Below are 115,343 nucleotides of genomic sequence, written 5' to 3'. Positions count from 1 at the left end.
GCCCCGCCGTCCGGTCAGCCACGCCTGGCCCGCGAGCACCGCGCAGGCCAGGACGACCAGCGCGGCCGACGGCAGCAGCAGCGAGAGCGGGTCCGTGCGCAGCACCGTCCCGGAGACACCGCTGACCGGCTTGGCGGCGGAGAAGGCCAGGGCGGTCAGATCCACCCCCTGCCGCAGCAGCGGGACCGTGGCCAGGCTGACCAGGATGCCGCCGAGGGCGCCGAGCAGGACCTGCGGCAGCGTCTCCAGGACGGCCAGCCACTGCCGCTGACCGCTCGTCATGCCCATCGTCCGCAGCCGGGCGAGCAGCGCCTTGCGCTGCGGGGTGTGCACCATCAGGGACAGCAGCAGGGCCAGCGCGCTGTAACCGGCGCCCGCGGCCACGGCGGCCAGATAGACGCGCCGGGCGCCGCTCTGGAGCGCGGAGGAGGTGAACGAGGCGCGCTCCTCGGAACGCAGGACCGCCGTCAGGTCCGTCGCGGCGGTGCGTGCGACGGCCTCCAGCGCCCGGCCGTCCACCCGCGGGCCGGTGACGTAGAGCGCGGTGGGGGCCTGGACGGGGGAGTGGGCGGTCTCGGGGTGCGTACGGGCCACTCCGGCGGCGGAGACGATCACGAAGTCGCCCCCGAGGACGGCGGGTGTCACGTCGCGCACGGCGACCGTGCGTACCGGCGTCGCCCCGGCGGAGGCCTGCACGGTCGCGGTCGTCGTGCCGAACTCCCCCGCGAGGCCCGGGGAGACGATCGCGGGGAGCGGGCCCCTGCCGTCGCCCTCCAGGCGTGCGGCGGCGAAGGGAGCGCCGATCCCCGTGGCCGACACCAGCGCGGCGTAACGCGCCGGATCCACGATCACCAGGTCGTACGGGGTCCCGGCGGGCGTAGTCGACAGTCCCGTCTCGATCCGCACGGGCGAGGTGCCGAGCACGCCCGGCACCCGCCCGACCCGTGCGTCGAGCCCGTCCGGGAGGGTGGTGAGGGATTCGAGCCGCGCGTCGCCGCCGACCGCGCGCGTGGCGGCGCGGTCGCGGCCGCTCTCGACGCCGGTGAGGACCGAGCCGCCGAACGACGTCACGGCCAGCGCCACCAGCACCGCCACCAGGGGCAGCGCCGTGGCGGAGGGCGTACGGCCGGCCCGGGCCAGACCCAGGTACAGCACTGTGCCCCGCAGCCGGGCCGCGGGGCGCGACAGCAGCCGCAGCGGCAGCGGGTAGAGCCGCAGCAGGACGAGCGCCCCGACGACCGCGACCAGCACCGGTGCGGCGGCCGTCAGGAGGTCGGCGCCGCCGTCGGCCGTGCCCCGGCGCCGCAGCGCCACGACCGCGCCGATCACCACGACCGCCACCGTCAGCTCCGCCACCGTACGGCGTCGCGAGGGCCGGACCCGCACGAGGTCGTCGCGCCGTTCCGGGCCCAGCCGGCGGACGAGCGCCACCGCCCGCAGCGGCAGCGCCGGCACCGTGACGGCCACGACCAGCGCCCCCGCGAGCACGGAGGCCGCCGGGCGTCCGGCCGGCACCAGCAGCAGCGCGAGCAGCACCCCGGCCGCCGAGCACGGGACCGCCACGACCGCGCTCTCGGCCAGCAGCCGTGCGCACAGGCCCGTCAGGCTGCTGCCGCGGGCCCGCAGCAGCCGCAGTTCGGTACGGCGACGGGTCGCCGACAGCCCGCCCGCCATCAGCAGCACGATGCCCGCCACCGCGCCCACGCCCACCGCCGCGATCAGCACCAGGGGCCTGGCCGCCGTCCGCTGCCGCTCGAACGGGCCCAGCAGTTCGGCGAGTCCCTCCTCGTCCACGGTGATGGAGCGACTGCCCGTCAGCAGGCGCAGCCGGGTGGAGTCGGGCCCTCCCGACAACGACGCCAGCCGGTCGCGCAGCGCGGGCACGTCGCGGGCGGAGAGGGCGCCGACGTCGGCGGGGTGGTGCCAGTACAGCCGGGCGCCCTCGGGCAGGTCGAGGACCACGCCGGCCGCGTCCTGGCCGATCAGCGCGGTGAAGTGCCAGTAGTGCTCGGGGTCCTCGCCGGGCGGCCCGGGAACGCTCACCAGGGTCGGGGAGAGCAGGTCGGGCTCGGCGTTCCAGAAGGCCTCGCCGGGGGAGCGGGGTTCGACGATCCCGGTGATCCGCACGGTCAGCCCGGCCCCGGTCGTGTCCAGCAGGTGCACGGCGGAACCCGCGCGCAACCCCATCACCTTCGCGGTCCGGGCCGTGAGCACCGCCTCGACCTCGCGCTCACCGGAGCCGGCCGCGGGCATGCGGCCCGCGACGAGCCGGGAGCGGGCGGCGAGACCCGGCTGCGAGACGAGCGTCGCCCGCGGATCGCGGTTCCCGGTCGGACGCGGCAGGCCGGGGTCGGTCGCGGCCGCCGCCACCGCGTTGCGCACCCCGTACACGGTCTGCTCGGTGTCCAGCACCAGCGGCGGCCGCACCACGGTACGGAAGGTGTCCTCCGTCCTGGCGAGCGCGCTCGCCTGGAACGGCGAGCCGTTCCCGACGCGTTCGCCGGAGAACGACACGTCCAAGGTGGCGGTGACGCTGCGGTCGCTCAGGGAGGCCCGCCGCAGCGTGTCCCGGAGCGCGGCGTCCTCGTACGCCTCGACGGTACGCGGCAGCGCCGCCGCGAGGAACGCGGTCACCAGCACCAGGGCGGCCAGTGCCAGCGCGCCACCGGGCGCGGCGCGCAGGCGGGCACCGGTCCACGAGCCCGGCCGGGCCGAGGGCACCTCGGACATCTCACTCCCCTCCCTGCCGGCGCAGCGCGCGGACCGGATCGGCCGTGCGCAACGCCGCCACCGCCACCGCCAGCAGCGGCAGCACCGCCACCGCCGCCAGCAGTTCCAGCAGCGGCACGGCCGGCAACTCCACCCGCACCGCGGGCACGGGGCTGTCCGCACGCGCCGTCAGCACGATCAACGGCACGATCGAGCGGGTCAGCACCCCGCCGAGCAACGCCCCCACCGCCACCGCCGTGAGCACCAGCAGCCCCTGCTCCGCGGCGATGACCCGGGCCAGCGACCTCCGCGGCGCCCCCAGCGCCCGCAGCACCGCGAACTCCTCCGAGCGTTCCCGTACGGCGCCCGCGGCGGCCACCGCGAACCCCACCGCGGCCAGCACCGCGGCCGCCACCACCGCCGCCGGCAGGGCCGACAGCGGGCCCGCGCCCAGCGGGTCGCGCCGCAGCTCCGCCCGCGCCTCGTCACGGACCACGATCGTGGCGGCGTCCCCCCGGGCCCGCAGCGCCGAGGCGACCCGGGGCGCGCCGCCGGGGCCCGCGGCGAGCCACCACTCGGTGGGCTCCAGCGCCCGCTGCTCCTGGAAGACGAGCGCGCGGTCGAGGCTCGCCAGGTCCAGCAACACGGCGCCGCCGCCGGTGCCCGCGGAGCCGTCCCGTCCCGTGGTGGGCAGCGCGTGGACCGACGCCGTGATGCGCAGGGACAGGCGTGTGCCGCCCAGTTCGACCGGGACGGTGCTGCCGGGCTTCGCGTCGACCGCGGTCAGGAAGGCGTCGGTGACGACGGCGGGCAGCACCGCGGGCGGCCGGGGTCCGGCGCGCAGGGTGAGGGAGGCCGTGTCGGCGCCGCCCGGGGTGTCCTTCTGGAAGGGCTCCTCGCCGGTGTCGTAACGGACGGTCAGCGGGCTGCCGGCGGCGGAGCGCGGGGTGCCGGCGTCCGCGGGGCGGTAGCCGAGGCCGGGGCCCTCGGGGAAGTCCGGGTTGTCGATCCGGGTACGGGCCGACCAAGCCGTGGCGGTGGGGGAGGGCACCTCGTGCACGCCGCCGGCGGTCACCGCGCCTACGCCGGTGACGGTCAGGACGTGCCGCTCGTTCCGCCGCGGCACCAGGTACTCGGCGCCGAGGCCCGTCACGCGCAGTGGCCCGGCCGGTCCCGCGCCGCGTACCCGGCCCGTCGCGGACGCGAAGTCGGCCTCCAGCGCGTGCTCCCGGCCGTCGGCCGCGACCTCGCCCAGGGGGAGGGTGTAGGGGACGCCGTAGCGGTCGGTCAGTGTCACGGACAGCCGGTCGGTCACGGTGCCGGCCAGGGGGCGGTCCCCGGTCCCCACGGCACGCAGACGGACCGTCAGGCGGAGCCGGTCCGTGCCGTCGGGCAGGACGAACCCGGCGCCGCGGGCGGCGGGGCCGCCGTCCGCGCGCAGGGGCCGCATGAGGTCGGCCACCGGCTCGGCGGACAGGTCGTCGCGCAGGCGCAGGACCCGGGCGGCGGCAGTGGTGTCGACCGCCACGACGGTCGCGTCGCGGTCGCGGGGGAGGGACACGGTGTCGCGGACGGCCGGGGTGACGGCCGCGACGCCGGGTACGCCGTCGTAGCCGCCGCCCTGCCCGAACGCGGGCGTCGCGGAACCGGACACGCGCAGGTCGGCGCCGACGGCGAAGTCCGCCTGGTCGGCCTGCGACCGGGTCCAGGTGCTGTTCTCCCCGATCGCGAACATGCTGATCGACACGGCGAAGACCAGCAGCAGGGCGGGGCCCGCCCCGCGTCCCGGACGGCGCGAGAGCTGCCAGCCCACCAGGGACGCCGGCAGCCCGCGGGCCCTCGCCGCGCGGCGCTCGCCGAGCCGCGCCGCCAGCGGCAGCAACCGCAGCGCCAGCACCGCGCCCGCCAGCAGGCACAGCGCGGGCGCCCCCACGAGGACCGGGTCCAGCCCGAGCCGTCCCGAGGTGTCCGTGCTCAAGGCCCCGCTGCCCGCCTCGCGACGGGACAACTGCCAGAAGGCAAGGCCTGCCACCAGCACCAGACCCGCGTCCGCCCCGGCCTGCGCGGCGGCGGGCAGCGCCCGCCGGCGGCGCCGCTCCGAGTGCTCCTGCGCGTACGTCCCCGCGTGCCGCAGTACGGGGCCGACGACGGCGAGGGCGCAGGCGAGCGAGGTGAGCGCCGCCACCCACCAGGCCGTCGCCGCGGAGGGGTCCAGCCGGACCCCCGCCCGGGCGAGCGCCCCGTGACCGGCGAGCAGCCGGACCAGCCGGCCGGACAGCAGCGGGGCCAGCACCGCGGCCGGTACGGTCAGCAGCACGGCCTCCGCCGCGGCGAGCCCCGTCATCTGGGCGCGCGAACCGCCGCGGGCCCGCAACTGCGCGGTCTCGCCGGAACGTTCCTCCGCGAGCAGCCCGGCAACCAGCAGCAGCGACAGCGCGGCCAGCAGCATCAGCTGCAGCACACTGATCAGCAGGGTCGACCGGCTCACCAGCAGGGTGCCCCGCAACTCCACCAGCAGTTCGGGGAGTTCGCTCTTGGCCACCAGGGAGTTCGCGGCCTCCAGGGCGTCCAGCCGCTGCACCGTCCGCTGGACGCTCGCGCTGACGTCGTCGGCGCGGGCCGTGGTCATCGCACCGAAGTCCCCGTGCGTCTGCCACGCCATCTCGACCGCCGGGACACCGCCGGCGCCGAAGGCCGCGGGGTCGGTGAGCAGGGGCCCGTAGGTGGTGAACGAGAGCGTGCGCACGCCGCGGCCGTCCAGCGGGTCGAGCCGCCAGTACAGGGCATACCGGTCGACCGGCCGGTATGTCCCGGTCACGCGGACCCGCAGCGTTCCGCGGTGCAGCCGGTCGGCCAGGGTGACCACCTGCCCGGTGCGCACCTTCAGCACCGCGGCGGCCGCCTCGGGCAGCGCGACCGGGACCGGGCCGCCGTCCGCCGGCGGACCGGGGAACGCGCCCTCGGTCATGGTCACCCGGGCCCGGTCCAGGGTCGACAGCACCGCCAGGTCCGGGTCGACGGTGCGCGGGGCACCGGTGGGCCGCAGCGCCGTCGGCAGCCCGTACGGGCCGGAGCGGGTGACCCCGGTGACGGAGACCGGCAGGCCGTCGTAGGCGCCGTTGACGGTCGCGCGCACGGCCTCGTCCGCCGCGCCCGGGTCCTTGCCGTCGACGTCGGCCGTGATCTCGACCAGCGTCCGCGCGGCCGACTGCTCCTGCAGCGCGCGGCGCAGACCCGCGTCCCCCACGGCCGAGCTGAAGGCGGCGAGCGCCGCGACCGCGCACGTGGTGAGCAGTACCGAGAGCACGGCGGCGCCCAGCAGCAGACGGTGCGCGCGCAGACGCAGCAACACGAACCCCGGCACCACGCCCCCCGTTCTCGATGGCCCGTGCAATGAGATGGCACAGACTAACGCCCTCCCGGCCCCGGGGAGAGGCCCCGGCCGGCACCGGTTCCGGCGGCAACGACGCCGGTTCCGGGCGCCGTTGGACGAAGGGCGCGAACGGCACCTCCCGGCCGTGGGCCGGGAGGTGCCGGGGCTGTGCCGGGCGGGTCCGTGCCGCGCGGTCAGCGCAACGCGCGCCGGGCCCGCTCGTAGAGCGGCTTGGTGACGGCGGAGGTGAACTGCGGACCGACGAGGTGGCGGGTGCAGCCCGGGGCCGGGTCCCAGGGGTCGCAGGCGTTGCCCCCGGCGTCGAGCCTGCTGCCCTCGGAGTTGTCGCCGACGACGGTGCCCACGCCCGACTCCGGGTCGAGGCCCGCTATCCGCGGGCCTCCGCTGGAGCCGCCGCCCATGACGCACTCGGTGCCCCACAGCCCCTCGGCCGCGGGGAACTCGGGCGTGCCGACGACCTGTTCGGGCCGCCCGGTGCAGTAGGCGAGCCGCTCGCCGGTGTACTCGGGCAGGCCCTCGCGATCCGGGTCCGAGGCCGAGCGGGGGTAGCCGAACTGGTGGGCCGTACGGTCGCCCGGCCGGTCGAAGCCGATCCGCTGCGCCGCGCCGGCCGCCTCCTGCACGGTCCGGCCCCGCGCGTCCGTGTTGAGGACCACGAACGCCTGGTCGTAGGCGCCGTACACCTCACCGTGCTGCTGGTCGTTGGCCAGCCAGGTCGGGGCGACGACCCCCAGCCGGCCGGTGAACTTCCCGTAGGGCGCCCGCCCGTCGCGGTAGCCCGGCACGAAGAGCACGTTCCGCGTCCACTGGTTGTCCTCACCGATGAGGTCGGTGTTGTTCACGCAGTGCCCCGCGGTGACCAGGGTGCTGCCGTTGGGGCTGTCGACGACGGTCGCGGTGCAACTGGCGTCCTCGCCGTGGTCGGTGAAGAACAGCCGGCCCACCGTGCGGGCGAGCGCGTTCCGCCCTGTCCACGGGGCGCCGTCGGGGCCCGCCTTGGGCGGGTTGCCGGACGACGGCTGGGTCAGCGCCGCGATCCGCTCCGGCGTCCAGTGGTCGAGGACCGCCTTCTGCTCGGCCCCGGTGACCGCCTGGTCGTGGGCGGCCACGGCGGACGTGGCCGGCGGGAGGGACGGGACGGCCGGGACGGGCCCGGCGGCCGACGCCTCCGGCGCCGTGACGAGCACGGCCGCGGCGACGAGGGCGGCCGCCAGGAGCGGCCGGTGGAGACGGGCGGAACGGGGTACGTGATGCGACGGCATGCCTGCTGCTCCTCGGGACGTCGATCGCACGCCCGGAGGCCGCGTGCCGGCGGCACGGGTCCTCCGGGCATGGGGACGTGCGATACAGACGTCCGGGAGGGGCGGTCGGTTGGGACGGATCGCCGCCGCCCCGCGCGCCCGCGGCGGGTCAGGCCTTCGGCTGGGTGAAGCGGATGCTGTTGCCGAAGGGGTCGCGCAGGCCGCAGTCGATGCCGTACGGGCGCTCGGTCGGCTCCTCGGTGAACTCCACGCCGAGGTCCCGGAGCGTCTCGTACGTCTTGCGGCAGTCGTCGGTGGTGAAGATCAGGTGGCCGCCCGTGGCGCCCTTGGTGAGCAGCTCGCGGACCTGCTGGGCGGTCTCCTCGGACAGCGCCGGCGGGCCCGGCTTCTCCAGCAGGATCTGGCGCTCGGGGTGACCGGGGACGTTCACCGTGAGCCAGCGCATGAAGCCCAGGTCGACGTCCGCGTTCACCTCCAGGCCGAGCTTGCCGACGTAGAAGTCGAGGGCCTCGTCCTGGTCGAGGACGTAGATCTGCGAGTGCGTGATGGCGTTGAACATGTGCATCACGCTAGTCGCCGGGCGGCCGGGAAACTTATCCAAAACTGCTCAGTCGCCCCGGCGTGCCCGGCCGACCCGGCCGCCGGTCAGGCACGCGGCCGCAGCCACGCCTTCGCGAAGCACGTCGGCACGTCCACCGCCGTCGCCTGCTTGCGGTACGCCCGCGGTGACGTGCCCACGATGTCGCGGAAGGTACGGCTGAACGTCCCCGGGCTGCCGAAGCCGACCTCGAAGCAGATGTCCGTCACGCTGCGGTCGCTCTCCCGCAGCAGGAACATCGCCCGCTCCACGCGGCGGCGCTGCAGGTAGCGGTGCGGGGTCTCTCCGAAGGTGGCCCGGAAGGTGCGCGTGAAGTGCGCCGCCGACACATGCGCGATCCGCGCCAGCGCCGGCACGTCCAGCGGCTGCGCGTAGGAGCGGTCCATCGCGTCCCGTGCCCGGAGCATCCGGCGGTTGGTCTCTTCGGCGGCGCTGCTCACACCGCCCATGAGACCACAGGCCGCCGGAGCCCCGGCACGGGGGACGGCGGGCGGTGAGCGGGGACGGCCGCCCTCAGCCGGGATTCACCGGTCCCGGCACTCGTCCCGCGAGTCGACCGGCTGGTCGATCACCGCGGTCGAGGTGCGGGGCGGGCAGTTCTGCGAGCCCGGCTGGTGGGCGTGGTCGTCCCGGCACGGGTCGGTCCCCCAGGGGCAGTACGGGGTCCCGGTCACGGTGACCGTCCCCTCGTCGTTGGAGGCGTGGCAGTTGGCGTTCCCGTTGTACGCGGCGGTGACCGTGTGGACGCCGGCGGTCTTGAACCTGGCCGTGTACGTGGCCGGCCCGTTGGCCGCCACCGCCCCGGCGCCTCAGTGCGCGGACGCCGGCGGGCCGCCCATCATGCGGAGCATGCGGCGACCGCCCGTGGTGAGGAAGCGGAGCAGCAGGACGGCGGCGAGCGCGAGGAAGACGAGGTTCAGCCACGTCGTGTGGTCCCAGTGCACGCCGCCGCTCGGGACGCGGGCGTCCGACCGGTCGGGAACCAGGCCGAGCGCGCCGAAGATGACCTCGACGACGTAGCCGGCGACGGCCATGGCGACGTAGAAGGTGCCGAGGAGCAGCAGGGCCGTGCGGCGGCCGTAGTACTTCCGGTAGATGTTCAGGATCGGCAGGATCAGCAGGTCGGCGAAGACGAACGACACCACTCCGCCGAAGCTGATGCCCCCGGTCCACAGCACCACCGCGAGGGGCACGTTGCCGACCGAGCAGACGAACGAGGCGATGGCGACGAGCGGCCCGACCAGCGGGCCCCACAGCTTCGCCGCGAGGGGATGCCCCTCGAAGAAGAACGCCTGCCAGAAGGAGTCCGGCACCCAGGCGGCGACGGCGCCGGCGACGAACAGGCCGATCACGAGGTCGCGCAGGATCGCCGCCCACTCCATCACGAAGACGTGCGACGTGGCCGTGAAGCCCTCGGGCGACACCAGGCGCCGCAGGAACGGGCCCTCGCGGCGCACGGACATGTCCATCGCGGCGTGCCCCTCCATCGACCCGGCGAGCCCGCGGTCGGCCTGGGCGCGGGCCTCGCGCAGCAGGTCGGGCCGGAGCAGCCGCCGGAAGAGCAGCGCCAGCACGACGATCATCACCGGTCCGCCGACGAACTCCGCCACCGTGAACTGCCAGCCCATGAGCAGGGCCAGCAGGACGCCGAGTTCGACGACGAGGTTGGTGGAGGCGATCTCGAACGCCATCGCCGCCGTGAAGCTCGCCCCCTTGCGGAAGAGCGAGCGGGCGAGGGCGACGGCGGCGTACGAGCAGGACGAGGATGCCGCGCCCAGGCCCGCCGCGATCACCAGGGTCCGCGGCCGGTCGTCGCCGAGCAGGCCGGCGACGCCCTGCGTGCGGGCCACGGCCTGGACGACCGCGGACAGCGCGAAGCCCAGGATCAGTGCCCAGGTGATGTCCCAGGTCATGGCGCCCGTGACGGACAGGGCGTGCAGCAGGGCGTCCACCGGGGTCAGACCGCGACCGGGTCCGCCGCGCACGCCTCCATCAGGTGGGCGGCGGTGTCCGGGGCGAGGAGCGCGGCCGCGGCCGGGGAGAGGACGCGGTGCGGGCGCCGCGGCCGGGTGAGGCCGTCCAGGGCGTCGATCAGCGTCCACGGGTCGGGCGCGAAGCGGGTCAGCCCCAGCGCGGCCATCCGGTGCGCCCCGGCCTTGCCGTGCCCGGGGATGGGACGGTAGCCGACGACGGGCAGTCCCATGGCCAGCGCTTCCAGCGCGGTCTGCCCGGCGGCGTTGTCCACCAGCGCGTCCGCCGCGCTCATCAGCCCGGGCATGTCCCGTTCCCAGCCCAGCGCGAGCGTCCCCGGGACACGGGAGAGCCGGGCCCGCAGCCGCCGGTTCTCGCCGCACAGCGCCACCGGCAGGAAACCGGCCCGGGCCAGCAGGGCCGCGGTGTCCGTCAGGTGCGTGCCGGCCCCCCAGGCACCCGCGGAGAGCAGGACGGCCGGCCGGTCCGGCGCGTGGGAACGGAACACCCGCTGCCAGGGCCCGGCGTCCGGGGCGGGCGCCAGGAAGCGGGAGGCGACCAGGGGGCCGGTCGCCGCGGCCGGGCGGCCGGTCGCCTCGCGCACCCGGCGGGCGGCGCTCTCCGTGAGGCAGCAGTACAGGTCGTTGCCCGGGTGCAGCCACTGGCTGTGGACGTCGAAGTCCGTGACCACCACCGCGCTCGGCACCGGCAGCGACCCGCGGGCCCGCATCCCGCCGGTGAGCTGCGCCGCCAGGTGGAACACCGGGACGACCAGCCCCGGCCGTTCGCGGCGGACGAGTTCGGCCAGCCCGCGCTCGGCGAGCCCCGCGAGCCCGCCGGGGCCGGGGGTGCGGCGCGACCCGCCCGGGCGCAGGAACGCCGCGTAGATCCCCGCGTAGAGCAGCGGGAGGTGCAGCACGGTGGTGCGGTAGAAGCCGCGCAACGCCGCGCCCGCGTGCGCGGGGAGGAGGTCGAGGACGTCGGCCCGGCGGGCCTGCCCGCCGCGTGCGGTGAGCCGTGCGACGAGCTCGTCGGCGACCGCGTCGTGACCTGCGCCCATGGAGGCGCTGAGCACGAGGAACCGCCGGGGCGCACGACCCGCCCGCCCGGTGTGCGTCACCGCGGCACCACGTCCCGCCGCGCGCGAACGGGCAGGGCTGCTGCGAGCACATCCGGCACGTGATCACCTCGTACACCAGTTGCGGACTACTCGGGTCTAACCGATTTGCCCCGTCTTGAAACGAACCGCCCCCACCCGCCCGCCGGGCCCCCGCGGTGCGCGGACCCGGCCCCGGCTGACCGGCGCCGGACGCGTTGGTTCGGGGGAACGCTGTCGGCCCCGGCGTGTCGTGCGGGGTCTTCGGCGACGCCGAGGTGCGGCTTCCGCGACGGCCCCGGCGTGGTTCGCGTCGCCCGTGGCGGGTGCTGATCAAGGCGGGTCGTGGTGCGGCCTCGTGTTGGGGGCCGGGGCTTCCGCGGCGTGCCTCAGGGGGCGCGTCCGGGCGCTCGTCCGGCCGCGTGTCGTCACGGGGGCTCGCCGCGTGTGCTCCGGGGCTTCGGTGACCGCCGCGCCGTACGTGGGCCCGGGGCCTGCGGCACTGGTCGCGGACCGTCCCGCGGCTCTCGGGCGGGTCGCCCACTGAGCCGGTCCGGCGATCGGGCGGTTTACTGAGACCGGAGGGGGACGTGCCCCGGGGGAGCCGTACCGGCCATTCCGGGCGGCAGCTGCAGCGGCAGGGACAGAAAGCGATGCCATGACCTCTCACCCTCCCCAAGCGGTCTCCGGCGGCAAGGCGGTCCACGGCGAGCCCGTGCGCGGCCCGGCGGACCCGGCCGGCGGCCCGGCCCCGGTCGCGCTGGTCACCGGCGCGTCCTCGGGCATCGGCGCGGCGATCGCCGACCGCCTCGCCGCCGAGGGGTGGCGGTTGCTGCTCAGCGGCCGCGACCACGAGCGCCTGCGGGCGGTCGCGGAGCGTACCTCCGGGACCGCGCTGCCGGCGGACCTCGAGCACCCCCAGGGCACCGGCCGGCTGGTGCGCGACGCCGCGCTCGTGACGGGCGGCCGGGTCGACCTGCTGGTGGCCGGGGCGGGCATCGGCTGGGCGGGCCCCTTCGCCTCGATGCCGCAGGGCCTCATCGAACGGATCTTCATGGTGGACGTCGTCTCAGCGATGGAGCTGGTCCGTCGGGTGCTGCCCGGCATGCTGGCCCGGCGCAGCGGCCACGTCGTGCTGATCGGCTCCTTCGCGGGCAGCGTCGGCGTCCGTGAGGAGGCCGTCTACTCCGCGGCCAAGGCGGCGCTGGGCGCCTTCGCCGACTCGCTCCGCTACGAACTGGCCGGCAGCGGGGTGCGGATCACCCACGTCGTCCCGGGCGTCGTGGACACCCCGTTCTTCGCGACGCGGGGCGTGGCGTACACCCGGTCCCGGCCCCGCCCGATGCCCGTCGAGCGGGTCGCCAGGGTGGTGACCGACGCGATCCACCGCGGACGGGACGAGGTGTTCGTCCCCCGGTGGCTGCGCATCCCCGTCGCGGTGCGCGGTGTCATGCCGTGGGTCTACCGGCGCCTCGCGGGCAAGTACGGATGACGCGGTGCCCGTCCTGACCGTCGTGCTGGCGCTGCTGGCGGCCCTCGCCAACGGCGCCGCCTCCGCGCTGCAGCGGCGCGCCGCCCTGCAGCAGCAGGAGGAGGAAGGCGCGGGGCACGGCGTACGCGGGCGGCTGCGGCACCTGCTGGAACTCGTGCGGCGCCCGTTCTGGGTGGCCGGGATGGCGGCCCTCGGGGTTTCCGGGGCCCTGCAGGCCAGTGCCCTGGCGGTGGGACAGCTGTCGGTCGTGCAGCCGCTGATGGCGACCGAGCTGCTGTTCACCCTGATGGCGGGAAGCCTCGCGTTCTCCCGGCGGCCCGACGCCGGGACCTGGTTGTGGTTCCTGGCGCTGGCCGGGGGACTGGCCCTGTTCCTCGGCGCCGCGAGGCCGTCCGGCGGCGAGGCGCAGGCCCTGCCCGGCACCTGGCCCCGCGCCGGTGTGCCGCTGGCGCTGCTGGTGCTCGTCCTGTGGCTCGTCGGGCGGGCGCTGAAGGGCGGCGCCCGGGCCTGCGTCCTGGGGTGCGCCACCGCCGCCTGCTTCGCCTGCACGGCGGCGCTGATCAAGGACATCACGGGACGCGTCCCGGAAGGCCTGCCCCGGGTGTTCACCTCCTGGCAGCTGTACGCGACGGGCGCGGTCGGGCTGCTCAGCCTGCTGCTGCTCCAGGTCACCCTGCGGGCCGGCAGCCTCGCCGCGTCCCAGCCGGCGCTGACCATCGGGGACGCGGTGGTGAGCGTGGCCCTGGGCTGGGTGCTCTTCGAGGAACGGATCGCGCTCGGGGCGCACGTCGTGCCCGAGGCGGCCGGCGTCGCCCTGATGGCCGCCGGAGCCGTCGGGCTGTCGCGCTCGCCCGCGGTGGCCGGCGGCTGGGACGCCCCCGGCGGGGAGCCTCCGGGCGCGGCGGAGGACCGGCACCGCACCGCCCACGGCGGGCCGCGATGAGGCGCGGCGGCGACGTGCGGCGGGCCGTGCTCGCGGGCGGCGTCCTGGCCGCCGGGCACATCGTGCCGGCCGCCACCTGGCTCCCCGGGCTGCGCCGCCGGGCCTTCCCCGCCCTGGCCGGCCTCGGACGCCCCGACCACGTGGCCCTCACCTTCGACGACGGGCCCGACCCGGTCTCCACCCCGCGCTTCCTGGACGCCCTCGACGAACTCTCGGTCCGGGCCACGTTCTTCGTCCTGGGCGCGCGGGTGGACGGACACCCCCGGATCGCGCGCGAGGCCGTCCGGCGCGGCCACGAGGTGGCCGTCCACGGCTGGACCCACGACCGCCCCTGGCTGCCGGACCCGGCGGGCGAACGGGCCGGGCTGGCCCGTGCCGTCCGGGCGGTCCGCGAGACCTGCGGCACCGTACCGCTGTGGTACCGCCCCCCGTACGGGATCCTCACCGGCGGCCGCTGGGCGGCGGCCGCGCACGCGGGCCTGACCCCCGTCCTGTGGAGCGCCTGGGGCCGGGACTGGACGCCCGGCGCCACCGCAGGGTCCGTGCTGGCGACCCTCCGCCCCGATCTGCGCGCGGGCGCCACCGTGCTCCTGCACGACAGCGACCACGCCTCCGCCCCCGGGTCCTGGCGGGCGGCCCTCGCGGCGCTCCCGGCCCTGGTCACGGCCTGCCGGGACGCCGGTCTGACGGTCGGTCCCCTCGCGGAGCACGCGGTCGGCGCGGGCGTTTGACGACCGACCGGAGGCGACGGAGACTCGATTGATAGATGCCCGATACATTTCACCGGGAGTGACAACCGCGCCGCGGAGCCGGCAGGGCCGACCCGATCCGTGACGCAGCGGACGACGGTCGGGCACAGCTAGAGCCCGGAGGCATACGCATGTGCGGAATCGCCGGATGGATCTCGTTCCGCAGGGACCTGCGCGACGAGCAGGAAACGGTCGACGCGATGACCGAGACGATGGCCTGCCGCGGGCCTGACGACCGCGGCACCTGGGTGGACGGGCCCGCCGCGCTCGGACACCGCAGGCTCGCGATCATCGACCTGCCGGGTGGCCGGCAGCCGATGAGCGCCGAGGCACCCGAGGGCGGCGCGGTGGCGATGGTGTACTCGGGTGAGGCCTACAACTTCACCGAACTGCGCGAGGAACTCGCCGCGCGCGGCCACCGCTTCACCACCACCTCCGACACCGAAGTGGTGCTGCGCGGCTACCTGGAGTGGGGCGAGGCCGTCGCCGAACGGCTCAACGGCATGTACGCCTTCGCCATCTGGGACAGCCGCGAACAGAAGCTCGTGATGATCCGCGACCGGATGGGGATCAAGCCGTTCTACTACTACCCGACCGACGACGGCGTGCTGTTCGGTTCGGAGCCCAAGGCGATCCTCGCCAACCCGCTCGTCCCCCGCCGCGTCACCCTCGACGGGCTGCGGGAGCTCTTCGCCTTCGTCAAGACGCCCGGTCACGCGATCTGGGACGGCATGCGCGAGGTCGAGCCCGGCACCGTCGTCACCGTCGGACGCGGCGGCATCCGCACCCACGTCTACTGGTCGCTGCGGACCGAGCCGCACACCGACGACAAGGAGGCCTCGATCGCCCGCGTGCGCGAGCTTCTCGAGGACATCGTGCGCCGCCAGCTCGTCTCCGACGTGCCGCGCTGCACCCTGCTCTCCGGCGGACTGGACTCCTCGGCGATGACGGCGCTCGCGGCGCGGCAACTCGCCGAGCAGGGCGAGAAGGTGCGCAGCTTCGCGGTCGACTTCGTCGGCCAGACCGAGCACTTCGTCCCCGACAGCCTGCGGGGGACGCCCGACACCCCGTTCGTCCACGACGTCGCCGCCCTCTGCGGGACGGAGCACCAGGACATCGTCCTCGACTCCGACCAGCTCGCCGACCCCGAGGTGCGGGCCAGGGTGATCCGCGCGCGTGACATCCCGGCCGGGCTCGGCGACATGGACTCCTCGCTCTACCTGCTGTTCAAGGCCATCAGGCAGCACTCGACCGTCGCCCTGTCGGGCGAGTCCGCCGACGAGGTCTTCGGCGGCTACCGCCAGTTCTTCGACGAGGAGGCCCGCCGGGCCGACACCTTCCCGTGGCTGGTGCGGTTCACGACCGAGTTCGGCGACGACGGCAACATCCTCACCGACCAGGTGGCCAAGGCCCTGGACCTGGAGGGCTACGTCCACGACGGCTACCGCCGCGCGGTCGCCGGCGTCGACCGCCTCGACGGCGAGAGCGACTTCGAGTACCGGATGCGCGTCATCAGCTACCTCCACCTCACCCGCTTCGTGCGCATCCTCCTCGACCGCAAGGACCGGGCCAGCATGGCCAACGGGCTGGAGGTCCGGGTGCCGTTCTGCGACCACCGTCTGGTCCAGTACGTCTACAACGCGCCCTGGTCCCTGAAGTCCTTCGACGGCAGGGAGAAGAGCCTGCTGCGCGAGGCCACCGCGGACCTGCTGCCGCGTTCGGTCTACGACCGGGTCAAGAGCCCCTACCCCTCCACCCAGGACCCGAAGTACTTCGTGGCCCTCCAGGAGAACGGCAAGGACCTGCTGGCGAAGTCCACGCACCCGGTGTTCGACCTGGTCAGCCGGACCTGGCTGGAGGACGCGGTCAGGACCGACACGCCGGTCAGCACCCACGCCGCCCGGCACGGCCTGGAACGTGCCCTGGACCTGGCGCTGTGGATGGACCTGTACTCGCCGACGATCGGGATTCCCTGACCCGACGCGGACGGAACGAGGGGGCGGACGATGGCGGTGGTCAGCGAGGACGACGCGCTGGACTTCGTGGTGTCCCTGCACCGCCTGGTGCGGCTGCTGCGCCGGGCCCGCCCCGAGCCGAGGGTGCAGCCGACGCCGCTCATCGTCCTCGCCCTGCTGAACCAGTACGGGCCCTCGCGCGTCGGCGTCCTCGCCGAGCGGGCCGCCTGCACCCAGCCCACGGTCACCGCCGCCGTGGGGCAGCTGGAGGCGGCCGGTCTGGTCCGCCGCGAACCCGACCCGGTCGACGGCCGTGCCACCCGGGTGGTCATGACCGCGCCGGGCCGGCGGGAACTCGTCCGGATGGCGCGCGGGGAGGCCGAGGCCCTCGCCGTGCGCCTCGCCGCCCTGCCCCCGGAGGACGTGCGCAAGGTCCTCGATGCCGGGCAGGTGCTCCGCCGCCTCACGGACTGCGACGGACGCCGGGACGACCCGGTCCGTACCACCGGCCCGGCCGATCACCGAAGGTGACGGGCCGTCGACCTGGAGTACGCTCCCCCGGGGAGGGCCCCCGCGGCGGAGCGGGCTCCGCCGCACCCGACGACGCGAAGCGGAGGCCCCGTGACGGCAACGGACGCCCGCCGGCGCGCCGACGCGATCCGGAACCGGGACCACATCCTGCGGGTGGCCCACGACGCCTTCGCCGAGTCGGCGACCACCTCGCTCAACACCATCGCCAAGCGGGCCGGCGTGGGTGCGGGCACCCTGTACCGGCACTTCCCGACCCGCGAGGACCTCGTCCTGGCCGTGTACCGGCACGACGTCCGGCGCCTGGCCGACTCCGTCGACGACGTCCTCGCCGCCCACACCCCGCTGGAGGCGTTCCGCACCTGGTTCGGCGACCTCGCCGACTGCGTCCGCGTCCGGCACGGGCTCGGCGAGGCCCTGCACGGGGCGGCGGCCCGGGAGGCGGCCGTCCACGAGACCTGCGCCCGCGTCGTCGGTGCCGTCGGCAGGCTGCTGCGCGCCTGCGAGGCGGACGGCAGCGTGCGCCCCGGCCTCGCCCCGCAGGACGTGCTGCTGCTGATGGGCTTCCTCTGGCGCGTCGGCGGGGACACCCTCGGCCGGGACCGGGGCCACCGGGTCACCGACCTCGTGGTCGACGGCCTGCGCCCGCCGGGCTGACGCCGGGGCGGACCGCCGCGGGCCCGTCGGCGATCGGGGCGAGGCCACATCCTGATCGACCGGGGCTAGTCTGTGCGCGTCCGACGTCAGGGGCGGGGAGCTGGATGTGGTGGAGATGACGGACCGTCGCCGGCGGGCGGCGGCAGTGGTGCTCACGGCGGTCGCCGGGGTGCTCACCCTCGGCGCGTGGGCCGGACGGCGGGAGGGGAACCGCTCGGGCGGGCTGCTGCTCGTGGCCCGGCTCCTGGACCACCCCCTGGTCTTCGCCATCGGCGTCGGTGCCGCCCTGACCGCGGCGTTGGTCCTCGCGGTGCGCGCAGCCGTGCTGCGCTCCCTGATCCTGGTGGCCGGTGTCCTCGGCACCCTGGCGGTCACGTCCGCGCTCGCCCTCTTCGGGCCGGTCGACGGTGAGGAGACGATGAGCAAGGCGGCGCCCGGCCGTCCCGACCGGCGCCTGGTGGTCGAGGAGGGGGACGCGATCCTCGACCCCCTGTGGCTGGTCTACGTCGACGAGGGCTCGGGCCTGACGACGCGCCGCTGGCGCGTCGGCCACGTCAGCGGTGACCATTACTCCCTGGTCGGGGCGGACTGGGACGGCTCGCAGCGCATTCGGCTGACCCTGGACGAGGGCGAGCGCGACGTCGTCCGGGTGGTCGAGCTCGCCCCGTCCGACGGCAGGCCGCTGCGCACGGTGGAGGGGGGCTGAGCCCGACAGTCCTCAGCGCTGCCGGCGGGTCGTCGTCCCCTCGGGCGGCAGCGCTGTGCGCAACTGCCGCCGCCCGGAGACGCCGAGCTTGGTGAAGACGTTGCCGAGGTGCCACTCCACCGTGCGCGGGCTGATGAACAGCTGGGCGGCGATCTCGTAGTTGGTGTGCCCCTGACCGGCCAGCGCCGCGATCTGCGCCTCCTGACCGGTGAGCCGCTCCGCGGTGCCGACCGTCCGCTTGCGCACGGTCTCACCGGTCGCGAGCAGCTCGCGGTGGGCGCGCTCGGCGAAGCCGTCCGCCTTGAGCCTGCTGAACACCTCGTGGGCGCTGCGCAGTTGGGTGCGCGCCTCCTGGCGGCGGTTGCGGCGGCGCAGCCACTCGCCGTACAGCAGGCGGGCCCGGGCCAGGTGGACGGCGATGCGGCAGCGGCCGAGGCGTTCGACCGCCTCCCGGTAGAGCGCGTCGGCGGTGGGCTCGTCCTCGCTCAGCAGCGCGCGTGCGCAGGCCTCCACGCCCAGCGCCCACTCGGTGCCGCTGGCGCGGGTGCGTTCGGTGAGCCGTTCCAGCGCGGTGGCGGCCGCCTCCGGCCGGCCGCTGCGGGCGGCCGCCTCGATCAGCTCGAACAGCGTCCACCCGAGGAAGCCCAGGTCCTCGTACCGGCAGGCGCGCGTCGCCGCCTCCAACGCGGTGTCGTAACGGCCGAGTCCGTTGTAGAGCACGGCGGTCGCGTACTCCGCGAGGCTGAGGGCGCGGCCCTCGCCGCGGTCGCCGACCTCCCGGATGTGGTGCTCGATCAGCTCCAGCGCCCGGGACTCCTGCGCCCGCCAGGCGGCCAGCAGCAGCGAGGTGTACATCATCGGCACGCTGCCCGTCGCCTCCGAGATCGCGTCCGCCTCGTCGATCAGGGCCTCGGCGGTGTCGAACTCGCCGGCGTGCACGTGGAAGCACGCCTGGTAGCTGAGCGCCATCGGGAGTACGGCGAGCGCCCCTCCCGCGCGGGCGACGCACACCGCGCCGGACGCCAGTTCGCACCAGGCGTCGTCGTCCCACAGCTCCAGAGCGAGGGGTTCGGGCGTGACCGGGCAGGCCAGCCAGAGCCACCGCCGGTCGCCGTCCATGCGGGCGGCGCCGGAGCGCAGCTCCTGCCGGACGCGGCCCAGCGCGTCCCTGAGGGCGCCCACGCTCGCCGTGAAGCCGTCGAGGACCAGGGCCGCCACGCTGTCCAGGAGCACGTCGAGCGTCCGCGGCACCGGGGGCGGCGGCGCCGCGCGGGCCTCCGCCGCCACCTCCCGCAGTCCCGGCCCCTCGCTGAGGCCGCCGGCGAAGATCGCCGCGCCGACCGCCTCGAGCAAGGTGTCACGGGCCAGGGCGGCGTCCAGCGGCGCCAGGCGGTGTGCCGCGTCGAGCAGCAGCCGGGGCGCGACGCTCCCGCGCACCTGGGAGAACTCCAGCCGGGCCCGCAGCCGTTCGAGCCGGGCGCGCTGCAGGTCGTCGAGCGGGCCGTCCTCGGCCGTCGCCAGCAGGGTGCGGGCCCGGTCCACGCCTCCGGCGTCGATGGCGGCCTGGGCGGCGGCCAGCGCACGGCCGGCGCGGCGGGCGGGATCCGGGGTGAGCTCCGCCGACTGGCGCAGGAACGCGGCGGCGGCGGCCGCTCCTCCGCGGCCCTGTGCCCGGCACGCCGAACGCTCCAGGTCGAAGGCGACGCTCTCGTCGGGCCGTGCGGCGGCGTGGGCGCGGTGCCACGCCCGGCGGTCGGGGTCCCGGTCGGGATCGGTGGCCCCGGCCAGCGCATCGTGCGCCGCGCGGCGCTCCGGTGCCGGCGTCCGCTGGTAGACGGCCGAGCGTGCCAGGGGGTGGGGGAAGCGCACCGTGGCGCCGAACTCGACCAGCTCCGAGGCCTCGGCCGCCGCCGCGGCGTCCGCCGGGATCCCCTGCGCGGCGGCCGCACGCCACAGCAGCTCCACGTCCCCGGTCGGCTCGGCCGCGGCGGTCAGCAGCAGCCTGCGGCTGTCCCGCGGCAGGGACAGGTACCGCTGGTGGAACGCGGACTCCACGTGGCCCGCCGCCGGGCGCCTGCCGGGGAGCCAGAAGCCGCCCGCCAGCTCGGACGGGGTGAGGGTGCTCGGCAGGTGCAGCAGGACCATCGGGTTGCCGTGGGCCTCGGCGACGATCCGGTCCCGCACCAGTGGGTCGAGCGGGACGCGGACGGCCGAGGCGAGCAGGGCGCGCGCGTCGGGTTCGCCGAGGCCGGTCACGGCCAGCTCGGGGAGCCCGGCCAGCCCCCGGTCGTCGTCGGGCTCCCGTACGGCCAGGACCAGGGCCACGGACTCGGCCACCAGCCGCCTGGCGACGAAGGCCAGCACCTGACGGGACCCGTCGTCCAGCCACTGCGCGTCGTCGACGAAGCACGCCAGCGGCCGTTCCCCGGCTGCGCCCGCCAGCAGGCTCAGCGTGGCCAGGCCCACCAGGAAACGGTTGGGGGCCGTGCCTTCCCGAAGTCCGAACGCCACGGACAGGGCGTCCCGCTGCGGTGCGGGCAGTCCGTCCAGCCGGTCCAGCAGGGGAGCGCACAGCTGGTGCAGGCTGGCGAACGGCAGCTCCATCTCCGCCTCGACTCCCGCGATGGCGGCGGTGCAGAAGCCGGTGGCCCGGGCCGCCGCGTGGCCGAGGAGCGCGGTCTTGCCGATCCCCGGCTCGCCGCGGACGACGAGTACCGCGCTGCCGCCCGCCCGGGCCGTGGCCAGCACGCCTTCCAGCGCGGCCAGCTCCCGGTCCCGGCCCCGCAGTCCGAGCTGTGCGTCGATGGCGGGCACGCCCATGGACGGATCTTCCTGATCTCCCTGCGTGACGTGCTCATTTTAGTGCATTCGAGGTATAGCGGGTGGTTTGTCCGTAGCGCTCTCCCCGGGGTCGGCCGCACCACCCGGGGGTCCCGGCCCCGGGGCGATCCCCGGGGTTTTCCCTGGGGCGACGCCCGCCCCTTTCGGGTCACTTTGGGTGAGCGGCGACGCAGGGTCGCCGTACACGACGAGGAGACCCATATGTCCTTCACTCCGCAGACCCCGGAGATCCGTCCGTTCACGTTCGAGTTCTCCGATGCGGACCTCGCGGACCTGCGTGCGCGCATCGAGGCGACGCGCTTCCCCGAGAAGGAGACCGTCGGCGACCAGTCCCAGGGCACCCAGCTCGCCACGGTCAAGGAGCTGGCGCGGTACTGGGCGACGGAGTACGACTGGCGCAAGGTCGAGGCGAAGCTGAAGGCGCTGCCGCACTTCATCACCGAGATCGACGGGCTGGACATCCACTTCATCCACGTGCGCTCCAAGCACGCGGACGCCCTGCCGGTGATCGTGACGCACGGCTGGCCGGGCTCGGTCGTCGAGCAGCTGAAGATCGTCGAGCCGCTCACCGACCCGACGGCCCACGGCGGCGACGCCTCCGACGCCTTCCACGTGGTGATCCCCTCGATGCCGGGCTACGGCTTCTCCGGCAAGCCCACCGCGAAGGGCTGGGGCCCGGAGCGCATAGCCGCCGCCTGGGGCGAGCTGATGAAGCGCCTGGGCTACACCAAGTACGTCGCGCAGGGCGGCGACTGGGGCGCCGTCGTCACGGACCTCATGGGCGTGCAGGAGCCCGAGGGCCTGGTCGGCATCCACACCAACATGCCGAAGGTCATCCCGCCCGCCATCGAGGAGGCGATCGTGGCGGGCAACCCGCTGCCCGCCGACGTCGTCCTCGCCGACGACGAGCAGAAGGCCGCGGTCGAGCAGCTCGACTTCGTGTACCGGCACGTCTACTACGCCTACATCATGGGCTCGCGCCCGCAGTCGCTGACGGCCCTGGCGGACTCCCCGGTGGGTCTGGCCGCCTTCATGCTCGACCACGACAAGGCCAGCCTGGAGCTGATCACCAGGGCTTTCAACGGCGTGAGCGAGGGCCTGTCCCGCGACGACGTGCTGGACAACATCACCCTGTTCTGGCTGACCAACACCGCCGTCTCCGCGGCACGCCTGTACGGGGAGAACACGAGTCCGTTCTTCGGCGCGAAGGGCGTCAAGCTGCCCGTGGCCGTCAGCGTCTTCCCCGACGAGCTCTACCAGGCCCCCAGGAGCTGGGCCGAGCAGGCGTACCCGAACCTCGTCCACTACAACCGGCTCCCCAAGGGCGGGCACTTCGCCGCCTGGGAGCAGCCCGAGCTGTTCGTCGACGAGGTCCGCACCGGCTTCCGCCCGATGCGCTAGGCGCGAGCTGGTCCGCGTTCCGGGTTGCGGAGTCCCACCGTCCTCGCGGACGGTGGGACTCCGGGCCCCTGCGACAGAGCGAGGAGGAGGTTCCCCATGGACGTCCCGACCCTGGCCGGGCTCCTGCACGAGACCGAGGAGCGCCACGGCGCCTACGAGGCGAGCGCGCCCGAACACCACTGGTGGGACTGGTACGCCGCCTACCTGTACGCCCGTGAGCAGGGCCGTACGCCGGACGAGGCCGCCCGCGACGCCGCGGGCCACGTGGAGGCGCTGGCGGAGTAGGGCGCCCGGGCGGACGCGAGGCGCTCGCGTCCGCCCCGGCGGGGCTCAGGAGGTGAGCCTCGCGGCCCAGTCCCGGAACCACTCCCGGGGCCGCAGTCCGGCGATCCCGCGGCGGCCGGAGACCCAGGTGGGCGTGGCATGGACGCCGTACCGCGCGGCGAGCGACCTGGCCGCGGCCAGCGCCGCAGCCGGTGCCGGGGTGTCCCAGGCCGCACGCAGCCCCGCCGCGTCGCCGCCCGCCTCCGCCGCGAGGGAGAGCAGAAGCTCCCGGGACTCGATGTCGAGGCCGTCGGCGAAGTTCGCCGAGAACACCGCGGCTTCGAAGCGGTCGGCGGCCTCGGGGGAGGTCGCGGCGAGCCACTCGTGGGCCGCGAGGGCCGGGCGGGAGTCCGCGATGCGGTCCGTCCAGCGCAGCGGCAGGCCCGCCGCCTCGGCCTCCCGGGCGAGGAACGCGTACCCGGGGCCGGTGCGCGGGCCGGCCGGTATGCCGCCCGGACCGATCTCGGGATGGATCGGCAGCGCGTGCCCGACCACGTGGATCCCGTGCTCCCGCAGGATCCGGGAGCGGTCCTGGGCGACGTAGCAGTAGGGGCAGATGAAGTCGAACCAGCGCTCGGCCGTCGCGAGGGGCGCCGGCGAGCCGGTCCCGGGCGCGGGGGTGGGGGCGGGGGACATGGACATCCGGTCCTCCTCGCGGGAGCCATTACATTACATACGTTCATTGTAACGAAAACACCCGGCGTTTCTTCCCGGCCACCCCCGCGGCCGCGCGGGCTCAGGAGGCGACGAGTGCGCGCAGCGCCGAGGCCACGAGTTCCGGGTCCTCCTCCGCCATGAAGTGGCCGCAGCCGACCGTGGTGTGGGTCAGGCCGGGCGCCCAGGCCTCCCAGAGGGCGCGGGCGTCGTAACCGAGGGCGGCACCCCAGTCCTGCTGGAGGACCGCGACCGGCATCCCGAGCCGCCGGCCCGCGGCCCGGTCGGCCCGGTCGTGGTCGAGGTCGACGGTCGCCGAGGCGCGGTAGTCGGCCACGATCGACGGCACGGCCGCACGGGACGCGTCGAGGTACGCGGCGCGCACCGCGGGCGGCACGGCCTCCGGGGACCGGTTCCACGCGTCGAGGAAGTGGCCGAAGAAGGCGTCCGGGGCGGCGGCGATCATCTCCTCGGGCAGGCCCGGGGGCTGGGCCATCAGGTACAGGTGGAAGGCGACGGCCGCGTCCGCGCCGCTGAGGACGTCCCACATGTCCAGGGTCGGCAGCACGTCGAGGCAGGCCAGCCGGCTGACCGCGTCGGGATGGTCGAGCCCGGCACGGAAGGCGACCAGGGCGCCGCGGTCGTGGCCGGCGAGCGCGAAGCGCTCGTGCCCGAGCGCGCGGGCCAGCGCGACGACGTCCGCCGCCATGGTGCGCTTGGCGTACGTGTGAGGGTCCATGGGCGCCGGCTTGTCACTGGCGCCGTAGCCACGCAGGTCGGGGCAGATGACGGTGTGGTCGGCGGCCAGGTCGGCGGCGACGTGCCGCCACATGAGGTGGGTCTGCGGGAACCCGTGCAGCAGTACGACGGGGCTGCCCGAGCCGCCGACGGCGACGTTGAGGGCGACGCCGTCGGCGACGGGGACGCGGCGCCGGGCGAAGCCGGGGATGACGGGCGGTGTCATGGTGTGCGGTCTCGTTCCGTGGTCGGGGGAGGGGAGTGCCCGCCGGTGGCGGACGTCCCGAGCCTTCCGCCCGCGAATCAGCAACCGGTCAGCGCGTACCGTGGCACCGGGGAGGACGGCCGGAGAGGTGGGCAGGGTGCGGGTCGTGTTCGGAGTGCTCGGGCCGGTCGCCGCCTGGGACGGCGACGGTCGTGCGCTCGCGCTCAAGGGCCCGCGGCACCGGGAGGTGCTGGCCCGGCTGCTGGTGGCGCGGCGCCGCGTCGTCCCGGTGTCCCGCCTGGTGGCGGACCTGTGGGACGAGCCGCCCGCCGGTGCCGTCGGGGCCGTGCAGACCTTCGTCGGGGCGCTGCGCCGCGAGTTGGAGCCGGAGCGGCGGCCCCGGTCCCCCGCCCGGCTGCTGGTCACCGCGGGCACGGGCTACGCGCTGCGGGCGGACCCGGACAGCGTGGACGCCTGGCGGTTCGAGGCCGCCGTGGACGCCGCCGCGGCACTGCCGCCCGCGCGGGCGCTGGCCCGCCTCGACGAGGCCCTGGACCTGTGGCGCGGCCCCTCGTACGGCGAGTACGCCCACCGCGAGTGGGCCCGCGGCGAGCGTTCCCGCCTCGCGGAACTGCGGCTGCGCACGGTCGAACGGCGCGCCGTGGCCCGGCTGGAACTCGGCCTGGCGGCCGAGGCGGTGCCCGACCTGGACGCGCACCTGGCCGAGCACCCGTGGCGGGAGGACGCCTGGGGGCTGCTGGCGCTCGCTCTGTACCGCTCCGGCCGCCAGGGGGACGCGCTGGCCGTGCTGCGCCGGGCCCGGGCGATGCTCGCCCAGGGCCTGGGCCTCGACCCGGGACCTGCGCTGCGCCGCCTCGAGGCGGACGTCCTCGCCCAGGACCCGCGCCTGGACCCGCAGGCGCCGCCGCCGGCCGACCCGGCCGACGCGGCCGCCCGGGTGTGGACGCGGGCGGCCGAGGCGTACGACCGCACGGTCGCCGCCGGGGCCCGCGCTCGTCTGGAGTCGACGGTGGGCCTGCTCCGCAATCTCGCGCTGACCGGGGGCGGGGGCCTGGAGGCCGCCCGGGAGCACCGCCTGGCCGCCGTCGAGGCGGCGGAGGAGACCGGCGACCCGGAGCTGACCGCGCGGGTGATCGGCGCGTACGACGTGCCCGCGATCTGGACCCGCGGCGACGACCCGGAACAGGCCCGGCGCATCGTCGCCGCCGCCGAGCGCACCCTGGCCGCCCTGCCCGCCGGGGCCGCCCACGAGGCGGCCCGCTGCCGGCTGCTGGCCACCGTCGCGGTGGAGTCGCGCGGCATCCGCTCCCCGCGCGGCCCGCAGGCGGCGCGGCAGGCCGAGGAGACGGCCCGCCGGCTCGACGACCCGGCGCTGCTCGCGTTCGCCCTCAACGGCGTGTTCATGCAGAAGTGCACCCGCGCGGGCCTCGCGCCGCTGCGGGACGCGGTCGGCGCGGAGTTGGTGGTGCTGGCCCGGCGGCACGGCCTGACGACGTACGAGGTGCTCGGGCACCTGATCCGCCTCCAGGCCCGCAGCGCGCTCGCCGACTTCGCCGGGGCCGATGTGCACGCCGCCGAGGTCGACGTCCTCGCCACGCACCACGAACTGCCCCTCGCGGGCGTGTTCACCCAGTGGTACCGCGCGCTGCGCACGGCCGCCTGCGGCGGCGGACCGCGGGCCGAGGCCGCCTACCGGGCCGCCGCGGCACGGCTGGAGGGCGCGGGGATGCCGGGTGTCGAACGGGGCCTGCTCCCGCTCGCGCTGCTCTGCCTCGACGTGGCCGACGGCACCCTCCCGGTGGCGCGGATCGCCGAACGCGCCGACCCGGCCGCCGACTGGGGTCCCTACCGGCCGTGGGCCGCCCCGTTCCTCCTGCTCCGCGCCGACCGCCGCGCCGAGGCCCTGACGGCCCTCCGGGCCCTGCCCGAGCCGCCTCCCGACCTGCTGTACGAGGCCCTGAGCTGCCTGCAGTCCGTGGTCGCCGTCGAACTCGGCGACCGCGACACCCTGGAGGCAGTGCACGCCCGGCTGCTCCCCGCCGCCGGTCAACTCGCGGGCGCCGGCAGCGGCCTGCTCACCGCGGGCCCGGTGGACCGCCGCCTCGCCGCGATCACCGCGGCCCTCGCCGCGTAGGCCCCTGGGGGCCGGTTCCCCGGCCGGTCGCCGCGCCCGCCCGGCCGCGTCGCCGATCCGTTCCGGGATCCGGGCTTCGATCGCGGGTGCGCCTGGACGGCGTGTCGTTCAGCAGTGCCCTCGGCCTTGCCGCTCCCGCCCGGCCGCTCCCCACCGCCGGCCTGCTCCGCCCGGCTGCGTCGCCGATGCGAGCCGGGATCCGGGCTTCGATCGCGGGTGCGCCTGGACGGCGGGGCTCCGCGGTGGGGTGTCGTTCAGCAGCGCCCTCGGCGCGTTGCCGCGCATGTCCGCCGTGCGGTCAACGCGTGGGCGCCGACAGCGGCCTGCTCACCGTGGGTCCGGTGGACCGCCACCTCGCCGTGATCACCGCGGCCCTCGCCGGATGGGCCCCGCCAGGCCGGTTCCCCGGCGCGTTGCCGCGCCCGCCCGGCTGCTTCCCGCCGCCGGTCAACTCGCGGGCGCCGGCAGCGGTCTGCTCACCGTGGGCCGGGTGGCCCGCCACGTTGCGGCGATCACCGTGCCCCTGCAGGCCGGTTCCCCCGCGCGTTGCCGGGCACGTTCGCCGCGCGGCCGATGCCGGAGCTCCGGCGGCCGGGCGTTGCGAAAAGAGAAGAGCGGGCGGAATCGGGGGCGCCGGCGGCGGTCAGCTCGCCGCGGGCCCGTGGACCGCCATCGGGCCGCGTCGCCGACCCGCTCCGGGAAGCGGGCCTCGGTCCCGGGGCGCCTGGGCGGCGGTGGGCAGGCCGCCGTGCCGCGGCCCCGGTGGCCCGAACGCGAAGGGGCCGGCACCTCGTGAGGTGCCGGCCCCTTGCTTTCCCGAGGGGTCAGATCGGGAGGATGTTCTCGGCCTGCGGGCCCTTCTGGCCCTGCGTGACGTCGAAGCTGACCTTCTGGCCCTCCTGGAGCTCACGGAAGCCCTGGGTGGCGATGTTGGAGTAGTGGGCGAAGACGTCGGCGCCGCCGCCGTCCTGCTCGATGAAGCCGAAGCCCTTTTCCGAGTTGAACCACTTCACGGTACCGGTCGCCATGGGGATCTCCTTAGGGAGCAGTAAACGAAGGCCGCACTTTGCGGACTTCCGTCGCCGCAATGACCCCTCCGGAAGGACCGGAAAAACAAAAAATGCACCTGCGGTCGCATCCCGGCAGGTGCACAAGAAGTTCATGGGTACCAAAACTGCAACGCGATCAACCTAACACACCTGCTGCGGGACGACCGGGAGGCCGGGTCCGGCACGCGTCGGGCGTGGCGGACCCGGCCCCGTGGGCCGTCGGTCAGTAGGTGAGGCGCTGGAGCCCGTTGGCCCAGGGGTTCACCAGGAAGACCGTGCGGGTGGCGGGGTCGAGGAACAGGCCGCGCCGGCTGGTGAAGTCGAAGTTGCTGGTGCTGAGGGTGGAGTTGACGAGGTTGGCGACGGGGTGCCGGGAGAGCACCTTGCCGGTGTCGGGGTCGAGGACGGTGATCTCGCTGAGGGCGTTGTTGTCGCCGGTCGTGGCCTCCTCGTAGAGGTGGGCGACGACGGCGACGTGGTGCCGGGTGTCGAGCGCCGGCCACATGACGCCCCGGGTGCCCAGGTCGGCCGGGGCACCGGTGGCCAGGCTCTTCTGGTCGGCCGCGCGCCAGGTGGCGGTGGGGAACTCGCCGGTGGTGTAGCTGGGGGTGGCGGGCCCCGCGGCGACGTAGACCCGGTCGCCCTTGCCGTCGGGCAGCAGCCCGGCGGTGCAGGCCGGCATGGTGGTCAGCGGCGACACCTCGCGGGTGCCGGCGTCGACCGAGACGGCCCAGTAGGGGACGCGCCCGGACAGGCAGGGCCCCATGGTGCCGGTGGTGGCCACGAAGAAGGTGCCGGTCGACGCGTCGACGGAGACGTTGCCGAAGGCGCGCCCCGGGTTGTCCGCGTTGAGCGCGATCGGCGCGGAGACCTTGCCGGTGGTCATGTCGACGGTCCACAGCGAGGCGACCCCGGTGACCCCGTCGAAGGTCGTCACGGCCGCCCGGTGACGGGCCGGGTCGACGACCCCGCCCTGGTAGTACACCGACGTCGAACCGGTGCCCGGGTCGAGGGTGCTGAGCCTCACGCGCCCACCCGTCGCGGTGTCGCGCAGGTCGACCTCGGGGAGGACGCCGCCGTCGAACGGCCGGTGGCCGATGAGGGTGTGTCCCGTGCGGGGGTCGGCCCCCAGCACCTCCTGCATCATCGAGGTGCCGGTCTCGCGGGACACCGTGGTGCCGAGGGTGCCGTCCTTGAGCGAGTACGCGGTGGTGGCCGAGGCCGCCAGGTGGATCCAGCCGTCCTCGCCCTCGGTGAACTCGTCGGTGGCGAGCAGCGCCTTGCCGCCGCTGACCTCGATGTTCTCCAGGGTGCCGGAGACCGTGTCGCCGTCGAGGTACTGCAGGAACGACGTAGGCGACGCCTGCCCCACCGGCTTGCCGTTCCGGGTGGGCAGGATCCGGACCGGGTACTGCAGTCCGGTCGGCAGACCGAGCGCCTTCAGGTCCAGCACCGTCCGGCCCTTCACCGACGGCAGGGGCCGCAGCAGGGTGGAGGCGTGGTCGACGCCGTTGTCGTCGCGGCCGCTGCCGTTCTGGTTGGTGGCGGTGTTGAGCGCCCCGTACAGCGTGGGCGCCGGGGTGAGGAACTCGATGGCGGCGCCGTCGGCGTGCCGTACCGAGGAGGCGTCCCAGGCGACCGTGAGCTTCGGTGCCGGCCGGCTCAGTTCCACGGCGTGCGCCGTGGCGGACGTGCCCTGCCCCAGCAGCGGCGCCTGCGGCCGCTGGTCGGCGCCGGGTCCGACGCGCAGGGCACGGAAGTCCCCGAAGACCTGGCCGTCGTAGAGCGTGACGCCGATGCCGTAGAGCCCGGCGCCACCCGGTTCGAAGGCCGAGGCGGGGATGGTCACCGTGCCCTTGGTGCCGGTGAGCGGGGTGCGCCACTGGGCACGCCACTTGTCGCTGGTGGTGAAGGGCGTCCAGTGACCGACCGAGGAGAGCACCAGCTCGGGCGCGGTGGTGTCGCGCAGGCCGGTGAGGTCGTAGTGCACGGTGACGGGCTTGCCCAGCGGGGAGGAGCCGGGCGCGGTCGGGGCCTTGGGCTGCACATAGGTGCCGTCGGCGGCGCCGAAGGTGAGCCGCCTGCCGGTCGAGGCGACGACCTTGTTCCCGGAGAGCGCCTCGAACGTCGCCTGCACCGAGCGCGGTTCGCCGGAGGCCAGGGGCAGGCCGGCGGCGCCCAGCAGCTCACGCGGCAGGACACGCAGGCTGGGGCCCGCGGACGGGATCGTGCCGTGGTCGCCGACGCGCAGACGGTACGTCAACTTCCGGTGGGCGCCGGTGAGGTCGAGGCCGAAGGTGAGGGGCGAGACGGCGTTCTGCCCGGACGGGTTGCCCCAGGCGTCGGCGGGGCCCGCCAGGTCGATGGCGGAGGGGTCGGTGGCCTCGACGAAGGAGGTCGTCGGGCTCACCGACAGCAACTGGCGCTCGGCGACGGAGAGCCGTACCGCGGCGGGGGTGAGGTCGTGGCGCTCGGCGAGCACCTTCTCGACCGCCGCCGTGACGTCCAGCTGCGGGCCCATTCGCAGTTCCCGGTCGGCCTGCGGGGGCTGGGCGATCGGGCGGCCGGTGTCGACCAGCAGCTTCCTGACCTCGCGGGGGCTGAGCTCCTGCCCGGTCGCCTCGGCGGCCGCCAGGACGTTGGCCGCCGCGGCGGCGATCATCGGGGCGGAGGCGGAGGTGCCGCCGTTGAGCACCACGCCCGGTCCCTCCGGGGTGTGGATCAGCGAGGGCAGGTTGTCGCCGGGCGCCGCCAGGTCGATCCGCGTGCCGAACCCCGAGGAGTAGCCGGCCGATCCGTTGTAGCGGGTCGTCGGGTAGACCGCGGTGCGCACGTCGTCCGAGCTCAGGGTGTCGTCGACGGTCGTGCCGCCGGCGGCGATCACCCCGGTGTCACGGACCAGGGTGGGGGTGGTGGTGGGCGCGACGTCGTCGATGGACGTCTGCGCGCGACTGCTCGACGTCAGGTCGGTGGGGGTGCTGCCGCCGTCGGGGCCGACGGACACCGGCAGGCCCAGGCGGGTGCCGTCGTTGGACGACACGACCACCACGATCCCCGAGTCCACGATGGAGCGCAGGGTGTCCCTGATCTCGGGGTCGTCCTCCAGCCACCGGGAGGGGAAGCCGATCGAGCCGTCCGTGCCGAAGCCGAGGCTCGCGGTGATGACGTCCGGCCGGGGCTTCTGGGCGGCCGCGGCCCGCAGGGCCGCCGCGATGCCCACCGCGGAGGGCTCCTCGGGGATCACCAGCCGGTACTGCGCGCCGGGCGCGATGCCCAGCAGGTCGGTGGCGCCGCTGCCGGTGGCCTCGGGGCGCTGCCGGTCGTGCGGCAGCGGGGCCATCATCGAGAAGTCGAGCAGCACTTCGGCGAGGTTGGGGTCCTGGCCCTCGATGCTGCCGGCGGGGTCGAGACGGCCCTTGTTGTCGCTGGTGAAGGTCGGTATCAGCGGCAGGGAGGGGAAGTCCAGGTAGCGCTTGCCGTCACGGAGCACCGTGGTGGGGCCGTTGAGGCGCACGTACTCGTCGCCCGCGTCGGCCATGCCCTGGTCGGTGAGGTCGCCCAGCGACACGTTGGTGACGATCTGGCCCTCGCCGGGCAGCGCGCGCAGGTAGGTCGCGGTGTCCTGGAAGGCACCGACCGCGTTGACACCGCCCGCGTTGAGGTACGACTGGAAGGACGTCGTCAGGCCCTCGTTGGCGGGCAGGTCCTTGGCGGCGGTCGAGGGGGCGGTGGTACGGGCCGCGCTCCGGTCGCCCATGCCCCCGACGGCCGCGAGGACCTCCTTCGGGAGCCGCACGGCGCCGGAGTTCATCGTGCGGGGGCGGACCGCGGAGCGGGCGCCCGTGGACGCGCCCACGCTGTACGGGGTCAGCGCGGCGGCGTCGGCCCTGGCCTGGAGTATCCCGGGCGAGGGGGTCAGCGGGTCGCCGAACGCGGTGCGGCCCTGGGGGGCCACCACGGGGAAGGCCCGGGTGGTGCCGTCCTTGCGGGTCAGGGTGCCCGACCCGTCGTCGGACCAGCGCAGCACCGAGCCGTCGGAGAGGGTGAGGGAGTGCGCCGCGGGAGCCGCCCGGGCCGCGGACCGGGACGCCGGGGCGTCCGGATCCGCGGCGTGGGCGACGGAAGGTGCGGCGGCGATCGTGGACAACAGGGCGGCGAGCGCCGTCAAGCGTGCTCGTCTGAAGCGGTGGGACATGCAACGCCCTTCGATGATCGGGTGAGGAACGTGCAGAGGGCCGGCGGGACTTCGGGACGCGGGACGGAGCTCACCTTGACGGTGTCACGTCACACCGGACAAGCTCCGGGAGCTGCGGGTTTGTGCAGTTGCCCACATGCGCGGGGCGCGGCACGCCGCCGCCGGGCGGTCACTGCTCGTCCCGCTCCGCGACGCGGACCAGGTGGACCGCCGTGCTGGCCCAGTCCCCGGGCGGCAGGTCCGGCGTGAACCCGTACCCGCCGAGCACGGCCGCGTGGTGGACGGTCCCGGTGCGCGCGTCGCGGTAGCGGGCGCCGGGCGTGAGGCCGCCCAGCCGCACCGGACCCTGCGGACCGCCGTGCCGCCGGACGCTCTGCCAGACCAGCACCAGGGCCTCGCTCCCGTCGTGGGCGGCGTACTCCACCACCGTGGGACCCTCGTCGCCGCCCTCGCGCAGCCGGTGCAGCGCGCCGTGCTGGACGAGGTGCCGGACCTGCTTGTACTCGGCCACCAGCTCGGCGCCGGCCGCCAGTTCCTCCTCGGACCAGCGGCCGAGGTCGCCGCCGATGCCCAGCAGGCCGGCCATGGCGACGTGGAAGCGGAAGCGCAGCGGCACCGTGCGGTGGGTCAGCTGGTTCGGCACGTCGGTCACCCAGGCGGCCATGGTGCGCGCCGGGTAGACCTGGCCGTAACCGTGCTGGATGGCCACGCGGTCGGCGGCGTCGGTGTTGTCCGAGGGCCACGCCTGGTCGGTGCGGGAGAGGATGCCGAGGTCCACCCGGCCGCCGCCGCCGCTGCAGGACTCGATCCGCAGCCGCGGGTGGTCGGCGCGGAGCCGGTCGATCACCCCGTAGAGGTTGTGCACGTACCCCGTCCACAGCCGGTCCGCGCCGTCCTCGCGGCCGGGCCAGCCGGCCTCGCTGAACGCGCGGTTCATGTCCCACTTGAGGAAGTCGACGCCGTTCCCGGCGACGAGCCGGGTGAGCCAGCCGTACGCCCAGTCCGCGACGTCCCGCCGCGCGAAGTTGAGGACCAGTTGGTTGCGCAGCTCGGTCCTGGTCCGGCCGGGGACGTGCAGCACCCAGTCCGGGTGCGTGCGGTACAGGTCGCTGTCGGGGTTGACCATCTCCGGCTCCACCCACAGCCCGAAGCGCATCCCGAGCCGGTGCACCTCGTCGGCGAGGGGGGCGAGCCCGTGCGGGAACCGGTCGGCGGCCGGGGTCCAGTCGCCGAGGCCCGCGCGGTCGTCGCGCCGGGCACCGAACCATCCGTCGTCGACGACGTACAACTCCACGCCCAGCGCGGCGGCCCGCGCGGCGAGCGCCGCCTGGCCGGCCTCGTCGACGTCGAAACCGGTGGCCTCCCAGGAGTTGTAGAGCACCGGCGCGATCTCCCGCGGGTGCGGCAGGACATGGGCCAGGGTGTGGGCGTGCCAGGCGCGGCTGGCGGCGCCGAAGCCGCCCTCGGTGAACACGGCGGCGAAGACCGGCGTGCTGAACTCCTCGCCGGGGGCGAGCGGCAGGCCCGTCCCGTCGTGCCCGGCGCCCCCGGTGAAGCCGGCCCGGCCGTCGTGCGTGCGCTGCGCGGTGATCCGCCAACTGCCGCTCCAGGCCAGCGCGGCGCTCCACACCCGGCCGTGGGTCTCGGTGGCGTCGCCCGCGTCGAGCATCACCCAGGGGTTGGCGTGGTGGCTGGTGATGCCGCGGCGGCTGGTCAGCACGGTCTCGCCGTACGGCAGCAGGTCCCGGCGCAGCCGGCTCTCGGCGGACCACTGGCCGGTGACGTGGCTGAGCCGGTAGCCGGGCAGGGGCGGCAGGCTCCAGGCGGCGGAGTCGGCCCGGAGCAGGGTGAGTTCGCGGTCGCCCGCGTTGCGCAGGACGGTGCTGCGTTCGATGACGTCGCTGTCGTCGTGCACGCGGTACCGCAGGGTGACCTCCAGCGGGTGGACGCGGTCGCGGAACCGCAGCGACAACTCCGCCGTGCCGGGCGCCGGTTCCCGTACCTCGTGTCCCACCGGGAGCCACTCGAAGGCCCGGTTCCCGTCGGCGAAGCGGACCTGGAGCGAGGGCGGCCCGAACCGGGCCCCGCCGTCGACGGGGAGCTCCTCGCCCACCGGGGGCCGGCCCTCGAAGCTGCTCGCGTCCGGCCCCGGGGGGACGGCGAGTTCCGCGGCCTCGTCGAGGGTCAGCCGCGGGCCCCAGGCGACATGGCAGGGGGCACCGGTGGCGTCGACGCGCAGCGCGTACGACGTGCGCGGGGTGCTCAGCAGCCAGATCCCGGTGTCCGGGGCATGGGAGATCACGGGCATGGGTCCTCACGTTCGGGTGGTGCCGGGGAACAGTCGGCAGCCAATCCTTACCTTGGATCAGATGTCAACACCCACCCTGATCCGGCCTTTTCAAGCTGAGGGCACCTCACGGAGGCAACTTCCGAGGAACCTTGATTCTTTTATTGACAGCAGAAAAGAACCCACCTAGGTTCCCGGCCATGCGCTCGATCCTGCAGGGGGAGGCGTTCCCGGCCCACACGCCGGCCGCCGCCCAGATCTTCACCACCGTCCTGTGCCACGGTCCGCTCACCCGCACCGAGGTCGCCAGGCGTGCCGGGCTGTCCGCGGCCGCGGTCACCAAGGCGGTCCGGCCGCTGATCGAGGCCGGCTACCTCGTCGAGGACGTGGACGAGGAGGCCCGCCCCTCCCTGGGACGGCCGGCCAACCCCGTACGGGTGGACGGCGGCCGGGCGCTGTTCATCGGCCTCAAGATCACCGGGGACGAGATCATCGGCGTGCTCACCGACCTGTGCTGCCGGATCCGCACCTCCCGCCACGTGCCGCTGCCCGCCCCCGGCCCCAGGGCCGTCCTGGAGTCGGCGGCCGCGCTGGTGCACGAACTGCTGGCGGAGGCCGACGGCTTCGGCGTCGCCGTCAGCGGCCTGGGCATCGCGGTCTCCGGCGACGTGGACCGGGCCGGCGGCGTGGTGCGCTACTCCCCGTTCCTCGACTGGCGCGACGTCCCGCTGGCCGAACTGGCGGGGATGACCACGGGCCTGCCGGTCACCGTCGACAACGACGTCAGGGCGCTCACCGTCGCCGAGCAGTGGTTCGGCGCCGGCGTGGGCCTGTCCGACTTCGCCGTGGTGACGGTCGGCGCCGGCATCGGCTGCGGCCTGGTCGTGCACGGGCGCGTCGTCTCGGGCGCGTACGGGGTGGCCGGTGAGATCGGCCACCTGTCCATCGACCCGGCGGGACCCCTGTGCCACTGCGGCAACCGCGGGTGCGTGGAGGCGATCGCGGCGGACCCCGCCATCGTCCGCGCCGTCCGCGAGGCGACGGGCACCCCCGTGGCCGACGCCGCCGAGGCGCTGCGACTGGCCCACGGGGGAGACCCGGGGGCCAGGGAGGTGTACGCGCGGGCCGGCGAGGCGATCGGCCGGGCCATCGGCTCGGTGGCCAACCTCTTCGGCCCGGAACGCGTGATCATCTCGGGCGAGGGCCTGGTGGCCCACGACCTGTTCGCCGACCAGATCCTCGAGGCGTTCGCCGCCTCCGCCTTCGGCACCGCGGGGCAGTGCGACCTGCGGACGCGGCCGCTGCCCTTCGAGGAGTGGGCGCGCGGGGCCGCGGCCACCGCGATCCAGTCCTTCATCAGATCAGACACGTACTAGGAGTAGCGATGACGCTGCAGAGCCGCACCGTCCCGACCGCGCTTCAGCCCAGCCGCCGCACCGTGGTCGGCGGGCTGTTCGGGCTCGGGGCCGCGACGCTCGCCGCCCCCCTCCTCACCGCCTGCGGCGGCGGGGCGGCGGCCGGCCCCAAGACGGTGACCTTCGGGTCCAACGGGGCCGACGCCACGCCCAAGTCCGCCTACGCCGCGGTCACCAAGGCCTTCGCCAAGGAGAGCGGCCTGACGGTCAAGACCAACACCGTCGACCACGACAGCTTCCAGAAGAGCATCTCCAGCTACCTGCAGGGCACTCCGGACGACGTCTTCACCTGGTTCGCCGGATACCGCATGCAGTACTTCGCCAAGAAGGGCCTGGCCACCCCGCTCGACGACGTGTGGGAGAAGATAGGCGGCGGCTTCGGCGAGGCCACCAAGCAGCTCTCCCGCGGCGAGGACGGCAAGTTCTACTTCGTCCCGCTGTACAACTACCCCTGGGGCGTCTTCTACCGGAAGAGCCTGTTCGAGGAGCGCGGTTACACCGTGCCCCGCACCTGGTCCGAGTTCACCGCGCTCGCCAAGCGGATGAAGAAGGACGGCCTCTCCCCGATCGCCTCCGGCTACGGCGGCGGCGACGCCTGGAGCATCCTCGGCGCCTTCGACTACCTCAACCTGCGGGCCAACGGCTACGAGTTCCACATGTCCCTGATGCGGGGCGAGGTCTCCTGGACCGACAAGCGCGCCGCCACCACCCTCGACCTGTGGCGCGAGATCAGCCCCTACTACCAGCAGGGCGCCGGCGGACGCTCCTGGCAGGACGCGGCCCAGTCACTGCTGGACAAGAAGTCCGGCATGGCGGTCATCGGCCTCTTCCTCGGCCAGCAGGTCTCCGACGAGGCGCTCCGCGCCGACATCGACTTCTTCCCCTTCCCCGAGATCGACCCGGCCAACGGCCAGGACGCCGTCGAGGCGCCCACGGACGGCTTCATGCTCAGCCGCCGTCCCAAGAACGAGAAGGGCGCCAAGAAGCTCCTGGAGTTCCTCGGCGGCCCCAAGGCCGAGGGCCTCTACATGGGCGTCGACCCCAGCAACGTGGCCGTCCACGCGCAGGCCGACACGGGTTCCTACAACCCGCTGCAGAAGAAGTCCGCCGAACTCATCGCCTCCGCCAAGCACATCACCCAGTTCGCCGACCGCGACAGCGACCCCGGGTTCATCTCCACGGTCGTCCTGCCCGGACTCACCCAGTGGCTCGGCCACCCGGACGACGGCGCCGCCCTGCTCAAGCGCATCGAGTCGCAGCGCTCGCGCTTCTTCACCTCCTGACCGGATCGGGATCACCGTGCCCTCCGCGTCCCCCACCGCACCCCCCGTCCCCGGGCCGCAGGCCCCCGCCACCGCGGCGCCCAGGCGCCGCCCCCGCCGGCTCGGCCCCGGTGACCGGCTGTTCCTGACGGTCGTCGTCGGCGTGCCGCTGCTCGCCCTCCTGGTCTTCGTCTGGCTGCCGGCCCTGGCCTCCATGGGCCTGTCCTTCACCAGCTGGGACGGCATCTACCTGTCCGACATCCACTGGGTCGGGCTCGACAACTACCACCAGATCCTCACCAACTACCCGCCGTTCTGGCCGGCGGTGCGGCACAACGTCATCTGGCTGCTCTTCACCGCGCTGCTGCCCACCCCGTTCGGGATCTTCCTCGCCTACCAGCTCGACCGGAAGCTCCGCTTCACCCGGGTCTACCAGACGGCGATCTTCCTGCCGATGGTGCTCTCGCTGGCCGTCGTCGGCCTCATCTGGGAGATCATCTACAACCCCGACACCGGCCTGCTGGACGGCGTTCTCGGCGCGGTGGCCCCCGGCCACCACGTCGACTGGCTGGGCGACCCCGACCTCAACCTGTGGGCCGTCCTGGTCGCCTCGGCCTGGCGGCATACCGGCTACATCATGATCCTCTACCTGGCCGGGCTGAAGGGCTTCGACCCGGCCCTGAAGGAGGCCGCCGCCCTCGACGGCGCCAACGGCCGGCAGACCTTCCTGAAGGTGGTCTTCCCCGCCCTCAAGCCGGTCAACGTCATCATCCTCGTCGTCACCGTCATGGAGTCCCTGCGGGCCTTCGACGTCGTCTACGTGCTCGGCGGCGGCGTCGGCAGCAAGCCCGGCATGGAACTGCTGTCGCTGCTCATCACCGACAACATCATCGGCGAGTCCAGTCACATCGGTTACGGCTCCGCCCTCGCGGTCGTCCTGCTCCTGGTCTCCCTCGCCGCCATCGGGACCTTCCTCGTCCAGACCTTCCGCAAGGAGGACCGGTGACCACGACCGCCGCCCCGCCCGTCACCCCGGCCCGCCCCCGCGACGAACCGCCGCACGGCGGCGGCGCCTCGAAGCCCCCGCGGCAGACCGGCCGCCACCTGATGCTCGCCACCATCGCGCTGCTGTGGCTGCTGCCGCTGCTGTGGGCCGTGTACACCTCGCTGCGCCCCTACGCGGACACCAGCAAGCACGGCTACCTGTCCTGGCCGCGCGGGATCAGCCTGCAGAACTACACCGACGCCTGGAACCAGTCCGGCATGCCGCACTTCTTCTGGAACTCGGTCCTCATCACCGTCCCGTCCGTGCTGGGCACCCTGCTGTTCTCCGCCGCGGTCGCCTTCTTCGTCTCCCGTTTCGACTTCCGGTGGAACATCGCGCTGCTGATGCTCTTCACCGCGGGCAACCTGCTGCCCGCGCAGGTGCTGATCACCCCGCTCTACCGGCTCTACCTGCTGGTGCCGCTGCCGGCGTGGATGAGCGACTCGCTGCTGCTGTACAACTCGACGTGGGGCATCATCGCCATCCACATCGCCTACCAGTGCGGCTTCTGCACCTTCGTGCTGAGCAACTACATGAAGACGATCCCGGGCGAGATCTCCGAGGCCGCCCTCGTCGACGGCGCCCCGGTGTGGCGGCAGTTCTTCCAGATCATCCTCCCGCTGTGCCGGCCGGCCTTCGCCGCGCTGGCCACGCTGGAGTCGATCTGGATCTACAACGACTTCTTCTGGCCGCTCGCCCTCATCGAGACGGGTGACAAGCGGCCCATCACCTCGGCCCTGGCCAACCTTCAGGGCCAGTACTTCACCAACCCCAACCTCATCGCCGCCGGCGCCCTGATGACGGCGATCCCCACCCTGCTGGTGTACTTCGCGCTCCAGCGGCAGTTCATCAGCGGCCTGACCATCGGCTCCGGCAAGGGCTGACCGCCGCGGGCCCCCGCACCCCACCCGCCGTACCCCCCACCCGCCGTACCCCCCACCCCCAGGAGGCCCGACCCATGCGGTCACCCTCGCGCTCCCCCCTGTCCTCGACCGCCACCAGGACGCTGCTCGTCCTGGCCCTCACCGCCGGAGTGTCGGCGGCCGTCCCCGCGGCCGGAGCGGTCGGCCCGGACGCCGCGCCCGCCGCGACGACCGCCACCGCGCACCAGGTCGCCGCCAAGCCCTACATGGGCTGGTCCAGTTGGAGCATGCAGTCCTCGAAGTACCCCGGTCTCAACCCCACCGGCGACTACAGCTACCTGACCGAGGCGAACGTCCTCAAGCAGACCGACGCCCTCGCCGCCAAGCTGAAGAAGTACGGCTACAGCTACGTCAACCTCGACGCCGGCTGGTGGCGCGACCAGAGCTGGAAGCCCGAGTTCGACGCGTACGGCCGGCAGACCCCCGACCCGGAGCGCTTCCCGCGCGGCATGAAGGCGGTCGCCGACCACATCCACGGCAAGGGGCTCAAGGCCGGCATCTACCTGCCCGTCGGCCTGGAGAAGGAGGGGTACGGCGACGGCAAGCTGCCGATCTGGAACACCACCGACTGCACCACCGCCGACATCGTCTACGACGACCTGCGCACCACCAACGGCTGGGACAGCTCCTACAAGATCGACTTCTCGAACCCCTGCGCGCAGAAGTACGTCGACTCCCAGGCGCGGATGATCGCCGACTGGGGCTACGACTTCCTGAAGATCGACGGCGTCGGCCCCGGCTCCTTCAAGAGCGGTGACAACTACGACAACCGCGCCGACATCGCCGCCTGGCAGAAGGCCATCGCCGCCACCGGCCGCACCATCCACCTCGAACTGTCCTGGTCGCTGGACATCGGCCACGTCGCCGACTGGAAGAAGCTCTCCAACGGCTGGCGCATCGACACCGACGTCGAGTGCTACTGCGACACCCTCGTCAGCTGGGAGAACTCGGTCGACGACCGCTTCGACGACGCGGCGGCGTGGAGCCGGCACGGCGGTCCCGGCGGCTGGAACGACCTGGACTCCCTCGATGTCGGCCACGGGAGGATGGACGGCCTCACCAAGGCCGAGCGGCAGACCTACATGACGCTGTGGGCCATCGCCAAGTCCCCGCTGTACACCGGTGACGACCTCACCCGCCTCGACGACTACGGGCTGTCCCTGCTGACCAACCGCGAGGTCATCGCCCTCAACCAGTCCGGCACCCGCCCGGCCCGCCCGGTCACCCCCGCCGGCGACCGGCAGGTCTGGGCCGCGAGGAACGCCGACGGCAGCTACACCGTCGCCCTGTTCAACCTCGGTGACGCCCCCGCCGCCGTGACCGCCGACTGGACCTCGCTCGGCTTCTCCGGCCGCGCCCTCGTCCGCGACCTGTGGAACCACGAGAACCTCGGCGCCGTCAAGGACAAGGTCACCGCGTCCCTCCCCGCGCACGGCTCGCGCCTGTTCACCGTCACCCCGCACGGCCCCGCCGTGCGCACGACCGGCTACGAGGCGGAGGCCCCGGGCAACACCCTGGCCGGCAACGCCTCCCTCGCCGACTGCTCCGCCTGCTCCGGCGGCCGCAAGGCCGGCAACCTCTACCTCGGGGGCTCGCTCACCTTCGGCGACGTCGTGGTGAAGAGGGCCGGCACCTACCTGGTCGACGTCGCCTACGTGAGCGGTGACGCCCGCACCGTCCAGGTCTCCGCCAACGGCGGCGCCGCCACCGCCCACAGGTTCGCCTCCACGGGCGACTGGGGCACCGTCGAGACGGTCAGCGTCCCCGTCACGCTCAAGGCGGGCGCCAACACCGTCACCTTCGACAGCGGCACCGGGTACGCCCCGGACATCGACCGCATCGACGTCCCCGAGCTGTCCTGACGTTCCTCGGGGCCCGGCACCCGCCGGGCCCCCCAAGACAGGGCGGGCCGGCAGACACGGACGGGGGAGCGCGTATCTGCCGACCCACGATCACCATAGGGCCCCGAGGGGGGACGCCGCCCGCACATCGCGGATGTCCGCCGGTTCCGGCCACGAACCTGGCGCGGAGCGTTCACCGCCGTCCACCGGGCCCCGCGGGCCTCACACGCGTGCGGCGGAGCGCAGGTCGTGGTCGAAGGCGCGGATGTCCTCCGTCGTGAGCGTGGTGCGGGTGCGGGCGACGGCCTGCAGGTAGTCCTCGGTGCGGTGCGTCAGATCCGCCGTGGTGCGCGGATCCGTCGCCAGGTGCCGTTCGAAGGCGGTCTGCGCGGCGGCCTGGGCCGCGTACTCGATGTCCGCCGGCGTGAAGCGGTCGCTGGCCTCGACCAGCGCGTCCAGGTCGATGTCCGTGACACGGTCCGGTCCGATGTAGCGGACCCAGATGGCCCGGCGGGCCGCGGGGTCCGGCGGGCCGACCGGGATCAGGAAGTCGAAGCGGCCGGGGCGCAGGAAGGCCGGGTCCAGCGAGCGCACCGCGTTGGTCGCGCAGATCAGCAGCCGGCGCTCGCCGCGCCGGAACTGCGGGATGAGCTTCAGGAGCTCGTTGGTCACCCGGTGGGCCAGGGTGGACGGGTCCTGCCGCTCCGAGGCGATCTCCTCCGCCTCGTCGAAGAAGAGCACCACCTGCTCCAGGTGCTCGACGCGGGCGAACAACCGCCGCAGCCCGTCCGCCACCCCGTGCGCGTCCTCCGCCAGCCGGTACGGGAGCACCTCGATGAACGGCCATGCCAGCCGGGACGCCACCGCCTTCGCGAAGGTCGTCTTGCCCGTGCCCGGCGGACCGAACAGGACCACGGCACGCGGCGGGACGAGGCGGTAGCGCTCCGCGACCCCCGGGTTCTCCAGCGGCAGCACCAGCCGCCGCTCGATGAGCGTCTTCTCCGCGGCCATGCCCGCGATGCGGTCCCACAGCCCCTCCTCCGGGACCGCGCCACCGAGCTGGTCCAGCAGCATGGCCTCCGCGGAGTCGGCCGACACCAGCTTCTCGAAGTAGCCCAGCCCGGGGCGGAAGGAGTAGCCCGAGTTCCGGAACGCCTGCTCGCCGACCTCGCCCGCCGGCAACAGCGCCCCGATCCGGCGCACCCCCGTCTGGCCGAGGCTCTCCTCCAGGGCGGCCAGCAGCGCCGAGCCCATCCCGTGGTGCCGCCACTGCCGGGCGATGGCCAGCCGCAGCACCCAGGCGCGCTCCTGGGCCGTCGACGACACGGCGGCCCCCACGACCCGGTCACCGACCACCGCCACCACCGCGGGCGCCCCCACGCGTAGCGCCCCGACCACCTCCGCCAGGGTCACCGCGGGATCCTCGGCCGTGTCGCGCGACTCCTCCCAGATCCGCACGACCTGGTCCAGGTCGCCTTCCTCCAGATCACGAACCCGCCAAGGCGTCATGGCGCTCACCTCCCGACCATTCTGGCCCAGCAGGCGCCGGAACGCTCAGCCGGCGGGGTGGCTGACCTGCTCCTCCGCGCGTGCGGCCGGGGCGTCGGCCTGGCGGAGTTCGGCGAGCAGCTCCGTCTGGCCGGCGAGCAGTTCGGTGAGGATGCGGCGGGCCGCGCGCAGGAGTTCGGCGACGTCCCCGCCGGCGAGGGCATAGCTCACGGTGGAGCCCTCGCGTATCGACACCACGATGCCGGACCGGCGCAGCACCGCGAGTTGCTGCGACAGGTTCGACGGCTCGATCTCGATCTCGTTCAGCAGGTCCCGCACCGGCACCGGGCCGTTCTGGAGCAGCTCCAGGACCCTGATCCGCACGGGGTGCCCGAGCATGCGGAAGAACTCCGCCTTGGCCTGGTACAGGGGTACCTGCATCGTCTGATCGCTCCTGCCCGGATTCCGACGGCCCTTCCCGCACCCGCCGGCGGCGGCTCCCCGCTCCCACCGGCGCGATGCTGCGTCCAATCCTTCCCCCTCGGGGGCCCGTGCACCGCCGTGCTTGTGCGGATCAGGATGTGCCGAATTGAAGGATTCTTCAATTCCCGGGCACACGGGACCCCGAGGAAGGACCGGCGGCTACAGCTCGAGATCGGCCTCGATGCGCCGCAGGCGGTGCCGGGCCATCGCCAGGTTGGCGTTGCGCCGGTCGAGCACCAGGTAGAGGAACAGGCCGTTGCCGTCACGGCTCTTGAGCAGCCGGATGAGGTGGTACTGCGTGTCCATGGTGATCAGGACGTCCTCGATCTCCTCCTTGAGGCCCAGTTCCTTCATCGTCCGTGACTTGGCGCGGACCACGTCGGTGTTGCCGGCGGCCGCGACGGTGAGGTCGAGGTCCTTGCCGCCACCGATCGTGCCCAGCGCCATCCCGCTGGTGTAGTCGACGAGGGCAGCACCCACGCTGCCCTCGATCGACGTCATCGTCTCCTTGAGGGAGGTCTCCACATTCGCCATCGGCGTCCGCTCCTTGCCGTCGCTCTCCAGGCGTCCGCGCGTCCGCGCGCCGCCACCCCGGTTCGTGACGGAGAAGCTACTGAACGTGACGCCTCCCGTGGGGGAATCACCGATGCGGGCGAGTGGCCCCACGGCCCCGGGTAGGATGCGCCGCCCGCACGGTTCAGCGTTCCCCGGCGGCGAGGAGTTCGCCGAGGACGTGCCGGGCGATGGACGCCATCCGCTCGTGGGTGTCCCGGTAGTGCCGCAGTTCCATCAGCGCGATCGACAGCGCCCAGCCGCGACCGCGCGCCCAGGTCGCCTCGTCGGTGCCCAGTGCCGTACGGAACGCGGCGCGCCCCCCGGCGGGCAGCACGTACCAGGCGGCGATGGTGTCGACAGCGGGGTCGCCGAGACCCGCGCAGCCGAAGTCGATGACGGCGCGGAGTCCGCCGTCCGCCACGAGGAGGTTGCCCGGCTGCAGATCCGCGTGCACCCACACCGGCGGCCCCTGCCGTTCCGGAGCCGCCAGCGCGGCCTCCCACACCGCGCGGGCCGCCGCGGGGTCGACCTCCGGGCGCAGCGCGTCGATGGCGGAACGCGTCTCGCCGTCGCGCGCGGAAAGGGGCCCGGTGCGGTACGCGGGCGGCGCGCCGCCCGGGCCGACGCGCTGCAGGGCGGCGACGAAGGCCGCCAAATCCTCCGCGAGCGAGCCGGGTTCGGCGACATGGCCCACGGAGGGGTGCTCGCCCTCCAGCCACCCGTACACCGACCACGGCCAGGGGTAGCCGTCGGCGGGCGCGCCCTTGCCGAGGGGCGCGGGAACGGCCGTGGGGAGCGCCGGCGCGAGCCGCGGCAGCCACTGGTGCTCCTTCTCCACGTCGTCCGCGGCGCCCGCGGTCCTGGGCAGCCGCACCACCATGTCCGTGCCCAGGCGGTACATGACGTTGGAGGTGCCGGCCGACTCCGTGGCGGTGAGGGGGAGGTCCGCCCAATGGGGGAACTGCGCGCGCAGCAACCGGCGTACCAGGGCCGTGCCGGTCCCGGACCGGTCGCCGCTCGGGGTGTGTGGGTGCATGTCCGCCTTCCGGAGTGGTCGCGCCGACCATGATGGGCCGACGGGGGGCGGGCGCGGCAACGGATTTCCGCGCGCCCCGGCCCCCGGGTGCGCGGCCGGCGGGGCCATGGGCTTGGATGTGCGCGTGACCGTCCACGATGTTGCCCCGCTCCTGCCCTCCATCGCCGAACTGCGCGACCACTGCCGCGCCCTGGCGATGCTCGAGGCGATCCTCAGCCCCGAGTGGGAGAGGCGCTACCACTCCTTCGACGCCGTGTGGGACGCGGACGAGGAGATGGCCTCCCTGCGCAACGGGTCGGGCGACGAGTACGCCATCGTGTTCTCCGCCGCCGGGGCCTTCATCCGCGGCTTCGACCACGAGTCGCCCGTCAGCCCCTACGGTTCGGAGGACCACGAGCCCTGGCCGGGCGTCGTCGACGAGGTGCCCGAGGCCTTCCGCGCGTACGTGGAGGAGCCGGCGTTCTGCGACGAGGAGGGGGTGCCGGTCGCGACCGTCTGCCTGTGGCGCGGAGCCGGGGACGACGCGTGGCGGCACGGCTCCGTCGACCTGCCGGCCGACCGCGAGGACGCGGACGGCGCCTCGTACCTGTTCGAGCTGCTGACCGACCGTTCCCCCGAGGCATTCCGCGCCTTCGCCGAGGGCTACTACGAGGTGCCGGTCGACCTCGACGCGGTACGTCACGTCAAGGCCCTGCGTCCGCTCACCGCGGAGGTCGTCGCGACGCTGAACGCGGAGGTCACGCTCGCGCAGCTGGCCGAGGACATCGAGGGCATCGGCTACCCACGAGAGCGTATGTGACGGTCTGTCAGGGGCGGGCGGGGTCCGCCGCGGCCGGGCCTCGTGCGACCTCCCGCAGCGCGTCGAGCAGCCCCCGCAGCGCCGGTTGCAGCAGCGAGGTCTCGCGCACCGCGGCGTGGACCGCGCGGACGGGTTCCGGGCCGCGCACCCTCCGTACGACGACCCCGGGGTGGTGGTGCGCCAGGGCGGCCAGCGGCAGCAGGCTCACCCCGAGACCGGCGGCCACGAACCCCTGGGCGGTGGCGTAGTCCTCGCTCTGCACGACGACGTCGGGGCTGAAGCCGGCGGCGGCGCACGCCTGGAGGATCAGCTCCAGGCACGAGCCGTCCGGGGACTCGCTGCCCACCCACGGCTCACCCGCGAGGTCGGTGAGGTCCAGCACCCGCTTCGCGGCGAGGCGGTGGCCCTTGGGGAGGACCGCCCGGTACGGGTCGTCCCGCAGGTGCACCAGGCGCAGCCCCTCCCGGCCCTGCCCACGCGGCCGCACCACGATCGCCAGGTCCGCGCGGCCCTTCTCCACCTCCGGCAGCGGATCGCCGGGGTCGACCAGGCCGAGGTCGATCCGCACCCCCGGATGCTCACGGCGCAGCCGCGCGACCGCCGGGGCGACCAAGTCGGCTCCCGCCGTGGGGAAGTAGCGCACCGTCAGCCGGCCGCTGCGGCCCGCGCGCAGGTCGGCGAGCGCCGTCTCGGCCTCGGCCACCTCCCTGCCGATGCGGGCGGCGTACTCGGTGAGCAGGGGCCCGGCGGGCGTGGGCTGGACGCCGCGTCCGACGCGTTCGAGCAGCGGGATCCCGGCCTGCCGCTCCAGGACGGCGATCTGCTGGCTGACCGCCGAGGGCGTGTAACCGAGGTGGGTGGCGGCCGCGGTGACCGAGCCGCTGGTCACCACCGCCCGGAGGACCTGCATGCGGCGCACGTCGAGCATGTAGCCCAGCTTAACGGTAGGGCCGTGAACTTTCGCTTGTCGTACCAGAACACGGTGGGGGAACGTCGGGGGACGGTGACGTTGCGACGAGCGGAGGCGGGGATGTCCGGGGAGTCCGGAAGCGGTGGCGGTGGCGGCGCGCCGGCGCTGTTGCGACTAGGAGTGCTGGCCCTCCTGTGGGGGTCGACCTTCCTCTGGATCAAGATCGCACTGGAGGGGCTGCCGCCCGCCTGGGTCACCTTCCTGCGCTGCGCCTCCGGCGCGGCTCTGCTGCTCCTGCTCTGCCGCCGTGCGGGTCTGCGTCTGCCGCGCGGACGGGTGCTGTGGGGCCGGATCACGCTGGCCGCGCTGCTCTGCAACGCGCTGCCCTTCCTCCTGTTCGGCGTCGGCGAGCAGAGTGTCGACTCCGGCGTCGCGGGCGTGCTCAACGCCACGACGCCGCTGTGGTCGCTGCTCATCGGCCTCGCCCTCGGCACGGAACGCGGCATCCGCGGACCCCGCCTCTGCGGGCTGCTCGCCGGCTTCGCGGGCGTCCTGCTGATCTTCGCCCCCTGGCACCGTTCGGGTCTGCCGGGCTGGGGCGCCCTGGCCCTGCTGGGCGCGGCGGCGAGTTACGCACTCGCCTTCACCTACATGGGGCGCAGGCTGGTCGGCACGGGTACGGGCACGCTCCCGCTCGCCGCCGCGCAGTTGAGCGCCGCGACCGTGCTCAGCGTCCCGGCCCTCCTCGCGACCGGCACCGGCGGGACAGCGCTGACGGTGCGTCCGGTCGTCGCGGTGTTCGTCCTCGGCGTCCTGTGCACCGGAGTCACCTTCCACCTGACGGTCCGCGTCATCGCCGACGAGGGCGCGACCGACGCGGCCACCGTCGGCTACCTGCTCCCGGTCGTGTCGGTGGGGCTCGGCGCCCTCGTGCTCGGCGAGCCGGTGGGGGGAAGGGTGGTGGCGGGCATGCTGGTCGTCCTCGCCGGGGTCGGGCTCACGCGGTCGCGGGCACCACGGCTACGACGGTGGCGGCGTGCCGACGGCGCGGGCGAGCGCGGCGACGACCGCGGGGGCGTGCCCGGGCAGACGCGACGCGGCCCAGCCGGCGCAGGCACGGAGGAACGCCGCCAGGTCCCGCTCGGCGCCGGCGATCCCCTGGCGCAGGACGTCGGCGGCCACCTCGAACGCCGGACCGTCGCCCTGCTCCGCGTCGACGGTCAGACGGACGACGTCGCCGCGCCGTTCGGCGAGCGGCCAGGGGTTGTGGCCGAGCCACGTGTCACCGGTGCCGTCGAGGATGCCGAGCCAGGTCTCCCGCCAGTCCTCCAGGCCGCAGCAGCAGCCGGGAAGCAGCACGCCCCCGCCCGCGGGGGCGGTGATCCGCAAGCCGCCGGAGGACTGGAGGTCCTCCTCGGACAGCAGCCCCAGGAGGAAGGCCTCCACCGGATCCCCTGACCGGCCGGGGAGGTCCGCATCGTCCGCCTCCATGCCGTTGTACGCCGCGACGGTCATCACGGCCGTGCCCAACTCGGCCGCCGACAGCCCGCCGTGCAGCGGCATGAAGGTGAACGGCTCCCACTCGGCCACCGGCCAGAGGGTGAAGCCGTCCGTGGTTCCGGTCTCCAGCACGGGCTGCGCGACGATCACCGCCCGAGTCTCCACCGGCGTGAGGCCGGGCCGCCTCCTGTTTTCCGGCGCCCCGCGCGGCGGACGTCGCATCGCGGGGGCGAAGACCCGCTGCGCGGCGACGGCCGCGCCCATCTCGACCGCCGACAGCCTGGAGTGCAGCGGCATGAAGGTGAACGGCACCCGCTCGGCCACCGGCCAGAGGGTGAAGCCGTCCGTGGTTCCGGTCTCCAGCACGGGCTGCGCGACGATCACCGCCCGAGGAAGCGGTCCGGGGCACCCCGGTTGCCTTACTGACCCCTCACCGGCCGTCATGCGCGCAAACCGGCAGCGTTCTGGGGGTCCCCCCGGCCGAAGGCTGGGGGAGGGCGGGAGGGTGGGGGCCGCCTCCTGCTCCCGGCACCCCGCGCCGAGCGCCCCCCGCGCGGCGGACGTCACTTCGCGGGGGCGAAGACCCGTTGCGCGGCGACGGCCGCGCCGCCGCGTGCCCATTCCTCGAAGGGCAGCGGACGGACGACGAGGTCGCAGTCGGCCGCCGCCCCGAAGGCGTGGTCGGCGAAGGTCTGCCGGATCTGGTCGGCGAACAGGTCGTAGGAGGCCACGCCCTCGCCGGAGATGATGATGCGTTCCGGGCCGATGAGGTTGGCCACCGAGGCCATCGCCAGGCCCATCACGTGCCCCGCCCGGGAGAAGACCGCGCGGACGGCGGTGTTGTCGGCGTGCGCCAGCCGCACCGCCTCCTCCATGGTGAGCGCGGGGTCGCCGGTGGCCTGCCGGGCCTGCTCGGTGATGGCGTGCGTGGAGGCCACCGTCTCGACGCACCCGGTGTTGCCGCAGGTGCAGGTGCGGTCGGTGCCGCCCACCGGCAGGTGGCCCACCTCGCCCGACACCCCGTGCGCCCCCGACACCACCCGGCCGCCGATGGACAGCCCGCAGCCGATGCCCGCGCCGACCGTGACGAGGGCGAACGAGGACAGCCCCACGCCGGCGCCGAACCACTGCTCGGCGACGGTCAGCGCGCGCACGTCGTTCTCGATCACCGCCGGGATGCCGGAGGCCGACTCCACCAGCTGCGCGAGCGGCACGCGGCGCCAGTCGAGGAACGGCGAGTACTGCACGGTGCCGGTCTGCCCGTCCACGTCGCCCGAGATCGTGACGCCGACGCTGTGGACGCCGCCGTCCTCGTCCGCCCCCGCGTCGGTGCGCAGCTGCCCGATGAGCCGGGCGATCGCCAGCACCACGGTCCCGACGTCCCGGGAGTCGAGTGCGGCGCGCCGGGAGGCCAGCGGCCGGGCGGTCAGGTCGGTGAGCACACCGATGAGTTCGTCGCCGGTCACCTTGACGCCGACGAACCGCGCGCGGTCGGCGCGCACGGCCATGGGCGTGGCGGGCCGGCCGCTGGCCCGCTCCCCGGCCGGCCTGCCGAGTTCGGTGATCCAGCCGTCCGCCAGGAGGGGAGTCGCGGCCTTGGTCACCGCGCCCGCCGACAGTCCCGTGCGCCGCCCGGTCTCGGCCCGCGTGAGGGGGCCGTGGACGAGCAGGGTCTGGAAGACCAGGACGGCGGCGGGGGGCTGGTCGGCGAGGCTCATGTCCCGGACCATACCTTTCCAAGGGAAAGTAAGGAAGGGGCTCGGTCGCACCCACTCATCCCATCTTTCGCTGCGGAAGAGGGGGTTGCGGCCCAGGTTTTCGGGTGAAGGCCGTCGGCTCGGCCGGACAGACATCCGATTTTTGCCGCGGAATATGTTGACGGTGGAAGGAAAGCCTGGCTACATTCGCCGCACTCCTCGCCCGGAGCGGACGAAGTGCCCCCGGCCGAGGCGTGCGACCGGAGCCTCCCCCGGTCGCAGCACGTCCGCCCTCGGTGGTGTTCCGGGACGACCGCCACCGAGGGACGCGCCTTGCCTGCCGTACCCCCTGCCCACTCGAAGCGGACGCCGTCGCGCCGGGATGGAGTGCCCCCATGGCCCGTTCAGCTGTACTCGCACGTCTCCGATGGCCCGTGACCCGCAGACGCGGCGGCATGGGCAGGGCCGCCGTGCCCGCGCTCGTCGCCACCGCGCTCGCCACGGCCCTGGCGGTGCCCGCCGCCGCGTCGCCCGCCGCCCCCGCGTCGGCGTCGTCCACGGCGTCGTCCGTCGCCGCCGCGTCCCGGGCCGGGGCCGTCGGCTCCGGGGCCGACCCCGTCGTGGCCGCCAAGCCCTACATGGGCTGGAGCAGCTGGAGCCTGGAGTCGACCAACTTCCCGGGCTACGGCGGCTCCTGGCTCACCGAGCCGCACGTGCTGCAGCAGGCCGACATCCTGGCCTCCAAGCTGAAGCGGCACGGCTACGAGTACGTCAACGTGGACGCCGGCTGGAACGTCGGCAGCGCGACGAACAAGAGCCTCTCCGACGAGTACGGCCGCCCCGTCGCGGACCCCGTCAAGTTCCCGCACGGCATGAAGTGGCTCGGCGACCAGTTGCACGCCAAGGGCCTGAAGTTCGGGCTCTACCTGGCGGTCGGCCTGTACATCGACACGTACAACGACGGCAGGACGCCGATCCACGGCGCGCCGGGGTGCACGACCAAGGACATCGTCTACCCCGACCTCCGCAAGACCAGCGGCTGGGACAACGTCTCCTACCAGCTGAACTTCGCCAGCCCGTGCACCGAGAAGTACATCCAGTCCGTGGCCGACCAACTGGCCGGCTGGGGAGTGGACTTCCTGAAGATCGACGGTGTCGGCCCCGGCTCCAACCAGGGCGACGCGGCACACGACAACGTCACCGACGTCAAGACCTGGCACGCCGCGCTGCAGCGGACCGGCCGCCCCGTCCAGTTCATCCTGTCCTGGTCGCTCAGCCACGACAAGGCCGACGTCTGGAAGGAGAACTCCAACGGCTGGCGCGTGGACACCGACGTCGAGTGCTACTGCGACACCCTGGTGACCTGGAACAACTCGGTCAAGCAACGGTGGAACGACGTCGTCCCCTGGATCGACGACGCCGGGCCCGGGCACTGGAACAACCTCGACTCCCTCGACGTCGGCGCCGGCCCGCTCGACGGCCTCAACGAGGTCGAGCGGCAGAGCCACATGACGCTGTGGGCCATCGAGAGCGCGCCGCTCTACATCGGCGACGACCTCACCAAGCTCGACACGTACGGCCTGTCGCTGCTCACCAACGACGAGGTCATCGCCGTCGACCAGGCCGGCAACCCCGCCAGGCCGCTCAGCCAGGACACCCCGCAGCAGGTCTGGTACGCCCGCAACGCCGACGGCAGCTACACGGTGGCCCTGTTCAACCTCGGCAAGGGGTACTCCGACGTCACCGCCGACTGGAGCGAGCTGGGCATCAGCGGCAAGCCCGCCGTCCGCGACCTGTGGAGCCGCAGGAACCTCGGCAAGGTCGACGGCGGCTTCACCGACAACCTGCCCCCGCACGGCTCCCGGCTGCTGCGCGTCACCCCGGCGAACGTGACCGGCAGGCCCGGCGTGCCGCTCGGCGTCCACGCCACCGCCGCCACCGCCGGCAGCGTCTCGCTCGCCTGGGACGCGGTGAACACCGGTACCGCCACCACCGGTTACGACGTGTACGTCGACGGAGCCAAGGTCGCCACCGTGGACGGCACCTCCGCCACCGTCACCGGCCTGCACGCCGCCACCGGCCACGCGTTCACCGTGGCCGCCCACGACGCCCGGGGCCGCACGTCCGCACCGAGCAACGCCGTCTCCGTCACCACGCCCGCCGCCGAAGGACCCACCGCCTACGAGGCGGAGGCCTCCGGGAACCCGCGCACCGGCAACGCGGGCGTCAGTGACTGCTCGGCGTGCTCCGGCGGCAAGAAGGTCGGCAACCTGGGCGTCGACGCCTCCGTGACGATCAAGGACGTGACGGCGCCGAAGGACGGCACCTACCTGATGAAGCTGGACTTCACCGACGGCTCCTCGGGCCGTACCGCCGTGGTCACCGTCAACGGCACCGCCTTCCAGCTGCCGCTGCACGGCGGCAACGACAACGACTGGGGCCGCCCGCGGTCGGTCACCGTGCCCGTGCAACTGAAGGCGGGGGCCAACACGATCGCCTTCGGCAACCCGTCCGACTACGTGTCCGACGTCGACCGGATCACCGTCTGACCGGCGGTCAGGGCGGCAGCGGACACCGTCCCGGCCGCCCTGACCGACCCAGCCCTGCCCACCGCTCGACCCGCCCCACCCGTTCGACCCGACGCACGTGAAGGAGAGTGCCGTGGTGGTCACATCGCAGGACAACCACACGACGCCGGTGGCACCACCGTCCGGCGCAGCCGGTGCGGGGGCCACCACGGCCTCTTCGACCCCGAAGGCCCGCGGACCCCTGAAGGTCCGCAAGGACACCGGCCGCCGCCGGCCCCGGCGCGTGACCGCGACCCGGTCGGCGGCGGCCCGGCGGCGGGACCTGCCGGTCGCGCTGCTGCTGATCCTGCCCGCCGTGGTCGGGTTCGCGATCTTCTACGCCTACCCGACCCTGCGCGGCATCTACCTGGGCTTCACCGAGTTCCACGTCCTCACCCCGCCGCGCTGGGTGGGACTGGCGAACTTCCACGAGATGTTCGGGGACGGCGTCTTCTGGCACTCGCTCCTCGTCACCCTCTGGTTCGTCGTCCTGTCCGTCGTCTTCGGCACCCTGGTCTCCCTGGTGACCGCGGTGGTCCTGCACCGCGTCACCGACTCCTCGGCGCTGCGCGGCGTGATGCTGCTGCCGTTCCTGATCTCCAACGTGATTGCCGCGCTGGTGTGGCAGTGGATGCTCGACCCGCACCTCGGGGTCATCAACATCGTGCTCGACCACGTCATCGGCCACCCGGTCCTCTTCCTCGGCAGCGGCCCGTGGGCGATCCCCTCGCTCGCCGCGATCAGCGTCTGGAAGTGGATGGGCTACTACTCCCTGCTGATCTTCGCGGGGCTGCAGACCATCCCGTCCACCATCTACGAGGCCGGCCGGGTGGACGGCGCGAGCGAGTTCCAGATGTTCCGCCGCCTCACCGTGCCGCTGCTGCGGCCGATCCTCGTGATGGTGGTCGTCCTGACGGTGATCAACGCCTTCCAGGTCTTCGACATCGTCGCCGTCACCACCAGGGGCGGCCCCGCGAACGCCTCGAACGTGTTGCAGATGTACATCTACGACAAGGCCTTCCGCCAGTTCGACTTCGGCTACGCGGCGACCATGTCGCTGGCCCTGTTCGTCCTGCTCATCACGGTCACCTTCACCCAGCTCCGGCTCGCGCGGGCCGACGAATCCGACCTGAACTGAAGGAGGCCCCCGATGACGCTCCCCCTCGCGCCCGGTACGACGAGCGTGCGGCGCCCCCGCACCCGCAGGGCGACCCCCGGCCGGATCGTGGCCTGGGCCTACCTCGGCCTCGTCGCGCTGATCACCCTCTTCCCCTTCTACTGGATCCTGCGCACCGCGCTGTCCAACAACTACCGGCTGGCCACCGACCCCTCCTCGCCGCTGCCCGTCGGCTTCACCTTCGGCGCCTTCAAGCGGGCGCTGGGCCTGGCCTCCCTCGCCGAGGCCCAGGCCCAGGGCGGCTCGGGCGCGTCCCTCGACATCGCGCTCTACCTGCGCAACTCGCTGATCTACGCGTCGGTGCAGACCGTGCTCATCGTGCTGTTCTCCGCCTGCGCCGCCTACGCCTTCGCGCGCCTGCACTGGCGCGGCCGCAACCTGGTGTTCGGCGTCCTCATCAGCGCGCTGATGGTGCCGAGCGTCTTCACGCTGCTGCCGAACTTCGTCTTCATCAAGGACGTCGGACTCACCAACACCTTCGCCGGCCTCATCCTGCCCGGCGGGCTCTTCCAGGCCTTCACGGTGTTCTTCCTGCGGCAGTTCATGCTCGGCCTGAGCAGCGAGATCGAGGAGGCCGCGATCATCGACGGTGCGGGCCCGCTGCGGATCTTCTACCGCATCATCCTGCCGATGTCGGCGGCGCCGATCGCGACCGTGTCACTGCTGATGTTCGTCAACGCCTGGAACGACTACATGTGGCCGCTGCTGGTCACCAACGACCCCGGTGTGCAGCCGCTGACGCTCGCCCTCGGCGTGTTCAAGCAGTCCTCGCCGCAGGCCGCGCCCGACTGGGCGGGGCTTATGGCCGCCGCCCTCATCGCGGCGCTGCCGATGCTGCTGCTGTTCCTCGCCTTCGGCAAGCGGATCGTCAACTCCATCGGCTTCTCCGGGCTCAAGTGAGCGCGCCCGCGCACCAGGACGGCACCCCATGAACCCCACTGACCTGCTGCTCGGCTGGCCCGCGCCCGCGGCCGACTGGAACGAGGCCGCACCGGTCGGCAACGGCCGGCTCGGCGCGATGGTCTTCGGCGGCGCCCACCGCGCCCGGATCCAGATCAACGACTCCACCGTGTGGTCCGGCACCCCCGGCGGCCCGGCGAAGGCGCTCGCCGACGTCCTCGCCGCCGGGGCCGGCCCGGAGCGCCTCGCGGAGGTCCGTGACGCGCTCCGTGCCGGGGACCCGCACCGCGCCGAGGACCTCCTGATGGCCTTCGAGGGCCCGTACAGCCAGGAGTACCTGCCCTACGCCGACCTGTGGCTGACGGTGTCCGGCGCCCAGGAGGCCACCTACCGGGGCCGCACCCTCAACCTCGACAGCGGCGTCGCCGAGGACGCCTTCGAGCTGCGCTCCGGCACCTCGGTCGCCCGCCGGACCTGGGCCGACGCCACCACCGGGACGCTGTGCACCGACATGACGGCGCGCGGCGGCACCGTGGACCTGCGGCTGGAGCTCACCACCCCGCTGCGGGAGGTGCACCGCGCCGCCGGCGCCGAGGGGGTCGTCCTCGGCGTGGAGATCCCCGTCGACGGGGCACCCGCCCACGAACCGGACGTCAAGGAGCCGCTGCGGTACGCGGACGGCCCCGTCGACGGCTACGACCCCTTCGGCGCGCTCGCCCTGCGCGTGGCCACCGACGGAGAGGTCACCGCCGACGGGGGAGCGCTCCGTGTCACCGGCGCCACCCACCTCCTGGCCGTCGTGGCGAGCTCCACCGAGGCGCTGCGCCACTGGCGCGGCCTCGACACCCCGAACGGCCGGCCCGCGCACCTCGACGCCGCCGCCGACAGCGCCGCCCGCGCCGCGGAACGCGGCACCGACGACCTGCTCAAGGCCCACGAGACCGACCTGCGCGCCCTCCTCGGCGGCACCTCGCTGCGCATCGGACCGCGCCGTACCGGTACCCACGACGTGGCCCGCGACATCCTCTCCGGCGAGGACGAACTCCTCACCGCCACCGTGCTGTTCCAGTTCGGCCGCCACCTGCTGGCCGCCGCCTCCCGCCCGCAGGCCGGACCGCCCGCCAACCTCCAGGGCATCTGGAACGCCGACCTGCGCCCCGCCTGGTCGTCCAACTACACGATCAACATCAACACCCAGATGAACTACTGGGGCGCCGAGGCCGCCGGCCTCGGCCCCTGCCACGAGCCGCTGTTCGACCTCCTCGACCGCGTCGCCGCGCAGGGCAGGGACGTGGCCGCGCGGCTCTACGGCGCGCGCGGCTGGGTCGCCCACCACAACACCGACATGTGGGGCTGGGCGCTGCCCGTCGGCATGGGCCACGGCGCCGCGTCCTGGGCGATCTGGCAGATGGGCGGCGCCTGGCTCGTCCAGCACCTGTGGGACCGCTGGGAGTTCAGCCAGGACACCGCCTTCCTGCGCGAACGCGCCTGGCCGCTGCTCAGCGGCTGCGCCGAGTTCCTCCTCGACTGGCTGGTCGACGACGGCACGGGCAGCGGTCGGCTGGACACCCTCCCCTCCACCTCGCCCGAGAACCTCTACCTCACCCCCGGCGGCTCCACGGCCTCGCTCACCCGCTCCGCCACCATGGACACCGCACTCACCCGGGCCGTCCTGGAACGCACCCTGCGCGCCGCCGCGCTCCTCGGCGTCGACACCCCGCTGACCGGCCGTATCGCCGCCACCCTGCCACGGCTGCGACCCCTCCGGATCGCCCCGGACGGCCGGCTCCAGGAGTGGGACGACGACCTCCCCGAGGACGACCCCCACCACCGCCACCTCTCCCCGCTGGTCGCCGTCCACCCGCTCGGCCAGGTCGACCCGGACCGCACCCCGGAACTCGCGGCCGCCGCCACGGCACTGCTGGACCGGCGCGGTCCCGGCGCGATGGGCTGGTCATGGGCCTGGAAAGCCACCCTGCGCGCCCGGCTGCGCGACGCCGCGACGGCCCGCACGCTCCTGCTGGAGGCGAGCCGCCCGCTGACCGCCGACCCGGACACCGACGCCCCCGTCGACGGCTCGGAGTGGGGCGGCCTGCTCCCCAACCTGTTCTCCACCCACCCGCCGTTCCAGATCGACGGCAACTACGGCCTCATGGCCGCGGTCACCGAGATGGTGCTGCAGAGCCACGACGGCGCCGTCCACCTGCTGCCCGCCCTCCCCGCGCAGTGGACCGAGGGCGAGGCCTCCGGCCTGCGCTGCCGCGGCGGCCTGGCGGCCGACCTCACCTGGCAGGACGGCGCCCTCACCGCCGTCACCCTGCGCCGGCACGCCGGCGACGACACCGAGCCGGTGACGGTCCGCCACCGCGACCGCACCGCCCGGGTACACGTCGCCACCGGCACCGCCGTCACCCTCGACGCCGCCCTCACCCCGTACGAGGAGGCCCGGCCGTGCTGACCGAGGACGACGTCCCCGAACTGTGGGCCTACCGCAGCGCATACCGCGAGCCCGCCGACTTCGACGCCTTCTGGAAGGACACCCTCGACGCCGCCCGCGTCCACGAGCCACGGCTCGAACTCACCCCGGTCGACACCGGCCTGGAGACCGTGGACGTCCACGACGCGGTCTTCCCCGGCTTCGGCGGTCACCCCGTCCACGGCTGGCTGCGGCTGCCGCGCCACCGCAGCGGACCCCTGCCCGCGGTCGTGCAGTTCCACGGCTACGGCAGCGGACGCGGCGCCCCCGTCGAGGACCTGCTGTGGGCCTCCGCCGGCTACGCCCACCTGCTGGTCGACACCCGCGGGCAGGGCGGAGCCTGGGCGGGCGGCGGCGCCACCGGCGACCCGGTCGGCAGCGGGCCCTCGCACCCCGGGTTCCTCACCCGCGGCATCGAGGACAAGGACACCTACGTCTACCGCCGGGTCTTCACCGACGCCGTCCGCGCCGTCGACGCCCTGCGCACCTCGCCGCACGCCGACCCCGACCGCGTCGCGGTGACCGGCCCCAGCCAGGGCGGCGGCATCGCCCTGGCCGTCGCCGGACTCGTCCCGGACCTCCGCGCCGCCCACTTCCAGGCGCCGTTCCTCTGCGACATCCGGCAGGCCACCCGGCTCACCGGCGAGCAGCCTTACGCCGAACTCGTCGGCTACCTCGCCGCCCGCCGGGACCGGGTCGAGCAGACCTTCCGCACCCTCGGCTACTTCGACGGCCTCGCCTTCGCCCGCCGCGCCACCGCGCCCGCCTGGTTCTCCGCCGGACTGCGCGACGAGGTCTGCCCGCCGGCCACCACCCTCGCCGCCTACCACCGCTACGGCGGGCCGAAGCAGATGCGGCTGTGGGAGTTCAACGGCCACGACGCCGGCGGCCCCGAGGACCTGGTCATCACCCTGGGCGCCTTCCGCGCGCTCCTCAAGACGTCGTCCCACCACCCTCACCAGGAAACGTCCCGAAAGAAGGAATCATGAGAATTCGCAGAGTCGTCGCGCTGGGGGCCACGCTCACCCTCGCCGCGGTGCTGTCCGCCTGCTCCTCCGGCTCGGACTCCGCGGGCGGTTCGAAGACCGTCAACTGGTGGACCTGGGACGACAAGCAGGCCGCCGCGTACAAGACCTGCGCCGCGGACTTCGAGAAGGCCAACCCCGGCACGACTGTCAAGATCTCGCAGTACAACGTCGACGACTACTTCACCAAGCTGACCGCCGGCTTCGTCGCGGGCAACGCCCCCGACGCCTTCCAGAACAGCGTGCAGTTCTTCCAGGCGTACGCGAGCCAGCACCAGCTCCTGCCGATGGACGACTTCATCGCCAAGGACAACTTCGACCTCTCCCGCTTCTCCGTCGGCGTGAACGCCTGGAAGTTCACCGACGGCAAGCAGTACGCGCTGCCGCTGGACTGGGCCGCGGCCGGCCTCTACTACGACCAGGACGCCCTCACCAAGGCGGGCTACAGCAAGGCCGACGTCGACTCCGCGACCTGGAACCCCGACGACGGCGGCGAGTTCGGCAAGATGATCGCCCACCTCACGATCGACGAGAAGGGACGCCGCGGCGACGAGCGCGGCTTCGACAAGACCCACGTCAAGACCTTCGGCTTCGGCCAGATCGCGGCCAAGGACTTCATCGGCCAGACCTCCTGGAGCCCCTTCGCCTCCAGCACCGGGTGGCGGCTCGGCGACAAGGAGAGCTGGCCGACCGTCTTCAACTACGGCGACCCCCGCCTGGTGAAGACGCTGAACTGGGCCCGCTCCCTGACGGAGAAGGGCTACGCGCCCAAGCTCGGCGAGTTCACCTCCAGCGTCAGCGACGTCGACCTGCTCTCCTCCCACAAGGTGGCCATGGAGATCGGCGGTTCCTGGTCCGCGTCCACCTTCGCCAAGATCCCCGGCGTCAAGGCCGGCATCGCCGCGCCCCCGTACGGCCCCGACGGCAAGACCCGCGCCGTGATGAGCAACTCCAACGGCAACAACATCTGGGCGGGCACCAAGAACCCCGAGCAGACCTGGAAGTGGGTGTCCTACATGGGCTCCGAGGCCTGCCAGTCCAAGGCGGCGAGCACCGGCTCGTTCTTCCCGTCCATCCCCGCCTCGATGGACGCCGCGACCAAGGCGCTGGCCGCCGACGGCGTAGACCTGTCGGTGTTCACCAGCATGCTGAAGGACAAGGTCCTCTACCCGTCCCCGGTCTACGGCAACGGCGCCGCCGTGCAGGACGCCCTGAACCCGCTCTTCGAGGGCTACTTCGCCGGACAGAAGGACGACTCCGTCTTCGCGGACATGCAGGACCAGAGCAAGACCCTCCTCGCGAAGAACTGAGCCACCGGAAGCGAACCGACGCACCCGCCGCCGGACGACGCCCCGAACCGGGGCCGTCCGGCGGCGGGGCACACCCGAAAGGAACCCCCCCATGGCAGACAGCACCGCGCGGATCGTCCCGCTGCGCGCGGCCGGCACCGCGTTCGTCGTCGAACTGACCGAGTCGGTGCCCAGGGTGCTCCACTGGGGGGCCGACCTCGGGCCGCTGTCCGCCGCCGACCTCGCCGCCCTCAGCCTGACCGCGGAGCCCGCGGTCCTCAACAACTCCCTCGACACGCCGCGCCGCTTCACCGTCTGGCCCACCGAGGCGGACGGTTGGGCGGGCACCCCCGCGCACCACGGGCACCTCGACGGCGGCGCCGCCGCCCCCCGGCTGACCACGACCGCGACCTCCGTCCGCCAGGACGCCGAGGGCGGCGAACTCAACGTGGCCCTCACCGACGCCGCCGCGGGGCTCGACATCACGATCACCTACCGGCTGGAGCCCTCCGGCGTGCTCGCCGTCCACAGCGAGATCGCCCGGCAGCGGACGGCGGACCCGGCCCCGTACGACCTCGCGCAGGTCACTACGCTGCTCCCGCTGCCCCGCCGGGCCGGAGAGATCCTCGACTTCACCGGCAAGTGGAGCCGCGAGCGCTCCCCGCAGCGCCGTCCCCTCACCCACGGCACCCACGCCCGTGACGTCCGGCGCGGCAAGCCCGGACTGGACTCGCCGTACCTCGTCGCCGTCGGCGTTCCCGGCTTCGGCTTCCGCGAGGGCGAGGTGTGGGGCCTGCACGTCGCCTGGAGCGGCGACCAGCGCTACCTCGTCGAGCAACTGCCCGAGGGCGCGGGCGTCCACGCCGCCGTCCTCGGCGGCGGGGAACTGCTGCGCGCCGGCGAGGTCCGACTTGCCCCGGGCGACACCCACCGCACCCCCGTCTGCCACTACGCCTGGTCCGGCGCCGGGCTCGACGGGCTCGCCGACCGCTTCCACGCCCTGCTCCGCGACCGCCCGGTCCACCCGCGCCGCCCGCGCCCGGTCATCCTCAACAGCTGGGAGGCGGTCTACTTCGACCACGACCGGGAACGCCTGCTGCGGCTGGCCGACCGGGCGGCCGAGGTCGGCGTGGAGCGCTTCGTCCTGGACGACGGCTGGTTCCACGGCCGCCGCTCCGACCGCGCGGGCCTCGGCGACTGGACGGTCGACCGGGAGGTGTGGCCCGCCGGGCTGGCCCCGCTCGCCGACCACGTGCGCTCCCTGGGCATGGAGTTCGGCCTGTGGGTCGAACCCGAGATGGTCAACCTCGACTCGGACCTCGCCCGCGAGCACCCCGACTGGGTCCTCGCACCCGCCGGCGGCGCCGGCCCCGCGGCCCGCCAGCAGCACGTCCTCGACCTCTCCCACCCCGGCGTCGCCGCCCACCTGCTGGGGGCGCTGGACGCCCTCGTCGAGGAGTACGGCATCGCCTACCTCAAGTGGGACCACAACCGCGAGGTGCACGAGGCCGTGAGCGGCCCGGCCGACCGCCCCGCGGCGCGCGCCCAGGTCGAGGCGCTCTACCGGCTGCTGGACACCCTCCGGCAGCGCCACCCGGCCCTGGAGATCGAGAGCTGCGCCAGCGGCGGCGGCCGCGTCGACCTCGGCATCCTCGCCAGGACCGACCGCGTGTGGGCCTCGGACTGCAACGACCCGGTGGAACGTCAGTCCATCCAGCGGTGGACGGGACAACTCCTGCCCCCCGAACTCGTCGGCGCCCACGTGGGCCCCACGCCCAGCCACACCACCGCACGCGTCAGCTCCGACACCTTCCGGCTGGTCACCGCGCTCTTCGGCCATCCCGGCGTCGAGCAGGACCTCACCCGCTGCACCCCCGAGGAACTGGCCCGGCTCACCGCCTGGACCGCCCTGTACCGGGAACTGCGCCCGCTGCTGCACGGCGGGCGCACCGTCCGCGCCGACCTCCCGGACGGGGCGACGCTGCTGCACGGTGTCGTCGCCCATGACAGCGTGGCCGCGCTCTACTGCTGGGCCCGGGTGGCGACCTCCCCGGAGGGCCAGGCCGGCCGGGTGCCGCTGCCCGGCCTCGACCCCGCCGCGCGCTACCGCGTGCGCGTCCGCACCGACCTCGGCCTGCCCTCCTTCCACCAGCGGAGCGGCCCGGCCTGGCTCCCGGAGGCGATCGACGACCGCCTCACCCTCCCCGGCACGCTGCTCACCGCCGCCGGCCTCCCGATGCCGCAACTCGACCCCGAACAGGCCCTGCTGATCGAGGTGCGCCGGGACGCGTGAGCGGTGGGGAAACCCCGGCGAGCTACAGCGTCCCGGCGTCGGGCCAGTGGGACCAGTGGGTGTTCGGGGGAAGCGTCGGCCGGTAGCGGGACGGGTCCCCGGAGTCCAGGACCTCGGCCATCATCCGGAACGCCTCGCATCCCGCGGGCGTGACCTCTCCCAGGTCCTCCGGCTGGTGCCATGCGTCCAGCCGCAGCAGCACCGGCAGGTCGCCGGGGACGCCGGCGCGCAGTTCGGCGCCGTCGGCCAGGAAGAGCGCGCGGTGCGCGGGCACCAGCTGACGGAACACGTCCTCCAGCGGTGTGCCGGCGGGGGCGGTGACCGGAAGCGCCTGCCCGCGCACCTTCACCGGAACCCCTCCGGCGTACACCTCGTCGTCGCCGAGGGCGATCTCCTCCATGTTCTCCACCCGGTCGAGAACGGCGCCGATTCCGGGCTCGCCGACGGTGAGGCAGTTGCCGAACCGGTGCACGACGTCGGTGAGGTTGCCGGCGCGCGGGGAGTACCCCAGCAGTTCGGCGACCATCGCCCAGCGGGTCGAGTCGCCGAACAGATGGATCCGGGTGTCGACCGGACAGAAGTAGCCGTTCAGCAGATCGGGGAACTCGGCCCGGTCCGCGCACAGGCCGAACTGCCCGAGGATGGAGGACGTGGTCATCACCCGCCACACGGTAGGGCCGGCCACCGACAGCGGACCGGGCGGCCGAAGCCCCCGCGGGACCCCGCCTACTCCTCCTCGGCGTCACCCGGCGTCGCCGCTCCCTGGCGGCCGAGCCAGTACAGCGCCGTGTCGACGTCACGGGCGGTCCAGCCGTCCGTGTCGGGGCCGGAGCGGGCGAGGAGGTCGTCGAGGAGGTCCATGTAGCGGCCGTAGCGGCCGGGTGCCGGGGTCAGTTGGTAGCCCAGCCGCTCCAGGCCGAACTGCGCGCGACGGTCGTAGACGGCCATCCGGTCCGGCGCGGCGGCGGTGAGCAGCGCCGAGGCCAGCGCGTCGCCGGTGCGGCAGCCGGGGAGGGGGAGCAGGGCCCTGCGGCCCTCGCGGGCGGCGGCGCCGCGCGGGGTGTGCGGGTCACGGACCGCGCACACCGCCGCGGCCGTGACGGCCCTGACCTCCGCGTCGTGCAGGTTCATCAGCTCGACGACCCACGCGGTGCTCGCCTGCAGCCGCTTCCACACCACCAGCGCGGCGATGTCCGCCTTGCCCAGGCTGCCGGTGTCCCGGGCCCGCTCCGCGATCTCCGTCAGCACCTCGTCGTACGCGGCCGGGACGGCGGCGCGGTACGCCTCGCGGGCGGCGGTGAGGGTGGACCGTACTCCGTCGGGGAGCGGGGTGAGTGCGGCGGTCGCGGATGGGTTCATGGACCGATCCTGGCCCGTCTCGGCTCGCTCCAGGTGCACTTGACCGCTTGTGATCGGATCCGGTGCGATGTGCCGTCAGGAAGGATCAGATCCAGCCACGTGCGCCGGCCTCCACCCCTGCCTGGAAACGCGTCGTCGCGTCGAGCCGTGCCATGAGGGCGGCGATGCGTCGCGTCGCCGTCCGTGTGCTCAGCCCCAGCTGACGGGCGATCGCCTGGTCCTTGAGACCGGCGCGCAGCATCGTCAGCAGCGCGACCTCCTCGGCGGTGGGGCCCTCCTCGCCGGCCGCGGGGGCCGGGGCGCCGATCGGCTCGGCGCGTGCCCAGTACGCCTCGTACAGCTCGATCAGGGCGTCCAGCAGGCCGGAGGGGTGCACGACGGCCAGGCTGTCGTAGACCCCGCCGACCAGCGGGACGAGGGCCACGCGGCGGTCGATGACGTGCAGCTTGAAGGGCAGGCTCGGCAGCATCCGGGCCTGCTCGCCGAGCGCGGCCATCTCCAGCACCGTCTCGAAACGGCCGGGCCGCTCCATGGACTCCGGGCAGTAGACCGAGCGGATGTCCACGCCGCGGCGCGCCCAGGCGGCGGTCGACGCCTTCTCGGCCTCGTTGGTGTGGGGCAGCCCGTCCGCGCGGTCGAGGTAGGGCGGCTTGTCGAGGATCCAGATGTGCGTGCGGACCGAGCGGTTGAGCTCGTCGATGCGCGGCGCGACGACGTCGCGTCCCGACAGTACCTCCACCAGGCTGCCCGGATCGCTGCGCAGCCGCCCGGCCCGGTACTCCTCGGCGAGGTCGTCGACGACCGACCGTACTCCGGCGAACGCGGCCTCGGTCTCCAGCCGCCGCTGGTCGAGCAGGGCGGTGAGCGCGGTGCCGGGACCCACGGGGCGGTACTCGCCGCTGCCGTCGCGGCGCAGCAGACCGAGCCCGGCCAGCCGGGCGACGGCCCCGCGGACGCGGTCCGGGGAGACCCCGGCGGTCGCGGCGTACTCCTCGGTGCCGAAACCGGCCCGGGTGAGGAAGGCCCGGTAGACGTCCTCGTCGAACTCGCTGATACCCAGGGCCTGCAGCACGTACGCGCTCCTCGTGATGGCGTGGTCCGCCAGCTGTCCGAAGACGCCACAAGATTATCTGGACATCGACCGGTCGTGGGCCGTTCACTTTTGAATCGTCCCAACACCCCCACCGGGAGCGGCGGTCCGCCGGCCGCCCCCGCGCACCCCGCCGCGCCCGGACGCGCGGCGACGCCCCTGGCCTCTTCCCTTCTGGAGGACCGAACGTGACCTCGACGTCACGCAGCACCAGACCGGCCGCCCTGGTGGCGGCCACCGCCGTCGCACTGGCCCTGTCGTCCGCCGTCCCCGCCCAGGCCGCCCCCGCGGCCGGCCCGAAGCCGGTCCCGGTGGCCGGCCACCTCGCCGCGGGCCGCTACGTCGTCACCCTCGCCGACCGGCCGATCGCCGCCTACCGGGGCGGGGTCGACGGCATACCCGGCACCGCCCCCGCGCCGGGCGCCAAGGTCGACCTCGCCGCCCCCGGCGCCGTGCGCTACCGCGCCCACCTCACCGGGGCCCAGCGCGCCGCGGCCGCCTCGGTCGGCGCGCGGATCGAGCGCGGGTACTCCGTGGTCACCAACGGCTTCACCGCGGACCTGTCCGCCGCGCAGGTGGCGGCGCTGTCGAAGACCCCCGGGGTGCTGTCGGTCGCACCCGACACCCTCAACAAGGTCTCCGACGACCGCAACTCCCAGGACTTCCTCGGCCTCACCGGGCGGCACGGGCTCTGGTCCGCCCTCGGCGGTGCCGAGAAGGCCGGCCGCGGTGTCGTCGTCGGTGACATCGACACCGGCGTCTGGCCGGAGAGCCGCTCCTTCGCGGCCGCCGCGCTGGGCACCGCGCGGCCCACGTCGAAGGACCCGTACCGCCCCTACCGCAAGGGTGACAAGGTTGTCATGCGGAAGGCGGACGGCGGCACCTTCACCGGAACCTGCCAGGCGGGCGAGGAGTTCACCGCCGGCGCCTGCAACGGCAAGCTGATCAGCGCCCGTTGGTTCGGCGACGCCTGGCTGGACCGGGTGCCGCCGGAGCGCCGCGCGGACTACGTCTCCGCACGGGACGGCGAGGGCCACGGCACGCACACCGCGTCCACCGCGGCGGGCAACAGCGGGGTCGACGTCACCGTCGACGGCCGGCACCTCGGCAAGGTCTCCGGGGTCGCACCGGGCGCCGCGATCGCCGTCTACAAGGCGTTCTGGACGGGCAAGGCGGCCGGCGACAGCGGCGGCATGACCTCCGACATCGTCGCCGCCGTCGACCAGGCCGTCGCCGACGGCGTCGACGTCCTCAACTACTCGGCCGGGTCGGTGATCGAGACGGCCCCGGACTCCCCGGTCCAGGCGGCCTTCCGCACCGCCGCGGCCGCGGGCGTCTTCGTCGCCACCGCCGCCGGCAACTCCGGCCCCGAGGTCTCCTCCGCCGACAACGTCGCCCCGTGGACGACCACGGTGGCCGCGAGCACCCTGGCGCCCTACGAGGCCACCGTGCGCCTCGGCAACGGGGACACCTACGTCGGCGGCAGCACCACCGTGGACGCCCCGCTCGGCCCCGAGCCCCTCGTGCTGGCCGAGAAGGTGAAGAACCCCGGCGCCCCGACCTCCGACGCCGCGCTGTGCCAGGACGGCACGCTCGACCCGGCGAAGGTCTCCGGCGCGATCGTCGTCTGCGACCGGGGCGTCAACCCGCGCGTCGACAAGTCGCACGAGGTCCAGCGGGCCGGCGGCGTCGGCATGGTCCTGGTCAACGTCAGCGACCTCGACACCGACGGCGACCTGCACGCCGTGCCCACGGTGCACCTCAACACCCCCGGTGCCGCCGACGTCCGGGCGTACGCCGCCGGCGCCGGGGCCGAGGCGAGCCTGCTCCCGGGCGGCACGACCGGTCAGCCGTACCCGCAGATCGCGCCGTTCTCCTCGCGCGGCCCGTCCACGACGAACAACGGCGACCTGCTCAAGCCCGACATCGCCGCGCCGGGCGTCGGCATCCTCGCGGCCGTCGCGCCCGCCTCCAACTTCGGCCACGACTACGACTTCATGACCGGCACGTCGATGGCGACCCCGCACATCGCCGGCCTCGCCGCGCTCTACCTGGCCGAGCACCCCTCGTGGTCGCCGATGGCCGTGAAGTCCGCGATGATGACGACCGCCGTCGACACCAGGACCGCGACCGGCGAGAAGAACACCGACCTGTTCGCGCAGGGCGCCGGTGAGGTGCGCCCGGCGGACATGCTCGCACCCGGCCTGGTCTACGACTCCACCGAGAAGGACTGGCTGGGCTACCTGGAGGGCCTCGGCGTCGACACCGGCACCGGGGTGCGGGCCGTCGACCCCAGCGACCTCAACTACCCGTCGATCGCCATCGGCCGCATGGTCGGCTCGCAGACCGTGACCCGCACCGTCACCGCCGTGGCGGCCGGCACCTACCGGGCCTCGATCTCGGTACCCGGGGTCAAGGCCACCGTCCACCCGTCCGTGCTGCACTTCAGCAAGGCCGGTCAGAAGGCGCGGTTCAGCGTCAGCTTCGAGCTGACGACCGGGCGGTCCGGCGAGACCGTCACCGGTGACCTCACCTGGCGGCACGGCCGCACCGGCGTGCGCAGTCCGGTCGTCCTGACCCCGTGGAGCCTGATCGCCCCCGACCAGGTGTCCGGCCCCGCGGGCAGCGGCAGCGTCTCCTTCCAGGTGACGCCGGGCACCACCTCGCTCGCGCCGGCCCCGCGCGGCCCGGTCGCGGGCACGCCCGTCCGCAACGCGGTCTCCAACGACAAGCCCGAGCAGGACTTCACGTTCACGGTGCCGGAGGGCACGCAGGCCGGGCAGTTCTTCGTCACGCCCGACAACCCGGAGGCCAGGCTGAGCCTGCTGCTCGCGTACGACCCGGGCGGCGGCCGGCTCCCGTACATCGTCGGGGACCTCGCCCTCGACCAGACGCGGCCGGTGGTGAGCCTGCCGAGCATGAAGCCGGGGAAGTACCTGGCCATGGTCATGACGCTGGGCGGCCAGCCGGAGCTGACGGACTTCCCGTTCTCCTTCCAGACCAACCTGATCGGCCCGGACAGCCCGCCGGCACAGGGCACGTTCACCGTGACGCCGCGGAACCCCGTCACGAAGCCCGGCGTCCCCCTGACGCTGACCGCCTCGTGGAGCGGCGTCCCCTCCGACCGTCCCGCCACCGCCTACATCGGCTACCCCAACGCCGCGGGCACCCTCGTCACCATCGGCTGACGGGCCCCGCGCGGCGGTGCCGGCCCCTCGCCACGAGCGGGCCGGCACCGCCGCGTTCCCCGAGAGGGCAGCGCCGTCAAAGGCGTACGGCCCCCGGCCCGGAGGCGCCGCCCGGCAGACCTCCCGGGGCCCCGGGGGACCGCGCGGCGGACGGGGCGTCGTCGTCGAGGTCGCCGCGGAGCGCCGCCAGGGCGAAGGCGACCGCCGAGGTCAGCAACACCGCAGCGATCGGCCCCCAGATGGCCGGGATCGACCACATCGGCCACTCGCCGGCCGCCTGCGCCCAGAGCGTCACGATCGCCGCCACGCCCATCGGGACGCCGTGCCACCGCACGACCCTCGCCGCACGCGCGTGCCGCGGCCCCCGCGTGAAGAGCGCCCACAACGCGCCGACGAGGGCCATCAGGCCGGTCGAGAGTCCGGCGAGCGCGCCGCCGAGGCGGTCCTCCGGCCACTCCAGGGGCCCGTCGCTCGTCTCCTGCCAGGTTCCCGCGGCGTCCCGCACCTCGACGACCCGCCCCCGCCAGATGAGGCCGACGACCTTGTCGTCCGGCTCCAGCTGCGAGAGCACCGGGCCCGTCCGGCGGAAGGTCAGGTGCCACGGTTTTCCGGAGGGCAGCAGGAAGTCCGCCTCGGGCGACTTCCGCCTGCCGCTGTGGGTGTCCACCGACCGTACGGTGAAACGCTGTTCCCACCGGCACTCCGACACCTCGACCGGTACCGAGGCGCACGGCGGCGCGGCGCGGAACTCACGTTCCCGTTCCAGCGCGTCACGCGTGAGGAAGACCATCGCCACCCCGACGGCCAGCGCCGTCACGGCGATCAGCAGCCACACCACGACCGACGACCTGTTCCGTTCCACCCGTTCCACCGTGTCTCCCCACCCGCGTACGCCCCCCGCACCTCGCATCCGATCATGCCGGGCCGAGGGCCGACCAGGTCCGCTGCCGGCAGCGGACGACCCCGCCCCCTTGCCGGTTCGGGGCAACGAACGGAGCGCCGGGGAACGGCAGCGCGGCCGGCCCCCGAGGGGACCGGCCGCGCTGTGTTCGTCCGCGCTGTGTGCCTCCGCGGATCAGGCCAGGCCGGTGGCCCGGATCACCGTCTGCGTCACGGTGTTGCCCCGCTTGTCCGAGGCACGCACGCGCAGCGAGAGGAACTCCGCCCGCCGCGGCGCGTCCAGACGGACCCGGGCGCCGCCGTCGTCCGCGCCGCGCAGTGCCGGCTTGTGCCACGTGCGGCCGTCGTCGTACGAGACCTCCACCGCGTCGGTGCGGACCCGCGAGGCCGGCGTGCCCGGCAACGCGGAGGCGCTCACCGTGAGTTCGGCGTCACGTCTCGCGGCGCCGCCCGCGTCGGTGCGGATCCCGTAGTCGAGCTGCAGGAGCGGCAGCACCTGCGGGTCGTCCGCGGCCGCCGTCGCCGAGGAGAAGCCCCACTCGGTCCGGGTGGCGGTGGAGTACGGGTACCCCTCCGTCCGCTCGGTGGCCGTCACCAGCCGGTACCGGCCCGACGCCGCCGGGACGTCCCCGCCCAGCCAGCCGCCCTCGGTGCGGGTGACCAGGTCGCCGCCCCGGTAGAGCTCGTTCACCTGGGAGGTGGTACCCGGGCCGACCACGCCCGCGTGGTCGCGGCCGCCGTCGCCCCAGGCCGGGATGGTCACGTCGAGGACGTCACCGTTGCGCTGCGGCAGCCACTGGCTCTCGTTCATCCGCGGGTGCTCGACGGGCCCGAACCACTGGACGTCGGTGGTGCGTCCCGCCGGGTAGCCGACCAGCCCGGAGAACTGGATCGAGCGGATGCCGTTGGCGGCCTCCTCCATCCAGGTCGCCTCGCCCGAGGGGGTGACCCAGTCGGTGCGCTCGGCGCCCGCCGTCGACAGCCGGGTGCCGCCGACCTTGACCCCGAGGTACGGCTGGATGTCGTAGCGGAACTCGTCGACCTCCGTGCCGGGTTCGTTGCGGAAGCCGACGTCGACCCGGGCGAGCCGGTGCTCGGCCGGCGCGTAGCGCTGGGTCTGCGGGACCGTGCCGTGCCAGGTGTGCACCAGGTCGTACAGGTAGTCCGTCTCGGCGTGGCCGGCGACCCGCATCGGCACCGAGCCGGAACGACTGTCCTGGATGCGGCCGATCAGGGCCTCGCCCTCGGTGCGGGAGACGCCGGCGACGACGAGGGCGGTGCGGCGCACGGGTTCGCGCAGCCGGCCGTCCAGGTCGTTCACCACGACCAGCAGGGCGACGCCCGCCTTCTGCGCGTCGGTGATCTGGTCGTCGTCCCCCGTGTAGCGGACCACGGCCACCTTGTCCTTGGCGCCGGCGGCCGCGTACTCGGCCGCGGTGCCCTTGCCGGCGAAGACGGCGGGCAGCGTCCTGGTGCCCTCGGCGGGACGGCCGGAACCGGGCTGCAGCCACAGGTCGTCGAAGACCTGGTCGCCGGAGGACAGCGCCAGCAGCGGCTGCTGCATGCGCCAGCGGACCGTGTACGCCAGGTCGCCGCCGGAGGCCTTCGGCATGGGCAGCGCCCACACGCTGTCGAAGCCGTCGCCGACGGTCGCGGTGTCCGTGATCGCCGGCGAGCCGTCCTTGAAGGACTGGGTGAAGTCCATCCGGATGTCGCTGTCGGTCGAGGTCTTCGGGGTGACGACCTCGGTCCTGCGCAGCTTCGTGCCGTCCAGCGCCGTGTCGGTGTCGGCGTTGCCGACCACGACGCCGGTCCTGGCCAGCAGGGCCCGCCCGTAGGAGGACTCGCCGTGGACGCCGCGCACGGCGCCCCAGGTCCAGACGGTGTACGTGCCCGGCGGGACGACGGTGTCGAGCACGCCGTCGAGGTCGGTGTAGAGGGCCTGCGCGTACTCGTCGCCCTTGCGCTGGTACATCACCAGGCCGACCATCGGGTCGCCGGCCCGGTCGGTGACGTGCACGCGCAGGTGGTGGTACTCGTCACGGGTGCTGACCGCGAGCAGGGTGCGCGTGACGGCCTTGCCGTCGACGACGCCCTCGACGTGCCCGGTGAAGCGCGACCCCGCGGGGGCCCGGTCGAGCGTGGTGGTCACGGTGGTGGAGGCGGTGCCGTGGGCGGGAACGGTGACCTGACGGTCCGTCACGGTGAACAGACCCTCGGGCACGCCCGGGGTGTCCAGGCGCGGGGTCACGGTGACGGCGGTGTCACCGGAGTTGGCCCACTCCACGGTCCGGGTCACGGTCCCGCCGGACGCGCCGCCCGGGGGGTGGATGCCGGAGTCCGCGGTGGCGGTGGCCACGAGGGTCCTGCTGGTGGCGGCGACCGCGTCCACGCGTCCGTTGCCGCCCGAGTCGGCGGGGATGTCCGGCGTCGCGACGGAGGTGGAGACCAGGGCGTCCTTGATCCGGGCCCCGTTCCAGTCCGGGTGCTTCGCCGCCACCAGGGCGGCGACGCCCGCGACGTGCGGGGTGGCCATCGAGGTGCCGCTGAGGGTGGCGTACGAGCCGGTCCCGAAGGGCGCCCACTGCGAGCGGGCCGCCAGGATGTCGACGCCGGGGGCGGTGATCTCCGGCTTCATCGCGTCGTCCCGGAAGCGGGGGCCGCGGCTGGAGAAGTCGGCGATGGCGTCGGAGGAGTCGACGGCGCCGACGGTCAGCGCGGCGTCCGCGGCGCCGGGCGCGGCCACGGTGCCCTCGTAGGGGCCCGAGTTGCCGGCGGCTATGGTGAACAGCGCGCCCGTCTCGGCGCTGAGTTCGTTGACGGCCTGGCTCATCGGGTCGGTGCCGTCGGTGGGCTGGTCGCTGCCGAGGCTCATGCTGACCACGCGGGCCCCGGCCTCGCGGGCGGCCCACTCCATGCCGCTGATGATCCAGGAGTCGGAGCCGTTGCCCGCGTTGCTGAGCACCTTGCCCACGTGCAGGCGCACGCCGGGGGCGACGCCCTTCTCCTTGCCGCCGGACGCGGCGCCGTTGCCGGCGATGGTGGACGCCACGTGGGTGCCGTGGCCGTGGTGGTCGTCGATGTCCTCGCCGGGCACGAAGCTTCGGGAGTCGGTGACGACGCCGTCGAGGTCGGGGTGCCCGGGGTCGTAACCGGTGTCGAGGACCGCGACATCCACGCCCTGACCGGTGTCACCACCGGCCCAGACCTCGGGGGCGCCGATCTGCGCCACGCTGTCCGCGAGGTCGGCCTTGACCTTGCCGTCGAGCCACACCTTGCGTACGCCGCCGGTCAGCGCCGGGCCGCTCGCCACGGCCCTCGCGGCCGCCTGCGGCGCGGCGCCCTGGCCGGTCAGGTCGTCCCAGAACTCCGCCGCCTGGTCGTGGTCCTGCGTGGTGGCGGTGCTGTCGATGCTGGTCAGCGCCCGTGCGCCGGTGGCCCCTTCGGGCAGCGACGGCGCCGCGAGCCTCCGGCGGGAGTCGGAGGAGTAGGTCAGGATGACGGGCAGGCCCTTGGACCGGGCGTCGTCGTAACCGTCGGCGATCAGCCGCGTGACGTTGAAGAGGTCGGTGTCGAGCAGCCCGGCCGCCACGTACCGTTCGGCGGCGAACGGGTAGACGTAGGTGTCGCCGTGCTGGGTGGTGATGCGGGCGTCCGCGCGGTGGCCGCGGGGGCCCTCGACGGTCACGGAGGCACGGCCGTCGCCGCCGGGCGTGACGGTGACCCGGTCGCCCGTGATGAGGGTGACGGTGCGCGGGGTGGAGCCCGCGGGGGCGCCGCCGGTCACGACCACGTCGTCCGGCGAGGGGGAGGCCGTGGCGTGGTCACTGGCAGCTGCCGGTGGGATCGCCATCAGCAGTGCCGCGACACCCGCGACGATCGGGAGGCCGGTTCGGCCCGGGAAGAGCGGTCTCACAGGGGATCCTTCACGTTAGATCCATCCAATGTCCGCCGCATGCTAGCGAGTTAAACGATTCAACGGACCGGTGAACGAGAGACGAACAGCGGCGTCTTTCCGCCCCCTGTCGGGATCACGACAGGGCGTGGACCCCGGCCGTGCGAACCCCCGCTCGACCGGGGGTGGTTCGCTCCGCCCGGTTTCGGGGCCGTCGTCCGCGGGTGACCGGTTCGGTGATCCGCCCCGCGGGTGCGTGCCCGGCGTTCTCGTACAGGGGCGGCCGCCGCGCCCCGCGGCGCCGCGGACGGCCCAACGAGGGGATCGGCCGAAGGTCGCCGACGTCGCCCGTCGTTACGATCTTCCCGATACGGCCAATTTGACTGGATGTGAGGCATGGTCTCGGCCGTCCGATCACCGGGAGCACACTTGTTCTGCGGCGGGGCCGGCAACGACACCCTGACCGGCGACGCCGGCAACGACGTCCTCTCCGGCGGTCCCGGCACCAACGCCAACGACGGCGGACCCGGCACCGACGTCTGCACCGGCCCGGCCACCGGTCCCGGCTGCAACCCCTGACCGCTCACCGGCCCGGGGCGTCGCCACGGCGGCCCGCTCGGCCCCCGGCGACGGCGCTGGACGGCGCTACCGCGGTGTGCCGAGTCGGTCGACGAGGTCGTACCAGCCGGCGTCCAGCCGCTCGACGGGCATGCCGCGGGACGTGAGCAGGTACTCGACGAGCACGGTGTCGAGATAGCCCTGCAGGGTGTGCCCGGTCAGTTCGACGTCACCGGGGGCGCCCACCTGCCGGAGCAGCAACGTCAGATGAGTGAGCCTGACCTGGTACGACGGGTTGTAGCGGCGGCTCTGCTCCCGGTGTGCGGCCATGTACAGGTCGCGATGGGCGTGCTCGTGGCGTATCACGGCCGGGCCGAAGGCGCGCAGCCGCTCCAGCGGCGAGGCGTCCGGCCCCAGGGGCGGCGGGCCCGAGAGGAAGGTGGCCTGGATCTGCTGCTCGATGTGGTCGAGCAGCGAGAGCATCAGCCCCCCGCGGTCGCCGAAGCGCCGGAAGACCGTCCCCTTGCCGACCTCGGCCGCGGCGGCGACGGCCTCCATGGTGACGTTCGCCGCGCCGCGCTCGGCGGCGAGTTCCGCCGCCACCTCCAGCAGGCGCTTGCGGTTCCGCGCGGCGTCGGCGCGCAGCCGTGGTGGCTCGCCCGCCGGTGTGAGCGTGAGGTCCGCGGGTCCGGCGGAGGCGTCGCGCAAGGGGAAGACGGCGCGGGGCGGCTCGGTCATGGCCACAGCGTAGCGGCGGGAATGAAAGTGGACCGCAGTCCGTTTAACTGCTACAACTTTCAACCGGACCGCGGTCCGTTTTCAGTCCGTCAAGCAGCTAGGGAGATCGCCCATGTCCGTCCGCATCCTCGCTCTGGTCGGCAGCCTCCGCGCCGGTTCGCACAACCGCCAGCTCGCCGAGGCCGCCATGAAGCACGCCCCCGAGGGCGTCGAGATCACGCTCTACGAGGGTCTGGCGGAGGTCCCCTTCTACAACGAGGACATCGACGTCGAGGGCTCGGTGCCGGAGGCCGCCGCACGCCTGCGGGCCACCGCCGCCGCGACCGACGCGCTCCTGCTCTTCTCGCCCGAGTACAACGGCACCATCCCGGCCGTCCTCAAGAACGCCATCGACTGGCTGTCGCGCCCCCACGGCGCGGGCGCCCTGTCCGGCAAGCCGGTCGCCGTGGTCGGCACCTCGTACGGCCAGTACGGCGGCGTGTGGGCGCAGGACGAGGCCCGCAAGGCCGCCGGCATCGCCGGTGCCGCGGTCCTCACGGACGTCAAGCTCTCCATCCCGGGCTCCGTGATCCGCTTCGCCGAGACCCACCCGGCCGACGACTCCGAGGTCGTCGAGGGCCTGACCGGGGTCATCGAGCAGCTCAGCCGGGCCGGCGCCGCCGCGGCCTGACCCGCCCCCCGCCGGGACCCCGAGGGCCGCCGCCCCCGGGGTCCCGGCGTCTTCCGTGGGACCGCGTGAAGCGGGGGGCGAAGGCGTATGTCAGGGTCTTCGGGGTGATCGACAATGACGGCGGCCCGCGCCGCGGACTCGTGCCCGCGTGCGGACTGGAGCATACGGACGTGGTGCTCGTGCACCGGGAGGCGTTGCGCGTCCTGCGGCCGGATCTCCACAGCGCGCACGTCGACGCCTACACCGACGGTGCCTGGCCCGACGAGGCACTGTCCTCGTACCGGGGTGTGCTCGCCCTGGCCCGGGAGGCGGTGACGGCCGGGACGCGCTCCCGGAGGGACGACCCCGGAATGGGGATCGACATCGACGCACGCGACGACGCGCGGTTCGGCCTGCTGCTCGACCTGGCCCCGTACACGATCCACGCCGAGGGCCGGTGCGCCGGACGGACGGTCTTCGTCGCCCATGACGCGGGGACCGGCCTGCGGATCGCCGTCACGCGGCCGCAGGAGGCGGAACTCCTGGCGCGGCTCGCGGCACACGGGATCCCGGCCGCCGCGCTCGTGGCGCGGGGGCGATGACGGCGGTGCGGGCGGGCCGTGGACGGCCCGCCCGCACCGGTGGGGATGCGGTGCCTCCCCGTCAGCGCAGGCCGAAGGCCCGCATCACGGTCTGGGTGACCGCGTTGCCCGCGGAGTCGTGTGCACGCGCACGCAGCGAGACGAACCGGGCCTGCTTCGGCGCGGACAGCCCGAAGCGGCCGTCGTGCCCGCAGGCGGTCTTCCGCCAGGTGCGTCCGTCGTCGTAGGACACCTCCAGGGAGACGGCCGACAGCGAGCCCGCACCCACCGCGCCCGGCAGGTGCGCGGCCGTCACGGACAGCGTGCCGTTGCGGGCGGCCCTGCCCTCCGCGTCCGTGGCCACGCCGTAGTCGAGCTGCGGCAGCGGCAGCACCGCGGCGTCGTCGCCCGACGGCGCCTTGGACGTGAACTCCCACTCGGTGTGCGTGGTCGAGGAGTACGGGCTCACCGACGCGTCACGGCTCGCGTCCAGCACCAGGCGGTAGGGCAGCTTGCCCGCGGCCGGGGCGGCGCCCCCCATGCTGGTGTTGGTCGTGCTCCGGCCCAGGAGCGTGCCTCCCTGGTAGAGCGTCAGCGTCTGCTTCGTGCGGTCGTAGTCCATCGACATGCCGACGTGGTCCGCACCGCCCCAGGCGGGGATGTCGAGGGCCAGCCAGCTCCCGCTGCGCGTCGGCAGCTTGTAGTTGTTGTTGAGGTACGGCCGCTCGACCGGCTTGAACCACTCCTGGGTGTGCCGGCTGCCCGCCCGGTACGTGGTGCGCGGCTCGATCTCGTACAGCAGGCCGTCGACGTACGCCTCCTGGCCCCAGGAGTACCCCGGACCGGTGGAGACCCAGTCGACCCGGTGGGAGTTCACCGGCTCCCGCATCGTCAGGCCGATGCCCCAGTTGGAGTACACGGGCCAGTCGAAGCGGAACTCGCCGCCGCCCTTGGCCGGGTCGGGGCTGTCGAAGGTGACGTCGACCCGCGCCAGGTTCTTCGTGCCGCCCTTGACGACGAGGTCGCCGGGGATCTCGTTGTGCCAGGTCCACATGAGGTCGTAGACGTACGGGCTGACCGGCTGCGAGCCGACCTTCAGCACGGCGCCCCGCGCCGACGCGCGGCGCATGAGCCGCTCGCCCTCGTCGGTGCTGAGCAGCGCGACGTCGATGGCGGCGGGCGGGAGGAAGGGATCGCCGGTGTAGCTCCGCAGCTGGCGTCCCGGCTGGTCGTTCACGACGAGCAGGAGCCGGGCGCCCGCCGCGACCGCCGCCGCGGCCTGCTCGGCGTCGCTCACGTTCCCGTTGCGGCGCACGACCACGGCCTTGCCGCGGGCGGAGATCCCGGCGTAGTCCGCGCTCGCGCCGTCCCCGGCGGCCACCAGCGGGAACGAGTAGTCGCCCTGGGGGAGCGCGGTGACGTCCTCCTGCCGCAGGACGTCGGTGAACTCGTCGTCGCGGGTCGTCACCGACAGCGCGGGCTGCTCCTTGCGCCAGCGGGCCCCGAGATAGAAGTCGCCGTGGGTGACCTTGTGCGTGGTGGGCTGGGCCCAGAGGCTGTCGTAGCTGGTCTGGGTCTCCATGTAGTCGCGCCAGCTGCCGCCGCCCATGGCGCGGTTGTACTCCAGGCGCTGGTAGGTGGTCTCGGTCGGCTGCGGTGTCGTCATGTCGACGCGCTTGAGCTTCGTCGCGTCCAGGGTCACCGTCCGGTCGCGGTCCATGACGACCTCGGGGTCGCCGAGGAGCGCCATGCCCATCGAGTGCGCGCCGTGCACCCCGCGCACGTCCTTGAAGGACAGCGCCGAGTAGACGTCGTCCGGCAGCCAGGCCTCCAGCCGTCCGGTCTGGTCGACGAGGTAGAACGCCGGGTCGAAGTCACCGGAGCGCAGCACCTGGACGACGCCGGACATGGGCTTGCCGTCGCCGTCCTTGAGGACCAGGGTCAGCTTGTGGGCGGCGTCGCCCAGCGACACCGCCGTGTGGGTGACCGTCTTCCCCGCCGGGTCGGCCGCGACGACCTGGCCGGACCAGCGGCCGTTGCCGGTCGCCTTCGAACCGTCGATGGCGACGGTGACCTCGGCGGTGCCGTGCGCGGGCACGACGACCCGTGACGCGGACAGCGCGAACAGGCCCGCGGGGGCGTTCGGGGCGTCGACGGACAGGGCGAGCGTCACCGGGGCGTCCCCGGTGTTGGTGTACGTCACCGGGCGCCGCACCGCGGCCGTGCCGCCGCCCGCCTCGGCCTGGCCGGCGAACGCGGTCGCCGAGGCGAACACCTCGGCGCCGAGCGCCGACGGGACGTCCACCCGGCCGCTGCCCGCCTGGAAGGCGTCGTACTGCGGCGTCCGCTTCGAGCTGCTCACCAGCAGATCCTTGAGCTGGGCGCCGGTCAGCCCGGGCCGCGCTGCCGCGAGCAGGGCGGCCGCGCCCGCGACGTGCGGGGTGGCCATCGAGGTGCCGCTGAGCGTCTGGTAGCTGCCCTCGCCCTCCGGCGCGTACTGCGAGCGGGCGGCCAGGACGTCCACGCCGGGTGCGGTGATCTCCGGCTTGAGGCCGCCGTCGCCGACCCGCGGCCCCTGGCTGGAGAACCAGGCGACCTCGTCGGCGGAGTCGACGGCTCCCACGGTCAGGGCGGCGTCCGCCGCACCCGGTGCGCCGACGCTGCCGGGCGTGCCCATGTTGCCCGCGGCGATCACGAACAGCGCTCCGGTCTGCGCGCTCAGGCGGTCGACCGCCGCGCTGAGCGGGTCCGTTCCGTCGGAGGGGTTCTCGGAGCCGAGGCTCATGCTCACGATGTCCGCGTCCTGGTCCACCGCGGCCCACTCCATGCCGGCCAGCACCCAGGAGTCCTGGCCGGAGCCCGAGTCGGCCAGCACCTTGCCGACGTGGAGGTCCGCGCCGGGGGCGACGCCCTTCTCCTTGCCGTCCGAGGCGGCCCCGGTGCCGGCGATGGTGGAAGCGACGTGGGTGCCGTGGCCGTTGCGGTCCGTCACCTCCTGGTCCGGGACGAAGCTGCGCGCGGCCGTGACGCGGCCCGCGAGGTCGGGGTGCCCGGTGTCGACGCCGGTGTCGAGGACGGCGACGTCCACGCCCTTGCCCGTGTCGCCGGCCGACCAGGCCTGCGGGGCGCCGATCTGGGAGGTGGTGTCGGCCAGGTCGGCCTCGACCTTGCCGTCGAGCCAGATGCGCGCGATCCCGGAGCCGAAGGAGGGGGCGGCGGAGGTGGCCTTGGCGGCCCGCGCGGCGGTCCCGGACCCGGAGGTGACGGACCGCCAGAAGTCGGCGGACCGGTCCCTGTCCTCGGAGAGGGCGGCCCCCTGCACGCTGCTGAGGTCCCTGACCCGGGTGGCGCCCTGGGGCGCGGTGGTGCGCAGCCCGGCGGAGGCGGAGTCGTAGGAGACGATCAGCGGCAGGTCGTCGCGGTGCGCGTCGTCGTAGCCGTCCGCGACCAGCTCGCTGATGTTGAACAGGCGCCGGTCCAGCGTGCCCGCCGCCACGTAGGGGAGGGCCGACTCGGGATAGACGTACAGGTCGCCGCGGGACTCCATGATGTGCGCGCGGGCCTTGGCGCCGCCGGCGCCGCGTACCTCGACGGTGCCCCCGGCGGCTCCCGACTGCCGGGTGATAACGATGTCACCGGTGATCAGGGTGACCGTGTGGACACCCGGGGGCACGTTGCTGCGCGCCGCCTCGGCGTCGGTCCCGGAGTTCGCGGGCGAGGCCGCGTGGGCGGCGGGGACGGCGGCGGGCTGCGCCAATGACAGGAGGGCGGCGCCGGCGGCGGCGAACACGCCCCAGCGTCCTGGTGATGGTCTCAAGGGATTCCCTGCTGCTCCGTGGGGCCGGGTCGGCCCCGAACGGTTCGGACTGCCCCGGTGGGGGCGGGTCGCATCCTGGCCCCAAAACCCGCGGACGGAGCCCGGGCGTGCACGGTGATCTTCACCACGTCCGCAGCGTGACCAGGCAGGTTTGGGGGCGTCAAGCCCCCTCCCACGTGCGGGAGTTGTCCGCCGTGCCGGTGGCGCGGCGCACGATGCCGCCCGGCCGGGCGCCGCAGGGCGAGCGGCTCGCCGCCGTCGCCCCGGTGTCGCGCTGCGCCGCCCGGTGCCATCCGTACTGCTAGAAAAGGAAGGAAATTCGTATACAGGGCAAAAAGGAAAGGGGGTCGACGTGGACTACGCCGCGTCCTTCGGAGCCGGCCTGGTCGTCGGCATCATGTACGGCCTGCTCAGGGTGCCGTCCCCCGCGCCGCCGTTCGTCTGCCTCGTCGGTCTGGCAGGCATCCTGGTCGGATACTCCGTGCCGGGGTGGCTGGTGTGAGGACCCTGCTCTCCAGATGCCTCCTCGCCTTCTCCGTGGGAGCCCTGGCGGGTGTCCTGTACTGGCTGATGGGCGTTCTGGCGCCGGCCCCGCCGTGGATCTCGCTCGCCGGTCTGCTCGGCATCCTCGCCGGTGAGGTGGCGACCCGGCGCCTGCTGACGCGCCGCCGGAACCGGCCCGCCGACCCGCCCGAGGGGCCGCCCCCGGCTACTTCCTGAGGGGCGCTCCCCGGTCCGGACCCAGCCACGTCGTCAGGGCCCACCACCAGTGGAGGGCGTCCAGCGGGTCCGCGGTGGCGTCCGCGGGTGGCTCACCGGTGATCTGCCGGAGCCGGCCGAGCCGGTAGCGCACGGTGTTGGGGTGGGTGAACAGCGCCGCCGCCGTCTGGTCCAGGCGCCGGCCGTGTTCCAGGAACGCCAGGGCCGTGAGGGCGAGTTGGCGGTGGAAGACATCCGCCGGATCAAGGGTGCCCAGGAGCCTGCCGGCCAGGAGCGAACCCAGCAGCGGTTGTTCGGCGGTGGCGATCTCCCCGGCGAACTCCGTCAGTTCCCGCACCCCGCCCCGTCCGCGCCGGCTCCCGGCGGCCAGCGCGCGGACGCAGAGCCGATGGACGGGGGGCAGTTGGTCCAGCGGTACGGCGGGGGAGAGGACGACCAGCCCGCCCGCCGCCTCCGGCCCGAGCTCCCCGCTTCCCGGCATCCGCGGCAGCAGGCCCGCCGGCCGGCCCTCGACCCGTCCGGCGATCCCGCGCTGCGCGTCGATCCGCTCCGCGAGCCTCCGGGTCCCGGCGGCGTCGAGGCCGTCCGCGACGAGGCAGTGGTACCTGCCGTCGGGCCGCAGGCCGGCCCGCGCCAGGTCCGCGGCGGCCGGCGGGGCGCCTCCGGTCAGGAGCCGGCGCAGCAGTCGCCCCCGCAGGCCGTCGGAGACGGGCGGCAGTTGCTGCTCGGCCGCGCGGTAGCCGTTCACCACATGGCGTTCGACGGCGTCGCCGTACTCCTTGAGCCGCAGCACCGCCGAGAGCAGCACGCCGTCGGGCACCCCGGCCGACCGGCAGCGGTCGACGGCGATCTCCACCGTGCGGGTGAGGGCCGCCTGGACGCCGTGCAGCACCGAGGTGATGGGGACGCCCTGTTCGGCACGGTCGGTGCCGAGCAGCAGGGCGGCGGCGAAGTCCTGCCCGTCCACGCGGCCGAAGGTGCCGAGCCACGGCCCGGCCGCGGCGACGATGGCGGTGACGTGCCGCCGGGTCTCCGCCTCGCCGAGCCGGGCGACGTCGGGGGAGTGGGTCCGGGCGGCGTGGACGAGTTGGCCCCGCACGTCGGAGTCGCCGGCCATGTCCCGCAGGATGCCGGCCACGGGCTCGGGCCGGTGGGTGACCGTCAAGAGCCTCGCCCCTTCCACGACCGGACGCTGTGGCCGGGCGACAACCGGGTGCGCGCGCGTTGGCTGCCGGTGACTACCGCATCGTCACGACCACCTGATTACCTGTCGGCTACCGAAGGTAACATCAAGGTCATCCTGGCAACACCCTTCGTGCATCCCCCCCCGCATCCTCCGGAAGGCACGCCATGGAGACAGTGACAGACCCCGCCATGCCCAGCCGGCGCCGCCTGCTGGCGGCGGCGGGAGGCGCGATCGCCGGGGCGAGCGCCCTCGCGCAGGCGGTCCCCGCCCACGCCGCCTCCCAGGACGCCGACGTGATCGTCGTCGGCCACGGCCTGGCCGGCCTGGTCGCGACCGCCGAACTGGCCGACAAGGGGCGCAAGGTGCTCCTGCTCGACCAGGAACCGGAGACCAACATGGGCGGCCAGGCGTTCTGGTCCTTCGGCGGGCTGTTCCTCGTCGACTCCGCCGAGCAGCGGCTGATGGGCATCAAGGACTCCCGCGACCTGGCGTGGCAGGACTGGCAGGGCGCGGCCGGCTTCGACCGCGACGTCGCCGACCCCCGCGGCCAGGACCACTGGGCGTACAAGTGGGCCGAGGCGTACGTGGACTTCGCCGCGGGGGAGAAGCGGTCCTGGCTCCACCAGCAGGGCGTCCGCTGGTTCCCGATCGTCGGCTGGGCCGAGCGCGGCGGCGGTCTCGCCGACGGGCACGGCAACTCGGTGCCCCGCTTCCACGTCACCTGGGGGACCGGCCCGGCCGTCGTGGAGCCCTTCGAGAAGCGCGTACGGGCCGCGGCTGCGAAGGGACGGGTGAGCTTCGCGTTCCGGCACCGCGTCGACGAGATCGTGCGCACCGGCGGCACCGTCACCGGGGTCCGCGGCGCCGTCGTGGAGCCGAGCAACGCCCCCCGGGGCACCCGCAGTTCGCGCACCGTCGTCGGCGACTTCGAACTGCGGGCCCCGGTCGTGATCGTGACCTCGGGCGGCATCGGCGCCAACCACGACCTGGTGCGGCAGAACTGGCCCGCCCGGCTCGGCGACCCGCCGCGGAACATGATCTCCGGCGTGCCCGAGCACGTGGACGGCCGGATGCTCGCCATCACCGAGCGGGCCGGCGGACGGATCGTCAACCCGGACCGCATGTGGCACTACACCGAGGGCCTGCGGAACTACGCCCCGATCTGGGCCGGGCACGGCATCCGCATCCTCCCCGGCCCGTCCTCGCTCTGGCTCGACGCCACCGGCCGGCGCTTCCCCGCGCCCGACCTCCCCGGCTACGACACCCTCAGCACGCTGGGGGCCATCACCCGCACCGGTTACGACTACTCGTGGTTCGTGACCACCCAGAAGATCCTGGCCAAGGAGTTCGCCCTCTCCGGTTCCGAGCAGAACCCGGACCTCACCAACAAGGACATCCCGCTCACCCTCTCCCGGCTGTGGCAGACCCCGGAACCCATCGAGCGGTTCAAGAAGAACGGCGCCGACTTCGTGGTCGCCTCCTCGCTGCCCGCGCTCGTGGCCGGGATGAACAGGCTCACCGGCGACGGCCTCATCGACCTGGCCGGCCTCAGGCGGCAGATCGACGCCCGGGACCGCGAGATCGACAACGCCTACACCAAGGACGTCCAGGTGATGGGGATCCGCAACGCCCTCGCCTACCCCGGCGACTTCCTCAGCCGCACCGCCACGGCGCACAAGATCATGGACCCGGCAGCGGGGCCGCTGATCGCGGTGCGCCTGAACATCCTCACCCGCAAGACGCTCGGCGGCCTCCAGACCGACCTGTCCGGCCGGGTCCTGGACGCGGAAGGGACACCGGTGCCGGGTCTGTACGCCGCCGGGGAGGTCGCCGGCTTCGGCGGTGGCGGTGTCCACGGCTACCGCTCCCTGGAGGGCACGTTCCTCGGCGGCTGCCTCTTCTCCGGCCGCCAGGCCGGTCGGGCGGCGGCGGCCGCCACCGCGACCTGACGCACGCCCCGTCAACTGCGGGCCGGACTTGACCCGCAGCCGAGGGTGTCCGGGAAGCGGCGGAACGCTGATCGGTTTCGGACAGGACGTGCCGACGCCATGACAGCACCCCCTTCCATCTGTCACGCTGTGTACCCGGTCGAACACGGAAAGCGTCGGTACCTCCGGGCGCCACAGGACCCGCAAGCCCGGTGCCCGCGACGCCGTCGTGCCCGGCACCTGCTCCAGCGACAACCGGACCACCACCCCGCAGCGGACCACACTCCGCTCCGCCGGCGGGCCGGGCCACCCCCCTCCCGGCCCGCCGGCGCCCCGCACCGTCGATAATCCGTTGCCCCCGGCCGACCTCGCGGGTGATCATCTCCGGATGCCCCCCACCCCGCCCGACGGCCGCGCCGGGATCGACGCCTCACTGGTCACGCGCCTGCTCGCGGCGCAGTTCCCGCAGTGGGCCCACCTGCCCGTCACCCCGGTGGAGGTCGACGGCTGGGACAACCGCACCTACCGCCTCGGCCACGCCATGACGGTCCGTCTGCCCACCGCCGAGGGCTACGTTCCCGCGGTCGCCAAGGAGAACGAGTGGCTGCCGCGGCTGGCGCCCTCGCTCCCCGTCGCCGTCCCGTCCGTCCTCGGCATGGGTGTCCCGGGCGAGGGCTACCCCTTCCCCTGGTCCGTGCGCGGCTGGCTGCCCGGTGGTACGGCCGCCCCCGAACGCATCGCGGACCTCCCCCGGTTCGCCCGAGACCTCGGCGGGTTCCTCCTCGCCCTCCAGGGCTGCGACCCCACCGGCGGCCCGGCCGCCGGGCAGCACAGCTGGTACCGGGGTGCCTCGCCCGCCCACTACGACGAGGAGACCCGCCGCTGCCTGGCCCTCCTCGAAGGCCACGTCGACACCGCCCGGGCCCGTGCCGTCTGGGACGCCGCCCTCGCCGCCCCGTGGCACGGCCGGCCCGTCTGGTTCCACGGCGACATCGCCTCCGGCAACCTCCTCGTCCACGGCGGCGAACTCTCCGCCGTCATCGACTTCGGCACCTCGGGCGTCGGCGACCCCGCCTGCGACCTGGTCATCGCCTGGACCATGTTCTCCGGCGCCGCCCGCGAGGCCTTCCGCCGCACCGTCCGCCAGGACCCCGCCACCTGGGCCCGCGCCCGCGGCTGGGCCCTGTGGAAGTCACTGCTGGTGCTCACCGGCTCCCTCACCACCGACCCGGCCCGCGCCGGGGCCGACCGCCGCGTCATCGCCGAAGTCCTCGACGACCACGACCGGTTCGCGCGGGCGGGCGCCGCCGCGGCAGGGTGAGCCCACGCCGCCGTCAGGCCGGGCGCGGACCGCGCAGCACGAGCAGGGCGAGTCCTTCGGCGTCGAACCGGTTCACCGTGCCCCACGCGGCCACGAGGACGCCGATCTCGTCCTCGTCCAGGGCGATGCCCCTGCGTTCGGCAGGGGTGTTGGCGGCCAGGGGCGTGATCACCACCAGCGCGCCCCCGGGCCGCAGCCGGGCCGCGAGACGGCGCAGCACATCGGAGCGGTCGCGGAAGAACGCGACCACCAGGCGCAGCGTGACGAGGTCGTAGCCGGCGTCGTCCAGCTCGGCGGGCCACCCGTCCTCGACGTCGCCGCACGACCAGCGCACCGACCCGCGGGCGGGCGCCCGCTTCCCGGCCCGCTCCAGAGCGCTCTCGGCGAAGTCGACGCCGTCCACCGCGTACCCGAGTCCCGCCAGGTGGACGGCGAGTTCACCCGTGCCGCAGCCCACGTCCAGCGCCCGGGAACCGCTTCCGGCCGGCACGTGCCGGGCGAGCAGTTCGCGCTCCGAGGCGGTGAGACGGCGGAAGCCCCTGCCCCTGGCGTAGTGCTCGTCCCACGCGGTCCGGGTCGGGTACGGCAAGGGACCACTCCTTCTCGCGGGGGTACGGGCGGGGCGGGTGCGTCGGCAGGTTCAGCCCGCGCGCTCCGCCGCGCTGCGCTCGACGCAGAACTCGTTGCCCTCCGGGTCGGCGAGCACGACCCAGCCCGTGCCGTCGGGGCGGCGGCGGTCGTCCACCTGCGTCGCGCCGAGCAGCAGCAGGCGCTCGACCTCCTCATCCCGGGTGCGGTCCTGCGGCTGGACGTCGAGGTGCACGCGGTTCTTGACGGTCTTGGCGTCCGGGACGGTCACGAAGAGGATCCCGGGGCCGCCGTCGACCTCGATCAGGACCTCCTCGTCACCCGGTTCGTCGTCCTCGTGGAGCGGGCGGTCCAGGACGAGGGACCAGAAGCTCGCCAGGCGGTGGGCGTCGGAGCTGTCGATCGTGATGTGGCGCATAGCGGAGGTCATGGGGACGGATTCTGGTCCACCGCGGAGGACGGGGCAACGCGGTTGTGCCGGCGGCACCGGACGGCCTTCGGGCGTTCCCCCGTCCGGTCCCGTGGGCGGGGACCGCCGCGCTGGTCGCCGCTCCGGAACCCGGCGATCCCGAGGGAGCCGACGTCGGGACCGAGGTCAGCCGGCCGGGACGTACCGCGCTGCGGACGTCAGTCCGTGCGGCCCGTCGCGGCCACCGTGACGCCGAGGCCGATCATGGCCAGCCCGCCGGCGCCGCCGATCGCGGAGAGGCGCCGGTCGGAGCGGCCCAGCCACACGCGGGCGGCGGAGGCGGTCAGACCCCACAGGGTGTCGCTGACCAGGCCGATGCCCATCGGGACGAGGCCCAGGAGCAGCATCTGCGCCGGCAGCGACCCGGCCGAGTGGTCCACGAATTGGGGGAGCACGGCGGCGAAGAAGACGATGCCCTTGGGGTTGGTGACCCCGACCGCCAGGCCGTCCGCGACGGTGCGCAGGTCACCGCGAGCGGGCCGCGCGGGGCCGTCCATCGCGCCCACCGTGAGCTGCCGGCGGTGCCGGAACGCCTTCACGCCGAGGAGGACCAGGTAGGCGGCCCCGGCCAGTTTCACCGTGAGGAAGAGCGTCATCGACCGCTCGAACAGAGAGCCCAGACCGAACGCCACGGCCACCACCAGCAGGTAGGAGCCGATGAAGTTGCCCAGCACCGACGCGAGGGCGGTGCGCCGGCCGTGGGCCAGGGCGCGGCCGATGACGAAGAGCACGCTGGGCCCGGGAATGACGATGACGAGCAGGGACATCGCGGCGAACGCGAGCAGTCGGTCCGTGGACACCATGGTCCATCACCTCCGCGGCCATTGAAGCAGGTGCCGGGGCTCCCCCGCCGGTCGTGCGGCGACCGGCGGGGGAGCCCGGGGACGGGACCCGGGACCGTCAGTCCCGGCCCACCACGGCCTCGCCGTACGGGATCAGCCGGACCGGCCCGACGAGCCCGGTGCGCTGCGAGGCGGCACCGCCGTAGACCGACGGGTCGCTGACGCGCAGCCGGTTGATCAGCGGCGTGGCCACCTCGACCTCGATCGTGTTGCTGCCGCGGCGCAGCAGGCCGCCGAGGTCCACCACGGGGTCGATGTGGCTGGTGACCGGTGCCGGCCGCCCGTTGACGCTGACCCGGAAGGTGTCGGTCACCTCGCCGAGGTCGAGCACCGCTCCGAATCCGCCGCTCCAGGACCCGTCGAGCTCGACCGTCGTGCGGTAACGACCGATGCCCGCCGCGTCCTTGATGTCGGGGATGGCGTTCCACGGCGCCAGGGCGTCGAGGGCGATCCGGTGCCGTACGACGGTGGTGCGGTCCGGGTCGGCGCCGGGGCGCCAGTCCTCGGCGTCCAGGGTCCACGAGGTGAGCTCCCGCGGCGCGGGCACCTCCCCGACCACCGTGCCGGCCGAACCCCCGCGCGACAGCGCCGTGGTGTAGGTGCCGGCCGCGCGGGCGCGCAGGACGAGCCGCCCGTGCTCGAAGCGCACGTCGTCCGCGTCCGTGCTGACGGCGTGCGTGCGGCCGGGCTCGCCGTGGAACCGTCCCGGCGGCGCGAACGCCACGACCATCGACTCGGACGGCTGCAGCGCCACCCGGAAGGTGAACAGGTCGCCGTCCTGCCCGTACAGCGCGAGCGGCCGGGCCTCACCCGTCCACGGGTCGAGCAGGTACGGCACCGCGCCCGAGCGGGTGCGGCGCACCGTGACGGCGTGGTCGATCGCGGCGACGGGGGGCTTGACGGTCTCGGCGTGCTTGCCGTTGACCAGGTAGAACCAGTCGACGCCCTCGTCGAAGCGGTGCATCGTCAGCAGCGTGGAGGGCACGGCGTAACTGACGTCGGGCACCAGACCGAGGTCCGCGAGGGCCTGGCCCACCGCCGTCTTGTCGGTGACCTGCCGTACCCGCGGCTGCGCCAGCAACTCGGCGACGAGGGAGCGGACCTGCTGCAGCCGCGCGTCGTCCGTCACGCCGGGCGTCGTGACCGTCGTCCAGTCGCCGAGCAGGACGACCGGCAGCCCGGCCCGCGTCAGGCGCAGCAGGTGGCGCGCGTCCGTGACGGTGAGGGTGACCGCGGAGCCGGAGAAGAAGTCGCCCTCGACGAACAGGGCCCGGTAGGCGGGGCCGTCGGGGGCCAGCCGCCCGCCGCGGACCTTCGCCGACGGCAGGTCCAGCAGGGGACCGCTGACGAACTGGTGGGTCCAGCCGAGCGGCACGCCCGTCGAGGTGAACCAGGAGGCGCCGATCCCCGTCGCGGTGTACCCGGTCTGCCGGAAGACGGCGACGTCGATCCGCGAGGTGCCGCGCTGCATGGCGTGGTGCACCCGCGACAGGTAGCCGGCCACGTCGCCGACGTGCCGCCAGGTCGGGTGCCGCGGACCCCAGGACTCGCCGTAGCCGACGGTGCCGTTGTACGGGGTGAAGGCCGCGTAGCCGGGCCACTTCACCCCGGGCAGCGTGGCGTACGAGAAGCCGTGCACGACGGTCTGGTTGACGCCGGCCGCGTAGGCGCCGCCCATGGTGCGCAGGAACTTCTCCCACGTGGTGCTGTACGCGGAGCCGGTGTAGGCGCCGGACTCGCAGGACAGCACCGTGTGCCCGGCCATGTCGCGGCCGCCGGCCAGGCAGCGGTAGTCGTCGAGGTTCTTGAAGCCCAGCGACTCGCCCTCGGGGATGTCCAGCAGCGCGGCGGACTCGATCGCGTCGGTCTGCAGCCCGTACGGCTGGGCGCGCATCCCCAGGCCCAGAGCGTGCGCCCAGTCGCGGAGCGCCGTGAGGTGGTGGGTGTGGTACAGGTCGCTGACGGTGTCCCAGAAGTCGTGCCGTATCTGGCGGGTCGCGACGGCGTCGTAGACGTAGACCTGGTTGCCGCCGCTCATCGCTATCGCGGGGAGGACGGGCAGCAGCGGGTAGCCGTTGCGCTCCTCGAAGGCGGCGGGGAGTCCCGGGGTCCAGGGCAGTGCCGTGGTCTCGATCTCCAGGGAGTCCTCGAACAGGACGCCGCCGGCGGTCCTGAGGAGTCCCCGGATCTCCTTGGTGAGGAGGTTCCGCTCCCAGAAGCCGGTGACCGCCGCGGTGCCCGCCGCGCTGAAGTGGTCCACGACGTACGCGGTGGGCGAGGTGTGCGGGCCGCCCTCGGGGGTCTGACCGGTGCCGCGCTGCCAGAAGGCGGTCAGCACCCAGTCGCCCTCGGCGGGGGCGGTCCAGTCCACGGCGCCGTCGACGACCTGCGCGGTGAGGTCCCGGACGCTCGCGCGGTCCAGGCCGGTCTCCTTGCGGGTGGCGTTCTCCGGGGCGATCCGGGTGGCCAGCAGGCCCAGCAGCCGCTGCCGGGTGACCCCGGACGCGGGGGCCGCGGCGGGCGGTGGCACGGGGCCCGTGTAGGCCGTGCCGGCGGTCACGGTGACGGCGCCGAGCGCGAGTTCCTGCACCGCGGCCTCGCTGTCGGGGGTGATCCCGGGGACGGCAGCGGGCCAACTGGGGCCGACCGTGAGGTCGATGGTGACGCCTCGTCGGCGGGCCTGGTCCAGGGCGGCGTGGACACCGGCGACCCAGGCGGGGCTGCCCCAGCCGTGGTGCTCGGTGTCCAGGACGGAGGTGTCCTTCACGCTGTGGTGGACGGCCGCGATCTCGGCGCCGCCGAACCCCGCGTCGGCGATCTGGTCGACCTCGCGTCTGATCTCGTCGGGGTCCACCAGCCCGTCCGGCCACCACCAGCGGAACTTGGGCCGCACCGCGCTGCCCGGCTCGGCGAAGGTGCCGGCCGCACCGCCCGCGGGCCGGCCGCCGGTCCGCGCGCCGGTTCCGGATCGCGTGCCGGCGGCAGCGGGCAGTGCGGGGGCGAGGGCGGCCGCGGTGCCCGCGACGGCGGTGGCGATGAGGAGGCTGCGGCGGGAAACGCCGCCGTCCTCGGGGCGGTTGCTGTCGTCGTGCATGGTTCCGTGGCTCCCGGAGTGAGAGGAGGAGGTGCCTTTCATCCCGGGGTGATCAGCGCCGGGATGCAACGCGCTGGCGTATTGAACCGTTTCAATCTCCGCGGAGGCTACAGCGCGGCCCCGGGTGGGGGCAAGGTCCCGGCGGGGGTCGACCTCGACGGGCGTGGTGGGGGCGGCGTTCACGGCGTCCGAGGGAGGAGGTGCCGGCGGTCCGGGCCGGGCGTTCCGGCGAGTGCCGTCCACGGGATGAGAACGTTTCAGAGAGGGCTTCGCCGGGGGGAGTCACCGACTGGGGGGTGGGCCGGCCCGGTCCTGATGCGGCCGGGAGCCGCGGGGAGCCGGGACGCCCGGCGTCCCTTCCCCGCGGTTCCACCGTATAGCGCACGGGGGGCCTTGCCACAAGGCCCCCATACGGGGTGAAAATCGCTCCTCACGCGCCGGGGAACGGCGCGGGACGGGAGCGAGATGCGTTTTCTGCTGTCCACGATCGGAACACGTGGAGAAGTCCAGCCGCTGGTCGCGCTTGCGAGGGAACTGAAAGCCGCGGGCCATGACGCCGTAGTGTGCGGGCCTCCCGATTTCCGTGGAGGCGCCGCGTCCCTGGGGATCACCTACGTACCCGTCGGGCCCGAACTCCGCGGGACGGCGAAGCAGGGTTCCGGAGCGATCCCGACACCGGAGCAACGCCGGCTGATGATCGAGGGCACGGTCGAGGCGCAGTTCGAGGCCGTGGGCGCGGCCGCCGAGGGCTGCGACGCCGTCGTGGCGGGCGGCGCCCTGGCCGTCGCCGCCCGCTCGGTGGCCGAACTGCGGGGTATCCGCTACGTGTACGCGGCGTTCGCCCCCGTCACCCTGCCGTCGGCGCACCACGCACCGCCCGTCTTCGGCCTGCTCGGGCAGAAGCCCGCGGACGGGGACACCGGCAACGAGGCGCTGTGGGCCGACGACGCCGCACGCTGGAACGCCCTGTGGGCCGCGCCCCTCAACGCCCGCCGCGCCGGCGCCGGACTGCCCCCGGTCCAGGACGTACGCGACCACATCTTCACCGCATCCCCCTGGCTGGCGGCGGACCCGGCGCTGGCCCCCTGGCCCCAGCCGTCACCGTCACTCGACGTCCTCCAGACGGGCGCCTGGCTGCTCCCGGACGACCGGCCGCTCTCCCCGGAGGTGGACGCGTTCCTCGACGCCGGGGAGCCACCCGTCTACTGCGGGTTCGGCAGCACGCGCGCACCGCACGACGCCGCGAGGACACTGATCGACACCGCCCGCGCGCTCGGACGGCGCGTCATCCTCGCGCGGGGCTGGGCCGGTCTGGCGCCCCTCGACGACGGACCCGACTGTCTGACGATCGGCGAGGTGAACCAGCGGGCGCTCTTCCCGCGCGTCGCCGCGGTCGTGCACCACGGCGGCGCCGGCACGACCACCGCGGCCACGGCCGCGGGGGCGCCCCAGGTCGTCCTCCCGCAGATGTTCGACCAGTTCTACTTCGCCGACCGCGTGTCCCGGCTCGGCATCGGCAGCGCCCACCCCGCCGGCGCCCCCGACGCGCGGTCGCTGCACGCGGCCCTGAGCGCCGCCCTCGCCCCGGAGGCGGCGGCCCGGGCCCGCTACGTCGCCGCGGCGGTTCGCACGGACGGTGCGCGGACCGCCGCCCGGCGCCTGGTCGAAGGGGTCTAGCGAACGGGGCGCCGCCGACCGCCGGCCGTGGAGGGCGCGTTCGCCGCATCCGCCGGGCCGACCCGTTCCGGGGGCGCGCACAGCGACTCCCGGCGTGCGGCACCGAACCTCCCGCCCCCTGCCCCGGGCGGCGCCCCGGCGTTACGTTCACGGCCATGCGGATCACCAAGTACACCCACGCCTGCGTGCGCGTCGAGCACGAGGGGCGCGTGCTCGTCATCGACCCCGGCACGTGGAGCGAGCCGGCGGCGCTCGCCGGGGCGGACGCCGTACTCGTCACGCACGAGCACGCCGACCACGTCGACGTCCTGCGCCTGGCCGGGCTCGGCGTGCCGGTCCACGCCCCCGCCGGGGCGGACCTCCCGCGGCTGGAGACGGTCGGGGTCACCGCCGGTTCGCAGTTCACCGCCGCCGGCTTCCGCGTGCGGGCGGTCGGCGGCCGCCACGCGCCCGTCCACGCCGGCCTGCCCGACTGCGTGAACCTCGGCTACGTCGTCGACGACGCCCTCTACCATCCCGGTGACGCGCTGCACGTGCCCGAGCGGCCGGTCGAGACGCTGCTGGTCCCGCTGCAGGCCTCCTGGCTGAAGACGACCGAGTCGATCGACTTCGTCAACGCCGTGGCACCGTGCCGGGCGTTCGGGATCCACGACGGCCAGATCAACGAACGCGGCCTCGCCGGCGTCAACGCCTGGCTCGAGGATCGGACGGACCACGGCTACCGCTACCTCCGGCCCGGCCGCTCGCTCTGACGCGCCGCCCGTGCCCCAATTCCGGATGACGCAGGGGTGAACGCCGTTCGTCGGGAGGCGGTACCACGGGGGCCGGGCGCACTACGATCGCGCGATGGCTGACGACACCTTCCTCGCCCACGGTCCCCGGGTGGCCATCCGGCGGATCACCGTCCGGGACCACGATGAGATCGGCGCGCTCGCCCGGGCCAGCGCCGCACTGCACGCGCCCTGGGTGCCCCGGTGGGAGCACACCCCCGAGTCCTTCGCCGCCTACGTGGAGCGCTTCGACCGGCCGACGCACGAGGGCTTCGTGATCTGCCTCCACGAGACGGGCGCCATCGTCGGCGGGGTCAACATCAACGACATCGTCAGGGGCACCATTCAGAGTGGTGCGCTGGGCTACGTCGCGTACGCGGCGACCACGGGCCACGGCTACATGACCGAGGGGCTGCGCCTGGTGACGGTGTACGCCTTCGACGACCTCGGCCTGCACCGGCTGGAGGCGAACATCCAGCCCGCGAACGTCGCGTCGATCAGGCTGGTGGAACGGCTGGGGTTCGAGCGCGAGGGGTACTCACCGCGCTTCCAGTACCTGGACGGTGCCTGGCGCGGCCACGAACGGTGGGCCATGACGGTGGAGACGGCGCTCGGCGAGCCCCGCGGGGGCGACTGAGGGCGCCGGGGCGGGCGTCCGGCCGGGCGGGACGGGAAGGGCCCGGCCGCGCTGTTAGCGTCCGGGTCATGGAAGACAGCGTTTACGTGGGCAATGCCGGTGCGGACGCGCCGCTCGACCGGGGCTGGCTGCTGGGGCACTTCAAGGAGGCGGGCGACCCGCGGCACAGCGACGCCGTGGAGATCAAGTGGGGCGTCCACCCGGCGGGGGACGAGCGCGGGGAGTGGGTGCGGGGCGAGGAGCGGACGGCGCTGCAGGTCCTCATCAGCGGACGGTTCCGGGTCGAGTTCCCGGGGCGGTCGGTGGTGCTGGCCCGTCAGGGCGACTACGTCGTGTGGGGCAAGGGCGTGGACCACTCGTGGGTGGCGGAGGAGGACTCGACGGTGCTGACCGTCCGCTGGCCGTCCGTGGCGGGTTACGCGCTCCCGGCTCCCGAGGACGCGTAGGGCCCGTTTCGGCGCCTCGGTCGTGCCGCTCCGCCGACCGGCCGAGCGACCGGGCCCGCGTCGCCCGGGCCCCTTGCGGGCGGCGCCCGAGGGCACATGCCTCGGGGAGCGGCCCTGTCGGTGGCCCCTGCGATGCTGCGCACATGACCGACATGACCACCGCCGCCGACTACGCATGGTTCAGTGAGCGGTACGAGGAGCTGGCGGAGGCGTACTGCATCACCCTGGTCCAAGGGCTGGCCCCCGAGGAGCTGCTCGCGGCGCTCGGAGTCGAGTTCCCGTCGCGGATCGCGGGTGTGGCCGGGCTGAGTGAACCCTCGTTCCGCCTGGGCGTCCACGACGAGCTGTTCGTGGGCGCCGCTTCCCTCGGCCACTGGTCACTGATGGTCGAGTACAACGGCTACCTGGGTGTCACCGACGAGGCGATGCTTCCGTTGTCGCGAGGGCGCACCGTGGTCTCGCACTTCCGCAACGTCAATGCGGTGGACCATTTCTGCTGGTACCAGGACGGCACGCTCCGCCTGCATTTCGAACCGCTCTTCCCCTACTTCCGCGTGGGGACCCATCCGGGCGAACTGGTCACGGCCATGCGGGAGTCGGGCTTCGACCTCAGCGAAGCGGACGACCGGAACTTCGACGAGCACAACGACGCCGCCTTCGCGCTGGCGCACCGCGTCACGGGTGTCCGTCTGACACCGGAGGCCTTCGCGTCCGCGGAGTTCGTCGCCGGAGTCGCGCGGGTGCCCCGCACGTAACCGCGGTCCACCGGGCGGGCCGCCGGCGCTCGCAGGCGGTGCCGGCGGCCGGCCCGTCGGATCCTTCGCCGTCCGCCCGGTGCCGCGCCCCTCGTCGAGCGCGGAGCCCCGTCCGGTCGCGTCATCGCCAACCGCCGCCATGCTGACGCGAGTTGTCCGCGACGACCGGAATCCGGGACCGCCGCGCGGCCGGCGGGCGCTGGCTCGAAATTGGCGCCGTCGTCGCCCAACCGGGCCGTCAGGGGCAGTCGAACGCGTCGACGGCCCCTTGTTTATCAGGCAAAAGACCGCCAGATCCGCACGATCCGGGCGGGGTGACGTGTCCGCCGCCGTGGCTGGATCTTTTCGCTCGCCGGCGTCACTTCGCTGTTGCCGCCTCGTAAATCCGCACGTGGTCGGCTCGGCGTGGGACCGCTCCCACGGTGAGGTCCCGACCGACTTTCGGACAATGATCTCCGCAGTGATGACAGGGCGCGAACATGCTGAAACGATCCACGACGTCGCGCGAGCATCACTCGCACGTCACCTCGCGGAGGCCTCACCGGCCTCCAATGTTCCCGTCCCCAGCGGCCGTTCCAGCGGCCGGGCCAAGGAGCTCCACGAGTGACGAACCATCCCGCTGTCACGGGTGCCAGTTCACCGCCGAATCCCTCCCCCAACCGCCGTGCGCGTGCCGCGCGCGGCCGTGTCGCGGCGACCGCCGCTGTCACGCTCGCCGCACTGCTGACCCCGCTCCTCCCGGTCACCGGCGCCGCCGCCGCGTCCGAGGGGGACGTGACGGCGCCGCGCAAGATCGTTGCGGAGGCCCGTCCCGGGGCCCGCTCCGTCGCCCTCTCCGCCGCGCAGCGCAAGCAGTTGCTCAAGGCCGCCACCGCCGGCCGCGCCACCACCGCCAGGGCCCTGCGGCTGGGCGACAAGGAGGCGCTGATACCCAAGGACGTCATCAAGGACGCCGACGGAACGGTGCACACGCGCTACGAGCGCACCTACGCCGGACTCCCCGTCATCGGCGGCGACATGGTCGTCCACGAGCGGGCGGGCACCCGCACCGTCAGCAAGGCCTCGTCCGCGCCGGTCGCGGTGCCCACGACGAAGGCCGCGACCAGCGCCGCGAAGGCGAAGGAGTCCGCCCTCGCCGCGGCCCGCGCCGAGCGGACCCAGGGCCCGGCCACGGAAGGCGCGCCCCGCCTGGTCGTCTTCCTCGCCGACGGCAAGCCGGTCCTCGCCTGGCAGTCGCACGTCACCGGCACCCAGAAGGACGGCACCCCGAGCCGGCTGAACGTCGTCACCGACGCCGCGACCGGCAAGGAGCTCCAGAGCGTCGAGGAGATCCGTTCCGGCACCGGCAACAGCCAGTACAGCGGGCAGGTGCAGATCGGCACCGTCAACAACGGCGGCGTCTTCGAGATGACCGACCCGGAGCGCGGCGGGCACAAGACGTACGACCTGACGGGTGTCGGCGGCATCGGCAACCTGCTCACCGACGACGACGACGTCTGGGGCGACGGCACCATCGCCGACCGCCAGACCGCCGCCGTGGACGCCGCCTACGGCCAGCGCGAGACCTGGGACTTCTACAAGGAGCGTTTCGGCCGCAACGGCATCGCCGACAACGGCGTCGGGGCCTTCTCGCGCGTCCACTACGGCGACAACTACGCCAACGCCTTCTGGGACGACGGCTGCTTCTGCATGACGTACGGCGACGGCCGCGGCAACGAGCACCCGCTCACGGAACTCGACATCGCCGCCCACGAGATGACGCACGGCGTCACCTACGCCACCGCCAACCTGACCTACGAGAAGGAGTCCGGCGGCCTCAACGAGGCGACCAGCGACATCATGGCCACGGCCGTGGAGTTCTTCGCCGACAACCCCGCCGACGTCCCCGACTACATGCTGGGCGAGCTCGCCGACGTCCGCGGTTCCGGCAAGCCGCTGCGGTACATGGACCAGCCGTCCAAGGACGCCGACCCCGTCAAGGGCACGTCGCTGGACTACTGGTCGCCGGAGCTGAAGAAGGAGGACGTCCACCACAGTTCGGGCCCGGCGAACCACTTCTTCTACCTCCTCTCCGAGGGCAGCGGGAAGAAGACGATCAACGGCGTCGCCTACGACAGCCCCACCTACGACGGCCTGCCGGTCGCCGGGATCGGGCAGCACAACGCGATCGACATCTGGTACCGGGCCCTGACCACGTACATGACCAGCAGCACCGACTACGCCGGCGCCCGCACCGCCACCCTCCAGGCGGCGGCCGACCTGTTCGGGCAGGGCAGCGACACCTACGAGGCCGTCGGCAACGCATGGGCCGCGGTCAACGTCGGCGCGCGCTACGTCAACCACATCGCCGTGACGGCGCCCTCCACCCGCCCCGTGGCCGTCGGCCAGCCGATGAGCCGTCAGATCGAGGCGGTGGGCTCCAGCCCCGGTCGGCTCGCCTACTCCGCGCACGGGCTCCCCAAGGGCCTGTCCATCAACGCGCGCACCGGTCTCATCAGCGGCACGCCGAAGAAGGCCGGCACCTACAAGACGGCCGTGACCGTCGAGAACACCGCCCAGCGCAAGGCCAAGCGCACGGTGCGCTTCGCCTGGCCCGTCCTGGCCTCCGGCGGACGCTTCTTCGTCAACCCCGCCCGCTTCGACATCCCCAACTGGAAGACGATCGAGTCCCCGCTGATCGTGACGGGCCGCAAGGGCAAGGCGCCCAGCGACCTCAAGGTGACGGTCGACCTCGTCCACCCGTGGGTCGGCGGCCAGATCGTCACCCTGGTGAGCGAGGACGGGACGGAGATCCCGGTGAAGCCCTGGTACTGGGACACCGGCGAGGGCGAGCTGCACGCCACCTACACCGTTGACGCCTCTGCGGTCCCCGCCAACGGCACGTGGAAGCTGCGGGTCACCGACAACACCCCCGGCATCTTCACCGTCGACCCCGGCTACCTCGACCGCTGGAGCATGACCTTCTGATCCCGCCGGTCCCGCTGATCCCCCGGCGCAGCCGGTGCCGCCACGGCACCGGCTGCGCCGCCGTTCCCGCGCCGGGGCGGGCCGCGGCGGCCCCGCCCGGGAGGCCGCCGCGGGGCCTTCGGCCGCCGGCGCCCCCGGTACCGTCCCGGAGCGTCGATAATCGACATATGAGTCAGCGCAACGCTTCGAACACCACACTGGGTGACTTCCTGCGGGCGTGCCGTTCCCGGGTGAACCCCGGGGACGTGGGCCTCCCGGACGACGGGCGCCACCGCCGGGTCCCGGGCCTCCGCCGGGAGGAGCTGGCGCAGCTGGCGAACGTGAGCGTGGACTACGTGGTGCGCCTGGAGCAGGGCCGCACGGTGCACGTCTCCACGGCGGTGCTGGAGTCGCTGGCGCGGGCGCTGCGCCTGCGGCCCGATGAGCGCGACTACCTGCTGCGGGTCGCCGCGGCCGGCGCCGAACCGCTCGCCCCGGCGCCGGGCCGCATCCGGCCGCAGACGCAGACCCTGCTCGACGGGCTGCAGGAGTACCCGGCCCTGGTGCTGAGCCACCGGCTGGACGTGCTGGGCTGGAACGCGCTGGGCGCGGCGCTGCTGACGGACTTCGCCGCCGTGCCGGAGCCGCGGCGCAACCTGGTACGCATGGCGTTCCTGGACCCGGCCTTCCGCGAGCTGTACGTGGACTGGCGGACCGTCGCCCGCGAGTGCGTCGCCTACCTCCGGATGGGCGCGGCGCGCGACCCGCAGGACCCGCGGCTGAAAGCACTGGTGGCGGAACTCTCCGACGCCGACGCCGACTTCCGCCGCTGGTGGTCCGACCACCGGGTGCGGACCCGGGCCGCGGGCGAGAAGACCTTCCGGCACCCGGTGGCCGGCACGATGACATTGGACTTCCAGAGCCTCGTCGTGGGCGACGACCCGGACCAGACCGTCTTCGTCTACACCGCACAGCCCGGCACACCCGCCCACGAGGCGCTGCGCTTCCTGGCCACGTGGTCGGCGAGCCCCGAGGCCGTGCGCCCCTGACCGGATCCGACTGGTACGGCCGGTCCCAGGCAGGGGTCTCCTACGGTTGATCCTTCTCTGGCCCGCCCTCCACCGCGGGCCGACGCTGGGGCACGTCGACACAACGACCCCCAGTGATCATCAGGAGCACATCACATGACGACGTGGTTCATCACCGGCGCATCCCGCGGGTTCGGTCTGGAGATCGCCCGGCAGGCCCTCGAACGGGGCGACAACGTCGTGGCCACCGCCCGCACCCCCCGCGCCGTGGAGGACGCGCTCGCGGCCCACGCCGACCGGCTGCTGGCCGTACCGCTCGACGTGAACGACGAGGAGCAGGCGCGGGCCGCCGTCGAAGCCGCGGTGGAGCGGTTCGGCACCATCGACGTCCTCGTCAACAACGCCGGCCGCGGCCTGCTCGGCGCGGTGGAGGAGACCAGCGACGCCGAGGCGCGCGCGGTGTTCGACACGAACGTCTTCGGACTGCTGACCGTGACCCGTGCCGTCCTGCCCGTCATGCGGGCCCGACGGTCGGGGCGGATCGTCAACCTCAGCTCCGTCGGCGGCTTCGTCGGCTGGGCGGGCTGGGGCCTGTACTGCGCGACCAAGTTCTCGGTCGAGGCGGTCACCGAGTCCCTGCGCCTGGAGCTCGCGCCGCTCGGCATCCAGGCGACCGCGGTCGAGCCCGGCCCGTTCCGTACGGACTTCCTGGACTCCTCCTCCCTGCACCGCACCGAGCGGGTCATCGAGGACTACCAGGACAGCGCGGGCGGCATGCGCGCCTGGGCCGACGACAGCAACCACGCCCAGGACGGCGACCCCGTGAAGGCGGCGGCCGCCATCATCACCGTCGCCGGGGCGGAGGAGATGCCGGCCCGCATCCCGCTGGGCAAGGCCAGCGTCGCCGACGTGGAGGCGAAGCTCGCCGGTGTGGCCCGCGAGATCGGGACGTGGCGGGAGCTCGCCCTGTCCACCGACTTCACCTCGTGATCCAGGCCGGCCCCTCGGCCGCGTGAAGGCCCCGGGTCCCCCGCCGTCACGGCCGGGGACCCGGGGCCTTCGGTGCACCGCCTTGGCGGCAGGGTCTCAACGCACCGCGTCCGGGCCCCCGCCCAGCGCGGTGAGCAGGGCCAGGGGAGTGGCCGCGGCCCACGCCTGGGGCGAGCAGGAGTGCGGGTACGGTACGGGGACCGGGTGCTCGTCCCGGCCGTACCCCGCCATCACCTCCGGCAGGCGCCAGTCGTGAGCGGCGGCGGCCTGGACCAGCCCGTGGGCGATCTGCGAGGCCTCCTCCGCCAGACCGCTGCGCGCGAGCCCCAGGACGACGACCGCGTTGTCGTGCGGCCAGATGCTGCCGCGGTGGTACGACAGCGGGTGGTACGGGGCCTGGCCCGCGGCGAGCGTGCGCACGCCCCAGCCGGAGAAGAAGTCCGGCTGCAGCAGCCGCCGGCCCACCGTCCGCGCGTCGGCCGCGTCGAGGATGCCGGACCACAGCAGGTGCCCGGCGTCCGAGGCGAGCGCGTCCACCTGCCGGTCCTCGCCGTCCAGGGCGAGGGCGGGGAAGTCCCGGCCGCTCATCCAGAAGTCCCGGCGGAACCGCTCCCGCAGGTCGGCCGCGGCCTTCTCGAGCCGGTCCGCCTCCTCGGCGTCACCCCAGACGGTACGGGCCAGGCGGGCGGTGCGGACCAGGGCGTCGTAGGCGTAGCCCTGGACCTCGGCCACGGCGAGCGCGCCCTCGGGGCGGCGGCCGTCGGCGAAGCAGATGGCCCCTTCGGAGTCCTTCCAGTTCTGGTGCGCCAGCCCGCCGCGCGCCGCGTCGGAGGTGTAGCGGAGGTAGCCGCCCGCGCCGAGCCCGCCGTCGCGGAACATCCACTCCACCGCGGCACGGGCGTGCGGCTCCAGGCGCCGCGCGAGCGCGGGGTCGCCGGTCGCCGCGCTGTGCGCCTCCAGCAGCACCAGGAACAGCGGTGTGGCGTCGACGCTGCCGTAGTAGCGGCCGTAAGGCACCTGCCGGAAGTGGGCCAGCTCGCCGTGCCGGACCTCGTGCACGATCCGGCCCGGCTGCTCGAGTCGGGCCGCGTCGTGCCGGGTGCCCTGGGCCGCGGCGAGGGCCAGCAGCGTGTCCGCGGCCAGCTCCGGCCGGTACGGCAGCGCGAACAGCGAGGTCAGCAGGGAGTCGCGGCCGAAGAGGGTGAGGAACCAGGGGATGCCGGCCGCGGGCACCAGCAGCGGCTCGCCGGCCGGGCCCGTCGCCGGCACGCGCAGCCGGGCCAGGTCGGCCAGTCCCGCCGCGCAGGCGCGCGCGAGTTCGTCCCAGTTGGTCAGCGAACGCGGCCGCGGCCGTGCCTGGACGAAGCCGTCCTCCTCGGTGGCGTGCCGGTTGCGGACCGACTCCGGGTCCGGGGGAGCGGCCGGTTCGGCGGCGCCGTGGGGCACCGCGCGGACGCTCAGGGCGAGCTCGGCGGCGCCGTGGCCGGGCAGCGGCAGCCGCCAGGTCAGCAGGCGCGCGGTGCCTGCGGGATCCAGCGGGCGGATGGCCGCGGGGGCGGGGGAGGCGGTGACGGTGGTGCGGGCGTCCCAGTCCTCGCCGCGCCGGTAGCGGAAGGTGACACCGTCCGGCCGGTCCTCGGCGGTGCGCCGGCCGTCCGCCTTGTCGTAGCGCCGGTGGTCGCCGCGCAGCTCGAACTGGTCCGCGAAGTCGGCGTCCACCTCCAGCGCGATCTCCACCGTGACCGGCTCCGCGCGGTTGCTGACCACACGGACGCGCTCGGTGAGGGCGCCCGCCTCGACGGCCTGCCGGCGGAAGAGCGAGTACGCCGGCGGTTCGTCCCGGCCGCCTTCGGGGGTGAGGACGAAACCGTCGTCGGAGGAGGTCAGCAGGGACGGCACGACACCGTCCGCGGTGAGCCGCCAGCGGCTCAGGTGCCGGGCGTCGCGGATGAAGAGGCCGTCCGGGGTGTCCCCGCGCCGTCCGGTGATGTCGCCGGAGCGGCTGGTGGAGGCGAAGGTGCCGCGGTGGACCAGCAGACGTTCGACGGTCATCGGGCCAGCTCTCCTTGCGGTGTCCGGTGCAGCAGGTCCAGGGCCAGGGCGGCGGTCCAGCTGAAGCGGCGGATGCCGCGGCCCTGGCCGCCGTGCGGTTCGACGTACTCGGCGAACCCTGTGCGGCGGGCGTCGTCGAGCGCCTGGTCGCGCAGGGCGTCGGCCGCCCGGTCCGCGCCGTGCTGCCGCAGCCCGCGCTCGACCAGCCAGGCCGTGTTGAACCAGCTGGGGCCCCGCCAGTAGCGGTTGCCGTCGTACTCGGGGGCGGTGAGGTCATAGCTCGGCACCAGGTGCACCCGGCCGAGCCCGAAGCGCTCGCCGTGCGCCGTCGCGATCAGCGACCGCGCGACGTCCTGCGGGAGGCCGGGCACGACCAGCGGCACCAGGCCCGCGACGCTGTGGCCGCCGACCGTCCCGCCGGTCGTCAGGTCACGGGCGAGGAAGATGCCAGCGGCGGGGTCCCACAGCCGCTCCACCAGGGCGGACGTGGCCTCGGCCGCCCTGCGGCGGTGCGGCGCGGGGTCCGCGCCGGTCGCCGCGGCGATCTCGGCGAGGGCGTGCTCGGAGGCGATGAACAGGGCGTTGAAGCAGGGGTCCTCGAGGGCGAAGGCGTGCGGGGTGCGCGCGTCGTCGTAGCCGTGGTCGCGGTAGTCGGCGGCGAGCCGGACGTAGCGGCCGTAGTCGAGGTCGGTGGGGCGGTCGGCGGCCGCGCTGTGGTCGAGGTCCGCCCTGCGGAAGGACTCCGGCGGCGCCGGTTCGACGCGGGCGAGCGCCGCGTCCCACACCGGGCTGTTGTCCAGCCCCGGCTCCCAGGGGTGCACCACGGCCGCCAGCCCGCCGCCGCCCAGGTCGCGCGAGCCGGCGAGGTAGCGGTGCCAGGCGGCCAGCCGGGGGTACATCCGCCGCAGGAAGCCGCGGCGCCGGGACTCGGCCGGGTCCGCGAGGTGCACCTGCCAGGCGGCGAGGGCGTGCACCGGCGGCTGGACGATGCCGGAGGTCTCGATGTCCGCGGGCGCGCCCGAGGCGGCACCCGCGCCCGAGCTGCGCCAGAAGTCGGGGCTCGGGAAGTACGCGTCCAGGGGCACCGAGGGGTTGAAGACGATGTGCGGGACTCGGCCGTCGCGCCACTGCGCCCCCAGCAGGGTCTCCAGTTCCCGCTGCGCCCGGCGCGGGGCCAGCCGGGCCAGCCCGATGGCGATGAAGGCGGAGTCCCAGCTCCACTGGTGCGGATACAGGGTGCGTGAGGGGACGGTCGCCGCGCCCGTCCAGTTGGACAGCAGGACGCGGGCGGCGGCCCGGCGCAGCGCGGCGTCCCGGTCCTCCTCGGGACCTGCGGACCGCAGGGCCGGTTCGAGGACGGCCGTCATCCGGCGGCCCGGTGCAGGAAGGCGGGGACGGAGCGCACGGCGTCGACGGGGTCACCCGTGAGACGGCACTCGGCGGCGAGGTAGCCGTCGTACCCGGCGGCGTCCAGCGCCCCGAGCCAGGCGGGCCAGTCCAGGTGGCCGGCGCCGGGCTGGAAGCGGTTGGAGTCGCTGACCTGGGCGTGGCCGATCAGCGGTGCCACGGCCAGGATGGCCGCCGCCGGATCGGTCTCCTCGATGTTCATGTGGTAGCTGTCGATCCCGATGCGCACCGAGTCAAGACCGACGGTGCGGATCAGGTCGGCGGCCTGCTCCAGCCGGTTGACCATGTGGTCCTCGTAGCGGTTGAGGGGCTCGAGGAACAGCGTGACCCCCTCGGCGCGGGCGTGCTCGCCCAGTTCCGTCAGCCCCGTCAGGAGCACCTCGCGGTCCTCCTCCTCGCTGCGCGGCGGCTCGAAGGGCGGCAGCCGGCGGGAGAACATGCCGTAGGAGGCGGGGGTCTGGGCGCCCAGCCCGCCGAGTTCGGCGATGACGCTGAGCTGCGACTTCATCTGTGCGACGGCGTCGCGGCGCAGGTCGGGGTCGAAGGCGCCGAAGAAGTGCAGCATGTCGACGCAGACGGTCGGCATGACGACGCCGTCGGCCTGCGCCCTGCGCAGCTCGGGCAGCCGGTCGCGGAAGTGGAAGTCGCCCTTCCCGCGCAGTTCGACGGCGTCGTAGCCGGCCTCCTGGGCGAACTCCCACTTCTGCTGGAGGGTGTCACCGGGCAGCAGCTGTTCCTGGCAAGCGGTCTTGAACATGATCGAGGGGCCTCTCAGAACTCCAGGACGACCTGGAGCGCGTCGGCGGGACGCTCATCCAGCAGGACGTAGGCTTCGGCCGCGTCGGCGACCGGGACGACGTGGCTGACGAGGGACCGCACGTCGACGTGCCCCTCGGCGACCAGCCGCAGGAAGGTCTGCTGCAGGCGCTCGACGCTCCAGCGCCCGGAGAGCTGCGGCGGGACCCCGCCGATCTGGGAGCAGATCAGCTGGACGCGGTTGTGGTGGAACTCGTCGCCGAGCCGCAGGCCCACACCGTCGCCCTGGTAGAAGCCGGAGGCCACGACCCGGCCGCCGACCGCGACCGAGCGCAGGGCGTCGTGCAGGGCCGGGTAGGCGCCGCTGATCTCGATGGCGACGTCGGCGCCGCGGCCGTCGGTGGCGGTGCGGATCCGCTCGGCGACCGCGTCCGTACGGGCGTTGAGCGTGGTCGTCGCGCCGTACTCCGCGGCCTTGGCGAGGCGGACGTCGAGCGCGTCGACGGCGGTGACGCGGGCGCCGTTCAGCTGGGCGAGGCGGGTGGTGAGCAGTCCGATGACGCCCTGGCCGAAGACGGCGACGTCCTCGCCGAGGTGGACGTCGGCGCCGAGGACGGCGTTGTAGGCGATCGCGCCGACGCGGGCGAAGGCCCCGGCCAGCGGCTCGAGGCCGGCCGGCAGCACGTGCCCGACCATGCGCTCGGCGGGCACGACGCCCTCGCTGCGGTGGCCCCAGATGCCCCAGACGAGGTCGCCGACGGCCGGCATGCCGGGCACGTCCGTGAGTTCGGGTGAGACTTCCGTCACCTCGCCGACCTCGGAGTACCCCCAGCCTGCCACCGGGTACTCGATGCCCGCCGCGCCGTCGCGGAACAGGCGGGCCTCCGGGTCCCAGGTGCGGGTCAGGTACGGGTTGGTACCGCGGTACGCGGTGAGTTCGGTGCCGGCCGAGATGCCGGAGTAGCGGGTCCTCACGCGCAGATGGCCGGGGGGCAGGGGGACTGACTCGCTCGGGGCGACCTCCACCTGACGGGGGCCGGTGAACTGGACTACGCGTTCCACAGGGGGACTCCGGAAAGATCGGTTATGCGGTCCGTTCAGCCATCGACGGCTGACTTACGTCGAAGATATCCGAGACTTAAGTCTTGTCAACAAGCAAAAGTGGTGCTCTGATGCAACGCGTACGTAACGCAAGGCTGACGATGAGGACGGTTGATGCGCATGTGGTCCCGACGGTCGAGGGCGCTGGCGAGCGGCTTGGCCGCCGTAGTGGGAATCGGGGTGATGTCCGGCTGCGCGGCGCAGGACGCCGGCAAACCCGACAACAAAATCACCGTCTGGAGCCTGGAAAACCTCACCGACCGCGTCGAGGCGACGAAGAAGGTCGTCTCCGCCTTCGAGAAGGAGTCCGGGGTCGAGGTGAACCTCGTCGGGGTCGACGAGGGCCAGCTGCCTCAGCTGATCATGTCGGCCGCCGCCGCGGGCACCCTTCCCGACGTCATCGGCGGCATACCCCTCGCGCCGGTCTGGCAGATGTACAGCAACGGCCTGCTGAACACCGCCGCCACGAAGAAGATCGTCGACGACCTGGGGTCCGGTACCTTCAACGGCAACGCCCTCAAGCTGACCGGCGACGGCGCCACCCGCCTCGGCGTGCCCAGCGACGCCTGGATGCAGATCCTCGTCTACCGCAAGGACCTCTTCGCCAAGGCAGGTCTCGCCGCCCCCGACAGCTACGACGCGATGCTCAAGGCCGCGCGGAAGCTCAACAGCGGTGGCACCAGCGGCATCTCGCTCTCCACCGACCCCAGTGACGTCTTCACCCAGCAGAGCTTCGAGGACATCGCCCTGGCCAACGGCTGCGAACTCGCAGACGCCAAGGGCGACGTCACCCTCGACAGCCCGCAGTGTGACCGCGCCTTCGACGCCTACGCCAAGCTCGCCGGCGACTACGGCGCCCCCGGAACCCAGACCGTGGACACCACCCGGGCCGTCTACTTCGCCGGGCGCTCCTCCATGATCGTCTGGTCCACCTTCCTCCTCGACGAGCTGGCCGGCCTGCGCGGCGACGCACTGCCCAGCTGCGCCCAGTGCAAGAAGGACCCGCAGTACCTCTCCGACAACAGCGGGATCGTCACCGCGCTGAGCGGTCCCGACGCCGCCAAGCCCGCCCAGTTCGGCGAGGTCTCCTCCTGGGTGGTGACCAAGACCGCGGAGACCGCGGCCTCGGAGAAGTTCATCGAGTACATGATGGGCGACGGCTACCAGGGCTGGTTCGGCATGGCCCCCGAGGGCAAGATCCCGGTCCGGTCCGGAACCGCCGACGACCCGCAGAAGTACCTCAAGGCCTGGCGGGCCAGCGACATGGGCGTGGACACGAAGAAGTCCATGGAAGAGGTCTTCTCCCCGCAGCTGCTCGACGAACTCATCGCCGGGGTCAGCAACATGAAGCGCTGGGGCATCACCCAGGGTCAGGGCGCACTCGTGGGCGCCACCATCGGCGAACTGCCCATCCCCAAGGCGGTGGGCGACATGACCACCGGCCAGACCTCCCCCCAGGAGGCGGCCGAGGAGGCCGACGAGGAAGTCGCGTCCCTGCAGAAGTCCCTCCAGTGAGCCGCCCCCGGCCTCGTCCTTCAAGGAAGCAGTGATGAGCACCGCACAGAGCACACAGCAGCGGAGAACGCCGGAGGCGGGTACCGCGAACACCAAGCCCCGGCGCCAACTGACCCTCGCCCAGAGGGAGAACCGGGCCGGACTGGCCTTCGTCTCGCCCACCCTCCTGGTCGTCCTGGTCGTCGTGGTCCTGCCGATCGCCTGGACCGTCCTGCTGGCCTTCCAGCACGCCCGACTGGTCGACATCCAGGGCATGGGCTTCCTGTCCAACTGGACCTGGAGCAACTTCAGCGAGGTCTTCACCTCGCCCGGTTTCTGGACCTCGCTGTGGACCACGCTGGTCTACACGGTCGGCGCCACGGCGGGCTCCATCGTCCTCGGCCTGATCGCGGCCCTCGCGCTGCGCCGCCCCTTCCGCGGCCGGGCCCTGCTGCGCGGCACCATGCTGCTGCCGTACGTGGCGCCCGTCGTCGCCGTGACCTTCGTCTGGGAGATCGCGCTCAGCCCGCAGTTCGGCATCGTCAACGAGGTGGGCACCAAGCTGTTCGGCTGGGACGAACCGGTCGCCTTCCTGTCGACCCGGTCCCAGGAGATCTCCCTCCTCGGGTGGCACGTCCACGTGCCGCTGGCCCTGTTCACCGTGATCGCCTTCGAGACCTGGCGTTACTTCCCCTTCGCCTTCCTCTTCCTGATGGCCCGGCTGCAGGCCGTCCCGGAGGGCCTCGAGGAGGCCGCCGTCGTCGACGGCGCCACCATCACCCAGCGCTTCCGCCACATCCTGCTGCCCCAGCTGATGCCGGTCATCGCGCTGCTGGCGGTGCTGCGCTTCATCCTCACCTTCAACAAGTTCGACGACATCTACCTGCTCACCGGCGGCGGCTCCGGCACCGACGTGGTCGCCGTGCGCGTCTACGACTTCCTCACCGCCCGCTACGACGTGGGCGCCGCCGCGGCCCAGGCCCTCGTCCTCGCCGCGATCCTCGCCGTGCTGCTCGGCATCTACTTCAAGTTCTTCGCCAAGAAGGTTCAGGAGGAGGCGTGATGGCCAGTCGTGCACAGATCGAGGACCGCACCTTCGCCGTCCTGCGCTGGGTGGTGATCGCCGGACTCGCCGTCATCACGATCTTCCCCTTTTACTACATGCTGCTGCTCTCGGTGAAGCCCATCGACCAGCTGCTGCTCGACCCCGGCAAGCTGTGGGTCGGCACATCCGAGTTCACCCTCGACACCTACCGCACCGTCCTCAAGTCCGTGGACGACGGCGGCCAGGGCTTCCTGCGGATGCTCGGCAACTCCGCGCTCGTCGCGCTCGGCTCGATGCTGCTCACCCTGCTGGTGTCCGTCCCCGGTGCCTACGCCATCACCCGGCTGAGGTTCTTCGGCGGCCGGCAGGTCAGCGCGCTGTTCCTGGCGGTCTACCTCTTCCCCGCGACGCTGCTCGCGGTGCCGCTGTTCGTCGTGTTCGCCCGCATCGGCCTGCAAGGCAGTCTGTTCGGCCTCGCGATCGTGTACATCGCGCAGACCGTGCCGGTGTCCATCTACATGCTCAAGAACTACTTCATCACCATCCCGGAGAGCATCGAGGAGGCCGCCGCCCTCGACGGCGCCTCGCGGCTGCAGACCGTCCGGCGGGTCGTCCTGCCGCTGGCCGCACCCTCGTTGATGGCCACCGGGCTGTACGTCTTCATGATCGCCTGGAACGAGTTCCTCTTCGCGCTGCTCTTCCTGGCCGCCGATCCGGACAAGTGGACGGTGTCCCTGGGACTCCAGCAGCTCGCCAACGGCATCGAGGTGCCGAAGACCGTCCTCATGGCAGGCTCCGTCGTGCTGACGATTCCCGTGGTACTCCTTTTCTACGCGGCCGAACGGCTCCTCACCGAGGGCCTGACCAGCGGCGCGGACAAGAGCTGAGCACCATGGCCCGACACGAGGGGGAGCGAGCACGGATGGCTACGCCCTGGAGCACCGCCGGACACCTGCTGGAACTGATCAGGACCGGACAGGCGACCACCCGTGGGGAACTCCAGCGCGTGACGGGCCTGTCGCGCTCCACCGTCGGCCAGCGGCTGGACCAGCTGTTCGCCGCCGGCTGGCTGCGGACCGTACCCGGCGGGCAGTCCACCGGCGGACGGCCCTCCACGCACCTGCAGTTCGACGCCGGGCACGCCGCCGTGCTCGCCGCCGACCTGGACACCACCTCCGCCCGCGCGGCGGTGCTGGACCTGTCCGGCCGGGTACTGGCCGAGCACTCCGGGGAGTTGCTGCTCGACCAGGGCCCGGACCGGGTACTGGACGAGCTCGGCCGCTGGTTCGCCAAGCTCGTCGTGGCCGCCGGCGTCCCGGCGGCCACCGTGTGCGGCGTCGGACTGTCGGTGCCCGGCCCCGTCGACTGGACCACCGGCGTGGTGGTCCGGCCGCCGATCATGCCCGGCTGGGACGGGTACCCCGTCCCCGCCCGCATGCAGGAGGCGCTGGCCCGCCACGCCGGCCTGCCCGCCTCGGTGCCGGTCCTCGTCGACAACGACGCCAACCTGATGGCCCTGGGCGAACAGCGCGACTCCTGGCGCGACTGCTCGGCCTTCGTGCTGGTCAAGGTCTCCACCGGCATCGGCGCGGGCGTCGTCATCGACGGCACCGCCTTCCGCGGGATCGACGGCGGCGCGGGCGACCTCGGGCACATCCGCCTGCACGACGCGTCCGACGCCCTGTGCATGTGCGGTTCCCACGGCTGCCTCGCCGCCGTCGCCAGCGGCCGCGCGCTGGCCGGGCAGCTCAGCGCCCTCGGCGTACCGGCCGGCTCCGCCGCGCAGGTGCGCGAGCACCTCGACGCCGGCCACCCCGACGCGGTGCGCCTCGCCCGCGAGGCCGGCCGGCGCTGCGGCGAGGTGCTGGTCACGGTCGTCACCCTGCTCAACCCCGGTGTCCTGATGATCGCCGGAGACCTCGCCGAGACCCACTTCGTCACCGGGGTGCGCGAACTGCTGTACCAGCGCGCGCTGCCCCGGGCCACCCGCAACCTGCAGGTCGTGACCTCCCGCCTCGGTGACCGCGCCGCCCTCGCCGGCGCCACCGCCATGGTGGTCGAGCACCTCTACGCCCCGGACCAGGCCAACGAACGGCTGGCCGCCGCGGCCCCCAACTGACCCTGGAGCACCACCGTGAACACCCCTGCCCCCGTCGAGGTCGGACTGATCGGCGCCGGCCCCTGGGCCCGCACGATGCACGCGCGGATCCTGGCCGCCGGACCCGAGACCCGGCTCACCGCCGTCTGGGCCCGGCGGACCGAGGCCGCCCGCGAGATCGCCGACACCTACGGCGCGGCGACGGCCGGCAGCCCGGAGGAACTCTTCGACCGCTGCGAGGCGGTGGCGTTCGCCGTGCCGCCCGCCGTCCAGGCCGAACTCGCCGTACGCGCCGCCAAGGCCGGCAAGGCCGTGCTGCTGGAGAAGCCGCTCGGCCCCGACCTGGCCTCGGCACGCGCGGTCGCCGACGCCGTCGCGGAGGCCGGCGTCGTCTCCCAGATGGTGCTGACCAAGCGCTACCAGGCCGAGACCCGCGACTTCCTGCGCCGCGCACAGGAGGCCGAGGTCACCGGCGCGCGGTCCTGCTACCTGCACGGGGCCTTCCTGGGCGGGGAGTTCGCCACCGGCTGGCGCCTGGAACAGGGCGCCCTGCTCGACCTCGGCCCGCACCTGATCGACCTGCTCGACGCCGCCGTCGGCCCCATCACCTCCATCCGTGCCACCGGCGACCCCCGGAAGTGGGTCGAGGTCACCTGCGAGCACGAGAACGGCGCGGTCAGCCAGGCCTCCCTCTCCGGCAGCGTCCGGCTGCCGAAGCCCCGGACCCGCATCGAACTCCTCGGCCCGGGCGGAGAGCTCGTGTACGACACCTCCGTCATCGACCACGAGGAGGGCTGGCCCGTCCTGCGCGCCGAGTTCGCCGCCGCCGTCCGCTCCGGCCGCGCGGGCGAGCTCGACGCGCGGCGCGGACTGCGCCTGCAGGAGCTGATCGACGCCGCCCTGCGCTGACGTCCGACGGTGACGTCCGGCGGTGACGTCCTGCGGTGACGACCGGCGCTGATACCCGGCGGGCATCACAGGGCCGGGAACAGGTCTTGGACGCGCCGCCCGCCCCGCCCGAAGACTCGGAGGTGTCACAGCACACCACGAGAAGGGCGAACGTCATGAAGGTCTTCCTCACCGGAGGCTCCGGCTACGTCGGGCGGGCCACCATCGAGGCCCTGGTGCGCCGGGGCGTCCAGGTCGCCGCCCTGGCGCGCAGCGAGGACTCGGCCCGGACCGTCCGCGAACTCGGGGCCGTCCCCGTACCGGGGGACCTGACCGCGACGAACGTGCTGCGGGCCGCCGCACGCGCCGCCGACGGGGTCGTCCACCTGGGCCAGCACTACGGTCCCGACACCGCCGAGGTCGACCGTGCGGCGGCCGAGGCACTGCAGGACGGCGCCGGGCCGCGCCCCTACGTCCACACCGGCGGGGTGTGGGTCTACGGCGACACCGAAGGTGTGGCCGACGAGGACGCCCCGCTCTCGCCGCCGCGCATCACCGCCTGGCGGATGGAGAACGAGAAGCGCGTCCTGGCCCGCGCCGCGACCGGCGAGCGGCCCGTCCTGGTCATGCCCGGCCTGGTCCACGGCCGCTCGGGAGGGCTCGTCGAGACGTTCTACGCGGCCCCGGGCCGTGAGACCGGCTCCGTGCCCTGCGTCGGGGACGGCGCCAACCACTGGTCGACCGTCCACGTCGACGACGTCGCCGAGCTCTACGTGCTGGCCCTCGACGCCGCGCCCGGCTCCGTCTACGCCGGGGTCGACGACCTCCACCCGACGCAGGCCGAGGTCGCCCACGCGGTCAGCCGGGCGATCGGCCGGCCCGGACCCGTCCGGCACCTGACGGAGGAGGAGGCCGAGCAGCGGATGGGCCCCATCGCGGAGGCCTTCGCCCTCGACCAGCGGCTCACCGGTGCCCGGGCCCGCCGCGAGCTGGGCTGGCGGCCCACCCGGCGCGACCTGGCGGCCGACCTCGCCCGCCCGTGAGCCCGCCCCCCTGAGAAGCGCGGTCCGGGCGGATACGCTCGGATGTGTCCGTCCCGGCGAGGAACGAGGAGGGGCCCGTGGACCTCGATCTCCGCAAGCTGCGGTACTTCGTCGCGGTGGCCGAGGAACTGCACTTCGGCAGGGCCGCGGAACGCCTGCACATCGCGCAGCCCGTGCTGTCGCGGCAGATCAGGGCGCTGGAGGACGAGCTCAAGGTGCGGCTGTTCTCCCGCGACCGCCGCAGCACCGAGCTGACCGCCGCCGGCACGCAGCTCCTCTCCGACGCCGGACCGCTCCTGGCGGCCGCCGACGCCACCCGGCGGCGCGTCACCCGTGCCGCCCGGGGCCACGCCTCCTTCACCGTGGGATTCATGCCCGGGCTGATCGTCACGGGTGCCGTGCGGGAGTTCTCCGGCCGGCACCCGGACCTGTCGGTCGAGGTCGTCAGGACGGGCTGGGACGACCAGACGGAGGTCATCCTCGACGGGCGCGTCGACATCGGCTACGTCAGGATGCCCGTCGACACCCGGGGCCTGGCGACCCGCGGCCTCCTCGCCGAGCCCCGCGTCGCCGTCCTGCCCGCGGACCACCCCTGTGCCGGCAAGTCCGTCCTCGGCATCGCGGACCTCGCCGGCGAGCACCTCCTGCAGGACCCGGCCGCCGTGCCCGAGTGGCGGGACATCGCCCGGGAACCCGCCGGTCCGGGACGCCGGCCGGACGTACCGGTCTTCCGCTCCGTCGAGGAGAAGCTCGAGAGCGTGGCGGCGGGGCGCGGGGTCGTCGTGCTGCCGCTCTCCACCGCGACGTACTACACCCGTGCCGACATCGCCCACGTCGAGATCGAGGACATCGGCCCCAACCGGGTGTTCCTGGCCTGGGACGGCAACCGGCACGATGCGCTGATCGAGGAGTTCGCCGACATCGCCGTCGCCCGCGCCGACTCGTCCGCCTGACCGCTGAACGGTTTCCGCACCCGGTCCGTATTGAGGGCACGGGGACGAGAGGAGAGGCCCCGCGCGAAGGCGCGACGGGGTGGCGGAGCGGGAGAGAGACGCCGATGAATCTTGACGTGGTGGGGGAGCCGGGGCCGACGGGTGCCGGCGGCGAGGCCGACGTCTGGGTGGAGAACTGGGGAGCGCAGGCCATGTGCCGGATGGAGGACCCGGACGTGCTGTTCGTCCAGGGCGCCGCCCAGAAGCGGGTCAAGGCGGTGTGCGGCGGTTGCCCCGTGCGCACCGAGTGCCTGGCCGACGCCCTGGACAACCGTACCGAGTTCGGGATCTGGGGCGGCATGACGGAGCGTGAGCGTCGCGCTCTGCTGCGCCGCCGCCCCACCGTCACGTCCTGGCGCACCCTGCTGCGGACGGCGCGCCAGGCCTACGAGCGGGGACCGCAGCGGGCCTCCGCCTGAACGCGCCGCAGCACGCCGGAGGCGGCAGGACCTCAGCAGCGTTGTCGGACCACGCTGTTATCGTCACCTGTCATGGCGGCGGACGATGGAATCGCGCGGATCGGCGGGCGCCGGCCGGATTCAGACGACCCCCTACTGGGAGTGCAGGCCGGTCTCGTGTTCGCGGAGCACGTCGCGCCGCAGGACCTCGCGGTGGTCTTCGGCGCCGTCCCCTAGGAGATCCCCGAGCCCGTCGGCGCCGAGGCCAAGGCCGTCCACGAGAGGACCCACCCCCGTATCCGGGTCCTCGACGAACCCCGCCTCACCGCCTACGGGAAGGAAGGGGACTGGTCCTTCCTCGCCGGGGCCTTCGACCACCTGGTCCACTTCCGGGAGGACTTCGCGCTGCCCCGGGGGACGGGCCGGGCCGTCCTCCTCTACAACATCGCCGCAAAGGGCATGTACCGCATGGCCTGGTTCGAGGACGGCCGCCGGGTGTGGAGCGGCGAGATCCACGGCCGCTTCGCCGGTGCGGCCGAACCGGACGGCGGACACTACTTCGACCACGCGCCGGAGATGTCCTTCCTCAACTGGGCCATGCACGACGCGGGATGCCGTCCCGAGGTCCGCTACGCCGCCGGGCGCCCGGTCTTCGAGGACGAAGGCCGGATCACCGACTGGCGGGAGCGGTTCCTCAAGGGACTGGAGATCGCCTTCGGGATCTCCGTGTGCCAGGAGGCCTTCGACGCGGGCCAGTACCCGCCGGCCTCCGTGTGCGAGTCCTGATCACCGCCGGGCGGTTCGAGGGCGCCGGACGCAACCGGGCGGGGCGATCGGGCACCATGGCCCCGTGAGCACCATCGTCGAGTTCTTCGTGGCGCCGGGTGACGAGACCGCGGCCGCGGTCGGGGTCGGCGGCCCCGGCAGGGCTTTCGAGTCGCTGAAGTACGGCAACTTCGACGTCGAGGAAGCGCTGATCGAGTGGGAGGGCATCGTCACCGTCCGGAGCGTCGACGAACTCGTCGACGCCGGTGTGCCCAAAGCCGTCGCCGTCGCCGGCGACTGGGAAGGTCCCGTCGTCCTCGCCGTTCCCCGAGTCCTTCAGGACGCGCTCGCCGCCGCCGACGCGTCCCGGCTCGCCGAGATCGGCGAAGCGTGGATCCGGCAGCGGGCGGCGGACGGGGAGGTGTTCGACCACGAGATCGTGACCGAGATCCTGGGCGGTCTCGCCCGGCTGGCTCGCGGCCTCGGCGGGCGGGACGGCCACCGCCTGTACTGCTGGACGGCGTAGGGGCGCGGGCGTCACCGCCGGTCAACTCCCGCTCGGTCGAGCGCCCGTGTCAGTCCGGCGCGCCAGTGCCGTCGATCGCCGTGGCGACGGGCCCGCCCTCGCCGTACGCGTCGAACCCGACGATCCTGCCCTCCTCGACCGTGAAGACGTGCACGACCGCGGAGTCGAAGGGCCCGCCGGTCCCTCGGCCCGCGCCCTGCGTGCGTCCCACGGCGACGACCTGGCCGCCCTCCTCGAAGAGCCGGTCGGTCTCGATGCGGCTCTCGATCATGTGGAACGTCTTCTTGAATAACGCCGCGAAACCGGCGAGTCCGGGGTCCGCGCCACCGGCGGGCAGTGCGTCCGTCACCCGGATCCGGATCCCCGGGGAGGCGATGGCGGCCAGGGTGTCCCGGTCGGACCGCAGCATGGCGTCGTACATCGCCTCGGCGACCTCCTGTGGGGCCGCGCTCCCGGATCCTGGCGTCTCGGGCATGGCGATCTCCTGAGGTGATTCAAGGATCAACTGTTGGGAAGGTTGTCGGATCGTAGGCGAGCATAGGGGAATCGGGGGTTCCTTCGCCGGACGGTCCGAAGGGCGGGACCCGGCACGTCCGTTGACATCCCGTGGCCCGCTCGGGGCGTGCCACGCGTCAGGACCGAACACCTCGTGGTGGGTCGCCACGGAAGCCACCCCCGCCGGGTCCTCGTACCGGACGTGCGGTCGCCCGCCGAGCTGCCGCACGCACCCCTCCGCCTCGCAGCGCAACGGACGCGTCCACGAGGTGCGGTCGTGGTGGAGCACCATGCTGACCAGCGGCGCGACGCCGATGCCCGAGGTGGCGGGGGGGCAGCGGGGCGTCCGAGTCGTCGGGTACCGCCTCGCCGTACGGCGTGACATCCGGACGGTGACCCCGAGCCCCAGGTGCTCGTGCGGGAAGAGCGACAGGCGCCGACGACAGGCCGGCCGAACCGGCGCAGCCGGAACGCCCCGTCGCGCAGCGCGACGGCCATGGTGTGCACCGCCCGGCCGGGGAACGGCCCGGCCGGGGCGCGCCCACCGGGCCGGACGCGGCCTTCGGGCGGGGCGCGTCAGCCGAGCCCGTCGAGGAAGGCGGCCATCGCCTGGCGCAGCGCATCCGGGCGCTCCAGGTGCAGGTCGTGGCCGGTCCCCGGTACGCAGACGGCCACCGTCCGCGGCTGCCGGCGGCACATCTCCTCGGCCTCCGCGGCCCCGATGATCCCCTTCTCGGCCAGGACGACCAGCGTCGGGCACCGAAGCGCCTCCCACTCCTCCCAGAAGGAGCGCTCCGCGTTCTCCCGCAGGGAACCGACCATCACGTCCCGGTCGAAGCGTGGCCACCAGCCGTCCTCGCGCCGCTCCAGGCCCTCCGCCCAGCCCCGGCCGACCGGGCCGCCGCCGAGGAACGCGGCGGCGGACTCCACCGAGGGGAAGGGCACCGGCCAGGAGTCCAGCCACGCCCCGATGTCCGCGGGAACACCCGGGTTCGGTCCTCCGGGTCCCGCCTCGACCAGCACCAGGGCGCGGACCAGATCCGGGCGGGCCGCGGCCGTCAGCATCGCCGTGTGGCCGCCGAGCGACTGGCCCACCAGGATCACCGGCCCGGTGCCCGACGCCTCGACGACGGCCACGGCGTCGTCCACGTAGGCGGCGCGCGAGACGTCCCCGGGGCGCCGTTCGGAGGCGCCGTGCCCGCGCTGGTCCACGGCGACCACGCGATGACGCGGGCTCAGCCGGCGTGCGGTGTCGTCCCATTCGCCCGCGTGCCCCGCCAGGCCGTGCAGCAGCACCACCGACGGCTCCGGGCCCGGCCGCACGCGGCACTCCAACCGTACGCCCTCGCGGACCACCGTCATCCGGGACCACGTCATCGACAACCCCCTCCGTCGTCCCGCACCCTGCCGGACGCGGCGTCCGCCCGCAAACGACACCTCCCGGGGCCGCCCGCGAAAGCGGCCTCCGGGTGCCTTTCGGCGGTTTCTTCCCGGGCACCCACCCCGGTGGTACGGTCCGGTCCAGTCGTGGCCCCGTCCGGAGGGTGACGAGACGCACCCCAGGACGACCGGCGAGGGAGAAGCGCGACGTGAGACGGATGACGGCCCGTCCGGCCAACGGCCACCAGGCGCGGGTGCTGCGCCTGCTGCGCGACGCCGGCCCGCAGTCGCGGGCCGTGCTCGGCGACCAGGTGGAGCTCTCCCGGTCCAAGCTGGCCGTCGAGGTCGAACGCCTCCTGGAGACGGGGCTCGTGGTCCCCGACGGACTCGCCGCCTCCCGCGGCGGACGGCCCTCCCACAACCTGCGCCTCGCGCCGTCACTGCGCTTCCTCGGCGTCGACATCGGCGCCACCTCGGTGGACGTCGCCGTCACCAACGCCGAGCTGGAGGTGCTCGGCCACCGTGCCGCGCGGTTCGACGTGCGTGAGGGACCGGTCGCCGTGTTCGAGCAGGTCCTGGCCATGGCGGCCGAACTGCGCGCCGCCGGCGCCGCGGAGAGCTTCGACGGGGCGGGGATCGGGGTGCCGGGTCCGGTGCGCTTCCCCGACGGCGTGCCGGTCGCCCCGCCGATCATGCCCGGCTGGGACGGGTTCCCCGTCCGGGAGGCGATGAGCCAGGAACTCGGGTGCCCCGTCCTGGTCGACAACGACGTGAACCTGATGGCGCTGGGGGAGCAGCACGCCGGGGTCGCCCGTTCCGTGCGGGACTTCCTCTTCGTCAAGATCGGCACCGGGATCGGCTGCGGCATCGTCGTGGGCGGACAGGTCCACCGGGGTGTCACCGGCAGCGCCGGGGACATCGGCCACATCCAGGTGGTGCCGGGCGGGCTCCCCTGCGCCTGCGGCAACCACGGCTGCCTGGAGGCCTACTTCGGGGGCAGCGCCCTGGCCCGGGAAGCCGCCGCCTCGGCCGCCGCCGGGGAGTCGGCGTCGCTCGCCGAGCTGCTGGCGTCGGCGGGCACCCTGACCTCCGCCGACGTGGCGGCCGCCGCGGCGGGCGGGGACGGCGCGGCACTCGACCTCATCCGGCAGGGCGGCAACCGCACCGGCCAGGTGATCGCCGGCCTGGTGAGCTTCTTCAACCCCGGACTCGTCGTGATCGGCGGTGGGCTCACCGGCCTGGGGCACACCCTGCTCGCGAGCATCCGCAGCCAGGTGTACGGCCAGTCGCTGCCGCTCGCGACCGGCAACCTGCCGATCGTCCTCAGCGAACTCGGCCCGGCCGCGGGCGTGGTCGGCGCCACCCGTCTGATCAGCGACCACGTCTTCTCGCCGGTGTGACCCCCGGCGGCACCGACCGCCGGTACGCGGGGACGTCGCCCGTCGTTCGCCACGGCGCCGCCCCCCGTTGGGCGTCCCCCGTGTCCACGTCCCTTGCGTCGCAGGTGAGTTGGCACGCCTCAAGACTTTGTCCTGGAACCGGAAAAAGACCTTCCCGATTCCTGCGCAACTTCTTCCCCCACTGGGCGGGCGCTGCTACTTTCCCATCGAAAGCCTGACGGAGCGGGACCGGCCGATGCCGGTCCGGTATCCCCATGCCGCGGCCGGGGGAGGTGAGGGGCACGTGAGACGCATGACAGCTCGACCCGCCAACGCGCACCAGGCGCGGCTCCTGCGGCTGCTCCGCGACGGCGGGCCCAACTCCCGTGCCCAGATGGGGGACCAGATCGACCTGTCCCGTTCCAAGCTCGCCGTCGAGGTCGACCGGCTGCTGGAGACGGGCCTCGTCGTCGCGGACGGACTCGCCGCCTCGCGCGGCGGGCGGCGTTCGCACAACATCAGGCTCGCGCCCTCGCTGCGCTTCCTCGGCGTCGACATCGGCGCCACCTCGGTGGACGTCGCCGTCACCAACGCCGAGCTGGAGGTGCTCGGCCACCTCAACCATCCGATGGACGTGCGCGAAGGACCGGTCGCCGTCTTCGAGCGGATCCTCGAGATGGCCGCCAAACTCCGCGCCGCCGGCCTCGCCGAGGGCTTCGACGGGGCGGGGATCGGGGTGCCGGGACCGGTGCGCTTCCCCGA

At 73.9% G+C, this 115,343-nt stretch carries 91 protein-coding genes (2 of these 91 cut by a window edge); 52 read left to right on the top strand and 39 right to left on the bottom strand.

The annotated features are described in order from the left end of the window. The 8 genes from ACZ7MY_RS26695 to ACZ7MY_RS26660 form a co-directional block, all read right to left on the bottom strand. A protein-coding gene (locus ACZ7MY_RS26695; protein WP_499605482.1) for an FtsX-like permease family protein crosses the window boundary here: on the bottom strand, window positions 1-2,730 show its 5' portion. The gene continues 36 nt to the left of window position 1, outside the view; 2,730 of the gene's 2,766 nt are visible here — the first part of the coding sequence; its start codon is at window positions 2,728-2,730; its stop codon lies beyond the left edge, outside the window. A gap of 1 nt (window position 2,731) precedes the next feature. Beyond that, on the bottom strand, window positions 2,732-6,061 hold the full coding sequence (locus ACZ7MY_RS26690) for an ABC transporter permease (protein WP_499605480.1): 3,330 nt from the start codon (window positions 6,059-6,061) through the stop codon (window positions 2,732-2,734). Between the two features lie 215 nt (window positions 6,062-6,276). Continuing rightward, window positions 6,277-7,365, bottom strand: coding sequence for a trypsin-like serine peptidase (locus ACZ7MY_RS26685; RefSeq protein WP_499605479.1), 1,089 nt, complete (start codon window positions 7,363-7,365; stop codon window positions 6,277-6,279). 148 nt (window positions 7,366-7,513) lie between these two features. Beyond that, entirely contained in the window at window positions 7,514-7,924 is a 411-nt protein-coding gene (locus ACZ7MY_RS26680) for a VOC family protein (RefSeq protein WP_499605478.1), read from the bottom strand. A gap of 86 nt (window positions 7,925-8,010) precedes the next feature. Beyond that, window positions 8,011-8,412, bottom strand: coding sequence for a helix-turn-helix domain-containing protein (locus tag ACZ7MY_RS26675; RefSeq protein WP_499605476.1), 402 nt, complete (start codon window positions 8,410-8,412; stop codon window positions 8,011-8,013). 75 nt (window positions 8,413-8,487) lie between these two features. After that, window positions 8,488-8,760 (bottom strand): Ig-like domain-containing protein, encoded by a 273-nt coding sequence (locus ACZ7MY_RS26670; protein ID WP_499605474.1) that lies wholly within the window; start codon window positions 8,758-8,760, stop codon window positions 8,488-8,490. A 12-nt stretch (window positions 8,761-8,772) separates the two neighbouring features. Beyond that, window positions 8,773-9,915 carry a permease gene (locus ACZ7MY_RS26665; protein WP_499605610.1) on the bottom strand — a complete coding sequence of 381 codons (1,143 nt, stop codon included), beginning with the start codon at window positions 9,913-9,915 and terminating at the stop codon, window positions 8,773-8,775. Window positions 9,916-9,920: 5 nt separating this feature from the next. After that, window positions 9,921-11,054 (bottom strand): MGDG synthase family glycosyltransferase, encoded by a 1,134-nt coding sequence (locus ACZ7MY_RS26660; protein WP_499605472.1) that lies wholly within the window; start codon window positions 11,052-11,054, stop codon window positions 9,921-9,923. Between the two features lie 634 nt (window positions 11,055-11,688). Here ACZ7MY_RS26660 and ACZ7MY_RS26655 point away from each other — a divergent pair. From ACZ7MY_RS26655 to ACZ7MY_RS26625, 7 genes are all read left to right on the top strand, one after another. Then, window positions 11,689-12,522 carry an SDR family NAD(P)-dependent oxidoreductase gene (locus tag ACZ7MY_RS26655; protein ID WP_499605470.1) on the top strand — a complete coding sequence of 278 codons (834 nt, stop codon included), beginning with the start codon at window positions 11,689-11,691 and terminating at the stop codon, window positions 12,520-12,522. A gap of 4 nt (window positions 12,523-12,526) precedes the next feature. Then, complete coding sequence (locus ACZ7MY_RS26650; RefSeq protein ID WP_499605469.1) at window positions 12,527-13,465, top strand: DMT family transporter; 939 nt, start codon at window positions 12,527-12,529, stop codon at window positions 13,463-13,465. Further along, entirely contained in the window at window positions 13,462-14,196 is a 735-nt protein-coding gene (locus ACZ7MY_RS26645) for a polysaccharide deacetylase family protein (protein ID WP_499605468.1), read from the top strand. Before ACZ7MY_RS26650 ends, ACZ7MY_RS26645 begins: the two co-directional genes overlap by 4 nt. A gap of 149 nt (window positions 14,197-14,345) precedes the next feature. Further along, a complete protein-coding gene (asnB, locus tag ACZ7MY_RS26640) occupies window positions 14,346-16,190 on the top strand; it encodes an asparagine synthase (glutamine-hydrolyzing) (protein WP_499605466.1) in 1,845 nt (614 codons plus the stop codon). Window positions 16,191-16,220: 30 nt separating this feature from the next. Beyond that, on the top strand, window positions 16,221-16,700 hold the full coding sequence (locus ACZ7MY_RS26635; protein WP_499605465.1) for a MarR family winged helix-turn-helix transcriptional regulator: 480 nt from the start codon (window positions 16,221-16,223) through the stop codon (window positions 16,698-16,700). A gap of 90 nt (window positions 16,701-16,790) precedes the next feature. Beyond that, on the top strand, window positions 16,791-17,354 hold the full coding sequence (locus ACZ7MY_RS26630) for a TetR/AcrR family transcriptional regulator (RefSeq protein WP_499605463.1): 564 nt from the start codon (window positions 16,791-16,793) through the stop codon (window positions 17,352-17,354). A 115-nt stretch (window positions 17,355-17,469) separates the two neighbouring features. Beyond that, a complete protein-coding gene (locus ACZ7MY_RS26625; RefSeq protein WP_499605461.1) occupies window positions 17,470-18,060 on the top strand; it encodes a hypothetical protein in 591 nt (196 codons plus the stop codon). 12 nt (window positions 18,061-18,072) lie between these two features. Here the strand turns inward: ACZ7MY_RS26625 and ACZ7MY_RS26620 are convergent, their stop codons facing one another. Next, complete coding sequence (locus ACZ7MY_RS26620; protein ID WP_499605459.1) at window positions 18,073-20,880, bottom strand: AAA family ATPase; 2,808 nt, start codon at window positions 20,878-20,880, stop codon at window positions 18,073-18,075. Window positions 20,881-21,102: 222 nt separating this feature from the next. Here ACZ7MY_RS26620 and ACZ7MY_RS26615 point away from each other — a divergent pair, with 222 nt between their 5' ends. Further along, a complete protein-coding gene (locus ACZ7MY_RS26615) occupies window positions 21,103-22,302 on the top strand; it encodes an epoxide hydrolase family protein (RefSeq protein ID WP_499605457.1) in 1,200 nt (399 codons plus the stop codon). 96 nt (window positions 22,303-22,398) lie between these two features. After that, window positions 22,399-22,587, top strand: coding sequence for a bleomycin resistance protein (locus ACZ7MY_RS26610; protein WP_499605455.1), 189 nt, complete (start codon window positions 22,399-22,401; stop codon window positions 22,585-22,587). Between the two features lie 45 nt (window positions 22,588-22,632). Here ACZ7MY_RS26610 and ACZ7MY_RS26605 read toward each other — a convergent pair whose 3' ends face one another. Continuing rightward, window positions 22,633-23,268, bottom strand: a complete 636-nt coding sequence (locus tag ACZ7MY_RS26605; protein ID WP_499605453.1) for a DsbA family oxidoreductase — start codon at window positions 23,266-23,268, stop codon at window positions 22,633-22,635. A gap of 94 nt (window positions 23,269-23,362) precedes the next feature. Then, window positions 23,363-24,244, bottom strand: a complete 882-nt coding sequence (locus ACZ7MY_RS26600) for an alpha/beta fold hydrolase (protein ID WP_499605451.1) — start codon at window positions 24,242-24,244, stop codon at window positions 23,363-23,365. 136 nt (window positions 24,245-24,380) lie between these two features. Here ACZ7MY_RS26600 and ACZ7MY_RS26595 point away from each other — a divergent pair, with 136 nt between their 5' ends. Next, window positions 24,381-26,378, top strand: coding sequence for an AfsR/SARP family transcriptional regulator (locus ACZ7MY_RS26595; RefSeq protein ID WP_499605449.1), 1,998 nt, complete (start codon window positions 24,381-24,383; stop codon window positions 26,376-26,378). An 824-nt stretch (window positions 26,379-27,202) separates the two neighbouring features. Here ACZ7MY_RS26595 and ACZ7MY_RS26590 read toward each other — a convergent pair. From ACZ7MY_RS26590 to ACZ7MY_RS26580, 3 genes are all read right to left on the bottom strand, one after another. After that, window positions 27,203-27,406: a cold-shock protein gene (locus tag ACZ7MY_RS26590; RefSeq protein ID WP_326570877.1), complete on the bottom strand. Its 204-nt coding sequence runs from the start codon at window positions 27,404-27,406 to the stop codon at window positions 27,203-27,205. 244 nt (window positions 27,407-27,650) lie between these two features. Beyond that, complete coding sequence (locus ACZ7MY_RS26585) at window positions 27,651-31,595, bottom strand: S8 family serine peptidase (RefSeq protein WP_499605448.1); 3,945 nt, start codon at window positions 31,593-31,595, stop codon at window positions 27,651-27,653. Window positions 31,596-31,791: 196 nt separating this feature from the next. Next, window positions 31,792-33,930, bottom strand: coding sequence for an alpha-galactosidase (locus ACZ7MY_RS26580; RefSeq protein WP_499605446.1), 2,139 nt, complete (start codon window positions 33,928-33,930; stop codon window positions 31,792-31,794). Window positions 33,931-34,109: 179 nt separating this feature from the next. Between ACZ7MY_RS26580 and ACZ7MY_RS26575 the strand changes: the two genes are divergently transcribed. From ACZ7MY_RS26575 to ACZ7MY_RS26555, 5 genes are all read left to right on the top strand, one after another. Continuing rightward, complete coding sequence (locus ACZ7MY_RS26575; protein WP_499605444.1) at window positions 34,110-35,285, top strand: ROK family transcriptional regulator; 1,176 nt, start codon at window positions 34,110-34,112, stop codon at window positions 35,283-35,285. 8 nt (window positions 35,286-35,293) lie between these two features. Further along, the gene (locus tag ACZ7MY_RS26570) at window positions 35,294-36,607 is read left to right on the top strand and encodes an ABC transporter substrate-binding protein (protein ID WP_499605442.1); all 1,314 of its coding nucleotides are present in this window, start codon (window positions 35,294-35,296) and stop codon (window positions 36,605-36,607) included. Window positions 36,608-36,623: 16 nt separating this feature from the next. Continuing rightward, window positions 36,624-37,592 (top strand): carbohydrate ABC transporter permease, encoded by a 969-nt coding sequence (locus tag ACZ7MY_RS26565; RefSeq protein ID WP_499605440.1) that lies wholly within the window; start codon window positions 36,624-36,626, stop codon window positions 37,590-37,592. After that, window positions 37,589-38,515, top strand: coding sequence for a carbohydrate ABC transporter permease (locus tag ACZ7MY_RS26560; protein WP_499605438.1), 927 nt, complete (start codon window positions 37,589-37,591; stop codon window positions 38,513-38,515). The genes ACZ7MY_RS26565 and ACZ7MY_RS26560 overlap by 4 nt, the downstream gene beginning before the upstream one ends. 74 nt (window positions 38,516-38,589) lie before the next feature. Beyond that, window positions 38,590-40,416, top strand: coding sequence for an alpha-galactosidase D (locus ACZ7MY_RS26555; protein WP_499605436.1), 1,827 nt, complete (start codon window positions 38,590-38,592; stop codon window positions 40,414-40,416). A 201-nt stretch (window positions 40,417-40,617) separates the two neighbouring features. On the opposite strand, the gene ACZ7MY_RS26550 is transcribed toward ACZ7MY_RS26555, so the two are convergent. The 4 genes from ACZ7MY_RS26550 to ACZ7MY_RS26535 form a co-directional block, all read right to left on the bottom strand. After that, window positions 40,618-41,904 carry an ATP-binding protein gene (locus ACZ7MY_RS26550; RefSeq protein WP_499605434.1) on the bottom strand — a complete coding sequence of 429 codons (1,287 nt, stop codon included), beginning with the start codon at window positions 41,902-41,904 and terminating at the stop codon, window positions 40,618-40,620. Between the two features lie 45 nt (window positions 41,905-41,949). Further along, window positions 41,950-42,324: an ArsR/SmtB family transcription factor gene (locus tag ACZ7MY_RS26545; protein ID WP_499605432.1), complete on the bottom strand. Its 375-nt coding sequence runs from the start codon at window positions 42,322-42,324 to the stop codon at window positions 41,950-41,952. A gap of 201 nt (window positions 42,325-42,525) precedes the next feature. Next, window positions 42,526-42,900, bottom strand: coding sequence for a roadblock/LC7 domain-containing protein (locus ACZ7MY_RS26540; protein ID WP_499605430.1), 375 nt, complete (start codon window positions 42,898-42,900; stop codon window positions 42,526-42,528). A 163-nt stretch (window positions 42,901-43,063) separates the two neighbouring features. Beyond that, window positions 43,064-43,957, bottom strand: a complete 894-nt coding sequence (locus ACZ7MY_RS26535) for an aminoglycoside phosphotransferase family protein (RefSeq protein WP_499605428.1) — start codon at window positions 43,955-43,957, stop codon at window positions 43,064-43,066. A gap of 106 nt (window positions 43,958-44,063) precedes the next feature. Here ACZ7MY_RS26535 and ACZ7MY_RS26530 point away from each other — a divergent pair, with 106 nt between their 5' ends. Continuing rightward, window positions 44,064-44,756, top strand: a complete 693-nt coding sequence (locus ACZ7MY_RS26530; protein WP_499605427.1) for a hypothetical protein — start codon at window positions 44,064-44,066, stop codon at window positions 44,754-44,756. Window positions 44,757-44,763: 7 nt separating this feature from the next. Here the strand turns inward: ACZ7MY_RS26530 and ACZ7MY_RS26525 are convergent, their stop codons facing one another. Further along, window positions 44,764-45,684, bottom strand: a complete 921-nt coding sequence (locus ACZ7MY_RS26525) for a LysR family transcriptional regulator (RefSeq protein WP_499605425.1) — start codon at window positions 45,682-45,684, stop codon at window positions 44,764-44,766. A gap of 102 nt (window positions 45,685-45,786) precedes the next feature. On the opposite strand from ACZ7MY_RS26525, the gene ACZ7MY_RS26520 reads away from it, so the two are divergent. Next, on the top strand, window positions 45,787-47,124 hold the full coding sequence (locus tag ACZ7MY_RS26520; RefSeq protein ID WP_499605423.1) for a DMT family transporter: 1,338 nt from the start codon (window positions 45,787-45,789) through the stop codon (window positions 47,122-47,124). Window positions 47,125-47,729: 605 nt separating this feature from the next. Here the strand turns inward: ACZ7MY_RS26520 and ACZ7MY_RS26515 are convergent. Then, entirely contained in the window at window positions 47,730-48,884 is a 1,155-nt protein-coding gene (locus ACZ7MY_RS26515; protein ID WP_499605421.1) for an ROK family protein, read from the bottom strand. A gap of 413 nt (window positions 48,885-49,297) precedes the next feature. Here ACZ7MY_RS26515 and ACZ7MY_RS26510 point away from each other — a divergent pair, with 413 nt between their 5' ends. The 7 genes from ACZ7MY_RS26510 (at window position 49,298) to ACZ7MY_RS26480 (ending at window position 60,590) form a co-directional block, all read left to right on the top strand. Continuing rightward, on the top strand, window positions 49,298-51,412 hold the full coding sequence (locus ACZ7MY_RS26510) for an alpha-galactosidase D (protein ID WP_499605419.1): 2,115 nt from the start codon (window positions 49,298-49,300) through the stop codon (window positions 51,410-51,412). Between the two features lie 112 nt (window positions 51,413-51,524). Beyond that, window positions 51,525-52,568 carry a carbohydrate ABC transporter permease gene (locus ACZ7MY_RS26505; RefSeq protein WP_499605418.1) on the top strand — a complete coding sequence of 348 codons (1,044 nt, stop codon included), beginning with the start codon at window positions 51,525-51,527 and terminating at the stop codon, window positions 52,566-52,568. Between the two features lie 12 nt (window positions 52,569-52,580). Continuing rightward, on the top strand, window positions 52,581-53,507 hold the full coding sequence (locus ACZ7MY_RS26500; RefSeq protein WP_499605416.1) for a carbohydrate ABC transporter permease: 927 nt from the start codon (window positions 52,581-52,583) through the stop codon (window positions 53,505-53,507). A 28-nt stretch (window positions 53,508-53,535) separates the two neighbouring features. Then, complete coding sequence (locus ACZ7MY_RS26495; protein ID WP_499605414.1) at window positions 53,536-55,965, top strand: glycosyl hydrolase family 95 catalytic domain-containing protein; 2,430 nt, start codon at window positions 53,536-53,538, stop codon at window positions 55,963-55,965. Beyond that, a complete protein-coding gene (locus ACZ7MY_RS26490; protein WP_499605413.1) occupies window positions 55,959-56,972 on the top strand; it encodes an acetylxylan esterase in 1,014 nt (337 codons plus the stop codon). Before ACZ7MY_RS26495 ends, ACZ7MY_RS26490 begins: the two co-directional genes overlap by 7 nt. After that, a complete protein-coding gene (locus ACZ7MY_RS26485) occupies window positions 56,969-58,318 on the top strand; it encodes an ABC transporter substrate-binding protein (RefSeq protein ID WP_499605411.1) in 1,350 nt (449 codons plus the stop codon). Before ACZ7MY_RS26490 ends, ACZ7MY_RS26485 begins: the two co-directional genes overlap by 4 nt. Window positions 58,319-58,409: 91 nt before the next feature. Then, window positions 58,410-60,590 carry an alpha-galactosidase gene (locus tag ACZ7MY_RS26480; protein WP_499605410.1) on the top strand — a complete coding sequence of 727 codons (2,181 nt, stop codon included), beginning with the start codon at window positions 58,410-58,412 and terminating at the stop codon, window positions 60,588-60,590. Between the two features lie 22 nt (window positions 60,591-60,612). Here ACZ7MY_RS26480 and ACZ7MY_RS26475 read toward each other — a convergent pair whose 3' ends face one another. The 3 genes from ACZ7MY_RS26475 to ACZ7MY_RS26465 form a co-directional block, all read right to left on the bottom strand. Further along, window positions 60,613-61,248, bottom strand: coding sequence for a DUF7003 family protein (locus ACZ7MY_RS26475; RefSeq protein WP_499605408.1), 636 nt, complete (start codon window positions 61,246-61,248; stop codon window positions 60,613-60,615). Window positions 61,249-61,316: 68 nt separating this feature from the next. Next, entirely contained in the window at window positions 61,317-61,949 is a 633-nt protein-coding gene (locus ACZ7MY_RS26470; protein ID WP_499605406.1) for a hypothetical protein, read from the bottom strand. Between the two features lie 85 nt (window positions 61,950-62,034). Continuing rightward, window positions 62,035-63,021 carry a LuxR C-terminal-related transcriptional regulator gene (locus tag ACZ7MY_RS26465; protein ID WP_499605405.1) on the bottom strand — a complete coding sequence of 329 codons (987 nt, stop codon included), beginning with the start codon at window positions 63,019-63,021 and terminating at the stop codon, window positions 62,035-62,037. A 206-nt stretch (window positions 63,022-63,227) separates the two neighbouring features. Between ACZ7MY_RS26465 and ACZ7MY_RS26460 the strand changes: the two genes are divergently transcribed. Further along, window positions 63,228-66,227, top strand: a complete 3,000-nt coding sequence (locus ACZ7MY_RS26460; RefSeq protein WP_499605403.1) for a S8 family peptidase — start codon at window positions 63,228-63,230, stop codon at window positions 66,225-66,227. Window positions 66,228-66,303: 76 nt separating this feature from the next. On the opposite strand, the gene ACZ7MY_RS26455 is transcribed toward ACZ7MY_RS26460, so the two are convergent. Together ACZ7MY_RS26455 and ACZ7MY_RS26450 are read right to left on the bottom strand one after the other, a co-directional pair. Then, window positions 66,304-67,089, bottom strand: a complete 786-nt coding sequence (locus tag ACZ7MY_RS26455) for a hypothetical protein (RefSeq protein WP_499605402.1) — start codon at window positions 67,087-67,089, stop codon at window positions 66,304-66,306. A 213-nt stretch (window positions 67,090-67,302) separates the two neighbouring features. After that, complete coding sequence (locus ACZ7MY_RS26450; RefSeq protein WP_499605401.1) at window positions 67,303-71,043, bottom strand: S8 family serine peptidase; 3,741 nt, start codon at window positions 71,041-71,043, stop codon at window positions 67,303-67,305. Window positions 71,044-71,451: 408 nt separating this feature from the next. On the opposite strand from ACZ7MY_RS26450, the gene ACZ7MY_RS26445 reads away from it, so the two are divergent. Beyond that, window positions 71,452-71,601: a hypothetical protein gene (locus ACZ7MY_RS26445; protein ID WP_499605399.1), complete on the top strand. Its 150-nt coding sequence runs from the start codon at window positions 71,452-71,454 to the stop codon at window positions 71,599-71,601. 66 nt (window positions 71,602-71,667) lie between these two features. Here the strand turns inward: ACZ7MY_RS26445 and ACZ7MY_RS26440 are convergent, their stop codons facing one another. Beyond that, window positions 71,668-72,318, bottom strand: coding sequence for a TetR/AcrR family transcriptional regulator (locus ACZ7MY_RS26440; protein ID WP_499605397.1), 651 nt, complete (start codon window positions 72,316-72,318; stop codon window positions 71,668-71,670). 112 nt (window positions 72,319-72,430) lie between these two features. Between ACZ7MY_RS26440 and ACZ7MY_RS26435 the strand changes: the two genes are divergently transcribed. Together ACZ7MY_RS26435 and ACZ7MY_RS26430 are read left to right on the top strand one after the other, a co-directional pair. After that, window positions 72,431-72,988: an NAD(P)H-dependent oxidoreductase gene (locus ACZ7MY_RS26435; protein WP_499605395.1), complete on the top strand. Its 558-nt coding sequence runs from the start codon at window positions 72,431-72,433 to the stop codon at window positions 72,986-72,988. Window positions 72,989-73,092: 104 nt separating this feature from the next. Next, on the top strand, window positions 73,093-73,569 hold the full coding sequence (locus tag ACZ7MY_RS26430) for a hypothetical protein (protein WP_499605394.1): 477 nt from the start codon (window positions 73,093-73,095) through the stop codon (window positions 73,567-73,569). A gap of 61 nt (window positions 73,570-73,630) precedes the next feature. Here ACZ7MY_RS26430 and ACZ7MY_RS26425 read toward each other — a convergent pair whose 3' ends face one another. Then, window positions 73,631-77,338 (bottom strand): S8 family serine peptidase, encoded by a 3,708-nt coding sequence (locus tag ACZ7MY_RS26425; protein ID WP_499605392.1) that lies wholly within the window; start codon window positions 77,336-77,338, stop codon window positions 73,631-73,633. A gap of 379 nt (window positions 77,339-77,717) precedes the next feature. On the opposite strand from ACZ7MY_RS26425, the gene ACZ7MY_RS26420 reads away from it, so the two are divergent. Together ACZ7MY_RS26420 and ACZ7MY_RS26415 are read left to right on the top strand one after the other, a co-directional pair. Further along, window positions 77,718-77,867, top strand: a complete 150-nt coding sequence (locus ACZ7MY_RS26420) for a DUF1427 family protein (protein WP_089223925.1) — start codon at window positions 77,718-77,720, stop codon at window positions 77,865-77,867. After that, on the top strand, window positions 77,864-78,085 hold the full coding sequence (locus ACZ7MY_RS26415; protein ID WP_499605390.1) for a DUF1427 family protein: 222 nt from the start codon (window positions 77,864-77,866) through the stop codon (window positions 78,083-78,085). Before ACZ7MY_RS26420 ends, ACZ7MY_RS26415 begins: the two co-directional genes overlap by 4 nt. Here ACZ7MY_RS26415 and ACZ7MY_RS26410 read toward each other — a convergent pair. After that, window positions 78,075-79,250: a helix-turn-helix domain-containing protein gene (locus ACZ7MY_RS26410; protein ID WP_499605388.1), complete on the bottom strand. Its 1,176-nt coding sequence runs from the start codon at window positions 79,248-79,250 to the stop codon at window positions 78,075-78,077. The genes ACZ7MY_RS26415 and ACZ7MY_RS26410 overlap by 11 nt on opposite strands. 185 nt (window positions 79,251-79,435) lie before the next feature. On the opposite strand from ACZ7MY_RS26410, the gene ACZ7MY_RS26405 reads away from it, so the two are divergent. Next, window positions 79,436-81,220, top strand: coding sequence for an FAD-binding dehydrogenase (locus tag ACZ7MY_RS26405; protein ID WP_499605386.1), 1,785 nt, complete (start codon window positions 79,436-79,438; stop codon window positions 81,218-81,220). A gap of 367 nt (window positions 81,221-81,587) precedes the next feature. After that, window positions 81,588-82,520: an aminoglycoside phosphotransferase family protein gene (locus ACZ7MY_RS26400; protein WP_499605384.1), complete on the top strand. Its 933-nt coding sequence runs from the start codon at window positions 81,588-81,590 to the stop codon at window positions 82,518-82,520. A 13-nt stretch (window positions 82,521-82,533) separates the two neighbouring features. Here the strand turns inward: ACZ7MY_RS26400 and ACZ7MY_RS26395 are convergent, their stop codons facing one another. The 4 genes from ACZ7MY_RS26395 to ACZ7MY_RS26380 all read right to left on the bottom strand — a co-directional run bounded on the left by ACZ7MY_RS26395 (window position 82,534) and on the right by ACZ7MY_RS26380 (window position 87,513). Beyond that, entirely contained in the window at window positions 82,534-83,109 is a 576-nt protein-coding gene (locus ACZ7MY_RS26395) for a class I SAM-dependent methyltransferase (protein WP_499605382.1), read from the bottom strand. Between the two features lie 51 nt (window positions 83,110-83,160). After that, entirely contained in the window at window positions 83,161-83,538 is a 378-nt protein-coding gene (locus ACZ7MY_RS26390) for a VOC family protein (protein ID WP_499605380.1), read from the bottom strand. Window positions 83,539-83,735: 197 nt separating this feature from the next. Continuing rightward, complete coding sequence (locus tag ACZ7MY_RS26385; RefSeq protein WP_499605378.1) at window positions 83,736-84,380, bottom strand: LysE family translocator; 645 nt, start codon at window positions 84,378-84,380, stop codon at window positions 83,736-83,738. Window positions 84,381-84,477: 97 nt separating this feature from the next. Continuing rightward, window positions 84,478-87,513 (bottom strand): glycosyl hydrolase, encoded by a 3,036-nt coding sequence (locus ACZ7MY_RS26380; protein WP_499605376.1) that lies wholly within the window; start codon window positions 87,511-87,513, stop codon window positions 84,478-84,480. Between the two features lie 465 nt (window positions 87,514-87,978). On the opposite strand from ACZ7MY_RS26380, the gene ACZ7MY_RS26375 reads away from it, so the two are divergent. The 8 genes from ACZ7MY_RS26375 to ACZ7MY_RS26340 all read left to right on the top strand — a co-directional run bounded on the left by ACZ7MY_RS26375 (window position 87,979) and on the right by ACZ7MY_RS26340 (window position 96,762). Beyond that, window positions 87,979-89,190, top strand: a complete 1,212-nt coding sequence (locus tag ACZ7MY_RS26375) for a glycosyltransferase (RefSeq protein WP_499605374.1) — start codon at window positions 87,979-87,981, stop codon at window positions 89,188-89,190. 155 nt (window positions 89,191-89,345) lie between these two features. After that, window positions 89,346-89,942 carry an MBL fold metallo-hydrolase gene (locus tag ACZ7MY_RS26370; RefSeq protein WP_499605372.1) on the top strand — a complete coding sequence of 199 codons (597 nt, stop codon included), beginning with the start codon at window positions 89,346-89,348 and terminating at the stop codon, window positions 89,940-89,942. A 94-nt stretch (window positions 89,943-90,036) separates the two neighbouring features. Further along, on the top strand, window positions 90,037-90,597 hold the full coding sequence (locus tag ACZ7MY_RS26365) for a GNAT family N-acetyltransferase (RefSeq protein ID WP_499605370.1): 561 nt from the start codon (window positions 90,037-90,039) through the stop codon (window positions 90,595-90,597). Between the two features lie 68 nt (window positions 90,598-90,665). Continuing rightward, window positions 90,666-91,043, top strand: a complete 378-nt coding sequence (locus ACZ7MY_RS26360) for a cupin domain-containing protein (protein ID WP_499605368.1) — start codon at window positions 90,666-90,668, stop codon at window positions 91,041-91,043. 143 nt (window positions 91,044-91,186) lie between these two features. Beyond that, window positions 91,187-91,798 carry a DUF6461 domain-containing protein gene (locus tag ACZ7MY_RS26355; protein WP_499605366.1) on the top strand — a complete coding sequence of 204 codons (612 nt, stop codon included), beginning with the start codon at window positions 91,187-91,189 and terminating at the stop codon, window positions 91,796-91,798. A 603-nt stretch (window positions 91,799-92,401) separates the two neighbouring features. Next, entirely contained in the window at window positions 92,402-94,765 is a 2,364-nt protein-coding gene (locus ACZ7MY_RS26350; protein WP_499605365.1) for a M4 family metallopeptidase, read from the top strand. Between the two features lie 167 nt (window positions 94,766-94,932). Then, window positions 94,933-95,793 (top strand): helix-turn-helix transcriptional regulator, encoded by an 861-nt coding sequence (locus ACZ7MY_RS26345; RefSeq protein ID WP_499605363.1) that lies wholly within the window; start codon window positions 94,933-94,935, stop codon window positions 95,791-95,793. A 135-nt stretch (window positions 95,794-95,928) separates the two neighbouring features. Then, complete coding sequence (locus ACZ7MY_RS26340) at window positions 95,929-96,762, top strand: oxidoreductase (RefSeq protein WP_499605361.1); 834 nt, start codon at window positions 95,929-95,931, stop codon at window positions 96,760-96,762. Window positions 96,763-96,858: 96 nt separating this feature from the next. Here the strand turns inward: ACZ7MY_RS26340 and ACZ7MY_RS26335 are convergent, their stop codons facing one another. From ACZ7MY_RS26335 to ACZ7MY_RS26320, 4 genes are read right to left on the bottom strand one after another with little or no spacing between them, the layout of a single operon-like run. Next, window positions 96,859-98,814, bottom strand: coding sequence for an amylo-alpha-1,6-glucosidase (locus tag ACZ7MY_RS26335; protein WP_499605359.1), 1,956 nt, complete (start codon window positions 98,812-98,814; stop codon window positions 96,859-96,861). Next, window positions 98,811-100,181 (bottom strand): MGH1-like glycoside hydrolase domain-containing protein, encoded by a 1,371-nt coding sequence (locus ACZ7MY_RS26330; RefSeq protein WP_499605357.1) that lies wholly within the window; start codon window positions 100,179-100,181, stop codon window positions 98,811-98,813. The genes ACZ7MY_RS26335 and ACZ7MY_RS26330 overlap by 4 nt, the downstream gene beginning before the upstream one ends. Then, on the bottom strand, window positions 100,178-100,978 hold the full coding sequence (locus tag ACZ7MY_RS26325; protein ID WP_499605355.1) for a sugar phosphate isomerase/epimerase family protein: 801 nt from the start codon (window positions 100,976-100,978) through the stop codon (window positions 100,178-100,180). Before ACZ7MY_RS26325 ends, ACZ7MY_RS26330 begins: the two co-directional genes overlap by 4 nt. Before the next feature lie 14 nt (window positions 100,979-100,992). Continuing rightward, complete coding sequence (locus ACZ7MY_RS26320; RefSeq protein ID WP_499605353.1) at window positions 100,993-102,039, bottom strand: zinc-dependent alcohol dehydrogenase; 1,047 nt, start codon at window positions 102,037-102,039, stop codon at window positions 100,993-100,995. A 153-nt stretch (window positions 102,040-102,192) separates the two neighbouring features. Here ACZ7MY_RS26320 and ACZ7MY_RS26315 point away from each other — a divergent pair, with 153 nt between their 5' ends. The 8 genes from ACZ7MY_RS26315 (at window position 102,193) to ACZ7MY_RS26280 (ending at window position 110,057) form a co-directional block, all read left to right on the top strand. Further along, window positions 102,193-103,593, top strand: coding sequence for an ABC transporter substrate-binding protein (locus tag ACZ7MY_RS26315; protein ID WP_499605351.1), 1,401 nt, complete (start codon window positions 102,193-102,195; stop codon window positions 103,591-103,593). A gap of 34 nt (window positions 103,594-103,627) precedes the next feature. After that, a complete protein-coding gene (locus ACZ7MY_RS26310; protein WP_499605350.1) occupies window positions 103,628-104,635 on the top strand; it encodes a carbohydrate ABC transporter permease in 1,008 nt (335 codons plus the stop codon). Further along, window positions 104,635-105,504 (top strand): carbohydrate ABC transporter permease, encoded by an 870-nt coding sequence (locus ACZ7MY_RS26305; protein ID WP_499605348.1) that lies wholly within the window; start codon window positions 104,635-104,637, stop codon window positions 105,502-105,504. Before ACZ7MY_RS26310 ends, ACZ7MY_RS26305 begins: the two co-directional genes overlap by 1 nt. A 35-nt stretch (window positions 105,505-105,539) precedes the next feature. Further along, on the top strand, window positions 105,540-106,736 hold the full coding sequence (locus ACZ7MY_RS26300; RefSeq protein WP_499605346.1) for an ROK family transcriptional regulator: 1,197 nt from the start codon (window positions 105,540-105,542) through the stop codon (window positions 106,734-106,736). A 75-nt stretch (window positions 106,737-106,811) separates the two neighbouring features. Then, the gene (locus ACZ7MY_RS26295) at window positions 106,812-107,624 is read left to right on the top strand and encodes a Gfo/Idh/MocA family protein (RefSeq protein WP_499605608.1); all 813 of its coding nucleotides are present in this window, start codon (window positions 106,812-106,814) and stop codon (window positions 107,622-107,624) included. 155 nt (window positions 107,625-107,779) lie between these two features. Next, on the top strand, window positions 107,780-108,646 hold the full coding sequence (locus ACZ7MY_RS26290) for an NAD-dependent epimerase/dehydratase family protein (RefSeq protein ID WP_499605344.1): 867 nt from the start codon (window positions 107,780-107,782) through the stop codon (window positions 108,644-108,646). A 77-nt stretch (window positions 108,647-108,723) separates the two neighbouring features. After that, window positions 108,724-109,599, top strand: coding sequence for a LysR family transcriptional regulator (locus tag ACZ7MY_RS26285; protein ID WP_499605342.1), 876 nt, complete (start codon window positions 108,724-108,726; stop codon window positions 109,597-109,599). A gap of 104 nt (window positions 109,600-109,703) precedes the next feature. Further along, window positions 109,704-110,057 (top strand): WhiB family transcriptional regulator, encoded by a 354-nt coding sequence (locus tag ACZ7MY_RS26280; protein WP_499605340.1) that lies wholly within the window; start codon window positions 109,704-109,706, stop codon window positions 110,055-110,057. 132 nt (window positions 110,058-110,189) lie between these two features. Here the strand turns inward: ACZ7MY_RS26280 and ACZ7MY_RS26275 are convergent, their stop codons facing one another. Then, a complete protein-coding gene (locus tag ACZ7MY_RS26275) occupies window positions 110,190-110,315 on the bottom strand; it encodes a hypothetical protein (protein WP_499605338.1) in 126 nt (41 codons plus the stop codon). Between the two features lie 189 nt (window positions 110,316-110,504). Here ACZ7MY_RS26275 and ACZ7MY_RS26270 point away from each other — a divergent pair, with 189 nt between their 5' ends. Both ACZ7MY_RS26270 and ACZ7MY_RS26265 read left to right on the top strand, forming a co-directional pair. Then, complete coding sequence (locus ACZ7MY_RS26270) at window positions 110,505-110,822, top strand: hypothetical protein (protein WP_499605336.1); 318 nt, start codon at window positions 110,505-110,507, stop codon at window positions 110,820-110,822. 64 nt (window positions 110,823-110,886) lie between these two features. Next, window positions 110,887-111,327, top strand: coding sequence for a hypothetical protein (locus ACZ7MY_RS26265; protein WP_499605334.1), 441 nt, complete (start codon window positions 110,887-110,889; stop codon window positions 111,325-111,327). 49 nt (window positions 111,328-111,376) lie between these two features. On the opposite strand, the gene ACZ7MY_RS26260 is transcribed toward ACZ7MY_RS26265, so the two are convergent. Together ACZ7MY_RS26260 and ACZ7MY_RS26255 are read right to left on the bottom strand one after the other, a co-directional pair. Further along, a complete protein-coding gene (locus ACZ7MY_RS26260; RefSeq protein ID WP_499605332.1) occupies window positions 111,377-111,802 on the bottom strand; it encodes a nuclear transport factor 2 family protein in 426 nt (141 codons plus the stop codon). A gap of 596 nt (window positions 111,803-112,398) precedes the next feature. After that, window positions 112,399-113,199, bottom strand: a complete 801-nt coding sequence (locus tag ACZ7MY_RS26255; protein WP_499605330.1) for an alpha/beta fold hydrolase — start codon at window positions 113,197-113,199, stop codon at window positions 112,399-112,401. 221 nt (window positions 113,200-113,420) lie between these two features. Between ACZ7MY_RS26255 and ACZ7MY_RS26250 the strand changes: the two genes are divergently transcribed. Together ACZ7MY_RS26250 and ACZ7MY_RS26245 are read left to right on the top strand one after the other, a co-directional pair. Then, a complete protein-coding gene (locus ACZ7MY_RS26250) occupies window positions 113,421-114,602 on the top strand; it encodes an ROK family protein (RefSeq protein WP_499605606.1) in 1,182 nt (393 codons plus the stop codon). A 292-nt stretch (window positions 114,603-114,894) separates the two neighbouring features. Further along, window positions 114,895-115,343: the 5' portion of an ROK family protein gene (locus ACZ7MY_RS26245; RefSeq protein WP_499605328.1), read on the top strand. 733 nt of this gene lie beyond the right edge of the window; only the first 449 of its 1,182 coding nucleotides appear in the window; its start codon is at window positions 114,895-114,897; its stop codon lies beyond the right edge, outside the window.

The organism is Streptomyces sp. NPDC111520 (assembly GCF_055635295.1).
The sequence above is the reverse complement of the archived record's forward strand: the minus strand, read 5'-3'. Positions and strand labels throughout refer to the sequence as shown.

Excerpts from the sequence above, each read along its gene's own strand:
- ACZ7MY_RS26685 (WP_499605479.1), bottom strand. The coding sequence starts at position 7,365 with ATGCCGTCGCATCACGTACCCCGTTCCGCCCGTCTCCACCGGCCGCTC.
- ACZ7MY_RS26680 (WP_499605478.1), bottom strand. The coding sequence starts at position 7,924 with ATGTTCAACGCCATCACGCACTCGCAGATCTACGTCCTCGACCAGGAC.
- ACZ7MY_RS26675 (WP_499605476.1), bottom strand. The coding sequence starts at position 8,412 with ATGGGCGGTGTGAGCAGCGCCGCCGAAGAGACCAACCGCCGGATGCTC.
- ACZ7MY_RS26655 (WP_499605470.1), top strand. The coding sequence starts at position 11,689 with ATGACCTCTCACCCTCCCCAAGCGGTCTCCGGCGGCAAGGCGGTCCAC.
- ACZ7MY_RS26645 (WP_499605468.1), top strand. The coding sequence starts at position 13,462 with ATGAGGCGCGGCGGCGACGTGCGGCGGGCCGTGCTCGCGGGCGGCGTC.
- asnB (WP_499605466.1), top strand. The coding sequence starts at position 14,346 with ATGTGCGGAATCGCCGGATGGATCTCGTTCCGCAGGGACCTGCGCGAC.
- ACZ7MY_RS26635 (WP_499605465.1), top strand. The coding sequence starts at position 16,221 with ATGGCGGTGGTCAGCGAGGACGACGCGCTGGACTTCGTGGTGTCCCTG.
- ACZ7MY_RS26625 (WP_499605461.1), top strand. The coding sequence starts at position 17,470 with ATGACGGACCGTCGCCGGCGGGCGGCGGCAGTGGTGCTCACGGCGGTC.
- ACZ7MY_RS26620 (WP_499605459.1), bottom strand. The coding sequence starts at position 20,880 with ATGGGCGTGCCCGCCATCGACGCACAGCTCGGACTGCGGGGCCGGGAC.
- ACZ7MY_RS26615 (WP_499605457.1), top strand. The coding sequence starts at position 21,103 with ATGTCCTTCACTCCGCAGACCCCGGAGATCCGTCCGTTCACGTTCGAG.
- ACZ7MY_RS26610 (WP_499605455.1), top strand. The coding sequence starts at position 22,399 with ATGGACGTCCCGACCCTGGCCGGGCTCCTGCACGAGACCGAGGAGCGC.
- ACZ7MY_RS26605 (WP_499605453.1), bottom strand. The coding sequence starts at position 23,268 with ATGTCCATGTCCCCCGCCCCCACCCCCGCGCCCGGGACCGGCTCGCCG.
- ACZ7MY_RS26600 (WP_499605451.1), bottom strand. The coding sequence starts at position 24,244 with ATGACACCGCCCGTCATCCCCGGCTTCGCCCGGCGCCGCGTCCCCGTC.
- ACZ7MY_RS26590 (WP_326570877.1), bottom strand. The coding sequence starts at position 27,406 with ATGGCGACCGGTACCGTGAAGTGGTTCAACTCGGAAAAGGGCTTCGGC.
- ACZ7MY_RS26580 (WP_499605446.1), bottom strand. The coding sequence starts at position 33,930 with ATGCCCGTGATCTCCCATGCCCCGGACACCGGGATCTGGCTGCTGAGC.
- ACZ7MY_RS26575 (WP_499605444.1), top strand. The coding sequence starts at position 34,110 with ATGCGCTCGATCCTGCAGGGGGAGGCGTTCCCGGCCCACACGCCGGCC.
- ACZ7MY_RS26570 (WP_499605442.1), top strand. The coding sequence starts at position 35,294 with ATGACGCTGCAGAGCCGCACCGTCCCGACCGCGCTTCAGCCCAGCCGC.
- ACZ7MY_RS26555 (WP_499605436.1), top strand. The coding sequence starts at position 38,590 with ATGCGGTCACCCTCGCGCTCCCCCCTGTCCTCGACCGCCACCAGGACG.
- ACZ7MY_RS26550 (WP_499605434.1), bottom strand. The coding sequence starts at position 41,904 with ATGACGCCTTGGCGGGTTCGTGATCTGGAGGAAGGCGACCTGGACCAG.
- ACZ7MY_RS26545 (WP_499605432.1), bottom strand. The coding sequence starts at position 42,324 with ATGCAGGTACCCCTGTACCAGGCCAAGGCGGAGTTCTTCCGCATGCTC.
- ACZ7MY_RS26540 (WP_499605430.1), bottom strand. The coding sequence starts at position 42,900 with ATGGCGAATGTGGAGACCTCCCTCAAGGAGACGATGACGTCGATCGAG.
- ACZ7MY_RS26535 (WP_499605428.1), bottom strand. The coding sequence starts at position 43,957 with ATGCACCCACACACCCCGAGCGGCGACCGGTCCGGGACCGGCACGGCC.
- ACZ7MY_RS26530 (WP_499605427.1), top strand. The coding sequence starts at position 44,064 with ATGGGCTTGGATGTGCGCGTGACCGTCCACGATGTTGCCCCGCTCCTG.
- ACZ7MY_RS26525 (WP_499605425.1), bottom strand. The coding sequence starts at position 45,684 with ATGCTCGACGTGCGCCGCATGCAGGTCCTCCGGGCGGTGGTGACCAGC.
- ACZ7MY_RS26520 (WP_499605423.1), top strand. The coding sequence starts at position 45,787 with ATGTCCGGGGAGTCCGGAAGCGGTGGCGGTGGCGGCGCGCCGGCGCTG.
- ACZ7MY_RS26515 (WP_499605421.1), bottom strand. The coding sequence starts at position 48,884 with ATGAGCCTCGCCGACCAGCCCCCCGCCGCCGTCCTGGTCTTCCAGACC.
- ACZ7MY_RS26500 (WP_499605416.1), top strand. The coding sequence starts at position 52,581 with ATGACGCTCCCCCTCGCGCCCGGTACGACGAGCGTGCGGCGCCCCCGC.
- ACZ7MY_RS26495 (WP_499605414.1), top strand. The coding sequence starts at position 53,536 with ATGAACCCCACTGACCTGCTGCTCGGCTGGCCCGCGCCCGCGGCCGAC.
- ACZ7MY_RS26485 (WP_499605411.1), top strand. The coding sequence starts at position 56,969 with ATGAGAATTCGCAGAGTCGTCGCGCTGGGGGCCACGCTCACCCTCGCC.
- ACZ7MY_RS26480 (WP_499605410.1), top strand. The coding sequence starts at position 58,410 with ATGGCAGACAGCACCGCGCGGATCGTCCCGCTGCGCGCGGCCGGCACC.
- ACZ7MY_RS26475 (WP_499605408.1), bottom strand. The coding sequence starts at position 61,248 with ATGACCACGTCCTCCATCCTCGGGCAGTTCGGCCTGTGCGCGGACCGG.
- ACZ7MY_RS26470 (WP_499605406.1), bottom strand. The coding sequence starts at position 61,949 with ATGAACCCATCCGCGACCGCCGCACTCACCCCGCTCCCCGACGGAGTA.
- ACZ7MY_RS26440 (WP_499605397.1), bottom strand. The coding sequence starts at position 72,318 with ATGACCGAGCCGCCCCGCGCCGTCTTCCCCTTGCGCGACGCCTCCGCC.
- ACZ7MY_RS26435 (WP_499605395.1), top strand. The coding sequence starts at position 72,431 with ATGTCCGTCCGCATCCTCGCTCTGGTCGGCAGCCTCCGCGCCGGTTCG.
- ACZ7MY_RS26405 (WP_499605386.1), top strand. The coding sequence starts at position 79,436 with ATGGAGACAGTGACAGACCCCGCCATGCCCAGCCGGCGCCGCCTGCTG.
- ACZ7MY_RS26400 (WP_499605384.1), top strand. The coding sequence starts at position 81,588 with ATGCCCCCCACCCCGCCCGACGGCCGCGCCGGGATCGACGCCTCACTG.
- ACZ7MY_RS26390 (WP_499605380.1), bottom strand. The coding sequence starts at position 83,538 with ATGACCTCCGCTATGCGCCACATCACGATCGACAGCTCCGACGCCCAC.
- ACZ7MY_RS26385 (WP_499605378.1), bottom strand. The coding sequence starts at position 84,380 with ATGGTGTCCACGGACCGACTGCTCGCGTTCGCCGCGATGTCCCTGCTC.
- ACZ7MY_RS26380 (WP_499605376.1), bottom strand. The coding sequence starts at position 87,513 with ATGCACGACGACAGCAACCGCCCCGAGGACGGCGGCGTTTCCCGCCGC.
- ACZ7MY_RS26375 (WP_499605374.1), top strand. The coding sequence starts at position 87,979 with ATGCGTTTTCTGCTGTCCACGATCGGAACACGTGGAGAAGTCCAGCCG.
- ACZ7MY_RS26370 (WP_499605372.1), top strand. The coding sequence starts at position 89,346 with ATGCGGATCACCAAGTACACCCACGCCTGCGTGCGCGTCGAGCACGAG.
- ACZ7MY_RS26365 (WP_499605370.1), top strand. The coding sequence starts at position 90,037 with ATGGCTGACGACACCTTCCTCGCCCACGGTCCCCGGGTGGCCATCCGG.
- ACZ7MY_RS26360 (WP_499605368.1), top strand. The coding sequence starts at position 90,666 with ATGGAAGACAGCGTTTACGTGGGCAATGCCGGTGCGGACGCGCCGCTC.
- ACZ7MY_RS26355 (WP_499605366.1), top strand. The coding sequence starts at position 91,187 with ATGACCGACATGACCACCGCCGCCGACTACGCATGGTTCAGTGAGCGG.
- ACZ7MY_RS26345 (WP_499605363.1), top strand. The coding sequence starts at position 94,933 with ATGAGTCAGCGCAACGCTTCGAACACCACACTGGGTGACTTCCTGCGG.
- ACZ7MY_RS26340 (WP_499605361.1), top strand. The coding sequence starts at position 95,929 with ATGACGACGTGGTTCATCACCGGCGCATCCCGCGGGTTCGGTCTGGAG.
- ACZ7MY_RS26335 (WP_499605359.1), bottom strand. The coding sequence starts at position 98,814 with ATGACCGTCGAACGTCTGCTGGTCCACCGCGGCACCTTCGCCTCCACC.
- ACZ7MY_RS26330 (WP_499605357.1), bottom strand. The coding sequence starts at position 100,181 with ATGACGGCCGTCCTCGAACCGGCCCTGCGGTCCGCAGGTCCCGAGGAG.
- ACZ7MY_RS26325 (WP_499605355.1), bottom strand. The coding sequence starts at position 100,978 with ATGTTCAAGACCGCTTGCCAGGAACAGCTGCTGCCCGGTGACACCCTC.
- ACZ7MY_RS26315 (WP_499605351.1), top strand. The coding sequence starts at position 102,193 with ATGCGCATGTGGTCCCGACGGTCGAGGGCGCTGGCGAGCGGCTTGGCC.
- ACZ7MY_RS26310 (WP_499605350.1), top strand. The coding sequence starts at position 103,628 with ATGAGCACCGCACAGAGCACACAGCAGCGGAGAACGCCGGAGGCGGGT.
- ACZ7MY_RS26305 (WP_499605348.1), top strand. The coding sequence starts at position 104,635 with ATGGCCAGTCGTGCACAGATCGAGGACCGCACCTTCGCCGTCCTGCGC.
- ACZ7MY_RS26300 (WP_499605346.1), top strand. The coding sequence starts at position 105,540 with ATGGCTACGCCCTGGAGCACCGCCGGACACCTGCTGGAACTGATCAGG.
- ACZ7MY_RS26295 (WP_499605608.1), top strand. The coding sequence starts at position 106,812 with ATGCACGCGCGGATCCTGGCCGCCGGACCCGAGACCCGGCTCACCGCC.
- ACZ7MY_RS26290 (WP_499605344.1), top strand. The coding sequence starts at position 107,780 with ATGAAGGTCTTCCTCACCGGAGGCTCCGGCTACGTCGGGCGGGCCACC.
- ACZ7MY_RS26280 (WP_499605340.1), top strand. The coding sequence starts at position 109,704 with ATGAATCTTGACGTGGTGGGGGAGCCGGGGCCGACGGGTGCCGGCGGC.
- ACZ7MY_RS26270 (WP_499605336.1), top strand. The coding sequence starts at position 110,505 with ATGGCCTGGTTCGAGGACGGCCGCCGGGTGTGGAGCGGCGAGATCCAC.
- ACZ7MY_RS26260 (WP_499605332.1), bottom strand. The coding sequence starts at position 111,802 with ATGCCCGAGACGCCAGGATCCGGGAGCGCGGCCCCACAGGAGGTCGCC.
- ACZ7MY_RS26255 (WP_499605330.1), bottom strand. The coding sequence starts at position 113,199 with ATGACGTGGTCCCGGATGACGGTGGTCCGCGAGGGCGTACGGTTGGAG.
- ACZ7MY_RS26250 (WP_499605606.1), top strand. The coding sequence starts at position 113,421 with ATGACGGCCCGTCCGGCCAACGGCCACCAGGCGCGGGTGCTGCGCCTG.